General features: G+C 39.9%; 116 protein-coding genes, 1 tRNA gene and 1 pseudogene (1 of these 118 running past the window's edge). 63 read left to right on the forward strand and 55 right to left on the reverse strand.

What is annotated here, in order from left to right:
• Positions 1-136: 136 nt before the first annotated feature.
• A complete protein-coding gene (locus LA313_RS13625; RefSeq protein WP_228915917.1) occupies positions 137-1,474 on the forward strand; it encodes a sigma-54-dependent transcriptional regulator in 1,338 nt (445 codons plus the stop codon).
• On the opposite strand, the gene LA313_RS13630 is transcribed toward LA313_RS13625, so the two are convergent.
• The gene (locus tag LA313_RS13630) at positions 1,464-3,878 is read right to left on the reverse strand and encodes a hybrid sensor histidine kinase/response regulator (RefSeq protein WP_228915919.1); all 2,415 of its coding nucleotides are present in this window, start codon (positions 3,876-3,878) and stop codon (positions 1,464-1,466) included. The two genes, LA313_RS13625 and LA313_RS13630, sit on opposite strands and share 11 nt — an antisense overlap.
• A gap of 294 nt (positions 3,879-4,172) precedes the next feature.
• Between LA313_RS13630 and LA313_RS13635 the strand changes: the two genes are divergently transcribed.
• Positions 4,173-6,530, forward strand: a complete 2,358-nt coding sequence (locus LA313_RS13635) for a TonB-dependent receptor (RefSeq protein WP_228915921.1) — start codon at positions 4,173-4,175, stop codon at positions 6,528-6,530.
• A gap of 61 nt (positions 6,531-6,591) precedes the next feature.
• Here LA313_RS13635 and LA313_RS13640 read toward each other — a convergent pair whose 3' ends face one another.
• Entirely contained in the window at positions 6,592-7,020 is a 429-nt protein-coding gene (locus LA313_RS13640; protein ID WP_228915923.1) for a Rieske (2Fe-2S) protein, read from the reverse strand.
• 116 nt (positions 7,021-7,136) lie between these two features.
• Between LA313_RS13640 and greA the strand changes: the two genes are divergently transcribed.
• From greA to LA313_RS13655, 3 genes are all read left to right on the forward strand, one after another.
• Positions 7,137-7,613, forward strand: a complete 477-nt coding sequence (greA, locus tag LA313_RS13645; RefSeq protein WP_228915925.1) for a transcription elongation factor GreA — start codon at positions 7,137-7,139, stop codon at positions 7,611-7,613.
• A 105-nt stretch (positions 7,614-7,718) separates the two neighbouring features.
• Positions 7,719-8,108, forward strand: coding sequence for an HIT family protein (locus LA313_RS13650; protein ID WP_228915926.1), 390 nt, complete (start codon positions 7,719-7,721; stop codon positions 8,106-8,108).
• On the forward strand, positions 8,108-8,518 hold the full coding sequence (locus LA313_RS13655) for an acyl-CoA thioesterase (RefSeq protein WP_228915928.1): 411 nt from the start codon (positions 8,108-8,110) through the stop codon (positions 8,516-8,518). Before LA313_RS13650 ends, LA313_RS13655 begins: the two co-directional genes overlap by 1 nt.
• Here LA313_RS13655 and LA313_RS13660 read toward each other — a convergent pair.
• Complete coding sequence (locus LA313_RS13660; protein WP_228915930.1) at positions 8,502-9,662, reverse strand: sensor histidine kinase; 1,161 nt, start codon at positions 9,660-9,662, stop codon at positions 8,502-8,504. The genes LA313_RS13655 and LA313_RS13660 overlap by 17 nt on opposite strands.
• 111 nt (positions 9,663-9,773) lie before the next feature.
• On the opposite strand from LA313_RS13660, the gene LA313_RS13665 reads away from it, so the two are divergent.
• From LA313_RS13665 to aat, 3 genes are all read left to right on the forward strand, one after another.
• The gene (locus tag LA313_RS13665; protein WP_228915932.1) at positions 9,774-10,652 is read left to right on the forward strand and encodes a flavin reductase family protein; all 879 of its coding nucleotides are present in this window, start codon (positions 9,774-9,776) and stop codon (positions 10,650-10,652) included.
• Position 10,653: 1 nt separating this feature from the next.
• The gene (locus LA313_RS13670) at positions 10,654-11,031 is read left to right on the forward strand and encodes a DUF3127 domain-containing protein (RefSeq protein ID WP_228915934.1); all 378 of its coding nucleotides are present in this window, start codon (positions 10,654-10,656) and stop codon (positions 11,029-11,031) included.
• A gap of 126 nt (positions 11,032-11,157) precedes the next feature.
• On the forward strand, positions 11,158-11,796 hold the full coding sequence (gene aat / locus LA313_RS13675) for a leucyl/phenylalanyl-tRNA--protein transferase (protein WP_228915935.1): 639 nt from the start codon (positions 11,158-11,160) through the stop codon (positions 11,794-11,796).
• A gap of 171 nt (positions 11,797-11,967) precedes the next feature.
• Here aat and LA313_RS13680 read toward each other — a convergent pair whose 3' ends face one another.
• The 6 genes from LA313_RS13680 to LA313_RS13705 all read right to left on the reverse strand — a co-directional run bounded on the left by LA313_RS13680 (position 11,968) and on the right by LA313_RS13705 (position 16,021).
• Positions 11,968-12,555 (reverse strand): DNA-3-methyladenine glycosylase I, encoded by a 588-nt coding sequence (locus LA313_RS13680; protein ID WP_228915937.1) that lies wholly within the window; start codon positions 12,553-12,555, stop codon positions 11,968-11,970.
• The gene (locus LA313_RS13685; protein WP_228915939.1) at positions 12,555-13,283 is read right to left on the reverse strand and encodes an energy transducer TonB; all 729 of its coding nucleotides are present in this window, start codon (positions 13,281-13,283) and stop codon (positions 12,555-12,557) included. The genes LA313_RS13680 and LA313_RS13685 overlap by 1 nt, the downstream gene beginning before the upstream one ends.
• Before the next feature lie 3 nt (positions 13,284-13,286).
• The gene (gene truB / locus LA313_RS13690; protein ID WP_228915941.1) at positions 13,287-13,991 is read right to left on the reverse strand and encodes a tRNA pseudouridine(55) synthase TruB; all 705 of its coding nucleotides are present in this window, start codon (positions 13,989-13,991) and stop codon (positions 13,287-13,289) included.
• 4 nt (positions 13,992-13,995) lie between these two features.
• Positions 13,996-14,796 carry an undecaprenyl-diphosphate phosphatase gene (locus LA313_RS13695; RefSeq protein WP_228915943.1) on the reverse strand — a complete coding sequence of 267 codons (801 nt, stop codon included), beginning with the start codon at positions 14,794-14,796 and terminating at the stop codon, positions 13,996-13,998.
• Between the two features lie 2 nt (positions 14,797-14,798).
• Complete coding sequence (locus LA313_RS13700) at positions 14,799-15,053, reverse strand: DUF3098 domain-containing protein (RefSeq protein ID WP_228915945.1); 255 nt, start codon at positions 15,051-15,053, stop codon at positions 14,799-14,801.
• Positions 15,054-15,142: 89 nt separating this feature from the next.
• Complete coding sequence (locus LA313_RS13705) at positions 15,143-16,021, reverse strand: cell division protein FtsX (protein ID WP_228916378.1); 879 nt, start codon at positions 16,019-16,021, stop codon at positions 15,143-15,145.
• A 151-nt stretch (positions 16,022-16,172) separates the two neighbouring features.
• On the opposite strand from LA313_RS13705, the gene leuS reads away from it, so the two are divergent.
• Complete coding sequence (gene leuS, locus LA313_RS13710; protein WP_228915947.1) at positions 16,173-18,989, forward strand: leucine--tRNA ligase; 2,817 nt, start codon at positions 16,173-16,175, stop codon at positions 18,987-18,989.
• 116 nt (positions 18,990-19,105) lie between these two features.
• Complete coding sequence (locus tag LA313_RS13715) at positions 19,106-19,798, forward strand: zinc metallopeptidase (RefSeq protein ID WP_228915949.1); 693 nt, start codon at positions 19,106-19,108, stop codon at positions 19,796-19,798.
• Between the two features lie 69 nt (positions 19,799-19,867).
• Here the strand turns inward: LA313_RS13715 and LA313_RS13720 are convergent, their stop codons facing one another.
• From LA313_RS13720 to LA313_RS13730, 3 genes are all read right to left on the reverse strand, one after another.
• Positions 19,868-20,380: a ferritin gene (locus LA313_RS13720; protein WP_228915951.1), complete on the reverse strand. Its 513-nt coding sequence runs from the start codon at positions 20,378-20,380 to the stop codon at positions 19,868-19,870.
• A gap of 87 nt (positions 20,381-20,467) precedes the next feature.
• A complete protein-coding gene (locus LA313_RS13725) occupies positions 20,468-20,779 on the reverse strand; it encodes a hypothetical protein (RefSeq protein ID WP_228915953.1) in 312 nt (103 codons plus the stop codon).
• A gap of 98 nt (positions 20,780-20,877) precedes the next feature.
• The gene (locus LA313_RS13730) at positions 20,878-22,251 is read right to left on the reverse strand and encodes a saccharopine dehydrogenase family protein (RefSeq protein ID WP_228915955.1); all 1,374 of its coding nucleotides are present in this window, start codon (positions 22,249-22,251) and stop codon (positions 20,878-20,880) included.
• Between the two features lie 78 nt (positions 22,252-22,329).
• On the opposite strand from LA313_RS13730, the gene LA313_RS13735 reads away from it, so the two are divergent.
• The gene (locus tag LA313_RS13735) at positions 22,330-22,719 is read left to right on the forward strand and encodes a DUF423 domain-containing protein (RefSeq protein ID WP_228915957.1); all 390 of its coding nucleotides are present in this window, start codon (positions 22,330-22,332) and stop codon (positions 22,717-22,719) included.
• Positions 22,720-22,797: 78 nt separating this feature from the next.
• A complete protein-coding gene (gene pckA / locus LA313_RS13740) occupies positions 22,798-24,396 on the forward strand; it encodes a phosphoenolpyruvate carboxykinase (ATP) (protein WP_228915960.1) in 1,599 nt (532 codons plus the stop codon).
• A gap of 70 nt (positions 24,397-24,466) precedes the next feature.
• On the opposite strand, the gene LA313_RS13745 is transcribed toward pckA, so the two are convergent.
• Entirely contained in the window at positions 24,467-25,219 is a 753-nt protein-coding gene (locus tag LA313_RS13745; protein ID WP_228915962.1) for a uroporphyrinogen-III synthase, read from the reverse strand.
• 11 nt (positions 25,220-25,230) lie between these two features.
• Positions 25,231-25,899: a DUF4271 domain-containing protein gene (locus LA313_RS13750; RefSeq protein ID WP_228915963.1), complete on the reverse strand. Its 669-nt coding sequence runs from the start codon at positions 25,897-25,899 to the stop codon at positions 25,231-25,233.
• Between the two features lie 100 nt (positions 25,900-25,999).
• Here LA313_RS13750 and LA313_RS13755 point away from each other — a divergent pair, with 100 nt between their 5' ends.
• The 3 genes from LA313_RS13755 to LA313_RS13765 are packed head-to-tail and all read left to right on the forward strand — an operon-like array spanning position 26,000 to position 28,561.
• Positions 26,000-26,731 carry a polyprenol monophosphomannose synthase gene (locus tag LA313_RS13755; RefSeq protein ID WP_228915965.1) on the forward strand — a complete coding sequence of 244 codons (732 nt, stop codon included), beginning with the start codon at positions 26,000-26,002 and terminating at the stop codon, positions 26,729-26,731.
• On the forward strand, positions 26,731-28,071 hold the full coding sequence (locus tag LA313_RS13760) for a dihydroorotase (protein WP_228915967.1): 1,341 nt from the start codon (positions 26,731-26,733) through the stop codon (positions 28,069-28,071). Before LA313_RS13755 ends, LA313_RS13760 begins: the two co-directional genes overlap by 1 nt.
• 1 nt (position 28,072) lies before the next feature.
• Positions 28,073-28,561 (forward strand): DUF4296 domain-containing protein, encoded by a 489-nt coding sequence (locus LA313_RS13765; RefSeq protein ID WP_228915969.1) that lies wholly within the window; start codon positions 28,073-28,075, stop codon positions 28,559-28,561.
• A 5-nt stretch (positions 28,562-28,566) separates the two neighbouring features.
• Here LA313_RS13765 and LA313_RS13770 read toward each other — a convergent pair whose 3' ends face one another.
• Entirely contained in the window at positions 28,567-29,586 is a 1,020-nt protein-coding gene (locus LA313_RS13770; RefSeq protein ID WP_228915971.1) for an SDR family oxidoreductase, read from the reverse strand.
• Positions 29,587-29,668: 82 nt separating this feature from the next.
• On the opposite strand from LA313_RS13770, the gene tyrS reads away from it, so the two are divergent.
• The gene (gene tyrS / locus LA313_RS13775) at positions 29,669-30,964 is read left to right on the forward strand and encodes a tyrosine--tRNA ligase (RefSeq protein WP_228915973.1); all 1,296 of its coding nucleotides are present in this window, start codon (positions 29,669-29,671) and stop codon (positions 30,962-30,964) included.
• A 131-nt stretch (positions 30,965-31,095) separates the two neighbouring features.
• On the opposite strand, the gene LA313_RS13780 is transcribed toward tyrS, so the two are convergent.
• The 4 genes from LA313_RS13780 to LA313_RS13795 all read right to left on the reverse strand — a co-directional run bounded on the left by LA313_RS13780 (position 31,096) and on the right by LA313_RS13795 (position 37,394).
• On the reverse strand, positions 31,096-32,076 hold the full coding sequence (locus tag LA313_RS13780) for a LuxE/PaaK family acyltransferase (RefSeq protein WP_228915975.1): 981 nt from the start codon (positions 32,074-32,076) through the stop codon (positions 31,096-31,098).
• A gap of 52 nt (positions 32,077-32,128) precedes the next feature.
• Positions 32,129-32,467, reverse strand: a complete 339-nt coding sequence (locus tag LA313_RS13785; protein WP_228915977.1) for a T9SS type A sorting domain-containing protein — start codon at positions 32,465-32,467, stop codon at positions 32,129-32,131.
• Between the two features lie 154 nt (positions 32,468-32,621).
• Complete coding sequence (locus LA313_RS13790) at positions 32,622-34,559, reverse strand: hypothetical protein (protein WP_228915979.1); 1,938 nt, start codon at positions 34,557-34,559, stop codon at positions 32,622-32,624.
• Between the two features lie 42 nt (positions 34,560-34,601).
• Complete coding sequence (locus tag LA313_RS13795; RefSeq protein WP_228915980.1) at positions 34,602-37,394, reverse strand: TonB-dependent receptor; 2,793 nt, start codon at positions 37,392-37,394, stop codon at positions 34,602-34,604.
• Positions 37,395-37,583: 189 nt separating this feature from the next.
• Here LA313_RS13795 and LA313_RS13800 point away from each other — a divergent pair, with 189 nt between their 5' ends.
• The gene (locus LA313_RS13800; RefSeq protein WP_228915982.1) at positions 37,584-38,270 is read left to right on the forward strand and encodes a response regulator transcription factor; all 687 of its coding nucleotides are present in this window, start codon (positions 37,584-37,586) and stop codon (positions 38,268-38,270) included.
• Positions 38,270-39,346: a sensor histidine kinase gene (locus tag LA313_RS13805; protein WP_228915984.1), complete on the forward strand. Its 1,077-nt coding sequence runs from the start codon at positions 38,270-38,272 to the stop codon at positions 39,344-39,346. The genes LA313_RS13800 and LA313_RS13805 overlap by 1 nt, the downstream gene beginning before the upstream one ends.
• Here LA313_RS13805 and LA313_RS13810 read toward each other — a convergent pair.
• Positions 39,284-40,342: a glycosyltransferase family protein gene (locus tag LA313_RS13810; RefSeq protein ID WP_228915989.1), complete on the reverse strand. Its 1,059-nt coding sequence runs from the start codon at positions 40,340-40,342 to the stop codon at positions 39,284-39,286. The two genes, LA313_RS13805 and LA313_RS13810, sit on opposite strands and share 63 nt — an antisense overlap.
• 67 nt (positions 40,343-40,409) lie before the next feature.
• On the opposite strand from LA313_RS13810, the gene trmB reads away from it, so the two are divergent.
• The 7 genes from trmB to LA313_RS13845 all read left to right on the forward strand — a co-directional run bounded on the left by trmB (position 40,410) and on the right by LA313_RS13845 (position 45,027).
• Positions 40,410-41,084 carry a tRNA (guanosine(46)-N7)-methyltransferase TrmB gene (gene trmB, locus LA313_RS13815; RefSeq protein WP_228915991.1) on the forward strand — a complete coding sequence of 225 codons (675 nt, stop codon included), beginning with the start codon at positions 40,410-40,412 and terminating at the stop codon, positions 41,082-41,084.
• A gap of 6 nt (positions 41,085-41,090) precedes the next feature.
• Positions 41,091-41,714 (forward strand): LysE family translocator, encoded by a 624-nt coding sequence (locus tag LA313_RS13820; RefSeq protein ID WP_228915999.1) that lies wholly within the window; start codon positions 41,091-41,093, stop codon positions 41,712-41,714.
• Entirely contained in the window at positions 41,714-42,040 is a 327-nt protein-coding gene (locus tag LA313_RS13825; RefSeq protein ID WP_228916000.1) for an MGMT family protein, read from the forward strand. The genes LA313_RS13820 and LA313_RS13825 overlap by 1 nt, the downstream gene beginning before the upstream one ends.
• A 124-nt stretch (positions 42,041-42,164) precedes the next feature.
• Positions 42,165-43,292 (forward strand): Mrp/NBP35 family ATP-binding protein, encoded by a 1,128-nt coding sequence (locus tag LA313_RS13830; protein WP_228916002.1) that lies wholly within the window; start codon positions 42,165-42,167, stop codon positions 43,290-43,292.
• 2 nt (positions 43,293-43,294) lie between these two features.
• On the forward strand, positions 43,295-43,540 hold the full coding sequence (locus tag LA313_RS13835; protein ID WP_228916004.1) for a NifU family protein: 246 nt from the start codon (positions 43,295-43,297) through the stop codon (positions 43,538-43,540).
• Positions 43,541-43,569: 29 nt separating this feature from the next.
• Positions 43,570-44,631, forward strand: coding sequence for an NAD(P)/FAD-dependent oxidoreductase (locus tag LA313_RS13840; protein ID WP_228916006.1), 1,062 nt, complete (start codon positions 43,570-43,572; stop codon positions 44,629-44,631).
• A 57-nt stretch (positions 44,632-44,688) separates the two neighbouring features.
• Entirely contained in the window at positions 44,689-45,027 is a 339-nt protein-coding gene (locus LA313_RS13845) for a 2Fe-2S iron-sulfur cluster-binding protein (protein WP_228916008.1), read from the forward strand.
• A 227-nt stretch (positions 45,028-45,254) separates the two neighbouring features.
• Here LA313_RS13845 and LA313_RS13850 read toward each other — a convergent pair whose 3' ends face one another.
• Positions 45,255-46,433, reverse strand: coding sequence for an acyl-CoA dehydrogenase family protein (locus tag LA313_RS13850; RefSeq protein ID WP_228916010.1), 1,179 nt, complete (start codon positions 46,431-46,433; stop codon positions 45,255-45,257).
• A gap of 141 nt (positions 46,434-46,574) precedes the next feature.
• On the opposite strand from LA313_RS13850, the gene LA313_RS13855 reads away from it, so the two are divergent.
• Complete coding sequence (locus LA313_RS13855) at positions 46,575-47,405, forward strand: tetratricopeptide repeat protein (protein WP_228916012.1); 831 nt, start codon at positions 46,575-46,577, stop codon at positions 47,403-47,405.
• A gap of 52 nt (positions 47,406-47,457) precedes the next feature.
• On the opposite strand, the gene LA313_RS13860 is transcribed toward LA313_RS13855, so the two are convergent.
• The 7 genes from LA313_RS13860 to LA313_RS13890 all read right to left on the reverse strand — a co-directional run bounded on the left by LA313_RS13860 (position 47,458) and on the right by LA313_RS13890 (position 52,635).
• Entirely contained in the window at positions 47,458-48,228 is a 771-nt protein-coding gene (locus tag LA313_RS13860) for a tetratricopeptide repeat protein (RefSeq protein ID WP_228916014.1), read from the reverse strand.
• 104 nt (positions 48,229-48,332) lie between these two features.
• Positions 48,333-49,463: a hypothetical protein gene (locus LA313_RS13865; RefSeq protein WP_228916016.1), complete on the reverse strand. Its 1,131-nt coding sequence runs from the start codon at positions 49,461-49,463 to the stop codon at positions 48,333-48,335.
• A 341-nt stretch (positions 49,464-49,804) separates the two neighbouring features.
• A complete protein-coding gene (locus tag LA313_RS13870) occupies positions 49,805-50,050 on the reverse strand; it encodes a hypothetical protein (protein ID WP_228916017.1) in 246 nt (81 codons plus the stop codon).
• Between the two features lie 141 nt (positions 50,051-50,191).
• Positions 50,192-50,857: a tRNA1(Val) (adenine(37)-N6)-methyltransferase gene (locus tag LA313_RS13875; protein ID WP_228916018.1), complete on the reverse strand. Its 666-nt coding sequence runs from the start codon at positions 50,855-50,857 to the stop codon at positions 50,192-50,194.
• A gap of 163 nt (positions 50,858-51,020) precedes the next feature.
• The gene (locus tag LA313_RS13880) at positions 51,021-51,200 is read right to left on the reverse strand and encodes a four helix bundle protein (protein WP_255702533.1); all 180 of its coding nucleotides are present in this window, start codon (positions 51,198-51,200) and stop codon (positions 51,021-51,023) included.
• 321 nt (positions 51,201-51,521) lie between these two features.
• Positions 51,522-52,046 (reverse strand): ribosome maturation factor RimM, encoded by a 525-nt coding sequence (gene rimM, locus LA313_RS13885; protein ID WP_228916020.1) that lies wholly within the window; start codon positions 52,044-52,046, stop codon positions 51,522-51,524.
• Positions 52,047-52,065: 19 nt separating this feature from the next.
• Positions 52,066-52,635, reverse strand: a complete 570-nt coding sequence (locus LA313_RS13890) for a 30S ribosomal protein S16 (RefSeq protein ID WP_228916021.1) — start codon at positions 52,633-52,635, stop codon at positions 52,066-52,068.
• A gap of 233 nt (positions 52,636-52,868) precedes the next feature.
• Here LA313_RS13890 and LA313_RS13895 point away from each other — a divergent pair, with 233 nt between their 5' ends.
• Together LA313_RS13895 and dnaE are read left to right on the forward strand one after the other, a co-directional pair.
• Entirely contained in the window at positions 52,869-53,318 is a 450-nt protein-coding gene (locus tag LA313_RS13895; RefSeq protein WP_228916022.1) for a ferritin-like domain-containing protein, read from the forward strand.
• Between the two features lie 213 nt (positions 53,319-53,531).
• Positions 53,532-57,911, forward strand: coding sequence for a DNA polymerase III subunit alpha (gene dnaE, locus LA313_RS13900; RefSeq protein WP_228916023.1), 4,380 nt, complete (start codon positions 53,532-53,534; stop codon positions 57,909-57,911).
• A 113-nt stretch (positions 57,912-58,024) separates the two neighbouring features.
• Here the strand turns inward: dnaE and LA313_RS13905 are convergent, their stop codons facing one another.
• Positions 58,025-58,168 (reverse strand): hypothetical protein, encoded by a 144-nt coding sequence (locus LA313_RS13905; RefSeq protein ID WP_228916024.1) that lies wholly within the window; start codon positions 58,166-58,168, stop codon positions 58,025-58,027.
• A gap of 307 nt (positions 58,169-58,475) precedes the next feature.
• On the opposite strand from LA313_RS13905, the gene trxA (LA313_RS13910) reads away from it, so the two are divergent.
• The 6 genes from trxA (LA313_RS13910) to mnmE all read left to right on the forward strand — a co-directional run bounded on the left by trxA (LA313_RS13910) (position 58,476) and on the right by mnmE (position 63,712).
• Positions 58,476-58,808 carry a thioredoxin gene (gene trxA, locus LA313_RS13910; RefSeq protein ID WP_333473566.1) on the forward strand — a complete coding sequence of 111 codons (333 nt, stop codon included), beginning with the start codon at positions 58,476-58,478 and terminating at the stop codon, positions 58,806-58,808.
• A 93-nt stretch (positions 58,809-58,901) separates the two neighbouring features.
• Positions 58,902-59,831, forward strand: coding sequence for a DUF58 domain-containing protein (locus tag LA313_RS13915; protein WP_228916027.1), 930 nt, complete (start codon positions 58,902-58,904; stop codon positions 59,829-59,831).
• Positions 59,832-59,916: 85 nt separating this feature from the next.
• A tRNA-Asp gene (locus LA313_RS13920) sits at positions 59,917-59,990 on the forward strand.
• Positions 59,991-60,403: 413 nt separating this feature from the next.
• The gene (locus LA313_RS13925) at positions 60,404-60,730 is read left to right on the forward strand and encodes a YegP family protein (RefSeq protein WP_228916029.1); all 327 of its coding nucleotides are present in this window, start codon (positions 60,404-60,406) and stop codon (positions 60,728-60,730) included.
• Positions 60,731-61,004: 274 nt separating this feature from the next.
• Entirely contained in the window at positions 61,005-62,198 is a 1,194-nt protein-coding gene (locus tag LA313_RS13930; protein WP_228916031.1) for a site-specific integrase, read from the forward strand.
• A 74-nt stretch (positions 62,199-62,272) separates the two neighbouring features.
• Positions 62,273-63,712, forward strand: a complete 1,440-nt coding sequence (gene mnmE, locus LA313_RS13935; RefSeq protein ID WP_228916033.1) for a tRNA uridine-5-carboxymethylaminomethyl(34) synthesis GTPase MnmE — start codon at positions 62,273-62,275, stop codon at positions 63,710-63,712.
• Positions 63,713-63,799: 87 nt separating this feature from the next.
• Here mnmE and LA313_RS13940 read toward each other — a convergent pair whose 3' ends face one another.
• Positions 63,800-67,321, reverse strand: coding sequence for an AAA family ATPase (locus tag LA313_RS13940; protein WP_228916035.1), 3,522 nt, complete (start codon positions 67,319-67,321; stop codon positions 63,800-63,802).
• A gap of 782 nt (positions 67,322-68,103) precedes the next feature.
• On the opposite strand from LA313_RS13940, the gene LA313_RS13945 reads away from it, so the two are divergent.
• Positions 68,104-68,436, forward strand: coding sequence for a helix-turn-helix domain-containing protein (locus tag LA313_RS13945; protein WP_228916037.1), 333 nt, complete (start codon positions 68,104-68,106; stop codon positions 68,434-68,436).
• Here LA313_RS13945 and LA313_RS13950 read toward each other — a convergent pair.
• On the reverse strand, positions 68,433-68,741 hold the full coding sequence (locus LA313_RS13950) for a helix-turn-helix domain-containing protein (protein WP_228916039.1): 309 nt from the start codon (positions 68,739-68,741) through the stop codon (positions 68,433-68,435). The two genes, LA313_RS13945 and LA313_RS13950, sit on opposite strands and share 4 nt — an antisense overlap.
• Before the next feature lie 310 nt (positions 68,742-69,051).
• Between LA313_RS13950 and LA313_RS13955 the strand changes: the two genes are divergently transcribed.
• The 12 genes from LA313_RS13955 to dcm all read left to right on the forward strand — a co-directional run bounded on the left by LA313_RS13955 (position 69,052) and on the right by dcm (position 80,272).
• Positions 69,052-69,465 carry a hypothetical protein gene (locus LA313_RS13955; protein ID WP_228916040.1) on the forward strand — a complete coding sequence of 138 codons (414 nt, stop codon included), beginning with the start codon at positions 69,052-69,054 and terminating at the stop codon, positions 69,463-69,465.
• A 198-nt stretch (positions 69,466-69,663) separates the two neighbouring features.
• The gene (locus tag LA313_RS13960; protein WP_228916042.1) at positions 69,664-70,485 is read left to right on the forward strand and encodes a hypothetical protein; all 822 of its coding nucleotides are present in this window, start codon (positions 69,664-69,666) and stop codon (positions 70,483-70,485) included.
• 113 nt (positions 70,486-70,598) lie between these two features.
• Positions 70,599-70,982 carry a hypothetical protein gene (locus LA313_RS13965; RefSeq protein ID WP_228916044.1) on the forward strand — a complete coding sequence of 128 codons (384 nt, stop codon included), beginning with the start codon at positions 70,599-70,601 and terminating at the stop codon, positions 70,980-70,982.
• A 1,383-nt stretch (positions 70,983-72,365) separates the two neighbouring features.
• A complete protein-coding gene (locus tag LA313_RS13970) occupies positions 72,366-73,214 on the forward strand; it encodes a hypothetical protein (RefSeq protein ID WP_228916046.1) in 849 nt (282 codons plus the stop codon).
• A 162-nt stretch (positions 73,215-73,376) separates the two neighbouring features.
• Entirely contained in the window at positions 73,377-73,724 is a 348-nt protein-coding gene (locus LA313_RS13975; protein WP_228916048.1) for a hypothetical protein, read from the forward strand.
• Positions 73,725-73,815: 91 nt separating this feature from the next.
• Positions 73,816-74,670 (forward strand): AAA family ATPase, encoded by an 855-nt coding sequence (locus tag LA313_RS13980; protein ID WP_228916050.1) that lies wholly within the window; start codon positions 73,816-73,818, stop codon positions 74,668-74,670.
• Positions 74,671-74,686: 16 nt separating this feature from the next.
• Positions 74,687-75,670: a DUF3871 family protein gene (locus LA313_RS13985; RefSeq protein WP_228916052.1), complete on the forward strand. Its 984-nt coding sequence runs from the start codon at positions 74,687-74,689 to the stop codon at positions 75,668-75,670.
• A 506-nt stretch (positions 75,671-76,176) separates the two neighbouring features.
• Positions 76,177-76,839, forward strand: coding sequence for an NYN domain-containing protein (locus LA313_RS13990; protein ID WP_255702529.1), 663 nt, complete (start codon positions 76,177-76,179; stop codon positions 76,837-76,839).
• A 432-nt stretch (positions 76,840-77,271) separates the two neighbouring features.
• On the forward strand, positions 77,272-77,916 hold the full coding sequence (locus LA313_RS13995) for an NUMOD1 domain-containing DNA-binding protein (RefSeq protein ID WP_228916056.1): 645 nt from the start codon (positions 77,272-77,274) through the stop codon (positions 77,914-77,916).
• A 258-nt stretch (positions 77,917-78,174) separates the two neighbouring features.
• Entirely contained in the window at positions 78,175-78,393 is a 219-nt protein-coding gene (locus LA313_RS14000) for a hypothetical protein (RefSeq protein WP_228916064.1), read from the forward strand.
• A gap of 83 nt (positions 78,394-78,476) precedes the next feature.
• Positions 78,477-78,740, forward strand: coding sequence for a hypothetical protein (locus LA313_RS14005; protein WP_228916066.1), 264 nt, complete (start codon positions 78,477-78,479; stop codon positions 78,738-78,740).
• A 212-nt stretch (positions 78,741-78,952) separates the two neighbouring features.
• The gene (gene dcm, locus LA313_RS14010; RefSeq protein WP_228916068.1) at positions 78,953-80,272 is read left to right on the forward strand and encodes a DNA (cytosine-5-)-methyltransferase; all 1,320 of its coding nucleotides are present in this window, start codon (positions 78,953-78,955) and stop codon (positions 80,270-80,272) included.
• Here dcm and LA313_RS14015 read toward each other — a convergent pair.
• Both LA313_RS14015 and LA313_RS14020 read right to left on the reverse strand, forming a co-directional pair.
• Positions 80,262-80,687, reverse strand: a complete 426-nt coding sequence (locus tag LA313_RS14015; protein ID WP_255702530.1) for a very short patch repair endonuclease — start codon at positions 80,685-80,687, stop codon at positions 80,262-80,264. The genes dcm and LA313_RS14015 overlap by 11 nt on opposite strands.
• Before the next feature lie 13 nt (positions 80,688-80,700).
• Positions 80,701-82,005, reverse strand: a complete 1,305-nt coding sequence (locus tag LA313_RS14020; RefSeq protein ID WP_228916072.1) for an MvaI/BcnI family restriction endonuclease — start codon at positions 82,003-82,005, stop codon at positions 80,701-80,703.
• Positions 82,006-82,232: 227 nt separating this feature from the next.
• Between LA313_RS14020 and LA313_RS14025 the strand changes: the two genes are divergently transcribed.
• Genes LA313_RS14025 through LA313_RS14040 form a run of 4 tightly spaced genes read left to right on the forward strand, consistent with a single transcriptional unit; the run spans position 82,233 to position 85,926 of the window.
• Complete coding sequence (locus LA313_RS14025; protein WP_228916075.1) at positions 82,233-82,457, forward strand: hypothetical protein; 225 nt, start codon at positions 82,233-82,235, stop codon at positions 82,455-82,457.
• Positions 82,457-84,328: a hypothetical protein gene (locus tag LA313_RS14030; RefSeq protein WP_228916077.1), complete on the forward strand. Its 1,872-nt coding sequence runs from the start codon at positions 82,457-82,459 to the stop codon at positions 84,326-84,328. The genes LA313_RS14025 and LA313_RS14030 overlap by 1 nt, the downstream gene beginning before the upstream one ends.
• On the forward strand, positions 84,315-85,172 hold the full coding sequence (locus tag LA313_RS14035; protein WP_228916079.1) for a hypothetical protein: 858 nt from the start codon (positions 84,315-84,317) through the stop codon (positions 85,170-85,172). The genes LA313_RS14030 and LA313_RS14035 overlap by 14 nt, the downstream gene beginning before the upstream one ends.
• Complete coding sequence (locus LA313_RS14040) at positions 85,165-85,926, forward strand: DUF6339 family protein (RefSeq protein WP_228916082.1); 762 nt, start codon at positions 85,165-85,167, stop codon at positions 85,924-85,926. The genes LA313_RS14035 and LA313_RS14040 overlap by 8 nt, the downstream gene beginning before the upstream one ends.
• 346 nt (positions 85,927-86,272) lie before the next feature.
• Here LA313_RS14040 and LA313_RS14045 read toward each other — a convergent pair whose 3' ends face one another.
• The gene (locus LA313_RS14045) at positions 86,273-86,494 is read right to left on the reverse strand and encodes a hypothetical protein (RefSeq protein WP_228916084.1); all 222 of its coding nucleotides are present in this window, start codon (positions 86,492-86,494) and stop codon (positions 86,273-86,275) included.
• On the opposite strand from LA313_RS14045, the gene LA313_RS14050 reads away from it, so the two are divergent.
• Positions 86,459-86,743: a DUF4118 domain-containing protein gene (locus LA313_RS14050; RefSeq protein WP_228916381.1), complete on the forward strand. Its 285-nt coding sequence runs from the start codon at positions 86,459-86,461 to the stop codon at positions 86,741-86,743. The two genes, LA313_RS14045 and LA313_RS14050, sit on opposite strands and share 36 nt — an antisense overlap.
• A gap of 163 nt (positions 86,744-86,906) precedes the next feature.
• On the opposite strand, the gene LA313_RS14055 is transcribed toward LA313_RS14050, so the two are convergent.
• The 3 genes from LA313_RS14055 to LA313_RS14065 form a co-directional block, all read right to left on the reverse strand.
• Entirely contained in the window at positions 86,907-87,866 is a 960-nt protein-coding gene (locus LA313_RS14055) for a sodium-dependent bicarbonate transport family permease (RefSeq protein ID WP_228916086.1), read from the reverse strand.
• Positions 87,867-87,942: 76 nt separating this feature from the next.
• A complete protein-coding gene (locus tag LA313_RS14060; protein ID WP_228916088.1) occupies positions 87,943-88,899 on the reverse strand; it encodes an L-threonylcarbamoyladenylate synthase in 957 nt (318 codons plus the stop codon).
• A gap of 98 nt (positions 88,900-88,997) precedes the next feature.
• Positions 88,998-89,282 carry a hypothetical protein gene (locus tag LA313_RS14065; protein ID WP_228916089.1) on the reverse strand — a complete coding sequence of 95 codons (285 nt, stop codon included), beginning with the start codon at positions 89,280-89,282 and terminating at the stop codon, positions 88,998-89,000.
• A gap of 92 nt (positions 89,283-89,374) precedes the next feature.
• Between LA313_RS14065 and LA313_RS14070 the strand changes: the two genes are divergently transcribed.
• The 9 genes and pseudogenes from LA313_RS14070 (at position 89,375) to LA313_RS14110 (ending at position 99,171) form a co-directional block, all read left to right on the forward strand.
• A complete protein-coding gene (locus tag LA313_RS14070; protein ID WP_228916091.1) occupies positions 89,375-90,298 on the forward strand; it encodes a LysR family transcriptional regulator in 924 nt (307 codons plus the stop codon).
• 114 nt (positions 90,299-90,412) lie between these two features.
• On the forward strand, positions 90,413-91,183 hold the full coding sequence (locus LA313_RS14075; RefSeq protein WP_228916093.1) for a carbonic anhydrase family protein: 771 nt from the start codon (positions 90,413-90,415) through the stop codon (positions 91,181-91,183).
• A gap of 365 nt (positions 91,184-91,548) precedes the next feature.
• Positions 91,549-92,619, forward strand: a complete 1,071-nt coding sequence (locus LA313_RS14080) for a sensor histidine kinase (RefSeq protein ID WP_228916095.1) — start codon at positions 91,549-91,551, stop codon at positions 92,617-92,619.
• Entirely contained in the window at positions 92,612-93,289 is a 678-nt protein-coding gene (locus tag LA313_RS14085) for a response regulator (protein WP_228916383.1), read from the forward strand. Before LA313_RS14080 ends, LA313_RS14085 begins: the two co-directional genes overlap by 8 nt.
• 304 nt (positions 93,290-93,593) lie before the next feature.
• Positions 93,594-95,309 (forward strand): TrkH family potassium uptake protein, encoded by a 1,716-nt coding sequence (locus LA313_RS14090; protein ID WP_228916097.1) that lies wholly within the window; start codon positions 93,594-93,596, stop codon positions 95,307-95,309.
• A 4-nt stretch (positions 95,310-95,313) separates the two neighbouring features.
• A complete protein-coding gene (locus tag LA313_RS14095; RefSeq protein ID WP_228916099.1) occupies positions 95,314-96,009 on the forward strand; it encodes a potassium channel family protein in 696 nt (231 codons plus the stop codon).
• A 426-nt stretch (positions 96,010-96,435) separates the two neighbouring features.
• Positions 96,436-98,283: pseudogene (locus LA313_RS14100) on the forward strand (PAS domain S-box protein); the annotation flags it as partial.
• On the forward strand, positions 98,275-98,787 hold the full coding sequence (locus LA313_RS14105; RefSeq protein ID WP_408641380.1) for a sensor histidine kinase: 513 nt from the start codon (positions 98,275-98,277) through the stop codon (positions 98,785-98,787). The pseudogene LA313_RS14100 and the gene LA313_RS14105, both read left to right, overlap by 9 nt.
• Positions 98,788-98,823: 36 nt before the next feature.
• Positions 98,824-99,171: a response regulator transcription factor gene (locus LA313_RS14110; protein ID WP_228916101.1), complete on the forward strand. Its 348-nt coding sequence runs from the start codon at positions 98,824-98,826 to the stop codon at positions 99,169-99,171.
• Between the two features lie 371 nt (positions 99,172-99,542).
• Here the strand turns inward: LA313_RS14110 and LA313_RS14115 are convergent, their stop codons facing one another.
• From LA313_RS14115 to ccoS, 18 genes are all read right to left on the reverse strand, one after another.
• Positions 99,543-99,722 (reverse strand): hypothetical protein, encoded by a 180-nt coding sequence (locus LA313_RS14115; RefSeq protein ID WP_228916103.1) that lies wholly within the window; start codon positions 99,720-99,722, stop codon positions 99,543-99,545.
• Between the two features lie 90 nt (positions 99,723-99,812).
• Positions 99,813-100,544, reverse strand: a complete 732-nt coding sequence (locus tag LA313_RS14120) for an SDR family oxidoreductase (RefSeq protein ID WP_228916105.1) — start codon at positions 100,542-100,544, stop codon at positions 99,813-99,815.
• A gap of 273 nt (positions 100,545-100,817) precedes the next feature.
• Positions 100,818-101,204 carry a group III truncated hemoglobin gene (locus LA313_RS14125; protein WP_228916106.1) on the reverse strand — a complete coding sequence of 129 codons (387 nt, stop codon included), beginning with the start codon at positions 101,202-101,204 and terminating at the stop codon, positions 100,818-100,820.
• 15 nt (positions 101,205-101,219) lie between these two features.
• Positions 101,220-101,510, reverse strand: a complete 291-nt coding sequence (locus LA313_RS14130; protein ID WP_228916108.1) for a hypothetical protein — start codon at positions 101,508-101,510, stop codon at positions 101,220-101,222.
• A 122-nt stretch (positions 101,511-101,632) separates the two neighbouring features.
• Positions 101,633-102,226 (reverse strand): Crp/Fnr family transcriptional regulator, encoded by a 594-nt coding sequence (locus tag LA313_RS14135; RefSeq protein ID WP_228916110.1) that lies wholly within the window; start codon positions 102,224-102,226, stop codon positions 101,633-101,635.
• A 4-nt stretch (positions 102,227-102,230) separates the two neighbouring features.
• On the reverse strand, positions 102,231-102,530 hold the full coding sequence (gene trxA, locus LA313_RS14140) for a thioredoxin (protein ID WP_228916112.1): 300 nt from the start codon (positions 102,528-102,530) through the stop codon (positions 102,231-102,233).
• A 62-nt stretch (positions 102,531-102,592) separates the two neighbouring features.
• Positions 102,593-103,867, reverse strand: coding sequence for an acetyl-CoA hydrolase/transferase family protein (locus LA313_RS14145; protein ID WP_228916114.1), 1,275 nt, complete (start codon positions 103,865-103,867; stop codon positions 102,593-102,595).
• 5 nt (positions 103,868-103,872) lie between these two features.
• A complete protein-coding gene (locus LA313_RS14150) occupies positions 103,873-104,445 on the reverse strand; it encodes a YceI family protein (RefSeq protein WP_228916116.1) in 573 nt (190 codons plus the stop codon).
• 70 nt (positions 104,446-104,515) lie between these two features.
• Positions 104,516-105,823 carry a hypothetical protein gene (locus LA313_RS14155; protein WP_228916119.1) on the reverse strand — a complete coding sequence of 436 codons (1,308 nt, stop codon included), beginning with the start codon at positions 105,821-105,823 and terminating at the stop codon, positions 104,516-104,518.
• 54 nt (positions 105,824-105,877) lie between these two features.
• On the reverse strand, positions 105,878-106,468 hold the full coding sequence (locus LA313_RS14160) for a YceI family protein (RefSeq protein ID WP_228916121.1): 591 nt from the start codon (positions 106,466-106,468) through the stop codon (positions 105,878-105,880).
• Positions 106,469-106,838: 370 nt separating this feature from the next.
• Positions 106,839-107,540, reverse strand: a complete 702-nt coding sequence (locus tag LA313_RS14165; protein ID WP_228916123.1) for a sulfite exporter TauE/SafE family protein — start codon at positions 107,538-107,540, stop codon at positions 106,839-106,841.
• Positions 107,540-107,986, reverse strand: coding sequence for a FixH family protein (locus tag LA313_RS14170; protein ID WP_228916125.1), 447 nt, complete (start codon positions 107,984-107,986; stop codon positions 107,540-107,542). Before LA313_RS14170 ends, LA313_RS14165 begins: the two co-directional genes overlap by 1 nt.
• A gap of 4 nt (positions 107,987-107,990) precedes the next feature.
• The gene (locus LA313_RS14175) at positions 107,991-108,287 is read right to left on the reverse strand and encodes a hypothetical protein (protein ID WP_228916127.1); all 297 of its coding nucleotides are present in this window, start codon (positions 108,285-108,287) and stop codon (positions 107,991-107,993) included.
• Between the two features lie 29 nt (positions 108,288-108,316).
• Positions 108,317-109,693: a cytochrome c oxidase accessory protein CcoG gene (ccoG, locus tag LA313_RS14180; protein WP_255702536.1), complete on the reverse strand. Its 1,377-nt coding sequence runs from the start codon at positions 109,691-109,693 to the stop codon at positions 108,317-108,319.
• 74 nt (positions 109,694-109,767) lie between these two features.
• Complete coding sequence (locus LA313_RS14185; protein WP_228916131.1) at positions 109,768-110,640, reverse strand: cbb3-type cytochrome c oxidase N-terminal domain-containing protein; 873 nt, start codon at positions 110,638-110,640, stop codon at positions 109,768-109,770.
• Positions 110,637-110,822, reverse strand: a complete 186-nt coding sequence (locus tag LA313_RS14190; RefSeq protein WP_228916133.1) for a CcoQ/FixQ family Cbb3-type cytochrome c oxidase assembly chaperone — start codon at positions 110,820-110,822, stop codon at positions 110,637-110,639. The genes LA313_RS14185 and LA313_RS14190 overlap by 4 nt, the downstream gene beginning before the upstream one ends.
• Positions 110,823-110,827: 5 nt before the next feature.
• Entirely contained in the window at positions 110,828-113,017 is a 2,190-nt protein-coding gene (gene ccoN, locus LA313_RS14195; RefSeq protein ID WP_228916136.1) for a cytochrome-c oxidase, cbb3-type subunit I, read from the reverse strand.
• Between the two features lie 3 nt (positions 113,018-113,020).
• Positions 113,021-113,209: a cbb3-type cytochrome oxidase assembly protein CcoS gene (gene ccoS / locus LA313_RS14200; RefSeq protein ID WP_228916138.1), complete on the reverse strand. Its 189-nt coding sequence runs from the start codon at positions 113,207-113,209 to the stop codon at positions 113,021-113,023.
• 176 nt (positions 113,210-113,385) lie between these two features.
• Between ccoS and nirK the strand changes: the two genes are divergently transcribed.
• Positions 113,386-114,837: a copper-containing nitrite reductase gene (gene nirK / locus LA313_RS14205; RefSeq protein WP_228916140.1), complete on the forward strand. Its 1,452-nt coding sequence runs from the start codon at positions 113,386-113,388 to the stop codon at positions 114,835-114,837.
• Between the two features lie 13 nt (positions 114,838-114,850).
• Positions 114,851-115,343, forward strand: the 5' portion of a protein-coding gene (locus LA313_RS14210; RefSeq protein ID WP_228916142.1) for a formylglycine-generating enzyme family protein. The gene runs 287 nt beyond the window's last position; 493 of the gene's 780 nt are visible here — the first part of the coding sequence; it begins with the start codon at positions 114,851-114,853; the stop codon falls past the right edge of the window.

Genomic DNA, 115,343 nt, shown 5'->3' on the forward strand with positions numbered 1-115,343 from the left:
GCTCATATACTAAAAATAAGCAGCTCCTCCTATTTATACAAAAAAAAGGCTGCCTTTTCAGACAGCCTCTTTTTATGCTTATTTTTGATGCTGAGGGGTTTAAAAATTCTAATTTTGTCAATATTTAAAAATACCCATGGCTAAAATTCTTTTAGTTGAAGATGACGTAGCATTTTGCACTATGCTCAAGACATTCCTGGTAAAAAAGGATTGTGAGGTAGATGCTGTATATACTGCGACCGAAGCCCTTAACCTGGTGGCCAAAAACAGGTATGACGTAGTAATTTCTGACGTTCGTCTTCCCGATAAAGAAGGTCTCGAGATCCTGCAGGCTGTCAACCAGAAAGGAGATAAAACGGGAGTGATAATGATGACCAGCTATGCCGAAATTAGTATGGCGGTCAATGCCATTAAAGAGGGCGCACTGGATTATATAGCCAAACCTTTTCATCCCGAGGTGATCATGAAAGCGATCAATGATGCTTTGGAAGGTCCCGGTAGCGTGAAACCTGTGACGAAGAAAAAAGAGACTTCTGTAAAAAAGGACGATTATATTAAAGGAGGGAGTGAGGCTTCGGCCAAACTAAATAATTATATCGACCTGGTTGCCCCAACAAATATGTCTGTGCTTATCATGGGTGAAAGTGGAACCGGGAAGGAACAGATCGCTAAAAGCATTCACGAAAAAAGTAAGCGCAGTGCTGCACCTTTTGTGGCCGTAGATTGTGGGGCTATTCCCCGGGAATTGGCTTCCAGCGAATTTTTTGGACACGTAAAAGGTTCTTTTACCGGTGCCGTAACCAATAAAACCGGGCATTTTGAGGCAGCAAATGGCGGCACCCTTTTCCTGGATGAAATAGGAAACCTTAATTATGAGCTGCAGGTACAGTTACTGCGGGCATTGCAGGAGCGAAAGGTTAAACCTGTGGGCAGTAACGAGGAGATTCACGTAAATATCCGGGTTATCGCTGCCACAAATGAAGATCTTTTTGAAGCCGTTAAAAAAGGTGATTTTAGAGAAGATCTTTATCACCGGCTTAATGAATTTTCAATAAAGGTGCCGCCCCTAAAAGACCGCAAGGAAGATTTGATGGTCTTTGCCAATTATTTCCTTGACAGTGCGAATGAGGAATTAGAAAAAGATATTTCAGGTTTTTCAGAAAAGACAATTACAGCATTTAAAAATTATAACTGGCCGGGGAATCTCCGGGAGTTGAAAAATGTGGTGAAACGTGCGGTTTTACTTTCAGAAGGGGATTATATTTCTTCTTCCTGTTTACCTTCGGAAGTAGTTGCAGCCAAAGAAAAGCCCGAAGAACAGGACTACAGCCTTTTTAAGAACAAGAATGAGCAGGAAATGATCCTCGATGCGCTTGAAAAAACCCACGGAAATAAAAGTAAGGCCGCGAAACTTCTTTCTATTGACAGGAAAACCCTGTACAATAAGCTGAAGCAGTACGGTATTAACCTGTGATCTCTTCCTGAAGGTTTTCCAGAAGTTCGTTTATTTCTTTTGCAAGAGATGCTACATTGATGTCCTCATTTTCTTCACCGTTGACGTTTTCGAGTATAGCAAGTTTCTCGATGATTTGTGGCACCTGCAACTGCCGGAACATGGGAAGCATTTTATGAGCTACCGCAGAGACCTTCTTTTTTTGTCCTTTTTGATGTGCCAGTTCCAGGGCCAGGAGATTTGACCTTGTACTTTCTATGAAAGCAGTTAATATAGCATCCATGGCATCGGGGTCTTCTCCTGCAAAATTCTTTATTTCAGATAAAGTATAGCCTTTTTGCTGTTGTAGAGGAGAAGGAGTGGGTGCGGGACCAGTCTTTAATTTTAGATCCAGGAGATCGCTAATGATCTCCAGCAACTCCTGGGAGGAATAAGGTTTTAAAAGACTGCCGCTAAATCCCTTTTTTAGATAGTCTGCAGCACTAACATCGGGTTGGCCGGAGAGGGCGATAACAGGAAGATCCTCCCTGGCAGGATCTTTTCTTATTTTTCGAAGCAGTTCAAAACCGTCCATTTTTGGCATTTGAATATCTGTAAGTACCAGGTGTGGGGAGGTAGCTTTTATTATTTTTAAGGCTTCTTTCCCATTCTGAGCTGTGCGATAGGACATCCCGGCATTACGGATCAATTCTTTAAGCAATCCTAATTGGGCCGGTTCGTCATCTACTATAAGTACAGAAATTTTTTCAGGATCTTTTACAGCCAGGGCTTTTGCCGGTGGAGCGGGCTCACTGGATGCAGCATATTCTACCGGAATTTCAACAAGAAAAGTACTTCCTTTTCCCGGTTCGCTCTCTAAGCTAATTTTTCCTTCCAAAAGATCTGTTAGCTTTTTGCTAATAGCAAGGCCCAGCCCGGTGCCACCATACCGCTTTTCAATGCTGCTGTCTTCTTGAGAAAATTCTTCAAAGACCTTCTCCTTTTGCTCGTTTGAGATTCCAATCCCTGTATCTTTTACCTGAATGCAGAGCACAGGATTTTTTCTGCCCTGTCGCAGCCAGGCTTTTACTTCTACACTTCCCTGCGGAGTAAATTTGCAGGCGTTGTTCACAAGATTAGTAAGGATCTGTTTTAGTCTAAAAGGATCTGTGATCACTGGCCGGTCTAAATCAGATGCTATATCTATTGTCACCTCAACATCTCTCGGTTTTTCGGGAGGAACGGCATTTTCAACGGTTTCTTCGATTAGATTCTTTGGGTTAAATGCCAGTTCTTCAATAGACATTTTTCCGGCTTCCAGCCTGGAGAGGTCCAGCAAATCGTTCACCAGGCGCAATAGGTAATTTGAAGATTGCTTGAGCTGCCGCAGATATCTATTCTGGGATTTGTTGAGGTCACTCTTTTCAAGTAGCCCCGTGTAGCCAATAACCGTGTTTAAAGGAGATCTGAGATCATGGGTAACCGTATTCATAAATTGTTCGCGGCTGGAAAGCAGGGATTCGGCATAGGTTTTGGCCGCCTCCAGTTCCTGCCGGTACTGCTGGCTCCTGGAAACGTCTTTGACCACAAGAAAAACAAAGGTTAGTATAACCAGCAAACTTGCTATTCCCAGGAAGAGAATTGTCGTTGAGGTGTCTTCTATAGTATCCTGCCAGGCCTCTACCTGGTTCATAGATGCCATTCTTTCCTCGGCTTCCAGAGTGCTTAACAAGGTTCTTAACCTGTTATTAAGCTGAATTTCATTGGCCAGTAACTGGTCTTCCTGTCTTTTCAATTCCATCCGGTACTGCCTCTCCTGAGTCTCCAGCTGACCTAAAACACTTTTTACTGAATTGACCAAAGAATCTATCGTGATCCCGGGGGGATTGGGATTCTGCTCATTTGTATATTCCAGCAATTTGATAAGCAGTTGCCGCTGGTGGGGCTGAAGGTCTTTAAACCGCTGATCGTAATTTCGGCTTTCAAAATTTTCATCAACCCGTTGTAATTCCGAAAGTACCCGTGCATAATAACTATCTGTTTCTCCGCGTGCCCGCAGCTCCAGCAGTTCTTCCAGATTTTTGGTCTTTTGACTAAGAAGTTTGTTTATGCTATCTATTTCCCGGTCCAGGGAACTGTCGGTCCTGAAATTCTGAAGGGAGGCCAGGCTGAATTTTATCGAGTCGATTTTAGCGTTATAAGTTTCCAGCCCGTCCAGATTTCCGGTTTGAATGAGTTTTCTGCTAAGACTTTCAGCTTCATAAAGTTTTGTGGCAGCTTCCCCCACAAGCAGGAGCTTTTGGTTTCCGGCATTACTCCTTTCGGTCAAACTGGTGTAGCCCTCTACCTGATGATATATGAACCAAACGGCTAACCCCATTAGAGTAGCCAGTATAATGTAACCGGCAAATACCGTGAATGTTATGGAAGCCTTTTTTTTAGCCATGATTTCTCCGAAAGTATAAATTTAAAGGCTTTCTTTCCTAAACTTTCAAAAATTAGGTTAAATCAAAAAAAAGCAATTACCTTTGCGCCATCTCAAAGGGGTGCTAAGTCCTGTGAAAGCAGGAGGAAGCTGAGATCATACCCAAGGAACCTGGGCAGGTAATGCTGCCAAGGGATAGGCGAAAAGTTCGCCGCGCAAGTATTGTACTCCTGTGAACCAATTGTGGTTTTCAGGATTTTTTATTTTATAACCATCAGGAATAACAGCCCCTTTTATTCGTAACTATTTTTACGAATGAAACATGTTTTCTTAATTTTCAGTTTTTTACTTGCTACAGCAAGTGGTTTTTCACAGGAATTTCAGGTATCAGGAACGGTGACAAGTGGTGACACGCCTCTTGAAGGTGCCATTATTAGAGTAGAAGGTTCCTCGCAGTACTCTCAAACTTCAGCAGCCGGTGAGTACACTCTCAGGCTTGAGGAGGGAATTCATCATCTCATCTTTTCCTTCGGAAACAAAAAACGAGTGCGCATCGATCTTTCAGAAGATATGGTGCTCAACGTTGACATGACCGATGCAGAGGAAGTACTTGATGAGGTTTTCCTTTCCGCAGTGAGAGTTAGCGCCAGTTCTCCCATTACCTACAGCAATTTGTCTAATGAAGAGATCGAGGACCGCAACCTGGGGCAGGATATTCCAAGCCTTATGCAGTACATGCCGGGAGTGGTGACCACCAGTGATGCCGGAGCCGGAATTGGCTACAGCAGTATTCGCGTTCGTGGTACCGAAGCCCGCGGAATTAACGTTACCATCAACGGTGTTCCATATAACGATGCCGAGAGCCAGGGTACTTTTTGGGTAAATCTGGGGGATTTTGCATCTTCTGTTGAAGACCTGCAGCTACAGAGAGGAGTGGGAACTTCTACAAACGGAGCCGGCGCTTTTGGAGCGAGTTTGAATATTCAGACGGACAGGTATAGCTATGAACCTTCAGCCGAGATCGCCAATAGCTTTGGTTCCTATAATACCAGGAAGCACACAGTGAAATTCAGCACCGGACTTTTTGATGAGCACTGGGAATTTAGCGGAAGAGCTTCAGTAATAAAAAGTGATGGTTACATCGACCGGGCCTCAACGGACCTGAAATCTTACTTTTTCCAGGGGTCTTACGTAGGCGAAACTACCCTTATCAAAGCCCTCACTTTTGGCGGAAGCGAAGTTACCTACCAGGCCTGGGATGGAATAGATGCCGATCAATTAAAGGAAGATCGACGTTTTAATCCTGCTGGGGCTTATGAAGATGACGAAGGTAATCTTCAATTTTACGATAATCATGTTGATGATTATAAGCAGGATCATTTCCAGCTTCTATGGAATGAGCGCTACGGCAATGGCTGGTCTTCAAATGTTGCTCTTCACTACACTTACGGAAGGGGATTTTACGAGTCATACAGGGCAGAAGAAAATCTGGAAGATTACAATCTACAGCCCTTTACTGCAAACGGAGAAGAGATCACCGAAAGTGATCTAGTTACTCAAAAATGGCTTGTTAACGATTTCTACGGTACAACTTTCAACCTGCAATATGAAAATGAGAGGCTGGAAGTAATTGCCGGGGGCGCCTGGAATAACTATGAAGGAGACCATTTTGGGGAGGTTATATTTACACGTTTTGCGCCAAGTATGCCATTGCACAGGTACTACGAGAACCAGGCTCAAAAGAGTGATTTTAATATCTTCGGAAAAACCACTTATGCTGTTACCAATGATCTTGCTCTTTATGGAGACCTGCAGCTAAGAAGGATCAATTATGAAGTGAATGGTTTTGAAGAAGAAAATGTGCCTTTCATTGTCGATGACAATCATACCTTCTTTAATCCTAAAGCCGGATTAACTTACGAGTTTTCTGAAGCCAACCGTCTTTACTTCTCTTTTGCCAGGGCCCACAGGGAGCCAAATCGGTCAGACTATGAAGCAGGAAGTCCTGAACCAGAGGAATTGAATGATTATGAACTGGGGTGGAGATTTATGTCCGGAATTCTTCAGCTTAATTCTAACCTGTATTACATGGATTACCACAATCAGCTGGTATTAACAGGAGAATTGAATGACGTTGGCGCCCCTATCAGAAGAAATAGCGGGAACAGTTACAGGCTGGGGCTTGAACTTGATGCGGTGGTAAGATTACATCCAAAGTTTAGCTGGAGACCTAATGTGGCGATAAGCCGTAATAAAAATGACGAATGGTTTGCTTCCTGGGATGGCGAGCTGCGCAGCTTCGGAAAAACCGATATTTCCTATTCTCCCGAGATCATTGCAGGGAATATTCTGGAATACCGACCGGTTGACGGCCTGGAGATAAAATTCCTCTCTAAATATGTGGGAGAGCAGTATATGAGCAATCTTGAAAACGAAGCTTCTCTTCTGAAAGATTATTTTGTTAATGACTTTAATATACAATACACCTGGAGAAATGCCCCACTTTTTAAAGAGGTAGTATTTACCGGATTGATCAACAATATTTTTAGCGAGGAATATGTTTCGAACGGGTACTATTACACCTATGACTGGGATGGAGTGACTTATGACGGTGCAGGCTACTATCCGCAGGCAACCCGTAACTTCCTTGCAGGAATGACCTTACGATTCTAAGGGGCAAGACCTTACAAAAAAGGCATTTTTGAGACCTCTCAAAAATGCCTTTTTTATTCTTTTAATTCGAAATCTCCAATACACTTCCCGATCTAACAACCCGGTATGGCTTTAAGGTATACTGGCCGGTGCCGGCAATTTGTTCGCCGGTGATGATCGTGTACTTATTGCCGTCACCACAGGAACAGGTTGCTTCTGTGCCATTTACTACCAGGGCCGAGCACGGCTGTGGCACATGGTTAGGATCGGTAAGCTCATAAGCAAGATATTGATCATTGTTGAGGTTGTAGATGACAATCCCGTTGATACCGTAGTTACATGTTATAAATTTATTTCCCGGAAAATTGAGCTGATTATATTCGGGGAGGCTAAGGTCAAATTGCACCGAAAAGTTGAGGTGCGGCAGGTAAGGATTTCTATTTATCTCATCATCAGATGAACATCCTAATATAGTGAAAAAGAGGGGCAAAAGCAGCAAAATACGCTTCATAAGTGATTTTTTTAAAGCTACAGGATTATAATTGTACTGGATATTTTAATTTAGTATATTTGTGTAAAATCCCGTCGGCGAATGGGATTTTTTCTATTTATATAAACGACGAAGTTATGAGTAAAGTATCATATTATACTGCAGAAGGTCTTAAAAAACTTAGAGATGAACTCAACCAGTTAAAGGATGTTGAACGGCCAAAAGCTTCACAGGCAATTGCCGAGGCCCGGGACAAAGGAGATCTTAGTGAGAATGCCGAGTATGATGCAGCAAAAGAGGCCCAGGGTCTCCTTGAGATGAAGATTTCGAAGATGGAGGAAATTTATGCCAATGCAAGATTAATTGATGAGTCACAGCTAGACACTTCAAAAGTCCTGGTGCATTCTACAGTAAAAATTAAGAATGTTACCAACGGGGCAGAAGTGAAGTATAAACTAGTAGCACAAAGTGAAGCAGATCTTAAATCGGGAAAAATCTCTGTAGATAGTCCAATAGGAAAAGGATTGCTTGGAAAGAAAGTCGGGGATGTTGCAGAAGTGGAGGTGCCTTCGGGAACCATGAATTTTGAGATCCTGGAGATCACCCGGGATTAAAACCTTCCAAAAATAACATTTTAAAGATCCTTTCTTCCGGAAAGGATTTTTTTATGCTTTCATTTAATGCCGAAAATCTTAACTTGTTACTCAAAAAATAAAATTATGCCAACCATATTTACAAAGATCATTAACGGGGAATTACCCGCCTATAAAGTTGTAGAAACAGATAAATTTCTGGCCTTTCTTGATGTGAGACCAAATACCAAAGGCCACACTCTTTGTATTCCTAAGGAGGAGGTTAATAAAATATTTGACCTGGATGAGGAAACATACATGGAGCTCATGGCATTTTCCCGAAAAGTAGCAAAAGGAATTGAGAAAGCTGTTCCCTGCAAACGTGTAGGCATGGCAGTAGTAGGACTGGAAGTACCTCATGTGCACGTGCATCTTATTCCGCTTAACAGCATGGGCGACATGAATTTTGCCAATAGTGTCTCCCTGAGTGACGAAGAATTCAAAAAGATTGCTGAAGACATAAAAGCCAGTATCTAGTGGAATTTTCAGATTATAAACTTTCATTGGACCTGCGCATAGACTTTAGTGATCTCGACATGTACCGGCACGTGAACAACCTTACATTTATAAGGTTTTTGCAATCGGGTCGGGTTAACTTTTGGGAAGCTACAGGACTGGGGAAAATATTTTCAGAATCCAACAAAGGAGCCATCCTGGTTTCTACACATTGCGATTTCAAGAAATCTCTCTTTTATCCCGGTACTGCGACAGTGAAGACAAAACTGGCTTATATTAAGAACAGCAGCTTTGGGCTGGACCAGTTGATCCTGAATGAAAAAGGGGAAGTATGTGCCGAGGGGAGGGATATTGCAGTTTTCTTCGATTTTTCTGAAGATAAAGCACTGCCTATTCCCCCGGAATTAAAGAAAGTTATGCAGCAGTTTTAGCCTTTTGCAGCAGGATCTCTATAGTCGTTCCTTTGTTGATCTCACTTTTCAAGACGCGGATCCTTCCTTGGTGGTACTTCTCAATGATCCTTTTGGACAGGGACAAACCTAATCCCCAACCTCTCTTTTTGGTGGTGAAACCGGGTTCAAAGATCTGTTTGAATTTACTCCTTGGAATACCTTTTCCGGTGTCACTTATGAGGATATAGACATTCTTGGAATCCTGCTTCAGCTTGATCTCCAAATCTCCTTTTCCCTTCATAGCATCAATGGCGTTTTTAACCAGATTTTCTATGGTCCAGCTGTAGAGCTGGGCGTTCATATTTACGGGGATATTTTCTTCAGGGAGATCCAGCTTAAATTTAATGAGCTTTGAACTTCTTGCTTTGAGGTAATCAAATGAATTTCGGGTTTTTTCTACTATGTCTTCAGGTTCAAGTGTGGGAGCAGATCCTATTTTGGAGAACCTTTCCGTAATGGTTTGCAGTCGATCCACATCTTTTTCAATTTCTGTGATGTAAGCAGGATTTACCTTTTCAACTTTTAAAATTTCTGTCCATCCTATAAGAGACGATAGAGGGGTTCCAATTTGATGTGCGGTCTCTTTTGCCATTCCTGCCCAAAGCTTGTTTTGTTCACTGCTTTTGGTGGTCCTGTAGAAAAAGTAGATCACCGCAATGAAAAGTATGATGATAAGGATAAGCGCCAGGGGATAATATTTTAATTTGGTGAGCATAGGAGAGTCTCCGTAGTACACCTGGTTCACCCGGCCTTCTCCCAGATCCATTTCTATGGGTTTATTTGTGCCTTTAAGAGACTGCAAATACTCCTGAAGTCTTTCTTCGTTTGCCATGATCCCCTCGGGAATATTCATGGCATCTTTGATCCTGCCATTCTCGTCGACCAAAATGGTTGGAATGCTGGAATTGCTGTTGAGGATCTTCAGGTGGAGGTCAAGACCGGTATCTGTATCTACCTGGTCGAGATAAACCTGTGCAGAGGCCCAAATATCCATCTTCACCCGCTCTTCTTCCTTAATACGTTGAAAAAAAGCGACAGTATTCCAAACTATAAGACTTACAATAATAAGGGAAGAAACGATGATGAACCAGCGGCGAAAGTTTCGTTTATCTGAAAACCTCATGAAGGCAGGGCTTTAATTGCGTTTAAATATAAGCGTTTTAGGTAGATTATTATTGTGCAGTCCCTTTTTCATCTCTTGGCGTGTTTCGTTACCTTTGCCAAAATCCAGATTATGCTTACCATAGATCCTAAAGAAATACCGGTTCCAAAATTGCACCAATATTTGCTTGGTGCTGTAGGACCGCGGCCTATTGCTTTTGCAAGCACAATAGATGCACAGGGAAGACCGAATTTGTCACCTTTCAGCTTTTTTAATGTTTTTGGTGCGAATCCGCCAATTCTTATTTTTTCTCCCGCCCGCAGGGGAAGAGACAACACGGTGAAGCACACTTACAACAATTCTAAAGCTACGGGGGAGGTAGTGATCAACGTGGTGAATTATGATCTTGTTCAGCAGGTTTCCCTTTCAAGTACAGAGTATGACGAGGGTGTCAATGAGTTTGTCAAAGCCGGTCTTACTATGCTTGAATCTGAAGTTGTAAAGCCTTTTAGAGTAAAAGAATCTCCGGTGCAATTTGAATGCAGGATAAATGAAATCGTGGAGACCGGAAGTGAAGGTGGCGCCGGAAACCTTGTAATTTGCGAGGTGCTAAAAATGCATATTCGGGAAGATATTTTAGATGAAAATGGCTATATTGACCAGCATAAAATTGACCTGGTAGCCAGGATGGGAGGCAACTGGTACACCCGTGCCACTCCCGGAATGTTCGAGGTTCCTAAGCCGTTACAAACTCTTGGGATTGGTATTGATGCCATTACCGATGAGGTTCGCAACAGCAAATATTTAACAGGGAACGATCTTGGAAAATTAGGAAATGTAGAGCGGTTGCCAAATGCCCGGGAAGTTGAGGAATTCATGAATGGAAACTCTCAACTTTCGGAATTGATAAAAGAAGGGGATGAGCAAAAAGTGCATTCCAGAGCAAAAGAATATTTAGAAAAAGACGATCCAGCGACAGCCTGGAAAATATTATTAGCAAAAAACGTGTGATATGGAAGTACAAGGAAAAATTAAAATGATTGGACAAACCCAAACCTTCGGGAGTAATGGGTTTAGGAAGAGAGAAGTGGTGGTTACAACAGAGGAGCAGTATCCACAACACATTCTTGTCGAGTTCGTACAGGACAAATGTGATCTTTTAAATAACTACGCTGTAGGGCAGCCTGTGAAGATTGGGGTGAACCTTCGTGGGCGTGAGTGGGTGAATCCACAGGGAGAAACAAAATATTTCAATTCGATCCAGGGATGGAGAATAGAAAATCTTGCAGCTCAAAGTCAGGGACAGGGAGGAGCTCCTGTACCACCGGCAGATCAATTTGAGCCTGCCAATAATCTTAATGACGAAGATTACGACGATTTGCCATTCTAGGTGGATCCGCAATAGATAATAAAAACCCCTTTTCTGAAGAATTGGGGTTTTTGCTTTTCTGAAAAATGGAAGTTAACGTGAGCCATTAAATTGTTTTATTTTTACTTCTGAAAAAGACCTGCAATCTTGAAATTCTTAAAACCACAAGACGAATTTCCTTCAGTTAGAGAAGCCACAGCAGAAGGTTTGCTGGCTTATGGAGGCGACCTTTCTCCCGAAAGACTTCTGGCAGCTTATTCCCGCGGAATCTTCCCCTGGTATGAAGAGGATCAGCCAATCCTTTGGTGGAGTCCCGATCCAAGGATGGTGTTATTTCCGGAGAACCTGAAGGTCTCTAAAAGCATGAAACAACTCTTAAAAAAAAATGCTTTTGAAGTCACTTATAATTCAGCTTTTTCTGAAGTAGTTGACAACTGTGCAAAGATTTCAAGAGCGGGACAGCAAGGCACCTGGATAACACCCGAAATGAAGCAGGCCTACCTCTCTCTTCATAAAAAAGGTTTTGCAACCTCAGTGGAAGTTTGGCAGGAAAATAAACTGGTGGGCGGACTTTACGGGATCTATTTAAAGGAAAAGAGAATCTTTTGCGGGGAAAGTATGTTCGCAAAAGTGAGCAATGCTTCAAAATACGGTTTTATACATCTTGTAAAGGAACTTGAAAAGGGAGGGGTAAGGTTAATAGACTGCCAAATGTATACTCCACATCTTGCCAGCCTGGGTGCCGGGGAAATTCCCAGAAGCGTTTTCCTTAAATATTTGGATTAAAGCTGGAGAAAGGCTCTGCTAAGGAAGTCTATTGTCAAAAAAGACCCTGGGTGTTTTCTTATCGTTTCAGTTGTACTACAATTTTTAAATTAAAATTTTAGAAGAGAGATTTTGGGTCAGAAGAGCGGGATGAAAAAAGGAAGATCCAAAAATGCCTTTTTTGGAACCTGATTATTTTCGTTGGTCCAGCTCTTTAATTTCAGGATTTCTAAAACAGTTTTTTATATGGTCATTGACCATTCCGGTGGCCTGCATATGGGCGTAAACCACAGTGGGGCCTACGAATTTAAATCCTCTCTTTTTAAGGTCTTTGCTCAAAGCTTCACTAACGGGAGTGGTAGCCGGCACCTCTTTTAAGTGATTCCAGTCATTCTGTACAGGGCTGCCATCGACAAAGCTCCAGATGTATTCAGAAAAACTACCGAATTCCTCCTGCACCATTATAAAAGCCCGGGCATTGGTTACGGCTGCACGAATTTTTGCACCATTTCTTATAATGCCGCTGTCCTGCATGAGTTCGTCAATTTTTGATTCGGGATAATTTGCCATCTTTTGATAATCAAAGTTGTCAAAAGCTTTCCTGAAATTTTCCCTTTTCCGAAGAATGGTGATCCAGCTCAATCCCGCCTGGAATGTCTCCAGGATCAAAAATTCGAAAATTGCGGCGTCATCTTTTAATGGTATACCCCATTCCCGGTCGTGATAGGCTTCGTAGAGTGGATCACCCACGCACCAGCCGCAGCGGATCTTTTCTTCCATTAATTCTGAAAATTATAGGTTATAGTCCCCGGTTGAGAATTTCTCCCGGGAAGCTTTGAAAATTTGGCACTGGCAGCATACTCCAGTGCCATGTTTGTCAGACATTCATTACTGGTGGTAGATGCATTCTTATTAATTGATGTTTTCACCACGTCTCCCGTAGCATTTACCGTAATATTCACCACGACCCTACCCGGAGTATCGCAGGTGTAAATTGGGTTGGGAATATCTATGGCCGACCTGCCCCGAAGGGAAAATGCAATGGAGCTGTTTCTCATACTTCCCTGTTTGACAGAAGTATCTTTACTGGCATTATCTCCTTCGGAAGCTTTTTTCCTCTCCTGTTCCCTGCTGTTGCTCAATGCAATCTCCCCTTTTGAATCTTCAGCAGATTCTTCTTCTGAAGCTTCCTGTTGTGCGGAATTTTTTTCAAAAATTTCATCGAGCCTTGACTCCAGGTTTCTTTGACTCTCTTCCTGATTTTGATTAAAGGCCTGGTGTGTTTTTACCGTTGGACCGGGACGTTGAGGTTCGGCCGGTTCGGGTTCCTCGGGCTGGGGCTGCTCTTCTTGGGGAGCAGGTAGGGGACGCAATTCATTAAGCTCAATAAGCGTCTCCCGAATCTTTTTCGATTCGTTTGAGATATTGATGTTGTACATGGACAAGATCAAGATCGAAAAGATAAGGGTGGTAATGATCAGTGCCTTATGTCGGTCGAAAAAATTCATTTTTTAAGTTTCTTCCTCCGGGGAAAGATACTCATTTACAAACGAATCGACTGTTAAGGCATTTTCAACTTTATATTCTCCAATGCGGGTGCGGCGCAGAGAGGAAAGATACGCGCCGGTGTTTAGTTGGGATCCAAAATCGAAAGCCAGACTGCGAATGTAGGTTCCTTTGCTGCATACCACTCTAAAATGCACTTTTGGAAGCTCAATCTTTGTGATCTCAAATTCTGAAATGTTCACAGTACGGGTAGGGATCTCGACTTCTTCCCCATTTCGGGCGTACTCGTACAGTCTTTTTCCGTCTTTCTTTAAAGCTGAAAAAACCGGTGGCCGTTGCTGAATATCTCCCAAAAATGCCTTTGTTGCTTCATGAATTCCTTCGGAAGTAAGGTGCTCTGTAGGGAAGGTTTCATCAACTTCAGTCTCCATATCATAAGAAGGAGTAGTAGCACCAAGAGTGAAAGTTCCGGTGTATTCTTTTTTCTGCCCCTGAAGGCTTTCAATTAACTTGGTGGATTTCCCGGTACAAAGGATAAGTAACCCTGAAGCCAGCGGATCTAAAGTTCCCGCGTGGCCAACTTTGATCTTTTTTATCCTGAAGTTCCTCTTTATAAGCCATCTCACCTTATTCACCAGTTGGAAAGAGGTCCATTCCAGTGGCTTATCGAATAAAAGGATCTGTCCGGCTTTAAATTCTTCTTCAGTCATTTATTTATGCTGCAAAATAATATTCATAAGTGATCGCTATTGCTCCCACGATAAAGCAGTAAACGGCAAAATAAGATAATTTACTCTTGCGTACGAGGGCAATCATCCATTTACAGGCCGCATAGCCCGCGATGAAAGCGGCAATAAATCCTGCCAAGAGAGGCATGGGATCAATAGTGGTATCGGTGAGGTCTCCACTTAAAAGATCTTTGGCGATCTTTCCTAAAATTAGTGGTACTACCATTAGGAATGAAAAACGGGCTGCTTTTCCCTTGTCGTTTCCAAGTAGAACAGATGTTGAAATGGTAGCTCCACTTCTGGAAATCCCGGGCAAAATTGCTATGGCCTGCGCCACTCCAATTACCACACTATCCATATAACTTACGGGTTTTCCGGTATTTTTTGCGCGATCGGCCAACCACAATAACAGGGAAGTGATCAAAAGCATAAAGCCCACAAAAGTTAAGTCCCCACCAAAAAGAGCTTCGAGTTCTTCTTCAAACATTAATCCTATAATGACCGCAGGGATCATGGAAAGAATAATCTTTACAGAAAATTTGGCTTCATCATTCCATTGGAAAGAAAACAGGCCGCGAAAGATCTCTGCTACATCTTTTCTAAAAACCACAATGGTACTTAAAGCTGTTGCAAAGTGCAACACCACGGTGATCATAAGAGATTCTTCGGGGATACTGTTGTCACCAAGAAGGGCTTTTCCAATTTCCAGGTGACCGCTGGAAGAAACAGGTAAAAATTCAGTAAGTCCCTGGATAATTCCAAGGAACACGGCATCGATAATTTCCATTCTTATTTTCGGGGGTTGAGAAGTATGGCGTAAACTTCAATTGCAAAACCAATGAGTACTAATGCAGGTGCAAGACGTATTCTTCTAAAATTGTAGATCTCGGGATTAAACACATTGGGGTCATCGCTTCCACCGCCGGCCATAAGAATAAATCCAAGGGCAATAACAGCTAAACCAATACCCATTACAATGTAGTTCTTCTTCTCAAAAACAAAATTGAGATCCTGCTTGTGTAAAGGCTTATTACTCTTCTTCATTGGTTCTTTTATTTTTAGCCACTTTTCCAGCCATGGACTTAGGATGTTTTTTTAACAGGAGTCAAAAATAACATTTTTAATTTACCTAATTAATAATACAATTCGTCCGTCTTTAGGTTGAGGAAACGTTGCGTGGCAAAAAAGGTGCTTAACCAGGTAATTATTATCCCCATGAGAAAAACTCCAATGAAAAGAGCAGCCAAAAGGGAGACATCATTTAAAAGTTCCAGCTCGGGGAAGCTTTTGTTCATATAATAAAGTACGATAGCCATTCCAATTAAAGCAATAAAAGCTCCTATCATTCCAAGTTTTACACTCTTCAGGATAAAAGGTTTTCTAATAAACCTTTTTGTAGCCCCTACCATTTGCATGGTCTTAATAATAAATCTCTTGGAATATACCGAAAGCCTTATTGAGCTGTTGATCAACAGCACTGCTATAAACGTAAATATCGCGCTTATGGCAAGGATCCAAAAGCTAATTTTGGTAACATTTTCATTAAGCAGGGAAATAAGCGGTTTATCATAAACTACTTCATCAATAAAATTTTTGGCAGTCAATTCCTGAGCTATGGTATCGATTTCTCCAGAGCTTATATAATCTGCCTTAAAATATACATCAATTGAATTCTGCAGGGGATTGTAACCCAGGAACTCCATAAAATCCTCTCCAATTTCCTTGCTGTGAGCCTCGGCAGCTTCTTCTTTGGTCACATAGGTAGTGGATTTGGTGTATTCGGCTAAAGCCAGACTTTTGTTCAGCTGTGTGATCTCCACCTCCTTGGCTGTATCCTTTAGATAAATGGTCAGGGCGATCTGCTCTTTAAAATGATCGGCTATCTTTTTGGTGTTGAGCACCAAAAGCCCCAGTAAGCCAAGTAAAAAAAGGACCAGTGCAATACTGATCACGACTGAAAAATAAGAGGAAATAAGACGTCTTTTTTGATACTTTTCAAAAGATGAGCTCATGGGCGGCTGCGTAAATTTGTGTAAAAATAAGAAAGTAAATCGATCCCTTTCTTTAAAACGTCCAAACTTTTCACTTTCGTACATTAACCGTATTTTTGCGCTTCCCTGAAGGTTTCAGGGAGCTGTAATAACGTGACGCTGAATCATTAAAATGAGGTACAACTTCAACCAAATTGAAAAAAAGTGGCAGGAGTACTGGGCCAAAAACCAGACTTTCAAGGCTGAAAATAATTCTGATAAACTAAAATATTACGTGCTGGACATGTTCCCTTATCCTTCGGGAGCGGGGTTGCATGTGGGTCATCCCCTGGGTTACATTGCCAGTGATATCTATGCCCGCTACAAGAGGCATAAGGGTTTTAACGTGCTTCATCCCCAGGGATATGACAGTTTTGGCTTACCTGCGGAGCAATATGCGATCCAGACCGGGCAGCATCCTGCGCTTACTACGGAGGCAAACATCAACCGCTACAGGGAGCAGCTTGACCAGATAGGATTTTCGTTTGACTGGAGCCGCGAGGTGCGTACCAGCGAGCCGGATTACTACAAATGGACACAGTGGATCTTTATCCAATTATTCGATTCCTGGTATGATCATGATGCTGGAAAAGCAAGACCTATATCTCAACTGGAGGAGATCTTTTCTGCGGAAGGGAACAGCGGCGTAAATGCAGCCTGTGATGATGATGTGGAACAGTTTTCTATATCACAATGGAATAGCTTTTCTTCAGAAGAAAAACAAAGAATCCTACTCAAATACCGCCTTACTTACCTGGCCGAAACTGAGGTTAACTGGTGCCCACAGCTGGGAACAGTACTGGCCAACGATGAAATTGTAAATGGCGTTTCTGAAAGAGGTGGGTATCCTGTATTAAGGAAGAAAATGACCCAATGGAGCATGAGGATCTCGGCTTATTCCGAAAGACTTCTACAGGGTTTAAAAGATATCGACTGGACTGAAAGTTTGAAGGAGAGTCAGCGCAACTGGATCGGAAAATCTGTGGGAGCTCTTGTTGAGTTCAAAGTTCAAGGTTCAAAGTTCAAGGTTCCCGTGTTCACGACAAGACCCGATACGATCTACGGAGTTACATTTATGACTCTTGCTCCCGAGCATGAGTTGGTTGCGAAGATCACTACTCCCGAATATAAAGAACAGGTGGAGGCTTACATTGAAGCAACAGCCAGGCGCAGTGAGCGTGAAAGAATGGCCGATGTAAAAACCATAAGTGGTGTTTTTACCGGAGCTTACGCCGAACATCCTTTTACCCGAGAACCGGTTCCAATTTGGATTGGAGATTATGTTTTGGCAGGATATGGTACGGGCGCTGTAATGGCAGTACCTTGTGGAGACCAGAGGGATTATGAGTTTGCAAAACATTTTGATCTGCCAATCAGGAATATATTTGAAAATGTAGATATTTCCCAGGAAGCATTTGCAGGCAAGGAAGGAACTGTGATAGCGAATTCAGAATTCCTCGACGGGCTGGAATATAAAGCAGCCCTCCAAAAAGCCATTTTAGAGCTGGAGAAGATTGGGCAGGGGAAAGGCAGGACCAATTATAGATTAAGAGATGCTGTTTTTAGCAGACAGAGATATTGGGGAGAGCCATTCCCGGTATATTACGTTGACGGTCTTCCCCAGATGATCGAAAAAGAGCATTTGCCGCTTCGTCTCCCGGAGGTAGAAAAATATCTACCAACAGAAACCGGCGAACCACCATTAGGAAATGCAACAACCTGGGCATGGGATACAGAAAAGAATGAAGTAGTTGAAAATGCCAGGATCGATCACAAGACAATATTCCCCCTTGAACTTAATACGATGCCGGGTTGGGCAGGAAGCTCCTGGTATTTATTCCGGTACATGGATCCTCACAATGAGGAGCGGTTTGTTTCTGAAGCAGCTCAGCAATATTGGGAAAATGTAGATTTGTACATAGGAGGAAGCGAACACGCAACGGGACACCTTTTATATTCCAGGTTCTGGACTAAGTTTTTGAAAGATCGTGGTTTCCTTACTGTGGAAGAACCTTTTAAAAAATTGATCAACCAGGGAATGATCCTGGGAACAAGTGCATTTGTTTACAGACTGGAGGGGGAAAACAAGTTTGTTTCAAAAAGCCTTTCTGGAGCTCATAATGTGCAGCCAATTCATGCCGATGTTTCTATGGTTAATTCTTCAGATGAACTGGATATTGAAGCATTTAAAAAATGGCGGCCAGAATTTGCCGAAGCTGAGTTCATTACCGAGGATGGAAAATATTTAGTAGGCCGAGAGGTTGAAAAAATGTCCAAGTCCAAATACAATGTTGTTAATCCAGATGACATTTGTGAAGATTATGGGGCAGATACTTTAAGGATGTACGAGATGTTTCTGGGGCCACTTGAACAGGCTAAACCTTGGAACACTGCCGGAATCACCGGAGTGCACAATTTCCTGAAAAAACTATGGAAGCTTTACCATGACGAGGACAACAACTTCAGGCTAAGTGATGAGAAAGCATCAGCCGATTCTCTTAAAACACTTCATAAGACGATCAAAAAGGTGACAGAAGATATTGAAAACTTCAGCTTTAATACTTCAGTAAGTACATTTATGATCTGTGTTAATGAATTGGCGGCTCAAAAATGCTATTTTAGAGAGGTTCTGGAACCGCTTGCGGTACTTATTGCGCCTTATGCGCCACATATTGCCGAAGAGCTATGGCAGAAACTTGGACATGACACCTCGGTTACAACTGCCAGCTATCCCGAATATGAAGAGAAGTTCCTGGTCGAAAGCTCAAAAGAATATCCTGTCTCCTTTAACGGGAAAATGCGTTTTACTCTTGAACTACCTTTAGATATGAGTAAGGAGGAGATCGAGAAGACGGTTTTGGCCCACGAAAAGACTCAGCAGCAATTGAATGGCAGGGAACCTAAAAAGGTAATTGTGGTGCCGGGCAAGATCGTAAATATTGTTGGCTAAAGATTTTTTCTAAAGCCGCAGCAGCAGCGGAATAGGACAAAACTGCAGCTCTGAGAAAAAATGTAATTTGGCCGAATTTTTGTTATTAGACTTTCAATAAAACAACCTTTAAAACTATGATGGGATATTATATCATTGCAGGACTTATCTTTTTAGTGAGTCTTTATGTTAGCAATAAATTGAAGAGTAAATTTAAGCATTACTCAAAAGTGCATCTTCAAAATGGCATGAGTGGCCGCGAGATCGCTGAAAAAATGCTTCGGGATAATGGAATTAATGATGTGAAAGTGATCTCTACTCCAGGGCAGTTGACAGATCATTATAATCCCTCAAAAAAGACAGTGAATTTGAGTGAAGCAGTTTATACTCAGCGCAATGCTGCTGCGGCAGCGGTTGCAGCACATGAGTGTGGGCATGCAATACAGCACGCCAATGCCTATAGCTGGTTACAGATGAGAAGTCAACTTGTGCCGGTGGTAAGCGTAGCCTCTAAATTTTCGCAGTGGGCGATCTTTGGTGGTTTGATTTTAATGACAATGGTATCTGTGGGGATAGGCCAAACAGTACTTCTGGTTGGTATAATTATGTATGCAATGGGTACTCTATTCAGTTTTATAACCCTTCCGGTAGAATATGACGCTAGTAAAAGGGCTTTGGTGTGGCTTGAGACAGGTAATATGTTGAATTCTCAGGAGCACAAAGCGGCTGAGGATTCTCTTAAGTGGGCTGCCCGTACTTACGTGGTTGCTGCTATTGGTTCTCTTGCAACCTTGTTATACTTTGTGAGTATATATTTGGGAAGAGATTAAATACAAAACATAAAACAACAAAAAAGGACGCCAGTGGCGTCCTTTTTTAGTATAAAAACCCTGTATGAGCTATTCGTTTTTGATGCGTTCGTCAATGAGCTTAAGGGCTATCCCGTCTGTACCCATTAGATCGAACATTTCAAGGATCCTGCGGAATTTGTTCTCTTCTTCCATTTGTTCGGTAATAAACCATTGCAGGAAATTTTCGGATCCATAATCCTGTACTTTCCGGCATCTGGTAACGATCTTATGGATGGATTTAGTGACCTCGATCTCCTGGTCTAATGCAGTTTCAAATATATCCTGAAGTGAATTATATTCATGGGTGATGTTGTTTATTTCGGGAGAATAAGCAGTTCCACCATTATCATTAATGAACTTGAAGATCTTGAGCATATGCTCCCGCTCTTCTGCCGCTTGTTTATACAAGAACTCAGCGCTGTACATTAAACCGTTGTGATCACACCAGGAAGCCATGGCCAGGTAGACCGAAGAGGAATGTGCCTCTTTAGCGATCTGCTCATTGAGCAGGTCCATTACATCTACATTTATTCCTATTTTTTGTCTTACTATGTCTTTCATAAATATATTCTTTTTCTAAAAATACGTAAAAGAAAGAACACCTCTCAAACAGAGAGAAAATTTATATTTAATTTAAATAGATATAACCTAATAGGTTACGAGAGAATTGATTTCAAGGACTCCGAAAGTAGCACGTAAAAGTCGTTGAAGATCAATGATCTGGAGTGTGTCAAAAACGAAAAGATGCTCCCGGTTGCAAAGGGTGAGGATCTCGATCCCGCTGTAGTTTAAGTCCTTGTCGAAGTGAGATGAAACATCTATGGCCTGTACTTTTTGCCTTATGGCAAGTAACTGGCAAAAACTCAGCTTTACCTGTTTGTGACCAAAGTCAATGCAAAAGCTGCGGCTTTGGTCACATTGATAGGTGGCGAAATAATATGATTTGTACAGCAGGTTCATTCTAAGGACAAAACTACACCTTATCTATATTTGTTCCAAATAAAAATAACCCTAAAACAGGTGAAGCTGATCAAGATCATCTCAAAAACTGCTAAGGATCAATTTCCTACCTCTCCAAAAGGGTTATAGCCCAGATACTCTTTTTCTTCTTCCTTAAAGACAATTCCGTTTTGTGCGAGCTCCTTCAAAATAGGATCATACACTTCATTGGTGATAGGGAGTTGTACTCCCGGAGTGGAAATCGTACCATTCAGGATCTTTAATGCTGCTATGGCAACAGGTAATCCTACTGTGCGGGCCATGGCTGTGAGTGTTTGATCCTGCCCAATATTTACCATAGTTGAATCTATCTGCTTCTTCTCGCCGTTGATCTCATAACCAAACTTGTGGTACATGACGATCATATCTTTGTCCTCTGGAGAAAGTGACCATTTTTCCATCAATATCTTCTGAAGGATCTCTGCCGGGGTTGCATTTTTAAGACCCACTTTTTTATCTGAGTTAAAAATATCCAGCTCGAGAAGTTTGTCCCACATGATATCATCCTGGTCGATCTTAAGGTTATGTCTGAATTTTAATTCCACAGAATCTGTAGGAGAATAGGGGAGAAACGAATTCACAAAATCCCTATAGCTCATGTCTGCTGAATTTTCCATGGTGTAACCGTCATCTGTCATTCCCAGCTGCACAAACATATTCCAGGCCCGGCTGAAGCCTACTCTTCTTATAGTTCCGCGGTAGAGGGTAAGGACATCGTCCAGTCCATAGATGCTCTTGTATTTAAGAGAATTACGATTGGCATAGACTTCAAATTTACCATAGTCCTGTACCTCAATGAATTCGGTTCTTCTAAATAGACGATTATACGGGATGTATTTAAACTTCCCTTCCTGCAGGAACTTCGCAACACCACCCTGTCCTGCTACCACCACGTTTCTCGGATTCCAGGTGAATTTATAATTCCACAGGTTGGTATCACTTTCGGGAGCTACCAATCCACCTGTGAAGGATTCAAAGAGCAGTATTTTTCCTCCCTGTTCTCTAATCCTGTCAATTACCTGCATAGCGCTCATATGATCAATACCCGGATCCACCCCTATTTCGTTCATAAAGACCAGGCCTTTCTTTTTAACAGCACCATCCAGCTGCTGCATCTCCTCACTTATATATGAGGCAGTTACCATATTTTTCCCAAAGCTGAGGCAATCTTTCGCTACCTCAATGTGAAATCTGGCAGGGAGCATTGAGATGACGATATCTGCATCTTTAACTGCCGCTTCCCTTTCTTCCTTTTTGAAAACGTCAAGTTCTATCGCCCTTGCTCTTGGGTGTTTCCCGACTAGCTTCCGGGCACTTTCAACCACCATATCTCCTATAGTAATCTCCAGATTTTCGGTTTCCGATTTTTTCAATAAGTATTCGATAAGTACAGAGGTAGATTTACCCGCACCAATAATGAGAATTTTGCGCATAAGGCTTAACTTTGGCTTTGTTTGTTGTTTGTTTGGACAACGAATGTAATTAATTGGTGGCGTCTTTAAAAATATAGTATGAATAAGAGTTTGTTGATCTGGGGTGCAATTTTTGGAATTATCGCAATAGTCTTGGGGGCTTTTGCTGCTCACGGTCTAAAGCCGATCCTGTCGGTTGAAAAAATGCAAACCTTTGAAACGGGTGTGAGATATCAAATGTATCATGCTCTCTTCCTGCTTTTTTTAGGAGGTTTGCCTGTTGCTTCTGAAAAAGTTAAAAGAATTTGCTTCTATTTAACACTTTTTGGCGTTTTCTTTTTTTCGGGTTCAATCTACCTTCTGGCCACTAATAGCCTAACTTCATTTGATTTTACAGTGATTGCCCTCATAACACCCTTAGGAGGATTATTGATGATATTCGCATGGATAGTGTTACTAATTAGCTTTTTTAAGTTAAAAAAGAAATAAAAGAAAATAGCTCCTGCTGTTTGTTTCCAAGTTTTTCTACTTTTGTTGACCTAAACAAAACACTCAACTAAACTTTTTATGTTGGCTAAAAAACGAATTACGAAAACGATTGCGCTGGAGCAATATGGTATTAGCAATGCTGAAGTTCATTACCAACTCTCTCCAAAGGAGCTACATGAGATCACAATTGAAAAAGGACAGGGAGTAGAAGCTTCTTCGGGAGCACTGGCTGTGAACACCGGCGAATTTACCGGAAGGTCTCCTAAAGACCGTTTTATTGTGGAAGATGATATCACCAAAGATAAAGTTTGGTGGGGAAACATAAATATCCCTTTTGATCCTGAAAAATTTGATGCACTTTATGAAAAAGTGACCAAATATCTTTCAGGAAAGGAAGTGTTCGCCAGAGATTCCTATGCCTGTTCAGATGATGACTACCGACTTAATATTAGAGTAGTTAATGAATATCCATGGTCAAATCTCTTCGCATACAATATGTTCCTTAGGCCAGAGGAAAGTGAGCTTGAAAATTTCAAGGAAGACTGGCTTGTAGTCAACGCTCCCGGTTTTATGGCCGATCCCGAGGTTGATGGCACGAGACAACATAATTTTGCGATTTTAAACTTCACAAAGAAAATTGCCCTTATTGGAGGGACAGGATATACGGGAGAGATTAAAAAAGGAATTTTCTCTGCCCTTAACTTTATTCTTCCTGTAGATAAAAATACTTTACCAATGCATTGTTCTGCCAATGTTGGAGAGGAAGGAGATACTGCTATTTTCTTTGGTCTTTCGGGAACAGGGAAAACAACACTTTCTGCAGATCCAGAAAGAAAACTGATAGGAGATGATGAGCACGGGTGGACCAAAGAAAACCGCGTGTTTAATTTTGAAGGAGGATGTTATGCAAAAGTCATAAACCTTACTGAAGAAAATGAACCCGATATTTTCAGGGCTATCAAGCCGGGAGCTATCCTGGAAAACGTAGTGCTGGATGAGAATGGAGACGTAGATTTTGAAAATACAGATGTTACTCAAAATACAAGGGTAAGTTATCCTATACACCACATTGACAATATTCAGGAGCCATCTATTGGAGAAAATCCAAAGAATATTTTCTTCCTTACAGCAGATGCTTTTGGGGTATTGCCTCCAATAAGTAAGTTGACCCCAGGACAGGCCGCATATCATTTTATAAGTGGATACACTGCTAAAGTAGCCGGAACAGAGGCGGGGGTTGATGAGCCTATTCCAAGTTTCTCTGCGTGTTTTGGAGCTCCTTTTATGCCATTGCACCCAACAAAATATGCCGAGATGTTAAGTGCAAAGATGAAGGAAAATAACGTAAACGTTTGGCTTGTTAATACAGGATGGACCGGCGGACCTTTTGGAGTAGGTTCCAGGATGAAATTACGCTATACAAGGGAAATGATCTCCTCTGCACTGGAAGGTAAACTGGAGAATGTAGAATTTGTAGAGCATCCTGTTTTTGGACTACAGATGCCGGTGGAATGTCAAAATGTACCTTCTGAGGTACTGAATCCCCGTAACACGTGGAAAGACAAAGAAGCCTATGATAAAAAGGCAGATCAGCTTGCCACTTCTTTTCAGCAGAATTTTGAAAAATTCGAAAAACAGGCTAATGAAGAGATACTTTCAGGTGCTCCCAAAGTTTAAAACTGAGCGAACAGAAATAAAAAAACCGGCAACTTGCCGGTTTTTTTATTTCTTATATAATCTAAAGGCTCTAATGAGCCTTCTTATTTTGTTCCTTGATATATTTCTCAAGGGCCATAGTCATTGAAGGTGTTTCGGGGGTGGGAGCCTGGATGTTTACTACCAGTCCGTGATCTTTGGCTGCCTTAACCGTAGTATTTCCAAAAACGGCAATTTTAGTATCCTTTTGTTCAAAGTCGGGGAAATTCTCAAAAAGAGATTTAATTCCGCTAGGACTAAAGAAAACCAGGATGTCGTAAAAAACCTCTCTTAAATGGGAGAGGTCACTCACTACTGTTTTATAGAAAACCGCTTTTTTCCAATCTACCCCAAGTTTATTTAGGGTCTTTGGTACATCCGGCTTCAGCATGTCTGAAGAAGGCAAAAGGAACTTTTCGTTCTTATACTTTTTAATAAGTGGGGATAATTCAGCAAAGGTTCTTTTTCCCACGTAAATCTTCCGCTTGCGGTAAACCACATACTTCTGTAGGTAATAGGCTACTGCCTCACTCTGGCAAAAGTACTTAAGTGTATCGGGTACCTTAAACCTCATTTCTTCAGCTATTCTAAAGAAATGATCCACAGAGTTACGGCTGGTGAGTATTATAGCGGTGTAATTTGAAAGGTCAACCTTTTGTTGTCTTACATCCTTTGAAGAAACCCCTTCAACGTGGATAAACGGAATAAAATCTATTTTTACTTTCTGTTTTTCTTCAAGATCAAAATAAGGAGAATTTTCAACCTTCGGTTCTGGTTGAGAAACCAAAATTGTTTTCACTTTCATATACATTTTTTTTATTGACCCTGGAACTTGGTAACCAGCTTATATAAAATATAATAGGGGCCAATTTCGAGAGCGCAAAGATACAAAATAAAATAAAACCAATTGCTTGAAATATATTGTCGGTTTTTGGTAAAAACACTCAGCAGAGTGATCAAATTCAAAATTAAAATGAGGCCTAGTACTATGTACAGCACCAGCTTGGTTGGTTCCCAGCTGTATAAAAAGAAAACGCTTATTGGGAGCAGTACCAGGGCCGTAAAGTTTCGGTAACTTAATTTATAAAAAAGGTAATAGTTCATTTTGTTGTTGACCGATATAACATCTGCCAGTATCTTTTCAAGAGAAAATTTAAGCAGAACAAAAGTGGTATAGGCAGTAATTATTCTTAGAAATACTACCAGCGGTCTATCTGGGTACCCTTCTGTAAAAGATATGTAGAATATAAAAATAAAAAGTCCGGCAGAAATGACATTGACTGCAAACAGGAGCACGTTAAAGGGATGAAAGAGGTTGGGGTCCTTTCCTTTTAGAAGAAGGTACTTGTCTGTCGCGAAAAGCATGCTAAAATGTGCAAAACGTTGAGTAAAAGCATATTTGGCAACAACCAGCAGGCCAAGAACCAAGACCAGTAACAGGGTAATCCAGTCTAATGAAACCGCATGTCTTTCTATAGCTTCCAATAAAAATTGTTTTCTACAAAGGTAGGATTTATACGATTAAAAGAGGTTTGAAACTTCACCCTAAACTTTAAAAATAGTTACATTTGTCCAAAAGAATTCTATGCCAGATGGGATTGTTATAATACCCACCTACAACGAAAAAGAGAATATTGAAAAGATCATTAAAAATGTCTTTTCTCTTCAACGGAGTTTTCACATATTGGTGGTGGACGATAACTCTCCCGATGGGACTGCCGGGATTGTAAAATCTCTCGAGCCCGCTTTTAAGGATCGGTTATTTTTAATTGAAAGAGAGGGGAAGTCTGGCCTGGGTACTGCTTACATTAAAGGTTTTGAATGGGTCTTGGAAAGGGAATACAAATACATCTTCCAAATGGATGCTGATTTTTCCCACAACCCCAATGATCTCATTAGATTGTTCAACGCCTGCAGGAGGGGAGGAGCTCATGTTGCAGTTGGTTCAAGATATAAAACCGGCGTAAATGTGGTGAACTGGCCAATGAGCAGGGTTTTGCTGTCTTGGATGGCGTCCAAGTATGTTCGATTGATTACGGCTATGCCTGTGGAAGACACCACCGCAGGATTTGTATGCTACAAGAGAGAAGTTCTGGAGAGGATACACCTTGACAAAATAAAATTTGTGGGATATGCTTTTCAAATAGAAATGAAATTTAAGGCTTACCTGGCAAAATTCCGAATTGTGGAAGTACCGGTAATTTTCACCGACAGAACCCGTGGAACCTCCAAAATGAGTGGTTCAATTATTTGGGAAGCTGTGTTTGGAGTTGTAAAAATGAAAGTAAATAGTCTGTTTAATAAGATGACAATATAATGAAGAAGGTATTAATTAAGAATGCAAAGATTGTCAATGAAGGTTCTATCTTTGAAGGAGATGTGTTTATCGAAGATGGAATTATCACCGAGATTGCGTCTAGTATAAGTGCCAAATCTCCCAATTTAAATATTGTAGATGCCGAAGGAAATTACCTGCTGCCCGGAGTAATAGATGATCAGGTACACTTTAGGGAACCCGGCCTTACCCACAAAGAAACAATTGAAACCGGTTCTAAAGCAGCTGTAGCGGGTGGTATTACTTCTTTTATAGAAATGCCCAATACTAACCCTCAAACTACAACAATAGATTTATTAGAAGAGAAGTATAAACTGGCAGAGCATGTGTCTTATGCCAACTATGCTTTTATGTTCGGAGGAACTAATGATAATCTCGAGGAGATCAAGAAAATAGATCCCAAGACAGTGCCTGCTCTTAAGTTATTCCTAGGTTCCTCAACGGGAAATATGCTGGTAGATGATGAAAAAGTATTGGAGATGATCTTTAAGGAATCTCCGGTATTAATCGCCGCTCATTGTGAGGATGAGAAAACAATCCAGAACAATTTACAGGAGTATATAGAACAATACGGGGAGGATATTCCTATTGAGATGCACCCAAAAATTCGAAGTGAAGAAGCATGTTTCCTATCTTCATCGAGAGCTGTTGCTTTGGCAAAAAAAACAGGCGCACGGCTGCATGTTTTCCACCTGTCTACGGCAAAAGAGCTAAAACTATTTGATAGTAAAAAACCACTAAAAGAGAAAATGATCACCGCCGAAGTTTGCGTGCATCACCTTTGGTTCAATGATTCAGATTATAAAACAAAAGGCACTTTTATAAAGTGGAATCCTGCAGTTAAGACCGAGAAGGACCAGGAGGCTCTTTTAAAAGCACTTATTGAAGATAAAATTGATGTGATCGCAACAGATCATGCGCCACACACCCGGGAGGAAAAGAAGAATGTATACACCAAAGCCCCAAGTGGCGGTCCTTTGGTACAACATGCTTTGCCGGCTATGTTACAAATGCACCACCAAGGCAAAATTTCTCTGGAGAAAATTGTTGAGAAAATGTGCCACAATCCGGCTATTCTTTTTGACATCGAAAAACGCGGATTTATTAGAGAAGGATACAAGGCAGATCTTGTGCTGGTAGATCTTAACGCTCCTTGGGCCGTGCAGCCGGGTAATACGCTGTATAAATGTGGTTGGTCTCCCTTTGAGGGAACCACGTTTAAATCCAGGGTTACTCATACATTTGTCAATGGCAACCTCGTGTATAAGAACTTTAATTTTACTCCTTTCGTAAAAGCAGAAAGACTAAAATTCGACCGCTAGCATGAAGAAGTTATTGGGAGTTTTAACTGCTTTGATTTTACTTGCATCCTGCCAGGACATTGATCGCACGCCAAAGCCCGATAACCTTATTCCCGAGGATAAAATGGTAGAGGTGCTTACCGAGCTTTCAATTCTTCATGGGGCCAGGAGCTATAACAAGAGCCTCATGGAGGAAAAGGGAATTAATGCCTACCCTTATCTCACCAATAAGTTTGGAATTGACAGTGTGCAACTGGTTCAAAGCAATAACTATTATGCCGAGAATTACAAGGAGTACCAAATGATCTATGACAGAGTGAAGGAGAGACTGGAGATATTGATGGAGCAGTATGATTCCATAAGAGAAGTGGAGAAAAAGAAAAAGGATTCTTTAAGAAGAGTTCCTGAAAATGATTCGATTGTCCCCCGCAAATTTATTAATGATACTCTTGTGCCCCGTCGTATAAATCAGCGTCTTTCTGTTCCTGCTTCACAAAACCAGCGACAGTAGTAAAATTATTTCTGAAGATCCTTCCGGAAGGAAGTGGCCGATTTTTCTATAACTTCTTGAATGGGTTCAAATTTAAAATCTAATTGTTGCTTCAGTTTTGCTGAAGAGTAGAACGTGTGCTCAAAAAGGGTTTTTTGGGACCTCATTTCCAGCTGCTTCTCTTTATTAGTGAATAAGCCGGATATTTCCTGCCAAATCCATCCTGTAAAGATCATCCATTTTTTCAGCTTTTTTGAAGGCGCGGGTTTACCAAGGCTTTTTGCTGTCATAGAGAAAACGTTCTTAAAAGACAGGTTTTCAGAAACCACTATAAATTCTTCATTTTTCACAGGTGTGGTGGTAAGCTCCCGCATAACTTTTACAACGTCCCAAACCCCAACAAATCCTGTGGTTTTTGGGAAATAGTAATCCATGCCCTGGTTTATCCTTTTAAAGATCTTACCGCTGCCACTGTTCCAAAATCCCGGCCCAATGATCACTCCAGGGTTGACGATCACTACCGGCACTCCTTCCTGGCTTGCACGCCATACTTCCATCTCTGCGCCGTATTTTGTAATAGCATACATGCTATGGTTGAGTTCTTTGTTCCAAAAGGATAATTCCGTGAGTTCATTTTGTCCCGCTTTTTTATCCAATGTGGCAATAGAGCTTACAAAGCATAATTTTTCCACTTCATTTTTGATGCAGAAGTTGACGACATTGGCGGTTCCCTCAATATTGACCTTTCTTAATTCGGCATCTTTAGAAGTGTCAAAACTTACCAGTGCAGCACAGTGATAGACAAGATCAACATCCTTAAATGCCAGTTTTAAGGAAGGTACATCTGTAATATCTGCTATTTGCCACTCGATTTGGGAAAAGAGCAGGTTGGTCTCATCTTGAGAATTGGTGTAGGAAAATACATTTTTGACAGCCTTTAAGCTTTCTTCTGTACGATAGATCGCGCGAACTGGTTTTCCTGCTTTTACAAGATCCAGCAGCAAATGAGAGCCTACTAAGCCTGTGCCTCCGGTAACTAAAATCATGAGGTAAATATAGCTAAAACCACTTAGGAAAAATGAAGCTTTATGGTATCTTTACGGCTGTTTTTACTTCAAAAGAAAGATTATGAATAAGAATTTTGTAGACGAATTGAGCTGGAGAGGAATGATCCACGACGTGATGCCGGGAACCGAAGAGCATCTTTTAGAAGGTCTTAGGTCTGCTTACGTGGGAATTGATCCTACCGCCGATTCTTTACATATAGGCCACCTGGTTGGGGTTATGATGCTAAAGCATTTTCAACAGGCGGGACATCGTCCTGTAGCTTTAGTGGGTGGCGCAACAGGAATGATAGGTGATCCTTCGGGAAAATCCAATGAACGTAACCTGCTTACCGAAGCCACTTTGCTTCAGAACCAGAATGCCCTTAAAAATCAGTTGTCAAAATTTTTAGATTTTGAAAGTGATGAAGATAATGCGGCAGTGATGGTGAATAACTATGACTGGATGAAAGATTTCAGTTTTTTAGATTTTATACGGGATGTTGGAAAACACATCACCGTTAATTACATGATGTCTAAGGACAGTGTGAAAAAACGTTTGTCTACAGATTCTTCAGAAGGAATGTCTTTTACCGAATTCACCTACCAGCTGGTGCAGGGTTATGATTTCCTGCATTTGTACAGGGAACTTGATTGCACGCTGCAAATGGGTGGTAGTGACCAGTGGGGGAATATTACCACAGGAACCGAACTTATTCGAAGAATAGGTGACGGAAAAGGGTATGCGCTTACCTGCCCGTTAATTACAAAGGCAGATGGTACCAAGTTCGGGAAAACTGAAGCCGGGAACATTTGGCTTGATCCTTCACGTACTTCGCCTTACAGGTTCTACCAGTATTGGCTAAACACCAGCGATGAAGACGCCGAGAGGTTTATTAAAATATTTACCTTCCTTTCAAAAGAAGTAATAGAAGAACTTGTTGCTAAGCACAAAGAGGCACCGCATCAAAGAGAACTGCAGCGAAAACTGGCCGAAGAGATCACAATCATGGTACATTCCCATGAGGAGTACGAGAATGCCGTAAAGGCTTCGGAAGTTCTTTTTGGAAAGAGTACTGCAGATGATCTTAAAAAGCTGAATGAAGCTACTTTTCTCGATGTTTTTGAAGGTGTGCCACAAGCCCGGGTCACACGCGAAGATGTGGAAGCTGGTCTCGATATGATCGCTGCACTTTCGGCAAAAACAGAATTTTTAAGTTCTAATGGAGAGGCCAGGAGAGCCTTAAAAGAGAATTCAATTTCGGTAAACAAGGAAAAGGTTAAAGAAGATTACATAATCACCACAGAGGATTTATTGAACAACAAATATGTAATTATAAATAAAGGAAAAAGAAATACCTATATAATAAGGGTGGAATAATAAAGAAACCCCCTTTCCTTTTGAGGGGCGAAGGGGGCATCTAACTAACCAACCAATTATGAAAACATAATCTAACCGTTTGTTAAGTCGGCAGAAAATCAATTCCTTACAGCAGCGAAAAACTTTTTTTGTTAAAAAACCATAAGATTACAACCTCGAATGTCGCTGTTGTCGAAACGGCCCAGAATCTCTGTCCTTTGCCCGTCTAAATTCTTTCCCAGATCTTGTGTGGCTATAAATGAACAGGAGTTGATATTGGCCAGATCTATGATATTTATTCCACCAGATTTTCCTTCGGGTAGCAGGCTCAAGGCATCTTCAGGATCCCGAATGAGAATTTTCATCCAGGGAGGACATTCAAAAATGCCATTTTTGAGGGAGTATGCCTGCGACAGTAACTCGGTCATCCCGTATTCGCTGTGAATGTTTTCAACACCCAAACCTTTTTTAAGCACCTCATGAAGTTCGGTGCGAATCATTTCTTTTCGGCGTCCTTTCATGCCGCCGGTTTCCATCACAACAGTATTTTTCAGGTTTAAGGAGTAGTTTTCGGCCAGATCTAGGAGCGCAAATGACACTCCTATTAATAGTGTTTTTTGCCCCCTTTCTTCAAGTTTTTTCAGGTTTGCTACGAGAGAATCTAGGTCGTGCAGGTAAAATCCGCTCGCAGGATTTTTACTTTTTTCAATAAGATCCTGCGCCATATAGATCAAAGAAGAACCTTCTCTTTCAAGATAGGAGGGAAGTAAAGCGAGCACCGCATAATTTTCCACACTTCCGTAGAAATGTGTGAACCCGCTGCGGAAACTTTCCTCATAAATACCTAGATCTGTTACAAAATGTTTACTGGTTTGAGAACCCGTAGTGCCGCTACTGGTAAAGGTTATTTCTTCTGAAGCTTTAGAAGAAATAACCTTATGGGTTTTAAAGAACTCTATGGGTAGAAATGGAATTTTTTCAAGACTAACTACTTCGGCGGGATCCCGAAGGAGAAGATCACAGAACTTCCTGTAGACCAGATTGTTTAAATACTGGTAGTTGAAAACCTGCAGAGCTTTTTTTGTGAGATCCTGAGGGGTGTTAATAGAAAATATGTCCTTTACCTTATGCATAGAAATGAAAAGGCACAAAGGTAGGGAATAAAATAAATGGTAATAAGTATGCTTATCTAACCACGAGCTTTCGGGTAGCAGTGCTTTTACCTTCCTGGATCTTCATGATATAAATACCTGGATCCAGATCGGAAATATTCAGTTCATTTCCAGTTAGCTGGGCAGAGAGAACGTTGTTCCCCAGTACATTATAAACCTGAATTGTTTTAGCCTTGCCTGCTTTGGTGTTAATGTATACTTTTTGACCGGATGCAGGATTTGGAAATATGGAAAGCCCTTCAATGGGAACTTCCTTTCCAGGAGCTTCGGGTTGTGATACCTGTGCATTGGCCAGGCTCGAGAAGAGCAAAAGACCAATGATCATAAGAGGGTACAAGTAGATTTGTTTCATATTTAATACGGTATCATTTCAAATTTACAATAAAAAATTCAAAAACCGGACCAAATTTTAGTTGTGGAAACGTTAAAAATAGATTTGTCTACAATATTATAAAAAGGCTACCGTTACGGCAGCCTTTTTTTATAAACTTAAAAAACTGAGGGAACTACAGTTCTGCTTCTATCCAGCTCCAGGTTGAAACATCGACCTTTGTTCCCAGGTCATAAGCAGCATCTACAGCTGCACCTGCGCCATCGATTTGCACATTAGTAAGTGCGCCGTCATCTCTCATGTCAACATTGGTTTCATAACCTTCAAGGTAAAGATTTGAAATGGTTGCACCAGATTCTTTCTTGAACTGTAGTGCGGTACCGCCGGTTGTAGAAACTGCGGTGAAGTTGATCAACTTCGGATTGTTGTTAGCGCCGTCGGCTTCAACTGCAGTAGAGAAGTTGTCGATGGTGTGGTTCACGTAAACATCGCTCACAGTTCCATTCCATCCTTCTGTCCAGTCTACAGCATCATCTTCCAGGTTTTCAAGGTAAAGATTGGAAGCAGATACAGTCCCTCCAAAGAATTCTACTCCGTCATCAGCTCCACTAAGTACAGCAACATTTTCTACAGTAGTACCAGATCCTACAGCATAGAAAGAAATTCCGTTGTATTGAGATTCAGAATTGATCTGAGCTCCGGTTCCTGAGATTACAAGATATTTAATACTTCCGGAGTTATCTTCATCATTGTTACCACCATAAACAAATCCTCCAACTTCGGCTACTGCATCAACACCTTCGGTAGTAGTCGCATCACCTACAATTGTTAGTCCGCCCCAATCTCCGGGATTACCTTCAGCAGAAGAGATCACCACAGGGTTGGTTTCAGTTCCCTGTATATCGATCATTCCGCCTTTAAGTACAGCGATATAAACATCTGTACCACCGTCTCTGGCAATGATCTTTGTTCCTGCCGGAATAATGAGTTTACCTCCATCCTGAACAATATAGGAAGAGTTAAGGTTATAGGTAGTGGCAGGATCAAGAGTCACTGTTCCTTCTACGGTTCCCTGAAGAATGTTGGAAGCTACGCTACCTCTGTTATTGATCCAGGTGAAAGCATTTGCATTAACAGTTGCGGGAACGGTATAGTTCGCTTCAGGATTCGCTACATTATTTTCAATTACAACATTTGCTACAGGACCGTTGTCTCTCATTTCTACAGAAGTATCATAACCGCTTAAAGAAAGACCTTCAAAAGTGGCACCCGATTCTTTCTTAAACTGCAGAGCAGTTCCTCCAATTGTAGAAACAGCGGTGAAATTGATGATTTTTGGATTGTTATTAACCCCATCGGCTTCAATCGCTGTAGAGAAACCTTCTATGGTGTGAAGCACATACACGTTTGTGATAGTACCATTCCAACCTTCGGTCCAGTCAACAGAGTCATCTTCGTTGTTCTCAAGATACAATTCGGTTGCAGATACAGCCCCTCCAAAGAATTCCACTCCGTCATCTGCTCCGTTAAGGATTGCAATATTTCTAATTGTAGTGCCGCTACCAACTGCATACAGGCTTAAGCCATTGTATTGAGAATCGGCATTGATCTGAGCACCTGCTCCTTCAATTACAAGATATTCAATGGTTCCGGAATTATCGGTGTTGTCTGTACCTCCATATTTGAATCCGCCTACTTCGGCAGTTACATCAACACCTTCGGTAGTAACCCCGTTTCCAAGGATAACCAGACCACCCCAGTCGCCGGGAGCACCGTTGACAGAAGTCATGATTACAGGGTTGCTTTGGGTTCCGGTAATTACTATGTCGGCACCTTGATGGATGGCAATATAATTTTCTGTGCCTTTTTCGGCAACAATTTTAGTTCCTGCCGGTATGGTTAAAGTGCTGCCTGCCAGTACTTCAAAAGAACCTGTTAGTTTATACTCTACAGATGGATTAAGAGTTAAATCTTCATTTAATTCTCCATTTAGTTCATCGTTTTCTACTTGTGGTTTATCGATGATTGGATCTTCATCCTCACTACAGCCTGTGAATATCAAGCCGCTGAATAGTAAGAAAATAACAGCTAGGTTTTTGGTCATTTTTTTCATTGTGTTTGTTTTAATTAAAGTTTTAATGTTTGTTGTAAAAGATTAGAAGTTGTAGTTGATTCCCAGTGACAGTACTGCGCCACGGGTATAGGATCTTACGGTTTGGGTAGCTTCTATTCCTGTGGTAGAAGGCTTAACATCCTGCACTCTTTCTACAGTAGGGTTTAAAAGATTCTTTCCGGTAAATTTTATGCCCCAGTGATCTCCAAGATCCTGACTTAGAACGGCATCAAGGCTTATGAAACCTTTTTCAATAATGGCATCGTTGTAAAAAGTTTCACTTTCAGTTTGTCTTTCAGGGGCGCCAAGTGCATAGATCTTGTCTGATGCATAATTTGCAACCAAACTCCCCATAAAAGAGTTTTCATTGCCAACAACCAGATTAAGAGAACCGTTAAAGATCCAGTCCGATGCACCTTGTAAACCTGTTTCAGTTAAACCTTTGTATCTAAATGTGCGCAACAACTGCCCGTCCTCATTTCTTAACTCCTTAAGGTCCTGGGAATGCCACATTCTGGAGGCATTAAAACCAAGATTAAAGTCATAGGCCGCACCGTCTTCCATTCTTATTAGCTCCAGGCGGGTTTCCAGTTCCAAACCATAGATCTCTGCCTTTTCTCCAGCGTTGAAATATGAGAAGACGCCTGCAGAGCCCCTGTCCTGTACTTTGTTGATTGGATCTTCAATTCTTTTATAGAATCCTGTAAGGGATAATAGCTCCCCTGCAGAAGGGAAGAATTCATACTTAAGGTCAAGGTTGTAGTTGGTGGATGCCTGTAGATCGGGGTTTCCTCTGGTCACCTGTCCGGTTTGAGAAACGTACTCAAAAGGAGCTACTTCTTTAAATTCGGGCAAGGTGAGGGTTTTGCTGGCAGCAAGGCGAAAGTTTGATCTTTCGGTTAAAGCATAGCGCAGATTGACAGCAGGATAAAAGTTATCATAAGCAAGGTTTGATGTTCCTGTTCTTCCGGGAATGTTCCCCACGTTGTAAACTACCTCAAGTTCATCTTTTTGGTAACGGACTCCGGCATTAATGTTCAGCTTTTCCAAACCAAAATTAATACTTGCAAACCCGGCGGTAGATTCCAGGTTAGCTCTGTACCTGTCTGCCTGAAGGTCGTCATTGATCTCCAGATTTCCATTGTTATAATTTTCGGGAGAGAAAACTTCATCCAGGTTGTCTATGGAAGAAGGAGTTAAAATCCTGTTAGATCTTTCCTCGAGTCCAAGAAACCGGGATATAAAGTCTCTTTCCTTGAACCTGTAAGTTCCACCAAGGCTTAATTCAAGTTGCTTTTCTTCTGAAGTAAGTATTTCAAGACGATCCTGGATCCTGCCATTGAATTCATAGTCGTCAATTTCCTGATAGCTCTTTCTCTGCTGGTAACCACCCGTATCCCCAAGATAAACTACATCATCATTAAAGTTGACCTCATTTCTAATCCGGTTAGGCTCATCGGCGTTAACCAAATTCAAACCGGCAGCCCAGTCAAGATTATTTTTCTCTCCCAGCCTGTGCTCCCCGAGCAGTTGGTTAACCCAAAGACGTGTCTGTTTTGTGTTTTGGTCTCTTACAAACTGTGATAGGCCTTCATTGGGATCTGTTTCTTCAAAAATAAAACCCTCCTGGTTTCTTCCTCCTTCATAAACATTATCTGAAAGCTTATTAATAAAGAGGCTGTTTGCCCTAAGGCTGTTATTGGCATCAAACTCATAAGCTACAGTTGCCAGCCCGGTAGTATTTATCGTTTTTGAGTAAACAGTAGCATCTGTAATGGTATCTGTAACAAAGTTGGCGCGGTATTCCCGAAATATTCCTTTGGTATATTCATAGTCAATATCCTGGGAGCCGGTGATTAGAACCTCAAGCTTATCTCCAAATCTCTTCCCCGCAGTAAGGTTGTACTTGTAATTCATGGGTAAGTCTGCAGTTCCGGGAGTCCAGTCCTGGTAGATAAGCTTGTATTCTGAAGCCTTTCCTCCAGTGTAAAAACCAAAATCGGCATTTTTCAGGTTTGGAGAAACCTTGAAGTTGTCGAATACCCCTTCCTGCAAAACATTTGTATTAATTCCTGCACCGGCGCCAAAGCTAAGTTCACTTGTTCCTGCCAGTTCCCTGGTGGAGATATCAATATTCCCCGATGCTTGATCGGCAGAAGTGTTGGGAGAATATGTTTTGCTTATGGCTACACTTTGGATAATCCCTGTAGGGAAAAGTTCCAGGTCTATGTTCTTTCTTTCAACATCATCTGAAGGGATGGGCAGTCCATTAAGAGTGGTATATAAATAACGGTCTCCCAATCCCCTAACAAAAATGTCACCCGATGCTTCACTGCTGGTCACGCCCGAAATACGGGCAGTGGCTTTGGCAGCATCAGAGACGCCCAATTTGGCTAATTCACGGGCTCCAATACTTTCTTTTATATCAATAGCTCTTTTTTGCTCCAGTAATAGAGCTACTTCGGAGTCTTTCCTTGAAACGGTTGATATTACTACTTCATCAAGGCTGGCTGCAGTGGCACCCAGTTCTGCATTTATTTCTGTTATTTTCCCCGGTTCAACCTGAACGGGAACTTCCACATTTTTATAACCTATAAAACTGAAGGTGACCGTATAGGAGCCCGGATCAATGTTTTCCAGCTGGAACAGACCTTCCATATCGGTCGTGGCCCCTGCTCCGGTCCCGTTTATCATTACGTTGGCGAATGGAAGGGGATCTCCTCCCATTTCTTTGTCGGATAGTTTTCCGGCAATACTGCCGGTGGGATTTGAACTTTGTGCTAGCAGGCTTAATGAAGAAAGAAAGGCTGCAGCAAGTACTAATACTAATCTCATTTTTGTCAATTTTCTATGCCGCAAAGAAAATGGCTCAATGTAACTGCTGGGTTAGCTCAGAATTACCAATAGGTCAACTAAAGGTTACGCCGAATTGAACCTAAGGTTAATAGAAGGTTATCAATTCATATGTGAGGGAGGTCACATGATATTTATCTTTATTTTTACAGGGTAATACAACTACAAGTCATGAAAAAAAGCGACATCTGCATTTTACTTGTCGATGATGAACCGGATATCATTGAGATCATAAGGTATAATTTAACTGCCGAGGGATATAAGGTAACTACAGCCAAAAATGGAATTGAAGCTCTTAAGGTTGCCAAAAAGCACAAACCTCATTTAGTTATTCTTGACGTCATGATGCCAGAGATGGATGGGATGGAGACCTGTATCCAAATGAGAAAAGATCCCGAGCTGGCCAATACCATAATTACTTTTCTTACAGCCAGAGGCGAGGATTATTCACAAATGGCCGGTTTTGATGCAGGGGCAGATGATTATATTACGAAGCCTATTAAGCCCAAGGTTCTTCTAAGTAAGGTAAAAGCTCTGTTGAGGCGGTATAATGAAGACTCCACTTCAAAGTCTGAAATTGTTACCGCAGGAGACCTGGAAATTAACAGGGAAGAGTACAAGGTCACGCGGGGAGATGAAACTATTATGCTCCCGCGCAAAGAATTTGAATTGTTGTACCTTTTGGCCTCACAACCCGGCAGGGTATTTCAACGGGACGAGATCCTGGAACGGGTTTGGGGTAACGAAGTTGTTGTTGGTGGCCGAACCATTGATGTACATATAAGGAAACTTCGGGAGAAAATAGGAGATGATAGTATTAAGACCATTAAAGGAGTGGGTTACAAATTTGTGGAATAATGGCTAAAGGTTTTAAGCGATCATACACGTTTGCAGTAAAGACCTCGATTTACGTTACTCTCTTTCTTACCGGGATTTCGGCTGTTTTTCTTGTCCTTCATGATGCTTATTCAGAATGGGCTCTTTTAATTTATGCTATTACCTGTTTCATTTTTGCATTTTTGATTATTCAGTACCGGGTAGAATTCTTCATCTATAAAAAGATCAAGAAGATCTATGAAAATGTGAGTATGCTAAGCGCTACTCCCCTTAATCCCGAACAGGTCACTACCGATATGACCTCGCTCTCACAGGAAGTTCAAAAATTTGCTGAAGGTAAGAAGCTCGAGATCGAAGCCCTTAAAGTGCGGGACTCTTACCGAAAGGATTTTATGGGTAATATTTCTCACGAACTTAAAACCCCTTTATTTACAGTTCAGGGTTATATCGAGACTCTTCTTGACGGTGCAATGAAAGATAAAACAGTGCGTAAACAATATTTGACAAGGGCAGCCAAGGGAGTAGAGCGCCTGGTTTATATTGTTCAGGATCTGGATATGATCACTAAACTGGAGACAGGGGAGCTGAGGTTAAACCTTGAGGTTTTTGATATTGTAGAGGTGATCCAAAACGTATTTGATCTTCTTGAGATGAAGGCAGCAAAAAAGAATATCACTTTACTATTTGAAACTCCTTATGCACCGGTATGGGTGAAAGCCGATAAAGAAAGAATACAGCAGGTGGTAACCAATCTTTTGGTGAATTCCATCAAATATGGAAAGCATGATGGCACAACCGAAGTTGCCGTTGAAGGGCATTCAAAAAAGAAGATCATAGTAAGGGTGAGTGACAATGGGGAGGGGATTCAGAAAGAGCATATTCCAAGGCTTTTTGAAAGGTTTTACAGGGTAGATAAGAGCGGTTCCCGAAAAGAAGGTGGTTCTGGTCTGGGCCTCGCAATTGTTAAGCACTTGTTGGAAGCACATAAAGAAAGGATCTCTGTGGAAAGTACTTACGGCATGGGAAGTGAATTCTCATTTACTCTGAAAAAGGCTAAAAAGGCCAGAGTAATCGCAGATAAACCCGGGGTCGTTTAACCCGGAATAATTCTTTGCCTTTTCTAGTTTCTCAAGATCAAAATCTTCCTGCTCACACGAAGGAGCGAATCCTAATTTCTTCATTCTCTCAGCCAGGTACTTCTGCTCGAATTGTCCCGGAGTGGGAATAAAAAACGCCTGCTTTTCAAGTTTTGCCAGGTCCATTAAAGTTGTATATCCCGATCTGGCAATCACCACCTTACTGCTATTAAGTGCATGTTCCAGTTCTTTTCCAAAAAGGTAATTTTTTACTACCATATTTGGTGCTGCCATAGGCGGTTGGTTGTCACTTACCACCCCCCTGACAAATAAAATCTTTTTATTACTTTGCTTTAATTCCCTTAATAGTATTTCCTCCAGGAGACTTCGCTGTGGCTCGGGCCCCGAAAGCAAGACCATATATTCATAGATCTGCGGCAAATCCTTCTTTTCGAACCTGCTAATGATGCCCATATATTTTACAGCTTCCTGTTGTGCTTTAGGATGTCCCAGAAATCCGCTTAGGTTTGGCTTGCTTGGAGCATCGGGAACCCAACACTCATCATATTTTCTTATATACCGGTGGTGAAGCCTGCTGCTTAAAAAGGTTGTATTTCCCGACAGCACATTAAGTTGATGGGTAATAAAAACATTAGGCAGGTGTTTATAACGCACTCCAAATCGGCTGTCCGATATGATGCCGTGGAGATTAAGTTTCTCTACCAGAATCCGTGTGGCCCGTTTTTCTTTTTTAATATTTTTCAGAATATGCGGACTATCGAGCAGCAACTTCCACTTTAAAAGGCTTCCTCTGCTCGTATAGGTGATATTGTAGGAAGGTAATTCAAAGGCTTTTAGATGTGGAAATTCTTTTTTCAGCAGTTCAAGTGCTGCTCCATCTGAAGCAATGATAGGAGTAAATCCTTTTTCTTCCAGCTTTTTTATAAGCGGGATGCATCGGGTGGCATGCCCCAAACCCCAATTTATTGGGGCTACTAAAATCCTTCTACTTCGCATAAAACAAATATATATGAAAGGCCTGTGGGGGATTTTATTTATTTTTACCAAAATATTAAATTTTCTAGTGGGAAGTAAGAATAAATTAAAGAGGTTTAGAGAAAATGAAACTTTTTCCAATGTAGTTCAGCCTACAAGAGAGGAAGTTTTAGAAGGGAATTTTGAGTACAGGAACAAATGGGGCAGTGAGCTTTTTGGAAATGACAAACCCATTGTTCTGGAATTGGGTTGTGGTAAAGGAGAATACAGCGTTGCACTGGCCCAGGCATACCCCGAAAAAAACTTTATTGGGATAGATATTAAAGGTGCCAGATTCTGGAGAGGAGCTAAAACAGCTCTGGAAGAAGGACTGCAAAATGTGGCATTTTTGAGGACCCAGATAGAGCTGGTGGACCTGTTGTTTGGTGAAAATGAAATTGATGAAATCTGGATCACCTTCCCCGATCCACAGATCAAATATAAACGCACCAAGCACCGTATGACCAATTCAGAATTTCTTCAGAAGTACAAAAAGATCCTGAAGCCGGGTGGCCTTGTTAACCTCAAAACAGATAGTGAATTTATGCACGGTTATACGCTTGGGCTCCTTCATGGGGAAGGGCATGAAGTTGTACAGGCCAATCATAACGTGTACAAAAATGAATACTCTCCAAAAGAAGTTACCGGGATACAGACTTTTTATGAAAAACAGTATCTTGAGCAGGGAAAACCTATAACTTACATACAGTTTAGGATAAAATAGACACTCTTGGAGGAAACCCGAATTTTCCTTATTACCTATTTTGCAGCTTTGCTTGGGGTTGTTCCGCCGGGATTGGTGAATATGAGCGTAGCCAAAACCTGTCTTAAAAGGGGGAAAACCAATGGCATCTATATGGCATTGGGAGCATCTTTAATAGTTTTACTCCAAGCGGCTATTGCAATAATGCTCGCGCGTTATATTTTCGATAATACCTATATCAACAGTATGCTTTTACGCGCCGGATTTGTGATCTTCTTGATCATGATGTTCTATTTTCTGTTAATGGCGCAGCGAAAGAGAAGAGAGGTGGAAGTGACACCCACTTCGGGCAAAAAAAGTGTGTTTAAAGGTATAATGATAGGGGCTTTAAATATTTTCCCCATTCCTTTTTTTGTTGCTCTTGCTGCTGCCCTTAATGTCAATGGGGATATAGAATACCACCTGCTTAACAATACAGCATTTGTACTGGCGGCTTCCCTGGGGACTTTCACCACCCTGTATCTTTATGCTCTTTTCTTCGCTAAAATAGAGGCAGAGGGAACTTTTTTCGTCAAATATTCCAACTACTTTATGGCGGCCCTAATGCTGGTCCTGCTGGTGATTACATTAATAAGAATTTATGCGCAGTAATGAACCAGACTTCATTTTTTGAAAGAGTGTATGAAGTGGTAAGACAAATTCCTTTAGGAAAGGTTACCAGTTATGGGGCTATTGCAAATTATCTTGGAGCAACCGGCAGTTCAAGAATGGTAGGCTGGGCCATGAACAATGCTTCGAAAATGGAAGATATTCCTGCGCACAGGGTGGTAAACAGAAACGGACTACTCACAGGAAAACACCACTTTCCCGGCTCACGGGTGATGGAACAAATGCTAGAGGCCGAAGGTGTTGAGGTTAGGGATGATAAGATCATTGATTTTCAGCGACATTTCTGGGATCCGGCAAAAGAACTTTAGCCTATTTTCCTATCACTTTAATCGATCATCAAAATTGGGTAATAACTTCGTTATCTTAGCTTTTCGGCTTATATTTGCGTTTAGAATGAATCTATATAAGGTTCAGAACCATCAATAATACAGCATGAAACTTAATAGAAAAGATATACTGAAAGCTCTTGAAACCATTTCGGTTTCGGGGGAAGGAAAAAATATGGTTGAAAGTGGTGCCGTTCAGAACATCATGACCTTTGGAGATGAGGTAGTTGTGGATCTCTTGCTTACTACGCCTGCCCTGCATATTAAAAAGCGGGCCGAGGTTGATGTAATGAAAGCGATCCATGAGCATGTTTACCAAAAAGCCAAGGTAAAAGTAAATATAAAAGTTCAGGCGCCCGAGAAGACCGAAATTAAAGGGAAAGCCATTCCGGGGATCAAGAATATTATTGCTGTTGCTTCAGGGAAAGGTGGAGTAGGGAAATCTACAGTAACTGCCAATCTTGCTGTTAATCTGGCAAAAATGGGATTTAAGGTGGGTCTTCTGGATTCAGATATTTACGGGCCATCCATGCCTATGATGTTTGATGTACAGACAGAAAAACCGCTTTCGGTCAACATAGATGGGAAATCAAAAATGAAACCCATAGAAAATCATGGTGTAAAATTGCTTTCCATCGGGTTTTTCACTCAGCCAAATCAGGCGGTAATATGGAGAGGGCCAATGGCGGCAAAAGCTTTGAACCAGATGATCTTTGATGCAGCATGGGGAGAATTGGATTTCCTTTTAGTGGATCTGCCTCCGGGAACAGGGGATATCCACCTGTCTATCATGCAGTCACTTCCTTTAACCGGGGCTGTGGTTGTGAGTACGCCTCAAAATGTAGCTCTTGCAGATGCACGTAAAGGTGTGGCAATGTTTCAGCAGGAATCAATTGATGTTCCTGTATTAGGTATCATCGAGAATATGGCTTATTTTACTCCTGAAGAATTGCCAGATAACAAATATTACATTTTTGGCAAGGAAGGAGCTAAAATGCTTGCTGAAGATCTTAATGTGCCTTTCCTGGGACAGATCCCGTTGGTGCAAAGCATAAGAGAAGCCGGAGACATTGGTCATCCAGCAGCTTTACAGGAGAACACTCCATTTTCAAAGGCTTTTGAAATTCTTACTCAAAATGTAGTACAGGAGACGGTAAAACGTAATAATAGTTTACCTCCTACCGAAGCAATTAAAATCACCACTATGGCTGGCTGTAGTGCAGTTAATAAATAGTCATGACAAGCGAAGAAGTTAGGTTGAATGTAGAAAGGGCTCTTGAAGAAATAAGGCCATTTCTTAGAAACGACGGGGGAGATATTTCCCTCATTAGTATTGAAGATGATGACCGGCTGGTAAAGGTACAGCTGCAGGGCGCCTGTGTGGGTTGTAGCGTAAATACAATGACATTGAAGTCGGGAGTTGAGATGACTATAAAGAGGTATGTACCTCAAATTGAAAAAGTGCTGAATATCGAAAAATAGAGATGGGGCACTCCACAAAAGAAGACGTAATGATTAAAACAGATATGTTGATCATCGGCGCAGGGCCTACGGGCCTTTTTGCCGTATTTGAAGCAGGATTATTAAAACTGAAATGTCACCTTATTGATGCTTTGCCACAAGCAGGAGGGCAGTGTTCAGAGATCTATCCAAAGAAGCCTATTTATGATATTCCGGCCTTTCCCGAGATTCTTGCAGGCGACCTGGTAGATAACCTTATGGAGCAAATAAGACCTTTTGAACCCGGATTTACCTTGGGGGAAAGGGCAGAGACCATTGAGAAGCTGGATGATGGTTCTTTCATTGTTACTACGAGTGAAGGCACAAAACATCAGGCGCCTGTGGTGGTAATAGCCGGTGGACTGGGTAGTTTTGAACCTCGTAAACCGCCTATTCCAAATATTACCAAGTACGAGAACAATGGCGTTGCCTACATGATCAAAGAACCTGAAGATTACCGGGACAAGCGGGTAGTTATTGCCGGCGGGGGAGATTCGGCTCTTGACTGGGCTATTTATCTTTCTGAAGTTGCTTCGGAAGTTTCGCTGGTCCATAGGAGAAATGAGTTTCGCGGCGCACTGGATTCCGTAGAAAAGGTTTCTGAGCTTTCTAAAATAGGAAAGATCAACCTTATTACGGAAGCGGAAGTGGTTGGTCTTAAGGGTTCTGAAGCTCTCGAATCGGTTGTGATTAGGCACAAGGGAGATGCTTCCGGAGAAGAAATAAAAGAGACAGATTATTTTATTCCTTTGTTTGGACTTTCACCAAAATTGGGACCTATTGCGAACTGGGGTCTTGAGATCGAAAAAAATGCGATCAAGGTGGACAACAGCTATGATTACCAAACCAATATACCGGGGATATATGCTATTGGGGATGTTAACACCTATCCCGGTAAACTGAAACTTATTCTTTGCGGTTTCCACGAAGCGGCTATTATGTGCCAAAGTGCATATCAGCGAATATTTCCCGATAAGAAGTATGTGATGAAATATACTACCGTGAGCGGGGTCAATGGCTTTGACGGCAGCAAGAAGGAAGCGAAGAGAGAAGTAGTAAAGAGTATTAATTGAAAACCAGACCTCACAGCCCCGATAGCTAACGGGACTGGGAGGTCTTTCTGTTTATATATGTCAGATATAAAGATCACCATAATCGACCGCGAAGGAGAGGCGCATCTTGTGGATGCCCCTACAGATATGAATATGAACCTTATGGAGGTTATACGTTCTCACGAACTTGCACCCGAAGGTACGATTGGCATCTGCGGCGGTATGGCCATGTGCGCCTCCTGCCAGTGCTATATGCTGAACAAAGATCACCTGCTTCCCGAAAAATCTTATGAAGAAGAAGATATGCTCGACCAGGCATTTTTTGTTCAGGAAAACAGCCGACTTAGTTGCCAGATCCATATAGAAAAGGAGCTGGAAGGGCTGGAGGTGAAAATCGCACCGTTTAATGCCGATTAAGCTATTGTCATAAAAGGGTTCAGTTTTTGCCCTTTTTGAAAGGCAGAAAAAATTTAAGCAGCATGATCTTTAACGTAATAGTTTTTTATTCCAGTAAATCGAAGGATTATCTTCAGCTTGAGGGAGTGATCTCAAAAAAGCAGGTGGAACTGAAGGCAGAATGCTGTGAAAAATATAAAAAGGGCAAACGTTGTAAACGCTGCCCTTGTTTTGATCTGCTTTAAAGTTTACTGGAATGCCTGTATTCCTGTAATATCAAGTCCTGTGATTAAGAGGTGAATGTCATGCGTGCCTTCATAGGTGATCACACTTTCCAAATTCATAGAGTGACGCATAATGCTGTATTCACCTGTGATTCCCATTCCCCCAAGAATTTGTCTGGCTTCCCTGGCAATATTTATTGCCATGGCGACATTATTCCTTTTAGCCATCGAAATTTGTGCTGAGGTGGCAGTACCTTCATTTCTCATGACCCCTAGTCTCCAGGCGAGCAACTGAGCTTTAGTGATCTCGGTGATCATTTCGGCAAGCTTCTTTTGCTGTAACTGAAAGCTTGCAATAGGTTTTCCAAACTGCTCCCGTTCTTTAGCATAACGTAATGCGGTGTCATAGCAGTCCATTGCAGCGCCAATCGCACCCCAGGCAATGCCATAGCGGGCAGAGTCAAGGCAGCCAAGAGGAGCTCCCAATCCGCTTTTTTCGGGCATTAAATTTTCCTTTGGAACTTTTACGTCATTAAATACAAGTTCCCCCGTAGCACTTGCGCGCAGGGACCATTTGTTATGAGTTTCGGGAGTTGTGAAACCTTCCATGCCACGTTCCACAATGAGTCCGTGAATACGTCCTTCTTCATTCTTTGCCCAAACAATGGCAATATCGGCAAAAGGTGCATTGGAGATCCACATTTTTGCCCCGTTGAGAAGATAATGATCTCCTTTGTCTTTAAAGTTAGTGGTCATTCCGCCGGGATTCGAACCATGATCTGGTTCGGTAAGGCCAAAACATCCAATCATTTCCCCTGAAGCAAGCTTTGGGAGATATTTTTTCTTCTGTTCCTCTGTTCCATATTTAAAGATAGGATACATCACCAGCGAAGACTGCACAGAAGCAGTTGAGCGTACACCACTATCTCCGCGTTCGATCTCCTGCATAATGAGTCCGTAGGAGATCTGGTCGAGACCTGCACCCCCGTATTCTTCAGGAATGTATGGGCCAAAAGCTCCTATCTCGGCCAGGCCGTTAATTAACTGCTTGGGAAATTCGGCTTTTTGAGCCGCTTCTTCTATAATTGGAGATACTTCCCGCTTGACCCATTCCCGGGCGGCGTCACGAACCATTTTATGTTCGTCGGAAAGTAATTCGTCGAGGTTATAATAATCGGGAGCCTGAAATTGGTCTGCTTTCATTGTAAGTTGTTTATAGTTTGTCTGGAAGAGTAAATTTAAGCAAACAGAAATTAGGAGCAAGGTAGAATTACAGCAGAATTCCTAAAACAGCAGCTTCCGAAGTTAATTCTCTATATTGTCCGACTATATCACACCATTTTGATGAAGAAAATATATTTATTGTTGCTCATTGTCTTTGCTGCAGGATGTAATAAGTCTAAAGAAAAAGAACTGGCTGTTGCCGATCCTGTTTCAAATCTTTCAGAAGAAAGAAAAGCACAACAGCAGGAAATAATTGATGAATATTTGTACAACTGCGCAAACAAGAAATTTCTATATTCCAGGGAAAGACAGGAATGTCTTGATGTGGGGCTGGCAAAAGATCCTACAATAGCCTACCTGTGGCAGCAAAAAGCCATGCCGCTTTTCAAGCAAGGCAAGTATGAAATAGGAATGGAGTACATAGATAAAGCCGTTGAGATCGATCCCGAACGCTGGCAGCCTTATAGAGCTTTTATAAAAGTAATTTTTGCCAAAACATACAGGGCTGGAATTGCCGACTTCAAAGATCTGTTGGAGAAGTATGGGAATGCCTATGTTATGGACCACACCTATAAATTCCATATAGGACTTTCGTATTTACAGCTGAATGAATTTGAAAAAGCAGAAGCTATTTTTGCTGAAGATCTCAGCGAACAAAGAGAGCAGTGGGGAGAGGATGGAGAGCATCATCTTGATCTATTCTACTACGGGATTTCCAAATATGAGCTGGGAAAATGTGAAGAAGCCATTGAGATTTTCAATAAGGCTCTAAAGATCTATCCAAATTTTGCAGAAGTGCAATATTATAAAGCAATTTGCCTTTATAAACTCGAAAAACCCGAAGAAGCCATGGAATTAATGGAATCTGCTCAAGCTAATGGCAAGGCGGGAAACACCATTAACGAGGATAATGTGATCTATGAAAGATATCCTTACCAGGTGAGGTGGTGATAGCCCTTTAACAGTGACGAATTCTTTGATTCAGAATTTTTTATGCGAACTTTTAATTCTTAAAATCTGCCTTGGGGAATGAATTTAATTTCTGAAGATCCTCCTCAATCTGGTATTCAAACACTTCATCAAAAGCTTCATAGTAAGGTTCTCCCATTTTATTTCCTTCCGCCAGAAGTTGTGATGCTTTAATCAGATATTCCTGTGCTTTTTCAATCTCTCCTGTTTTAGAATAAATTTTGCCCAGCTGAAAATATGCTTCAGTAAATTGAGGATTCGCAGCTAGTTGAGAATTGTAAATTTTAATGGCCTTTTGATGTTCTCCCAATTCAGAATAAGATCGGGCCCTATAAAAATTAGCGTGTAGGTTATCTATGGGATCCCAACCTTTTTCCTTTTCCACTTCCAAAACTTCTTCAAAAGTTTCGATGGCTTCTCTATAACGGCCTAGCTTGTAAAGCGCCTGGCCTTTCAGGTTTGCGCAGGGTTCTCCATGGCATACTGTATAGTCATTCCTCGGTTCCATTTCATTAATGAGATCCACATCTTTAATGGTGCCCCCATAATCCCGGTAGAAGAACAGCAGCGACCAGGCGCGGTATTGAAGCGCGAAAGTTTTGTTTTTCTCAATATCCCTTTCCACCGCCTCATTCAGGATCCTCATAGCCTCAATGTGTTCGCCTCTTTTTTTGTATAAATAGGAAAGTCTTTGCCGGTATTCTACATGATCGGGTTTTATTAGAAGGGCTGTGTCTTTATACCTTCGGTGCATTTCTGTGGGTTGGTATAAAAACATTGAAATTTCATGGTAATAAGTTGCCATGGAGTCTCTTTCCGTCTCCGTCAAATGAGCGTATTTATCCGGAACAGCAGGATCAGATTTACACCCAATCAGTAGAATAATCAGGAGAAACGGGAATAATGTTTTTAAGGACATAGGTCTGTAATTTTGCCATTTCTGATCCTAAACATCAAAAATGAGTGAATATCTCTATAAAATTTTCCAGATTTAATTTCCGGCCAGTCCTTTAGATCCATAACTTCAGAAATAATATGCTTTACAAGGACCGGATCAAAAGATGTGGACTGGAACTCCCGGTCCATTTGTTTTAATCCCAAATGTCCCATTTCCCCCTTGCAATTAATTGTGAAATGTACAGTGATGTATCCGTCTCCCGAAGCTTTAGGAGCGTTTTTACTTATTTTCTGAATAAGATACTCATTGCCTTTATTGAAGGTTAAATTGTCATGATAATATTCTCCGGGTTGACCTTCCATACACCTCTCAAAAGTGTTGAAATTTGAAGGATCTTTGATTGCTTCGGAATTTTCAAACTGCTCAATATATTCTTCATTATTTCTGAAGCTTCTTAAAGAAAAAGAATTCTCATCAATTTCCGTAACCAGATATAAATTCACAGAATTAGGCTTATCCTGACCTTCCGAAAGAAAAACTTTCCCTTTTCTTTCAAAAATGTCATATTTGGATAGTTCTCTTTCTGCATAGACAAACTCATTTTGATAAAAATAATTAAAAGTGGTTGTAAGGCTGTCTTCTGAAAATGCTAAAGTCTTTTCAATCTTTAGATCCCTGTTTGGAGTTGCAAAGTGAGCTGAATTTACTTCGGTTTGATAGGTGATATTCTGAAACTGTTCAGATAAAGAGGAAAAGTCGGTATCATCAGTAGGTGCTGCTTTGACAAATTGTGCAGCATACATTGGATGCTCATAATGGAAATTCAAACTGTCCATTTGGTCCAAAAGCCAAAGGCTACGGCCATTGTTCATCACCAGAAACCGGTGATCCTGCATTTTTATAGTGTCCCTGTCCTGATATTCTTGAAAAGACGCACTTGAACTGTCTATAATGTTATTCTCATGATCAATGAGGCGCAGGTTTGTTTTTGTTTTTTCTAATAGAAATGGGAAAGGGATATTGTGATCTATTACTCTAATGGTTCCCACCCAAAGATTATCATCAACTTCAGGTTCATTTTTACACGACGTAAAAAAAGAAAAGAGTAAAAGAAGAGGGAACAATAAATTTCTGCCAAGCATGGAGTTTATTTAATTCCCGGCAAAATAGTAGAAAATAATGGTTCTTAGGGTTTAAAAAAGCCATCATGAAAAATTTTCCAATTAAAAATTTTGTCTTTGATTAAGGATTCTTAAAATTAACACCGTCTGATCTTCAATGATATAATGAATGGAATAATTGAAATCACTAAAAAAAAATTACCCGCACATCTTTATATTTCTTTTGAAAGGAAAATGGGGTCGTCTCAAGAAATTCTAGTTGCTTTAGAAAATCTGCTCTAAAACTTTTTTCCAGATCTTTGGAACGGAAGTAACAATCTGCAAATTCCAGTTCGACTTCAGCTTCTTTGGAAATCAGGATTTTATAACCCATACCGTTTCCTAATCTCAGAGATTGATGTAAATTGGACATCCCCTTCTGAAACTCTTTCCAGCATTTCATCCATCATGCGTCGATATTCGGGAGAAGGAGTGGCCAGTTTTTGAGCTTCTTTCTTTAGCGTGGATTCCAGAAGATTCTTTAATGACCGGTTCTGGTTTTTTGCTTCGGTGTCTAATATTTCTAAAGTCTCCTTATCCAGATCTATTAATTTTCTAACCTTTTCCATTGCTATATATTTTATATATACAAAAATATGGAACTTCGTTTGAAATCAGGCAATAGACTTCACAGGTTTTAAAAACCTGTGAGGTCCGGAAATAAGTGTTTCAACCCTTTCAGGGTTTGGAAGCCTGAAAGGGTTCTAAAATTACATCTTCAAATAATAATCCTTCACGAGCTCAATATACTCCGGAGTATATTGGTGTCGGGTGGTTTCAATAATTAGCTCATCCCGGGTAGGCTGCGTTTCCAAAAATGACATTTCCAGCAGAGATCTTTTTACTTCAGAATTGGGAGTTCCCTTAACACGCGCGATCCTCTGTGGAAAGAGTCCGTGATCTCCGGCCAGGTAAAGAAATTTTTCTTCTTCTGCATAAGGAATAATAACACTGAATTTTCCCTTTTTTGAGAGGAGAAGGGAAACACCTTCTATAAGTTCCTCAAACGGAAGTGCCTCTGCAAATCGCGCCTGATCCCTTTTCGCATCTCCCGAAGAATAATCTGCCGAATAGAATGGCGGATTGGAAACAATGAGCTCATATTTTTCCTCATCCTGCATCTCTTCAACAAATTCGTCAAAGGCTGCGTGATAGCAAAAGAGCCTGTCGCCCCAGTCGCTATTTTCAAAGTTCTCTACCGCCTGCTCGTAGGCGTCTTCATCGATTTCAAGTGCGTCTATAAGTTCGGCTGCGCTTCTTTGGGCAAGCATCAAGGCAATTACACCTGTGCCGGTGCCAATGTCAAGGATTGAAAATGGTTGGTGTTCAAGAGAAGTCCAGGCGCCAAGTAGCACTCCGTCTGTACCGATTTTCATAGCACATTTGTCTTGTTCTATACTAAATTGCTTAAACCGGAAGCTTTCCATTGCTGATTATTAATTGGTGACGCAAGATAAGCACCAAATTCCAAGCACCAAATACCAATTTTTAAATTCAAGCATCAAATTACAAGCATCCAATTCCAATATAAAACGAACTCTAGAATTTTTTAATAATGGCAGACAGGATTTTGCGCAATTCTTCTGCTTCTTTCAGAAGCTTGTCTATTTCAATCTCGAGATTGGGATTAGACGACTTTAGAAGCTTTATCCAATAAGCTGATTCTTTTGCTTCTTTTCGAGCTATTTTTAGCCGTGAATAAAAATCTTTGTCTCCCAGTTTTTCGTTTGTTTAGATATAATTTGCACCCACGGATCCCGAGGATCTAATCAGCTGTTTTCCATCTTCAATATTCGTAATAGTTTTTGGTAGTTTAGAAATTAGAATCCTGCAATCTTTTGCAAATTCAAACGTCCTTTCCTCGAGATTGTAAGGCTTCATTTTATCAGTCATAGTACTAAAGATAAAGTAAATTCTTCTTCAGGAATATGAAATTTTTATTGTTGAAAATGATTCACTTTGGAATTTTGTGCCTGGGGCTCAAAATTTTAACACCCTTTGGAATTTGGAATTTGTAGCTTGGAATTTGGTGCCTGGAATTTAAAGATAAAGATCGATAAGTCCTTCCGGCGTTTTTACATGAATGACTTTGTTCTTCTTATCTACTTTTTGGAGAAAATAGTCATTCATGGGGATAAGCACCTGTTTTCCGTCTTTTTCGATCTCGAAAAGGGCCTGGGTGGTGGTGTCGTTAACTCCGGTGAGCGTGCCAACAGTGCCGTAATTTTCATCTTCCACTGTATAACCAATGATCTCGTGGAAGTAGAATTGATCTTCTCCCAACTCCGGTAAGAGATTGAGAGGTAAATAAAGGTCGCATTTCATGAGGTCATCGGCGTCCTCTTCGGTATCGACTTCCTCAAATTTTACCCTTAACAAATTGCTCTTTTGAAGTGAGCTTCTTTCAATAAAAAATGGAACCAGATTATTGTCATATTCGACAAAAACTGATTCCATTTCTAAATAACTGTCGGGTTCATCGGTATCGAGTTTGATCAATACCTCTCCCTTAAAACTGAATTTACTAACGATCCTGCCAAGATAGAAACACTCTTCTTTTGTCATTGTTCGTTAGAATGAAAATTTAAGAACCTGATTGGTCTTGTTTTTCTTCAGTTTTAGCTTCTTCTGCAGTAGCGTCATCCACTTCATTTGCAGCAGCAGCTTCCTGGTCTTCGGTAGTTTCCTCAACTTCAGGTTGTGCAGCGGCAGCAGCTTCAGCTTCGCGTTTTGCATTAACTTCTTTTTCAGCTTCAAGAGCCTTCGCCTTAGCAGCTTCCTGCTCTTTTGTTAGGTTCTCTTTTTTAGCTTCTACTTTACCTTCTTTTTCCTCAACCCAAGCGTTGAATTTCTCCTCGGCTTGCTCCTCGGTTAAAGCGCCTTTTCTAACTCCACCTGCAAGGTGGTTCTTAAGTAAGACTCCTTTGTAAGAAAGGATAGCTCTTGCAGTATCTGTTGGTTGTGCTCCATTCTGTAGCCATTTTACAGAACTGTCAACATCCAATTCGATCGTTGCAGGATTAGTGTTTGGATTGTAAATCCCTAATTTTTCAAGAAACTTACCATCTCTTCTTGTCCGCGAGTCTGCGGCAATGATCCAGAAAAAAGGCTTTCCTTTTTTACCGTGTCTTTGTAATCTAATCTTTACAGGCATATAAATTAATTTGTGGGGTTCCCGACCCCGATTATTAATGAGGGGGCAAAGATACTATTATTTTTTATTGTAAATTAAGCAGTTAGTGAAAAATTATTTGCAATCTCCCGCTGTCAAATTCCCCAATTTTTTCCACTTCGTTAAGGAGTGCTAAAGCCTGTTAAACATTGGGTTAGATCCATTATCTGTCATATCTTTAAGAAGAAAAAAATAGCTAATCTAAAAATAAAAGTATGAACACGACAAAAGAGCAGGCAGCAAAACTCAATGAGTTGCTGGAGAAGAATTATGATTCTGAAATTGGTTTTAAGAAAGCTGCCGAAGATGTGAGGAACGATAAGCTGAAGCAATTTTTTGAAGTTAAGGCAAAAGAGCGTTATGATTTTGGGCATGAGTTAAAAACTGAAATCAGGAACCTAGGGGAATCTCCCGACAAGGGAGCCAGTGTAAAGGGAAAAGCGCATCATATTTGGATGGACCTTAAATCGGCATTAAGTTCAGATAAGGAAGAAGAGATTTTAGAGGAAGTTGTTCGGGGAGAGAAGATAGCTGTAGAAGACTACAACAAAATTATTAAAGACGATGGGTTTCCACCTTCGACTGCCAACCTTCTTATCAAACAGCGAAATGCAATTGAACGCACCTTTAAACAGGTAAAGGACCTGGAGGAGGCTTTTGATTAGCCAAAAAATGGAATATATACAAGAACCCGGGCAAATCGTCCGGGTTTTTTTATGCTCTAAAATGTCATTTTTGAGGTTTCCTTTCGTTAATAATTCCTGAAAACTTTCCCGGCATGTACATTAAATTATACTTATTTTTACCTCTTTAAAATTGCTTCAAAATTACTGCTTTGTTCTGATAATCAGAGATAAAGCTTCAAAAAATACTATTTTATGTACCTTATTTTTGATACTGAAACGACCGGTCTCCCCAAGCGCTGGGATGCTCCCCTCACAGATAGCGATAACTGGCCCCGCTGTATACAAATAGCCTGGCAGTTGCATGATGAGATGGGGCAGGTGGTAGAGCATCAGGATTACCTGGTGAAACCGGAAGGTTTCAATATTCCCTATGATGCCGAAAAGGTACACGGTATCTCTACCGATCTCGCTCTTGAGGAAGGAATTTCCCTTAAGGAGATGCTGGAGAAATTCAATGTGGCCCTTTCCCGCTCAAAATTTGTGGTGGGCCAAAATGTAGGGTTTGACCTGAATATTATGGGGGCCGAGTTCCATCGGCTTCAAATGGAGAATAAATTACTGGAGCTTCCAGTGCTCGATACCTGTACCGAAGTTACTGCACAGCTTTGCTGTATTCCCGGTGGTAGGGGAGGAAAATTCAAGCTTCCCACTCTTACCGAGCTGCACGAATTCCTTTTTAATGAACCTTTTGCTGAAGCGCACAATGCAACGGCCGATGTGGAGGCGACTACCCGTTGTTTCCTCGAACTTATAAGGAAAAGAGTCTTTACTTCTGAAGAGCTGGATGTTAAACCAGATTATTTTGAAAATTTTTCAGAAGCGCATCCGCAGTCAATTCAGCTTATTGGGCTGAAGCATATCAATTTGAAGAAGGCTTCCGAAGAGATCAGGAAAAGACTTCAGAAGAAAGAGGATAAAGGGATTTCTTCAGAAGAAATTAAGGAGAACCTTGAAAAGCTTGATGAAGTTGCCTTTTCGCACCTGCACAACCACAGCCAGTTTTCCATTTTGCAATCCACAATAAGTATAAAAGATCTTGTTGATGCCGCTGCAAAAAAAGGTATGCCCGCTGTTGCATTAACAGATCATGCGAATATGATGGGTGCTTTTCACTTTGTTAAGGAAGTTGGCGCTTATAATAAAGGTGTAAAAGCCAAAAATACTGCTGCAGCTGAAAATAATGAGCCTGCAACGGCCAAAGAATTAAAGGCAATTGTTGGGTGTGAGTTTTTTGTTTGCGAGAACCGAAAAGATAAGAGCCGAAAGGATAATGGTTACCAGGTAGTTTTTCTTGCGAAGAACAAAAAGGGATATCATAACCTGGCCAAAATGTCTTCCATGGCCTATACCGAGGGTTTTTATTACGTTCCCAGGATTGACAGGGAAGTTGTAATGAAATACAGGGAAGACATTATTGTGTTAACCGGAAACCTTTATGGGGAAGTTCCCGGCAAGATCCTTAACGTAGGGGAGAACCAGGCCGAGGAAGCTCTTTTGTGGTGGAAAGAACAATTTGGCGAAGATCTTTATGTGGAGCTAATGCGTCACAACCAGGAGGATGAAGACAGGGTGAATCCTGTCCTGGTGGAACTGGCGAAAAAACACGACGTAAAACTCGTGGCTTCAAATAATACCTATTATTGCGAGCAGAAGGATGCAAATGCGCATGATATTTTACTTTGTGTAAAAGACGGGGAAAAACAGGCCACCCCAATAGGCCGAGGCCGGGGATATCGTTACGGGTTGCCTAACAATGAATACTATTTCAAGAGCGGTGACGAAATGAAGGCCCTTTTTAAGGATCTTCCCGAGGCTATATCGAATGTACAGGAAGTTGTGGACAAGATCGAACCCTATGAGCTTGCACGGGATGTCTTGCTTCCTGCCTTTACCATTCCGGAAAAATTCATCGTCGCCGAAGATGCCGAAGATGGAGGAAAGAGAGGTGAGAACGCATATCTTAAGCATATAACTTTTGTTGGGGCCGAAAAGCGGTATGGAGAAATAACCCCATCAATAAGGGAGCGTCTTGATTTTGAGCTTTCGGTCATTGAGAATACCGGCTACCCGGGATACTTTCTAATCGTGGAAGACTTTATTAGGGAGGCGAGGAATATGGATGTTTCTGTTGGTCCTGGAAGGGGATCTGCGGCGGGTAGTGCCGTGGCTTATTGCCTCGGAATTACAAATATAGATCCTATCAAATATGATCTCCTTTTTGAGAGATTCCTGAATCCCGATCGTGTAAGTATGCCCGATATTGATATTGACTTTGATGATGAAGGCCGAAGCCGGGTGATGGACTACGTGATCAATAAATACGGAGCAAGCCAGGTGGCGCAGATCATTACTTATGGTACCATGGCAGCCAAATCTTCCATTAGAGATACGGCACGGGTCCTTGACCTGCCGCTAAATGAAGCCGATAGAATCTCGAAGCTTATCCCTAATACCAAACTTTCCAAGATCTTTGGAATGGATGAAAAGGCTTTAAAAAGCAACTTCCGAAGTGAGGACCTGGATAAGATCAACGAACTACTCAACATCGCGGAAGGGGATGATCTGGAAGCTCAAACTGTGAATCAGGCGAGAATCCTGGAAGGGTCAGTGAGAAATACCGGGATCCATGCCTGCGGGGTGATTATTACCCCAAGCGATATAACAAATTTTGTCCCTGTTGCCCTTGCCAAGGATTCAGATCTTTATGTGACCCAGTTTGATAACTCGGTTGTAGAAAGTGCCGGCCTTCTTAAAATGGACTTTTTGGGTCTCAAGACCCTTACCCTTATTAAGGATACCGTGAAAATCGTAAAGGGACGACATGACATTGATCTTGATCCAGATAGTTTTCCGCTCGATGATGAGAAAACCTATGAGTTGTTCCAGCGGGGAGAAACAGTAGGGATTTTCCAGTATGAATCCCCCGGAATGCAAAAGCACATGAAAGACCTGAAGCCAACGGTCTTTGATGATCTTATTGCCATGAACGCCCTTTACAGACCGGGCCCCATGGAGTACATTCCAAGCTTTATTGCCCGAAAACATGGGGATGAAGAGATCGTTTATGACCTTCCGGCCATGGAAGAGTATCTCAAAGAAACCTACGGAATTACAGTCTACCAGGAGCAGGTGATGCTACTTTCGCAAAAGCTTGCCAGTTTCACAAAAGGTGAAGCCGATGTACTGCGGAAGGCAATGGGGAAAAAGATATTTTCCCTGCTGGAAGAGTTGAAACCAAAATTTCTTGATGGCGGAGAGGCAAACGGACATCCACGAAACGTTCTTGAGAAAGTCTGGAAGGACTGGGAGGCTTTTGCATCCTATGCCTTTAACAAGTCGCACTCCACCTGTTACGCCTGGATTGCCTATCAAACGGCATACTTAAAGGCGCATTATCCTGCGGAATATATGGCGGCAGTGTTGTCGAACAACATGAACGATATCAAGCAGGTTACCTTCTTTATGGAAGAATGCAAGCGAATGAAGCTGAATGTTCTTGGCCCCGATGTGAATGAATCCTACTACAAGTTCTCTGTTAATAAAGAGAATGCAGTTCGTTTTGGAATGGGTGCCATTAAAGGAGTTGGTGCAGGAGCGGTAGCTACCATTGTTGAAAATAGAAAAAAGGGTGCTTACAGGTCAATTTTTGATATGGCTAAAAAGATCGACCTTAGAGCGGCCAATAAAAAAGCATTCGAAAATCTTGCTTTGGCCGGGGGTTTTGATGGTTTTGGAGATACCCACCGCGCCCAATACTTTCATGATGAGGGCGACGGGATCACCTTTTTGGAGAAAGTAGTAAAATATGCTGCAAAATTTCAGGAGAATGAGAACTCTTCTCAGGTAAGTCTTTTTGGGGACGCCAGTGAAGTACAAATACCCGAACCTGTAGTACCGCCTTGTGAGGAATGGGGAACTATGGAGAAGCTTAGAAGAGAGCGGGAAGTAGTGGGGATCTATCTCTCGGGACATCCACTGGATGACTTTAAGATTGAATTAAAAAGCTTCTGTAACGCTGTGCTTGCAGACTTCCAGGATCTGGAAGAAGCTTTGAACAAAGAGCTCACTTTTGGAGGTGTAATAAGTGACGTGCAACACCGCGTTAATAAGCAGGGACAGGGCTGGGCAACTTTCGTTGTGGAAGATTATTCTGATTCCTATGAGTTTAGGATGTTCAAGGAAGAATATTTAAAATACAGGCATTTCCTAGTTCCCAATTCCTTTATTCATGCCAAGATATTTATTCGGGAAGGTTATCCTAACAGGGAAACGGGCAGAAAAGGGGATCCAAGGCTACAATTCAACAACATTCAATTGTTGCATGACGTGATGGAGAACTATGCAAAGAAACTCACCATCCAACTTAACATTGATGAGTTGCAGGAGGATAAAATAGACAGCTTAAAAGACCTTTTTAGGAGCCATAGTGGAGAGAACAAGCTCAATTTTGTGGTTTATGAGATGAAAGACAGGATTAAGTTGCATATGCCCAGCAGGAAACAGAAAATCAGGATCTCCCAGGAGTTGCTTAATGCACTGGAAGAGCAGCAGGTGCTATACAAACTGAATTAAAATAAAAATCCCTCTCAAAAATGACATTTTTGAGAGGGATTTTTGTCTTTTATCCTCTTCTTCCGAAGTACAGGGATTAACTATAACATCACTGATTTTTCGGATGTTTGAGCTTACTTTGTTAATTCAAAATAAACCAGCACAAGTGCAAAAATGGCTGTAAAAAGAATAAATGAAAGGATAATTCCTATGACTGCTTTTTGAACCAACGAAAAACCCGCTGTTTGTTCTTTCCAGAGTTGAGTTAATACTGTCATGGCAATGTTTTTTAAGGGTAAAAGTGTTTGAATAAATATTGGTTTTGAGTTACTTACACTACTAAAGATAAGAAAATGGAGAAGATTAGATTTGTATATATTTAACAATTCGCTCAAGGTTTGATTATTGAGGTTGAAGTGGAAATCAGAGGATTAATATGTAGGTTATTTCCTACAAACAAATTTTTTGATAGGTATGTTTTTGAAACTTTATAGGAGGCGACAATAACCTTATAGTCAAATGTGATTTCCGTTGTGTAAGGATTCCTTATAATTTTGACTATTTTTGTGTATAAATTATAAACGAATAAAAACTACAGATATGGCTTTAGAAATAACTGACGCAACTTTTGAGGAACAAGTACTTAAAAGCGATAAACCGGTAATGGTTGATTTTTGGGCTGCATGGTGCGGACCATGTAGAATGGTAGGTCCTATTATTGATGATATTAGTAAAGAATACGAAGGTAAAGCAGTGGTTGGGAAACTAGATGTAGATGCCAACCAGGAATTTGCAGCCAAATATGGCGTGAGAAATATTCCTACAGTGCTTATCTTCAAAAATGGAGAAGTAGTAGGAAGACAGGTTGGAGTTGCGCCTAAAAACACATACGCAGAAGCATTGGATCAAGTATTGTAGTTTTTCCTCAAGTTCAGATAAATAAAGATCCGGAGTTTTACTCCGGATTTTTTTATGCCGATAATTCTGTATCTTGAAAATAAATTTTAGGAGATGCAGTTAGAGAAGGAAGTACATAAAGCCGGCCAATTTCTTAATCTGGAACTATTGGCCACGCAAATAGTAGAAGGATTCATTTCGGGGCTTCATAAGAGTCCGTTCCATGGCTTTTCTTCAGAGTTTGCAGAACATAAAGTCTATAACCAGGGGGAAAGTACCCGCCATATAGACTGGAAGCTCTTCGCCAAGACAGACAAGCTTTATACGAAACGTTACGAGGAGGAAACCAACCTTAGGTGTCATTTGATCATTGACAATTCTGCATCCATGCATTTTCCGAATAAAAAGAACCAGAGTCTAAACGATCTCAACAAAATAGGTTTTTCGGTCCTGGCTTCGGCATGCCTCATGCAGATCCTCAAAAAGCAGCGCGATGCTGTAGGGCTTAGTATATATAGCGACAGGTACGAATACTATGCCCCCGAAAAAGGCAGTGAACGGCACCGTAGGATGCTGCTGCATGTGCTGGAGGAAACCATTGGGCAGCCCAAAGACAAAAAACAAACTGCTACTTATACTTATTTGCATCAAATTGCCGAAAAAATCAAACGGCGGTCTCTTATCTTTTTCTTTTCAGATATGTTCCAGGATGAAGTAGAGGAAGAGAAGCTTTTTGAAGCGCTAAGGCATTTAAAATTTAATAAGCATGAGTTGGTCCTTCTCCATGTGTTGGATAAGGAGAAGGAATTGGATTTTAAATTCGGGGATGAACCACAGCAGTTCACAGATGTGGAAACAGGAGAGAAAATAGACTTATATGCTGATAATGTGAAGGATAGTTATCAAAAAGAGGTTGAGATCTATTTTAACCACTTAAAACTAAAGTGTGCTCAATACGGTATCAAATACGTCCCGGCTGATATTAACGCGAGCTTCAATAAAATTCTGTCAACTTATTTAGTTGAACGTCAGAAGTTTGTTTAAAAATGAAAAAATACTTTCAAATAATTTTAAAAAAGGTTTGCTGAATTTAAAATGTACTGTATATTTGCCCTCGCAATCAAGCAACGGTCTGGTAGTTCAGTTGGTTAGAATACCTGCCTGTCACGCAGGGGGTCGCGAGTTCGAGTCTCGTCCAGACCGCAAATTGCAAAGAAGCTCCTCAAATTGGGGAGCTTTTTTTGGCAATAAAAATTAGTTGTGTTGTTTGTGGTAAGTCTTTGACTTACCTGGGTTTAGAAGTAAACCAATGAGAAGCTTTTCCCTTTGAGGGAAGGGCTTTTTTGTTTTGTACACCTTGCCGTATAATCTCTCCTTTTCGTCAGGTTGTCAACTTTTTCTTCACTTTCGAGTACCCCATACGGTACCCCAAAAAAGTTAGTGTACCCCAATTATTTTACGATAAAGATTCTGCTAAACAGGTAAAATTTTATTAATTATTTTAAGGGCTAAGCTATGATCTAAGCACTGGGTCGGTATTTTGATATATATCAATTCCCAAAAATTGTAAGTTTTTACTGATTTCTTTTTATATTTAGGAAACAAATAAACACACCATGGGAAAATTTGAAATCAAAAAGGACAAAGCGGGTGAATTCCGTTTTAATTTAAAAGCTGGTAACGGTCAAATTATTTTAAGTAGTGAAGGCTACAAAGCAAAACCATCTTGCATGAATGGAATTGAATCTGTTCGAAAAAACTCACAAGTAGAAGATCGCTTTGAACGAAAACAAACTACGACTGGTCATAAATTCAATCTAAAATCGAGCAATGGTCAAATTGTGGGGACCAGTGAGGTCTATACAACCAGTGCTGCAATGGAAAACGGTATTTCGTCTGTTCAAAAGAATGCTCCTACCGCAACTATTGATGATCAGTCATAACTTCTTTTAAAATTCAATTAAAAAGAACCCATGGTAGTCGAGATTCCATGGGTTCATTATTTAAGGCAAATTATAATACTGCAGGGAATATTAATATAGCCTACTTCAATTTAGGAAGATATTTCGCAAAAAACTATTAATTAATAGTTAAAGGGTCATATTCATCTGTCCCAACTTAATAATTCTACTGCAAAATAAAAACTCCTCAATAACAGAGGAGTTTTTTGTTTTTACGAATAAAATCAAAAACAACTAACCATAAAAAACAAAAGACATGAAAATTACATTTTTAATTCAAAAAGGTAAAACTAATAAGGCAGGATTAGCCCCTTTACGATGTAGAGTTACCATTGAGAAACAGAGAAAGCAATTCTCCACAGGGATTTTTATTAATCCTGATCACTGGAGCCAAGAGAAGCAAAAAGTATTAGACAATGGAGAGAACCACAAAATAATAAATTCACAATTAAGCCTGATTAAGCAAAAACTTGGTCAGGCTTTTTTAATGCTCCAGATTAAAGGTGATTCTTTTGATGTAGATGATGTTTACAAAATCTACTGTGGAGAGGACACTAAAAACGAAATGGGAGTAATTGCAGCCTACGTTGAGCATAATAATTACTATAAGAAACTAATAGGTAAGGATCTGAAAGAAGTTTCTTGGCAGAAGTTTGAAAACACTAAAGGACATCTGCAGGATTTCATCAAATGGGAGTATAAGCAAAAGGACATCAAGCTCAGTAAGCTTAAGCAGCAGTTCATAAAGGATTTTGAATATTATCTGCGGACTGAAGGGGAAATGCAGCAGAGTACCATCAATAAGACACTTCAGAGATTTAAAAAGCTTATCAATTTTGCTGTAGCACGAGATTATTTAAATAAAAATCCTTTTCTGATGCATAAACCTAAACCAGCTAAAAAGGAGGTAGTTTATCTTAGCAAGGAGGAGCTTAAGAAACTTCAGAATAAACAGATACAAAATAAGAGATTAGATGAGGTTAGGGATTGTTTTATCTTTTGCTGCTATACTGGGCTTGCATTTAAAGAAATGAGTAATCTGAAGATAGAGAATATAGTAAAGGGGAAGGATAACCGAAACTGGATAAAAATGAAACGTGAGAAAACGGGAAAGTATATTTCAGTTCCACTTCTACCAATAGCTCAGAAAATAATTCACAAATATGAGGATGAGATGGGAGAAGGCAGGGTTCTGCCAAGTAAAACAAATACCCATTTCAATGCTTACTTAAAGGAAATAGCAGCTCTGTGTGACATTAAAATCAATCTGACTCACCACATAGCAAGAAAGACATTTGCTACTACTGTGTTACTTTTGAATGATGTTCCGATGGAAGTTGTAAGTAAACTTTTGGGACATTCACGTATAGGAATAACTCAGGCGCATTATGGGCAGATTTCAGAAGATTCTGTAATAAGGGAAATTGATAAACTGAATAGTAAAATTTGAAATATAACTCCTTCCTTAGGGGAGGAGTTATTCTCCTAATCTCTAATCAGAACTTCATTTCATACCTTTGTAGCATGAAGCTAAATGACAATATAGTAGCTCTGGCCACTCCTTCAGGAGCGGGAGCTATTGCTGTGATAAGAATATCAGGCTCTGATGCCATCCAACTGGTAACACCTGTGTTTAAATCCAAAAGCAACAAAGATTTACGGGAACAACATTCTCATACCCTTCACCTTGGAAACATTGTGGATGGTGAGCGCATTATTGATGAAGTGCTGGTTTCAATTTTTCATGGTCCAAAATCCTACACGGGAGAGAATACTATCGAAATTTCTTGTCACGGAAGTCCCTACATTCAGCAGGAGATTATTCAGCTGTTGATCCGCAGGGGTTGTCGTGCTGCGGAAGCCGGGGAATTCACTCTCCGTGCCTTCCTTAACGGAAAGATGGATTTGAGTCAGGCAGAAGCTGTAGCCGATCTTATCTCTTCCGAAAATCAGGCGAGCCACCAGATGGCCATGCAACAAATGCGCGGCGGATTCTCCAATGAGATCCAAAAACTGCGGCAGGAACTACTGAATTTCGCTTCTCTCATAGAGCTGGAACTGGACTTTGCTGAAGAAGATGTGGAGTTCGCTAACAGGGATGAATTTCAGAAACTGGTAAGCAGAATTCAGCAGGTATTGAAGAGACTCATAGATTCATTTTCCGTGGGTAATGTGCTGAAAAACGGAATTCCGGTAGCTATTGTAGGAGAACCGAACGTTGGGAAATCCACGTTACTAAATGCCCTTTTAAACGAGGAACGCGCCATAGTTTCAGAAATTGCCGGAACCACCAGGGACACCATTGAAGATGAAATCTCCATTGGCGGAATCGGTTTCAGATTCATAGACACCGCCGGGATAAGGGAAACGCAGGATGTGGTAGAAAGCATCGGGATAAAGCGGACTTTTGAAAAGATAAGTCAGGCACAGGTTGTTTTATACCTTTTTGATGCCTCTCGTCTTCGTTATCTTCAGATTGATACTGAAAATCATACTGAAGGATCTGCAGACTCCGCTCCCACCCTTGAGCAGGTGAAAATTGAAATCGAAAAGATAAAAAATCAATTTCCGCAGAAACCCCTTGTAATTCTGGCCAACAAAGTGGATCAACTCAGCGAGGAGCAGATCTCAGATCTCAGATCTCAGATTTCAGATCTCAATACTATTTCCGCTAAAAGCGGTGAAGGCGTCGAAGACCTGCAGCAAAAGCTGCTGCAGTTCGTGAACACCGGGGAGCTGCGAAACAACAATACTATAGTAACCAACAGCCGACACTACAATGCGCTGCTGAGTGCCCTGGAAGAGATCAATAAGGTGCAGGATGGACTCAACCACAACCTATCTGGCGACCTCCTGGCAATTGACATTAGAGAAGCTCTTCATTATTTTGGAGAGATCACCGGCGAGATCACAAATGATGACCTGCTGGGGAATATTTTTGCTAATTTTTGTATTGGCAAATAGAAAATCAAACCAACAAAAAACAAAAACAAACAAAATCGCACACTCCTTTTAAATTTCCATGTCGGCATCGGCATCTCATCATCAATATCATTTTTCATCAGATTGGATATTTAATATGTTGTCAAATACATACTCTATAGATTGTTTCAAATTCATTCCCTCAATAGGTGTTTCAATCAGGCTGTCCTGGAAGCCATTTTCGTGATACCATCTTCTCTTCTTTTCGGCCCGTTCAGCGTAATCAAAATTTTTGAGCATGCCATTGTGCTCCCAGAAAAACTCTTTACGTCTATGTTTAAATGTAAAGTCCGGCAGCTTAAATGACTTGTTGTCCTTCGATATTAACGGCTTCTCATAGAAGAACCCAATTTCAGCTTGTACCAATGCCTCTGAGATAATTCTTTCACCTTCGGAGCGAACAAGGAGGTCAGGCAACACTTCAATGATGAGATTTTCCGGCTTATACTTTTCAAAATCTTTGGATGGAATTCCTTTGGATGTGCTGAATAGAGATGAATTTCTCTTTATAATATCGGACTTCCCTAACCACAAGCGACTCTTCAGTAAACTTATATCATTTTGAATTAGAATGATTTGAATGGCAGTGGATCGAGTTAGGGCTGTATAGAGCATCTCGCGATTGAGAAAATCAGAATCTTCAGATGGTATGACCAAAATTGTAATGTCGAACTGGCTGCCTTGAGCCTTGTGCACAGATGTGGCATATCCCAATTCAAGCATTTCGTTTACTTGTCGCTTGGTAGGGTAAAAAGAATACTGATCATAATTCTTAGGAAACTTAATTTGAATTTTCCTCTTTTTGTTAGGTAGGAAATAGCCCAAGGTTCCATTTGGTATATAAGTTTCGATCGTTTGTACTTTTTTATTTTGCTTATGATCCCAAGCATAATAATTAAAATTCCTCACCTGTAAAATCTTGTCGTTAAATACAAATCCGTACTTACTCCATTTATCCACAGCTTCTTTACCCCTGAGAGTTTTCTGAATTTCAAGATTTATACTATCAACTCCGGTAGGGGTGTGCCGGTACGGAGCGATTAGATTAATAGCTTCTATTTTTCGATTTTTTTCAAAAGGAATCCCATGTACCTTATTGTAACGAGCACCTAAGTCTCCGTCATTTTCTTGAGATCCGAGACGAGATATAGCATAATCCAGTATCTCTGGAATTCTTCTGTACAGTTCCTCCTCATCTTTCCAATATTGGATAACAAGATCAGAAGTATTGGATCTATTTCCTAAGTCATACCTACCTCCTTCAATTTCTGTAAATATGTCCTCTTCGGGTATCTCAGCCACCTTGGCATAATGACTCGCCAGAAGTGAAGCTTTGCTTCCCTGCGCCTGACGCCAGTTGTAATGCAATTCGGCCAAGTGCTTTTCGGTACGAATTTCTTCTTTTTTTAAATATTTTATCAGGTCGAAGTAAATCTTCCCAGGTCCTATGGGCGGCAATTGGTTATAATCGCCTACCATTATTAAACGCTCGATATTGTTCATATCTAATGCCCGTAGCATGGTAGAGAACAACATGGTTTCTATCATTGAACACTCGTCAACAACCACTGTGCTGGCCTGACTTTTATCACCACCACTCACCTTTAGTGTAAAGTTGTTCTTATTGATCCAACCTTGACGCATTAGAAAACCGTGGATGGTCATTACTTGAACATTCGGATCGTTTATACGGTCCCGTAGGATTAACGCAGCCTTGCCTGTCGGTGCAAGCAATAAAAAATCATGTCTCGGTTCATGTTGCTTTATCCCTTGGACTAAAGACCGCATCACAGTAGTTTTACCCGTTCCGGCTGTACCTGTTAAAACGGAAAGCCGACTGGTGTAAAGCTTTTCAAGTGCTCTTGCCTGTTCGGAATTTGGAGTTGTATTATTTTCCTGAATAATTCTGTTCCAATCCGTTCCGACAGTAGCTATGCCTTCATCACGTATAAGGCTTAAGAAATCGTTTCTTATTTTTCTTTCGGCATCGTTCAGGCTTTTGAGGTAAATAGCATGAATCCCATCTGCGCGATCTTCTACTACTTTAGGGGCAAAGACATCTTTGTTCTGATTCCAGGTAGTAAGGTCAAAATTAAACAAACCTGTCTTATCGTGCTGTTCATGCCACTCGTTCACCATTTCAGCTAATGGTGTCCATTCCAAAAAGGAATGGCCTTCTGTTGCTGATTCCTTGAGCATGGAATGCATTAGACACCTCAATCTTCTTGGATCATCCAGCGAAATTCGCTCCACATCCCCAAGATCTTCAGAAGGCACCATACCATGATCAATCTTTTCGAAATTGACAAAATCGGTTACATCAGTACCTGTATATTCTTCAGCTATTATATACGGGTTGTTATAAATGGTTTGAAGTGATGAAAAGATAGAGTGCATGCCTCTCTTATCACTAAGAATATTCTTAACCTGATCTTCGGCCAGATCAAAATAAGGTAGCTTATCTCGGCACAATTTTGCCTTTATTTCCTCATTTTCATTGCCAGATAGTAGCATTGCGTTGTACCGTCCATTTACCGGTTGCAGTATCGGTCTTACATCGTCACTCATATTTTTATTCCCTTCGAACCGATCGAAAAAATAATCTTTGATTGTATTAACAGGTAAATCTTTTAAGTGAATGCGTATGAATTCCTCAGGCCGTTCCATGCCAAGAAATCGCAATACAGAAGCAAGACCTGGATATAAACCTCTGCTAATCCAGCATTCCTTACGAATGTTTTGAAGCCATTGTAAATGCTCTTCCCATTGCTGTATTTGATCTTTCGCCAAATAGGCCTGTCTAATAATTATCTTAACAGAAGCAATTGTTTTATCTATTAGACTAATAGCATTGTCATCAGTAACATGATGCGCCACATACTTAAAACTTTTCGAAAGATCACCTTCAGCAAACACAGCGATAGGTTGCACATCTTTCTCCATTGCAAGATATTCCTGGTAGGGCAGGCGCATACGCTCAGTTGGCTCGTTTTCAATATGACGGCTCCAAATGTATCCTCCGTACAATTCCTTTTGGTCATCAGGAATGTCATCCCAATATATAAAAGGATGGACCTTTTTTATACGGGCAATACCGGCCAGAAGGTACTTCTTGTCATCCCCAGAAACAGGATTATCGTAATTACAGTAGTAAAAAATTAATCCAGCCTTTCCCGCCTCTTTCAGTTCCTCAAAAAAACTCTCCACTTTATCCTTCCGTTCTTCCGCTTCTCTACGCTCACCCGATTCGTCCCACATATCTTCAAAAGGCCAAGTGCCACAGCTGTTCGGCAGCATGTCGATCGTTTTGGGAGAGGTATTCTTAATAAAAGATTTAGGAATATGAGTATGTTTAACAGCTTCATTCCCAAAAACATTAATGGTTTCCGTACAAGGGGGACGGTAATTCCAATCAGAGCGAATTGGTTGACCCTTTAATTTTTCCTCAAGTAGAACGTCCTTTTGCTTTCTAATTCGTTCTGCATTTACAGAATGAAAACCTTTACAATAGGAATTCTTCGCCGGATGGTTGCAAACGTTTCCGTCCCAACCTCTGTCATGCCATGGTAAACGTATAGATATATGTTTCATGTCTTACTCTTTTGCCGCCATACTCGCTTCGTGGCACACTCACGAGCCGCTTCCTCCTTCAAATTCTTTAAAACCGTTCCGCCATCTTTAATTAGGTTTGTAATTTTAATATTATTATCTCGGCCAAGAAAATATTGAAGAGTTTGTCTAACGGATTCAACTGAAGTAGATGACACTGGTTGCACCCTTACTACATAGGAATTTGCCATAAAAGATTTTTTTTAAAACCTGTTTAGAACTGCTCAACCTTTTTCTAAGATTAAACATCAAGTAATTAAATTGTTCGACCTGCAAAACTGTGTAGGGAAGAAAAGTTTTTCAGTGAAGCTCATCTAATATACTAAAGAATATTAATAAATTATTGGGAAATCAATTAGAGAGGAAAAAGTAAAAGCTGAGTATTTTTGGTCTCTCCACGATTAAGATCATCCGAGATTTTAGTTTTTGCAGAAATGACAACGAATAGTGCTGCTGTGGCTCTCATAAAAATTTTAAGTTATAGCTGCAGAATAACAGCAGGAAGAGCGAACTAACGGGAGAATTTATTACTGAAAATCTTAGGAAAAATGCATAGCTAAATACCCTGTCAATTTAATGTGCCTTTTTGTACATTCAACCGTCATCCCACATGTAATTGGGAAAGTGAAATGATGTATTGTAAGTAATAAAACCGGCAAAAAAGCACATGAATTGTCCAAAGGTTACCTACTTATGCAGTTTACCTTGAGATTTCTTTTTACTCTTACATCTTCAAAAAGTTTTTAATTAAAAAATACGATGTTATGACAGATTTAAATTTGATAACCAGTGAGGATCTTAAAATGCTCGCTGCAGAACTTTACCAGCTCATAAAAAAAGAGGCTGAAGAAAACAACCAAGAGGATATCCTGAACGCCAAACAGGCTGCAAAGCTGCTCGATCTAAGTACAGCAACAATTTACGGAAAAACCCATCGAAATGAGATACCTTATTTCAAACAGGGAAAAAAGTTGCTCTTTTCCCGAACTGCTCTGTTAGACTGGTTAAGGAAAGGTGAAAATCCAGCGGTAACAGTTTCGCCAGCTTCAGCAAGATCAAAGGCGGCTGAATACTTACACCAGAACCGAAGATTTTAACGAGGTAGAAAATATTTATTAGCTCTTTGTTCTAATTCCTTTGTGGTAGGACGTCTACTTTCATTTAACCATTTGTCAATATCATTTTTTCTAAAATGTAATCTTCCTGCAGCTTTAAAATATGGTATCTTCTTATCTTGAACAAGGCCGTAGATTGAGGATTTTTTATAATGAATATACTTAGTAAGTTCATCGATGTCCATTAGTTTATCTTCAGCTTTTTTTCTCTGTTGGTCCTGAAGGTCAGCTATTTGCTTTTCTATACTCTCTAATTTTTTTAAAATCAATTCAAAGGGATTCTCCATTATAAAGTTAATTTACTTGTTCTATTATTCTCACTAAAGTAAATAATGAATAGATAAATTTTAGAAGGTTAAAGGCCTATAATCCGTCGTTGGGATTTCACAATGTTCCGAAGGAACTTCAAATAAAATTGACAGAATAACTCTTGGCCGGTAGAACCTCCTGCCGGCTATTATTTTCAACAAGATGAAGAGATATTGTACACTTTGTGGATTAGTATTGATTATCGTATTCTATAGTTCCATCTACAGGGTATTGTTCAAGTACGAGTTAAAGAGAGAAAAATCCAGCTTTACTATAACAAATGAGACTTTGGCAACCAGTATTATTTCTAAATGTTCTGGAAAAGGGAATATAGATGTCATTATTGAAGATGCACTTAAAATTACGGCACACCACCTCAAGTTCACTATGGGAACAAGCGAAGTCGACCCTAACAAACTTATAAAATCAAATTATTCAAATTGCGTAGGGTATGCCACATTTTTCTCAGCAGTATGTAATTACTTGATCTTTATGAACAGTTTATCAGGAGAATGGATCGCAAAACCTAAAACAGCAGAAATTTATTTCCTAAATATTAATGTTCATAAATATTTCAGCTCAGCCTTTTTTAAGAATCATGATGTGGTGATAATTGAAAATATAAAAACAGGTGAATTACTTGCAGTTGATCCCACCTTGTACGATTATGGGAAAGTTAAATTCATTGGTTTAAAATATTAAAGAATATCAGGTAGAGGAATAATACAACAGGAATCATTTTTAAACACTTCTTTATTTTTAATCACTTTACTTGTAAGAAAAGTCTTCAATAATATATCTATTTCTTATTTTAGCATAGTTGATACTTCCCTAAGGTTCACCATCCACGGTTTTTTTAGCCGTTCATTGATCCATTTAACAAAACTAAATTTTACTGAAATGAAAAAAACTTACCTAACTGTAAGTCTGGGCTTATTACTTTTTAGTTGTAGTCCAGAAAGTGGTGGGGATTCTCAAAAACCAACGCCACAACCTGAGCAAGATTTGTATCAACTTGTAGAATTGACAGGTGGAGATAATGTTAAATTTCTCTATGAAGAGGGCAAAATCATGAAGGGAGTGGGCGATAGTCCCTCCGGATATGATGCTTATGATGATGCTTTTCAGGTTTTCTATGGTGAAAATGGATTAGTAGAAAAAGTAATTGAATCTGAAGGTTATTTTGAGAAACCAATAGATTTCAGTTTCGATCTTACCTCTGGTGACTATTACATTTCGCAAGTTTACAATTACCAGTACGAAGGAGATCGTTTAGATAAAATAACAGATGATAACGGGAATTTGATAATAGAATTCACCTACAATTCAAATGGTCTAATCACAGAAATCTTTGAAGCTGAAAGTAGTTCAAGCTATTGGATTTATAACTACTACTATAACGCAGAAGGAATTTTAGAAAGTTATACTTTCACTGGTCAAGATTCTGGCACGAGTTATACTGAAGGAGGAAAAATTACAACTGATGATAAAATCAATCCGTTATTTTACCATTGGAAAAATTTCAGGCTAATAATACCAACAGATGTTAGTGGAATCACCACATATAATGTTATTGGTTATCCTCACAATGTTACGGAAATCTATGATGGGAATGAATTAGACTTTAAGGCACAACTGGAATATGATGAATCTGGTCATCCAATTTATTATAGGGAAACTCTGGACGACATTGATGCCGTCGTGTTTGATTATTTAGAGTAGAAGAAGAGAAAGCTTATTTTTAGCCAACCCTCCCATAAGGAGGGTTTTTACATTTCTGGCTATAGATCTATTAGAATGTTTCACTATCTTAAGTAGCTAATTAAACTTAGGTGATGAGGTTTCTTCTGAAAATGTTGTTGCTGTTCTGGATGGGTCCTCTCTATTCCCAAGCTGTCTACTCGTCTTATTACACAGAATCATTTCCCACAATCTTCAGGAGCCAAATTAACAAAGTTAATAGGCAGATAACTTTTGATCCTAATGCTGTAACCATCGCAACAGAGGTAAAAGGCGGTAAAGAGATTCAAGTTCTTACAGTGCAGGAAGTAAACTACAATGAGGGCGTTGTGCAGATTTTCTGTACAAACCGAAATGATCAAAAGGTTACTATAGTATTACCGGAACAGGAGAAGGTGGAGATTATCGATTACTATGCTCTACATCCGAAAACAGGAGAAGAATATCAGTTGAGGTTTCATGTGGAGAGAATACCATGAAGAAAATAACTCTTTATGAATTTAGTCGTTTGACGAAGAAAGAACAATTTGATGTCACCTTTAATTCTGGAACCTTTATAGATTATTTTCTTAACGGAGATTAGAGATTCGCTTTGTATGCTCTTGATAAATTTTACGTTGAGGTGGAGTACGACAATAAAAATAATAAGGTGGTCGGGCATTCCTTTTTTAAGTACAACGAAAAGTTAAATAAATATGTTCCTTTTAAAGGCAATGAAATCTAATTCATAAATACAAGTAATGGGAAGGTGAATTCCATTCCAAACAAGTACGTCAGTAGTTTAGACGTATGTTCTGCCTTATGTTAATTCTATTCTCTTAATAAGAAAAAATAAGGAAACAAGTCAAATATTGAGCTGCTGATATTCATTTTCAGGAAATGTACAGGACATAATCGTAAACTCTGATTACTGAGCATATAGACTTAAGATGATTTCAATAATCCTTTGGTCTAATTACTATTTTATTCCTATTGACAGAATAACAGTTTGATACAGTTAGGTATAATAAAAAAGGAAGCTATTAAACATATAAATATAATTTCTTGCCTGTTTCGTTCCTTACAGGATACAACTTCCCTTACTCCCTCAAAATTCTTTTGAGACAAACACAGGATCACTCCTGGTCCACTTTAACTCATTACTTCCTTGAGGGTCAGTCCACCTCGACCATCTCCCTTTTATAACCCGAAGCTCTGCACTCGGTTTTAAAGTTTGTTGTAGGTCTCCAGTTTATAGCAAAATCCTGTAGTTTTTTACGGGTTGAACTAATCCAGTTTTACAAGATCTCAATTTATAAATGAGCAATTTTCGTAACTATTGGGGACAACTATGGCTGCTATTTTTAGATATTATTACAATCTCGCGGCCTACAACCCAACTTCTGAACCTAATATTTAGTGTAAGGGCCGGAGTTTCCTCCGTGAAAACCACATACTATCAGGCTGATCCGGCGAACCGGGTTACATTCAGCTACAAATATAATTAATCTCATTTAAAGATCTGTTGCTCAAAATTTATTTCTCATACATTTCAATAGTAGAGGTTAAATGTTATCGAGTTAGTGACAAGGTTATTTTGAGAAGACTAAGGAGTTTATGCTGTATTTTGGATACCAAAGCTTTTGAGATGGTTTTCTCCTAAAAAAAAACCACTGAAAACGCGATCATGATAATAAACCCAGCATAGTTCAAAGCTGTGCTGTTTTTAGTCTTTAAAAAGACATTACGATTTATAATTTTGTTAATTATTTTAATGATGATTTACTATTTTTGGTGACGAGAACAACTTCCCTACACCACTTCTCCGAAAAACAAACTCAATAACTAAGATGGCCTTAAGCGCCATCGCTAATCCCCGTATTATGAACAAAAATTATTTTTATTTAATGTTTATTGCCCTGTTCTTAGGGTGTAGTCCTTCGGAAACAGAAGATGATCAGGGTCAAGAACCTGAATCAGGTAATCCTCCAACAGTGGAAGACAGGTATCTTTCAGAAATTAATGGAGATGATGATGTAAAATTCCATTATGAAAATGGGCTACTTGTAAAAGGAGTAGGTAATAGTTCTTCAGAACACTCATCTTATTATGTTGCATTTCAGATTGAATACAACTCTAATAACAAAGTGGATAGAGTTTTAGTCTCACACTATGTCTATATTAATAAACCTGCTGATTTTAGTTTTGACTTAACTAATTCGGAATATGAGGATGGTTTGGAAATCTACAATTATGATTACAAAGACAACAGACTTCATACAATTTCAGGAGAAACAGGACAGGTTCAAACAGAGATTTTCTACGATAATAAAGGAAGGGTAATAAAAACAAAGAATTACGATGAAGATGGTGAATATGATGAATCATCATTGAAATATGACTCAGAAGGAAAACTGTCCAGTTTTGACGCCTTCCACACGGGTACCAATAAAACAGTGTACGGTGAAATTGAATCTGATGATAAAGCGAATCCTCTCTATGTCTTCTGGAAGAACCATTCATTTGTAATGCCAATTATATATTCTTATTTTTTGGACAATAATGTTTCTTTCTATCCTCACAATATAACTGCGGTGCATGTACAGGGGGAAAAACAATATGGAGTAAAACATATGGAATATGAAGAGGGATATCCCATTATTTATGATTTAGATGTAGAGGATTCTGCGACTCAAGATACAGAACCCATGCGCCTAATGTATCTGGACTAAGTCTATTTTTTGATATTCAGAAAAGGTGTTGTTATTACAGCACCTTTTTTTTTGAAATTTTTTCCCTGTACAAAAACGACATAATCCAAACCTTAACCCCCCAGGCTTAGACAGATGGGGAGATCCCCCTCATGTAAAATGTGTAACATATAAACTTTAAAAATGGTAATTGTAAAAGATTTTAAAACAGTAACAAAAGAGAATGGAGAAGTCTTCAGTCTTCTTGTTGTTCAGGGGGGAGTGGAACCCGTAAAAAGCCAAAGAACAGGTAGAATTTATTTTACCGTTAGGACAGCCAAAGTTCCTACCACTTTTGATGAAGAAATCTGTAAAAGTGTTTTAGGAACCACCTTTGATGGTGAAATTAAAAAAGTGGCTTGTGAACCCTATAAATTCGTAATAACGGAAACAGGGGAAGAAATAGAAATGCAACACAGGTGGGAGTACGTAGATGAAAACCTGGATTTAATGCAGGCACATGTTCTATCTACTACAGAGGCTATTAAATAGTTAGCCAAATTGAGGGAAATAGGGCTTCAGTAATGAAGCCTTTTTTTATGCCTTCTACTCAAATAGATTATAAACTATAACAACAACCATTATGGAATTAAAAACAGCAAAAAGAGAACAGGTAAAACTCCGCATAGGTCTAACCGGGGCCAGTGGATTTGGAAAAACGTACTCAGCCTTATTAATGGCTTATGGAATGACAGGAGATTGGTCCAAAGTTGCCTTGGTAGATACCGAGAATTCAAGCGCAAATTTATATGCACATCTCGGTCCCTTTAACGTGCTTTCTCTGGAGAGACCGTATACCCCGGAACGATACATGGAAGCTATTAGAACGTGCGAAAATGCTTCTATGGGAGTGATTATCGTAGATAGTATAAGCCATGAGTGGATTGGCGCAGGTGGGTGTCTTGAAATCCATGAGAAACTCGGGGGACGTTTCCAGGACTGGGCAAAGATAACTCCGCGTCACCAAGCATTTTTAGATTGTATTCTCTGTTCCAAATGCCATGTAATTACAACCACCAGAAGAAAGATTGATTATTCCTTAGAGGTGGCGCAAAACGGTAAAACTAAAGTGGTAAAACATGGCACAAAAGAAATTACGAGAGATGGATTTGAGTATGAGCTGACAATTGGTTTAGAACTGATTAATGACCAGCATATGGCAAAGGCCTCTAAAGATAGAACTGGATTATTTATGGATAAACCAGAGTTCATAATTAATGCGGCAACCGGTAAGAAACTTATGAAATGGTGCAATATGCATGAAGAAGTGCAGGAAGCTCTGAAAGACATCAGGAGTTGCGAAACTTTGGAAGGTTTACGTCATATCTACAGTAAGTATCATTCTGTCAAAGAGAATATTTACCCGCACATAGTTAGTCGCAAGGCAGAAATAGAACAGATAAGAGATCAAGTCGTTTCGCCTAATAAAATAAAATAATTTTAAAAGCTAAGTCATGGAAATAACAGTGAGAAAATGGTCAGATCAGGTAATAGATGACCACGAGGTAATAAACAATAATGACTTTAGTGGTTTTATTGAAGCTAATACCCAAGAGGTGAGTTTATCTCACCTTAGGGAGGATTGTGTAATCCCTGTGTTCAGTAAAGACAATGAAACTACTATCAGCCATTATCAGTTTATAGACAGAACAACAGAAATGGTGAAAGATTTATTCCCAGAGTTCAGAGTGTCAGATCCTAAAATAAGGGTAAGTCATGTAGTAAAAGGGAGGATTCCTTCTGCCATAGGAAAGCCTGTTAAGGATCTATTAGAGCATGAGAAAACGATTTACTATGAGAGGTGTGCATTTCTTATAAATATACCGGAAGTCACTAAAACGATAAATGGAAACAAGCTTACCCTGAGTATTGGAGGTGTAAGAGCTTATAACCAGGAAAATCTTTATAGCACAAAATCCTTAGAGAAGTTTAAGGTGTTTATAGGATTTACGAATAGAGTTTGTACTAACCTCTGTGTTAGCACCGATGGATTAAAAAGTGATCTCAGAGTAGGTTCAGTTAAAGAGCTGGATACACATATTGAGGAACTGCTTAGAACTTATAGCATTAGCGAACATCTTGCTGTACTGGACCAGATGCAACACTATTCATTAAGTGAAGATCAATTCACTTTTCTTATTGGCAGGATAAGGTTATACCATAACATGCCGAAGAACCTTCATAGAGGACTCTCTGAGTTTAAAATAACGGACTCACAGATGAACAATGTCATTAGGAACTATTATGGCTGCCAAAACTTTAAAAGACAGGCAGATGGAACCCTTCCTTTATGGAATCTGTACAATTTATTTACTGAAGCTAATAAAGCAACGTATATAGATAATTTCCTGGAACGTGGATTGTGCGCATACGAATTCGTAAAAGAACTGGGTAATTCGATAGATGAAGAGAGGCCAAATTGGTTTCTTAATAATTAAAGATCTACAAAGCGACAGAGAATGAATAGTAAAGGTTGGGGGGAGCTCTTAAAGTATTCTTCACCAAGTAGCATATTAGTGGTTAGCTGGAAGAACAAGTTACTTGAAATCAAATGTCCTTTTGAAGTTCTTGTTCGTTATAATGTTGGTGATCTAAGTAAGGGTGATATAGAGAAAGTTACGAAGGTGAAAATTTCATCCTCTATGATTACTGTTTTTATCATCATGAACAAGCCCTATTATTATCACCATTTCAGAATTTTAGTGAAGGACTAATAGGTTTCAGGGATGAAGAGAGGTCTGTAGTAATGGCCTCTCTTTTTTACTTTAGTTCATGTCTTTCAGTGAATCTAAAAAAACCACTCAAGAAAAATAATTTAGGAAAATTTGCATATGTGTATTCTATGGTGTTATATTTGTATTGTCGTAAGACGTACATCCTAAAGGAACTGATCCTTTAGCCAGCCTCTTAAAAGGGGCTTTTTTTTTGCTCAGAATTTAAGGTCATGGAAGAGAATCCCCCTCCCAGAATTGTAAACTTCTATATTGACGGGTTTAATTTTTACTTCGGTTTAAAAAGGATGGTTCAGCACAAACCGGACTGGAAGAAATTCTATTGGATAGATTTTGTAAAACTGTGTTCTGGTTTTTTAGATCAAGGAGAGGTCTTAGGAACTGTTACCTATTTTACCGCTCGCCCTAAAGGACAATCAAAAGTCAAGAAACAGAACTCCTTGCTTTACGCCAATAAAGCAGTAAATCCAGAAAATTTTAAGGCCATGTATGGTAGGTATGCCAAGAAAGATCTTCTCTGCAAGGCTAATCCCGGTTGTAATCAATATTATGAGGATTATGAAGAAAAGGAAACCGATGTTAACTTAGCTATTCAAATGGTGGTCGATGCTTATGAAAAGACCTGTAACAGGATGGTATTAATCTCTGGCGACACTGATTTTGCACCTCCTTTAAAAATAATTAAAGAGAAGCACAGGGATATAAAAACCATGGTTTTGTTTCCTGCCGGCAAGCAATCCCAGCAGTTGTCAAGCCTATGTCATGTTAACAAGGGGTTAGAGCGACAAAAACCAAAATGGAATAGGGCAGTTATGCCTGAAGAGTTTGAGGTTAACGGTAGAAGCTACCGAATACCCGATGATTGGAAGGTTTAAGGATTGGAGTCATGGAGACTAAAATAAACAGTTTCACTAAACTTCAGAAAATTTAGATGTCACCAAGTTCCTTAGCTTTTATTTATACTTTATAATTTCCGTGACTTTTACTATATTTACTTATCAATGAAGATCTAAGGACATTAACTGAAAACTTTAAACTTAGATTATAAGATCTTCCCAGGGTGCCGGTGTGGTACTTTTATTCTTTGGAAGATACTCAACTAATTATAAAAAGAGGATAACTACCATTTTTCAATGAATGGTTCAACACCTTTGCCCATTTCGGCTACCAGAATCCTCTCCCCTGGAAGCTTTTTAGTGTGAAAAAGTCAGGTATTTTGTTAGCTATTCAGGTTAAAATAAATACGATCATTTATACCAGTCTATTTAAATCTGAAAAGGACATTTAATGCAAAATGTTTTTGGGTAATGAAAAAGATAATATATAGAGTGACCCACAAAGAAACCGGAGAAGTTTACATAGGTACTACACAAGATCTGGATAAGAGAAGAAGAGATCACATACAAAAATCTAAATCTGGTAAAGGTTATAGATTTCAAGAAGCGATAGCTACTCATGGTCCAGATGCTTTTGAATGGGAGCAGATAGATTCAGCTACGTCTCCAAACGATGCTGCTGAAAAGGAACGAACCTACATCCTATACTACGATAGTAAAGAAAATGGTTTTAATGCTGATTGTGGAGGGGGAATTAAGAAGAAGATTTACCAGTATGATCTCCAAACAGGAGAGCTATTAAAAGTCTATGAAAATCTTGCAGAAGCAGGGAATGCTGCCGGTGTAGATCGAAAGACTATTAGTAAAGCTTGTTTAGGTGAAATTAAAAGCTGTGCAGGGTATAATTGGAGTTATAGGCTGTACGTAAATTATACCTCTTTGGAGGATAATCGTAAAAAAAGTGTCTATCAATTCTCTAAAGAGGGTAAATATCTGAAATCTTACAAATCAGTAGCGGAAGCCTCAAGGTTAACAGGAATAAATAAATCGTCTATAGCGAAATGTTGTAGGGGTGAATTTTCTGTCGCAGGTAATTTCCGTTGGGAGTACAAATAATTTTATGAGGGGCCGCAGCGATGCGGCTCTTTTTGCTCTAAGCAATATAGGAGTTATGCTGTATTTTCGGGTGCCTAACCCTTTTGAGATGGTTTCTCCTTTATCAACAAAACCACTGAAAATGTGAGTACTCAATTAGGTGCACTGGGATGCACTACCTGCAGTTAGTGCGCGTAGTGCAGACGGTGCAGATATTCATTTCTATAAAAGGAAAAGTCATTATAATAAGTAAATTAGTAATTAAAACACGATAAAAATATGGTTAATTATTTTCTTTTTGGAAGAAGAGGCACAGAAGCTCTTTGGGATGAGGATATTCAAGGTGTAATTGAGGCTATTGATGATTTAGAAGCAGAATTATATATTTATGATCCAGAATCTACACCTATCCATGAAATACTTGCGGCATATAGCAGATGGACAGATTATGCATATTTAACCAAAGAACAGTATGAGGAAATTTCTAACAATACATAATTTCCTTTAACTATTGATAGCAAGTACAGAGGGCGCAAAAATGCGGCTTTTTAATTCTTTGATCCTAAAACTTTAGAAAAACTATGAAAAGACCATCCAATTGGCAACTTGTGGAAATGTATGAAGGGAATTTTATATTTCAGGATTCACAAGAAGAATTTCAGGTAAGCGTAGATAGAATGGGCAGAATGACCCCTCCTTACCATGTCCATTTTAGTCATTTGAAAGATAAATTGTTGAGAATTGGGGTAAGCGAGAGTACTTATAGCGCCAATGCTTATGATGAAAATGCAGCTATGGGGAAAGCTTATGAGATGATGGAGTTTATAAACAGGAATAGAAGATAAAAATCCCTCATAGCTTATAATTTTTATAAGGATACTGAATTTTGGTAAAGCTCAAGATAAAGATTATCTCACTAAGGAAAAAGTAGCAGAAATAGAATGAATTCCTGCTTAATGGGTTGTTAGTAAAACCTTCAGAACTAATTCCAGAATATTCCTTAAAATGTTTAGCCATTTAATAAATTGCGGACCAGTCCGATTCAGACTTAAGATATATGAAAACAGAACTTTACAATTTGGCAGACAAGTTTGAAAGCAACTTGTTGTCTGATCAATTAACTGAAAGTAGTGCAGTCTTCACTCATTACATAGACAACATAGATCACGAGGCAGGTAAATATTATAAGGAAACGGCTTATGATGTCATATGGACTTATTTAAACAAAGAGCTTCCTAAGAATGAAATAACTCCTAAAGTTATAGAAGATTTTATTAGTATATACATTGAACATTTTAAAGTAAATTCCGTTATTCCGAAGGGAGATAATATATACTCCTTTATAGACCTGTTCGCTGGTATAGGTGGTTTTAGAATTTCCCTTCAGAAAAGCGGAGGTCAATGTGTTTTCTCTTCTGAGTGGGACAGGTTCTCGAAACGCACGTATTATAAAAATTATGGTGAGGTTCCGTTTGGAGACATCACTAAAATTGATGAATCCAACATCCCTCCACATGATATCCTGGCCGGAGGATTTCCTTGTCAGCCATTCAGTCTTGCTGGAGTGTCGAAAAAGAACAGCCTTGGGAGGAAGCATGGGTTTATGGATGAAACACAGGGTACTTTATTCTTTGATATTGCCAGGATAATTAAGGAGCGAAGGCCCAAAGCCATCATTCTTGAAAATGTAAAGAACCTCAAGTCGCATGACAAAGGGAAAACAATGAAAGTTATTCAAAAGGCTCTGGAGGAGGATCTGAACTATAAGATTTTTATAAAAGTTATTGACGCCAAATACTACGTCCCTCAGCATCGTGAGAGAGTATTCATTGTTGGGTTTGACCAAGAACAAATCGATACTTCAGATGAATTTCAGTTCCCGGAGCATAAGGAAAGTGATACTGTCACCCTTAAAGAATCCAATGTTCTTCAAAAGAAGGTGGATAAGAAATATATCCTTTCTGACAAACTTTGGAACTATCTTAAAGAGTATGCTGAAAAACACAGAAGAAAAGGAAACGGATTTGGCTTTGGGCTTGCAGACCCTAATTCAGTTACAAGAACCTTAAGTGCCAGATATCACAAAGACGGAGCAGAAATTCTGATTTCACGAGGAAAAGGAAAGAATCCAAGAAGGCTTACTCCTCAGGAATGTAAGGGCCTTATGGGATATCCGGAAGAGTTTAGAATTACAAATACAGGAGTGTCAGATACACAGCTTTACCGACAATTTGGAAATTCAGTTGCGGTTCCAGTAGTCGAGGATATTGCTGAAAGAGTAAAGAATTATATGCTTAGAAACAGGAAAATAACCTATGCAGAACCGGAGAGGGCTTCAACTTGTAAAGTCGAAAGTACGGAAGGTGTTACGGCTTAATTTCAGTAAGTGAATCATATAAGGATGTCAGGGTTTCCGACCTGATGTCCTTCTTTAGCTGGCATTCCCAAACTACGAGTACCTTCCAGCCGTCATTTTTGAGCTTCGCCAAGTTTTTTTTGTCTCTTTCTATAGTTTTGTAAATTTTATTTTTCCACCACTCCTGACGGGTTTGTGGAAGCTTAAAATACTTACATTCCTGATGCCCGTGCCAGAAACATCCATTTACGAAAATGACCGTTTTATATTTATGAAATACCAAATCTGGTTTGCCGGGAAGTGAAGAAGAATTTAACCTGTAACGCAAACCTCTTGAGAAAAGATACTTCCTAACCAAGATTTCTGGTTTGGTATCCTTACTTCTAATCCTACTCATGTTATAGGACCTTATAGTCTTGTCATGAACATCAGACATCTCTTTTTACCTCCTAAATTTCTTTAATAATGTCTATTTCCTTTATTTCATTATACAACCCTCCTATATAACTACTTGACATCCTAAACTGATTTCGTTGTTTCTTTTCAATAATTGCTCCATTTTTGAATTTAATATTATTCCCAGGATCATACTTAACAATACCATAATTTAAAGCGGTTATAAAATGAAGGAAAGAAGTACGAAGCCCTAAGATGATATTATTCCCAAAGGCATATCTGCTGCCGTCTCTAATAACGGGTACATAACAAGCATTTGCATGTTTTTTTTCCCAGTGATCCAGCAACTTTGAAAATGACCATCCTGCAGCAATTTCATCTCTATTATCAAGAAGCACTACCCTCCCATCCGCCTGATTTATCTCGTTCTTCTCAAAATTAAATCCTTTCACTATCATTCTTAACCCTGTACTTGAGCATACCAATTTTGCAAGATGACCTCCAGTAAAATCTATTCTTGCTTGGGTTTTTGCCTTTCCGTAAGCGAACATAAATTTCTCAAAATCTTCAGGATATAGGCCTAAATCAGGTTCAGATGTAAATAAGGTCAATTGTCTGTTGCGCAAAATATCAAAATCTTTCACGCCAAAACTCTTAATCTCCCAGCCTAAGTAATCAGGTTCGGAATAGCTGTTTGGCTTTATTCCAAGCATAGCTTCCAGGGTGAGCCCCCCCGCATTTTGAGCTTTATACGGATTTATCGAATAATCTAATTCCATTTTGCAGCCATCTATAAAGCCTTTATGATGAATTTCATAAAGCTTATTCATCAACTCCATAAGAGAATTTGTTTGTGGAGTTAATTTAAGATCGATCAATACTCCTTGAGTGGATTTCCATTTTTTATTTAGAAATTCTAAAGAAAGTTGTGAATCGGGAATCCCTAAATAACAAAAAACGACTCCTTTGGCAGAATCGATTCCAAAGAACAAGACTCTGCCTTTAAGCCGCCTCTTTGCACTCATATACTCAGAAGGAGATGCTGAACATTTAAAAAGAAATCCTGACAGTCTTACTTCGGGGTAATTAGGATACCATATTAATTTTGCTTTTGGTGCAAGTTCAGGTTTAAAATTCTCATTTAGCCAGTATAAAGTCAGATCAGCTTTGAATGAAACGGTCTTACGATCGCCGGAGTGATCGCTGCTAATTTCTCTTTTAGGAATGTGGGTGACTTCTTGAAAATTGGCTCCTAAATATATCTGTTGCTTACTATTGTCATTTTCAGAAAGTTCTTTTGCGTAAAATTTATCACATCCTAACTGCACAAAGATGTTGATTAAGCTGTCTATTGTCATAAGGCGTATATATATGTTTATCCAGCAATTTAAGAAGTTTACTGAGATAAATAATACTACTATTATCAGGAATGCTTAAAAATTCTGTTGATAAGAACGATTGTTATCTATGTGTATGTATACATAGCTCATATATAGTGGTACAACGTAATATATAGTATTTCTAAGCTTTTTATTTTGTACCTACTGAAATTATTTTTATATTGGTAATCCCTACATGTACTGTTATGAAAGACAAAAGACAAAGATTTGAAGAAGTGGCCGGTAAGAGAGTACGGTTTATAATAGATAAACTTGATCTTCTTGGGAATTGTTCTAATCGGAATAATTACGAATATAATGAAGAGGATACCAAGAAAATGTTTGGAGCCATCAAGGAGGCAATTCGGCTAACCGAATTAAGATTTCAGAATGAATTAAGCAAGAGCAAGAAAAATAAATTTAAATTTTGATGGACAACGAGGCGAAATGGCAAAAGTTTGGTAATCCAGCTGATTTGAACGGATTTAACCTTCCAGGTCTTGAACTTTTCAATAGGGGAGGTCAAGTGCCTTCAGTTGTAAGGGAAACTGGGCAAAACAGTATTGATAATCCAGACAAATCAGAAAATCCGGTCATCTTATCATACAAAAAGCATGAAATTCCTATTGATGACATTCCTGACCGCGAAGAATTGATAAAAATTTTAAAGGCCTGTATTCAATTTGGTTACGACTCTGGTCAAAAAGACACAGATGAACCTATGATGTTTATGCTGAATGCGTTAAATCAGCTACAGAATGACCTTTTTATCCCATTTTTGGAGATTTCTGACCATAATACTACAGGAATAGAGGGAGAAGACGGTAATTATCGACTTCCTTGGGAGAGAATGACAGGGGCAATTGGGATTTCTGACGGTTCAGAGAGTACTCGTGGAGGATCGAGAGGAATAGGGAAATTTGCTCCACTATTATTATCGAGCCTGAGAACACTTTTTATAAGCACTAAAACCGAGGAGGGTGTGGCCTTTAAAGGGGGGGCACAATTCACATCTTTTGAAGAGGATGGTGAATATTATGAGGCTAAAGTAAAATTTGAAAAGGACGGAAGAAGAGCTATAAGAAACGAAGAGGAAATACCAGAATTTTTTAGAAGGAGTGAGATCGGTACAAGCGTCTTTGTTGCTGGATTTATGCATTCTGATGATTGGGAAGAGCAAATCATACAAGCCGTACTGACCAATTTTTATGCTGCTATACATTCTGGAAAGCTTGTGGTGAAAACTGACCACCACCTAATCAATTCCAGTAATCTTGAGAGTTATATTGTTGATCATGCTGATCAACAAACTAAAATGTTTTATGAGACCTTAAAGGATGGTGTAGAATTCTCTGAAACGGTTGTGGGTTTCGGTGAGCTGAAATTGTACGTGAAATTAGATGATCTCTACACAAAGAGAATCGATTACATGCGCGACAAAAGGATGAAAATATTTGATCAAAAGCGAGGTCCTTTATTAACGAAAAATTATGCCGCAGTTTTTATCTGTGATGGGAAGGAGGGGAGTACCAAATTGAGATTGATGGAAGGAGCCGAACACGTATCTTGGAAGCCCAGAAACAGTAGTGAACGAGAAGAATTTAGTAAGTTGAAGAACTGGATAGAGGATAAAATAAAGTCCTTTGAACCGGAAGAAGAAGAGGAGGAAACAACTGTTAGTGGTCTTGAAAAGTTTCTTCCCTATGTAGATAATGGCGATGGTGAAGGAGCTTCAATTCCCGGAGAAGGCGCCCAAAGAAACGAAACTGCTAAAGAAAAAATTATAGAAATTGAGGAGGAGATTGTGGTTGACCCCTCCTTACAGTCTACAACAATGGTGATTACACCAGATGGAAAGATTCAAGCTCCAGTAAAAGTCGGTAAAGGGAAAAAAGGCGATTCAGAACCAGATCCAGAACATACTAAGTCCCAAACTAAAACTAAGGAAAATAAGAAAAGGAAACCTAAGTCTAAAAAGAACTTCAATTTTAATCGTTTAGACAAGTTTATTATTAAAAACGACAGTGCTCCTTACCAATATGATTTATTTATAAAATCAGAAGAAGATAAGGCAATTCAAGTTGATATTTATTTATACGTAGTTTCTTATAATGGTGAAAGAATACCTGATTTCCTCGTCCTGCGTAGCGCTACATACGCTAACGGAGAAAAAATTGCTAAGGTCGGAGCCAAGGATATTCTGCGGAAGGTTCAAATTCTGCCAGGAATGAACAAGATAATTCTTTACACTAAGACTGATTCCAAATATGCATTTAATATAGAAGGCTATGAATCGAAGTAAGTATCTTCCATATCCTGTATTCGGTAAAACAGGCTATAAGAGCTCTACCTATAATGGTATAATCTCCTCTATTAAACTGAGTAAGGATGAATACATCATAAAAGTATTTCATTCCGTTTCTAATAAAGAAATTGAATCACGAATAAACTCTGGAGAATTGTGTTGCGTTACCACTGTCGAAAATACCTCCTTCTTAAAATTAACTGAAGTTCATCCAAAGTGCAATGAACCATTTTTAATAAAAATTCCAAGGTCATTAGTAAGGGGTAGGTTTGAATTAGATGTAAACTTCAAGATTTGCGCTGCCAAAACGATCCATTCCTTCTATAATTCTGACTTCACTGATGTTTATTCACAGTATTCATTCAGATTTGAAAAGGGTAATATAGTAGGAGAAACAAAAGAGGTCAGTATAAAGTTAGATGCTGGCTTTCATGATTTAAGCAGCTCAGATTCCTTTTTAAAATTTTCTAAAAGGCCCTCAGACCAAGCTCAAGAAATAACATTTAGAATTCTTCCCGATCAGGTAATTTTTTATTTGCCGGAAGAAATCTTTTTAGAATACTCGGAAGCAAGGAAAAGGACTTCGGACTTACTACTCGGGAACCTCGTAACTCCTGTACTCTTAGAGCTACTTGCACATATCAGGAAATTTGAGAGTGATTATAATGATCCGGGGAAGTATTCTTGGGTTCAGACATTAGAAGAAGCAATAGGGGATGATGAATTATTTGATCCTAACGAAGATCTTTTACCCATGGTAGATAAAATCCTACATTCTCCCATTCTGAAATCTCTTATGACAACAAATTCGTTAATGAAGCAACTTGATGAATATGAATAAAATTGAAGTTAAAGCTTTTAAGTTTCGCTATTGCGAAGACCTCCTCGAGAAGGCACTTATTGACAGCTCACAGTATGAAAATCCTGATTATTTTAAATTCGATAATGAATTTGCGGAAGGAAAAACATGTATATTCTTCAATGAAAACCTTATTGATTCACTGGATTTAAGATTGGGGTATAATGAAAAAGGTGTTAACGAATGTGATGTGAATAATGCAATATTATTGTACCAGAATATATTTTACGAATTGGATGGTATAAAAAGACCCATAACCCCTTTTGAGGCGAGTGACAAAAGACTCTGGACTTATCTTGCACACTCTTATTTCTACAAGTACATGCAGAAAAGATGGCAGACAGGAGACATTAAAAAAAGGTATTTCATGCCTGGTAAGAGACATCAATTAAGATTTGAATATCTTGTGAGGCATGGGGTCGCCAGACTTTGGTGGATGGCTTATTTATGTGAAGATAAAATAAACCAAAAAAATCCATTTCACCTTTTGCCTATCCTTTTAAATTCGACCGATGTGGCCTTACAGATTTTGGAGAGAAAGTGGTCTCATAACAGAAAACTACTACATTCACATTTAAAGGTTATAGAAGGCAATGTAAAATATCAAAAGGCTGAGGTTCATCGTGATACAGTAAAAAGAATTCTTGCAAATACCGGAACTTCAGAGCTTACAATGTTGACCCAAAAGGAGTTAATGTATGAAATAACGAACTTAGCAGAGACAAGTTTAAAGTGATTTTAGGTATAAAATCGGGAACTCAAAAGTTGTTGGGTTGTGTGAGAGTGGAATTACACTGATATTTCTGAAGCGAGTTCGAGTCTCGTCCAGACCGCAAATTGCAAAGAAGCTCCTCAAATTGGGGAGCTTTTTTTGGCAATAAAAATTAGTTGTGTTGTTTGTGGTAAGTCTTTGACTTACCTGGGTTTAGAAGTAAACCAATGAGAAGCTTTTCCCTTTGAGGGAAGGGCTTTTTTGTTTGGGGGTATTCTATACCGCCTCTCTTCTTTTTGTCAGGTAATCTTGTTTTCTTCACATATAGAGGGATACTTGAGGGACCCCTTATATAAAAAGGGACCCTCGCCTAAAGGTTAGGACCAATTGCCATTATTATGGTCACTAATGAACCTCGAAATTTTTCCATCATTGTAACGATGACAGGAGCAGTAAGCGCGTTATATTTATAGCTTGTGAAGTTATTTAAAAAAAATATGAGAACTGGTGGCTGCAATATCTGGTAGGGATTGGCAGTATCTTTTCTATTTCCTTCATTTGTTTTCTTTTTAATGATTTTATCGGTTATCATGTTGTAGCACTTATTTTATTCCTGGCAGTTTCTATTCTGGTAATGTTCCTCAATACCCTTGCCGTGGTGACTGTTGCCATTCTAAGTGCATTGACATGGAATTTTCTCTTTATTCAGCCAAAAGCTACTTTTAATAATACTACTCCGCAGGATGCTTTACTCTTTTTAATGTATTTTGTCATAGCAGTAATAAATGCTGTTTTTACTTCCCTGCTTAGAAAATTAGAAGTTGTTGCCCTTTTTGAGTAATGAGGTTTTTTAAAAAATAAGAATTTCTAAAGAAAATATTAGTATCACTCCTGTTAGAGCAGCAGTAAAAAGAAGTGCTAAGAGCCAAAAAATTGATTTTAATTGATACTTCTTTGCGTAATTTTTGAATTTGGAAAATTTATTATCTGCCATTTTGGAAGCGTTAGGAACCAATTATAGACATATAAATAGGAAATCCGAAGGTGATATTAAAGGGGAAAGTGACAGCTAAAGCCATGGGTAAATATAAACCCGGATTTGCTTTGGGTACAGCCATTTTCATGGCTGCCGGCACTGCAATATAGGAGGCACTGGCAGCCAGTATGGCCAGCATAAACCTGTCACCTGTATTTCCTGTTACTAGACCGCTTATCCAGGCTACAGCACATCCATTGATTACAGGTATAACAATGGCAAAGAGAGTGGTGAACCATCCACTTTTAATAAAGTCGGCCAGCTTCCTTCCGCTAATAATACCCATGTCCAAAAGGAATATGGCCAGAAAACCTTTAAAAATATCATTTGTGAACGGAGCAATTCCCTGGGCCTGACTTTCACTTGCCAGAAGACCAATTATTAAACTTCCTAAAATCATCAAAACACTGCCATTGGTAAAAGAATGACCAATCAAACTACTAATATTAGGTGAGTTTTTGTCTTTACTGCCGTAAAGAGATATAAGAGTTACCCCAACAATAATTGCCGGTGCCTCCATTAATGCCATTAGGGCCACCATATGTCCACTATAGGTAATTTGCTGAATTTCCAGAAAAGATACTGCAGTTACAAAAGTAACGGCACTAATAGAGCCATAAGCTGCTGCTATGGCACCGGAGTTTTCTATACTCAATCTTTTCTTTAGAATAAAAAAGGTATAAATAGGGATGATGAGCGCACTCACCAGACCAAAAAGAACTGTCCATATTATTTCCATGGAAAACTCACTGTGAGCAAGTTCACGTCCCCCATTAAAGCCTATGGAGAATAAGAGATAGAGGGAAATAAACTTTGAAGAACTTTTTGGTATTTCCAGGTCACTTTTCAACTGGACTGCAAGTATTCCCATCACAAAAAATAATAGGGCCGGACTTGTTAAATTTTCTATTAGTAAACTTATGTTCATGTAGTTATTTCTAGGTTGGGAAATATCAAAAAAAAATTTCCTGGGTTTTTAATGGTGGAGATAAGGCTCTGTATTATTATTGAGCCGCATGAGCCGCTCTTCTCAATTTGTCATTTATGGCCTTTCCCAAATCCTCTTCAGGAAATTTTTCAAAAATGATTGCATCAAGTTTCTTTTGATCAAGGCGATGCATTGCGACGTAAAGATTTTTTGCGGCCTCACTATAATTTCCCGATTTTGAAAGAACTTCCTGATGAATAAGAGGAAGGTTTGGACGCTTTTCTTTAAAAAGAAGAAGCCCGACCTTTTTTCCCTTAAACAGGTTGACTGTTTTTAGAACATCATCGGTTAAGAAACTTATGGTTTCGGGAGAATAATGTTTGGGTAACATCCCTGGAGCAATTGGTCTCTTTCCGCTTTGATTGAAGATTTTCACCTCTCCCACAATTTCTTCCACCTGTTCAAGAGATATGGAGCCATGTCTGTACAAAACAGGTTCTTCATTTTGATCAAAACCTATGATGGTTGATTCAATTCCCTTAGTACATTCTCCTCCATCAAGGATAAGATCCAGTTGATCTTTAAAATAGTTCTCCACATGTTCTGCTCTCGAGGAGCTAATGCTGCCAAATGGATTGGCACTGGGAGCGGCCAAAGGAAAATCAAGTCTTTCCAGCAGTTTTAAAGTCAGTGGATGATCGGGTATTCTAACAGCAACAGTGTCTAAACCGGCTGTTACTGTTTTAGCAACTTTGTCTTTTTTCTTCAGGATTATGGTTAAAGGTCCTGGCCAGAAAGTGCTGGCGAGATGATAAGCCACTTCAGGAATATCTTTGGCCAGGCTATCCAATTCATTTAATGAACCTATGTGTACTATCAAAGGATTATTCCATGGTCTGTTCTTTAGCCTGAAGATCTTTTTTACAGCATTGTCGCTAAAAGCGTTGCCTGCCAGGCCATAAACTGTTTCGGTAGGAATGGCAATTATATTATCATTTTTTAAAAGCTGTATAGCTTCTTCCAGATTTTGCATATTATAATGTCAAAGATTTTTTAGAATATTTGCAGTTCAGCTTAGTTTTCGAAATATTTCATAGACCAAAGCCTTAAATCTATTTCCTGTGTACTAATTCAGTCTAATTCTTCTTTGGGAATACAGGAAATTGAAATTGAAGAGTGGATCTCCACTAATAAGTCGTCAGCCTGGGCTTCTTCCAATAGCTTAATAACCTTTAACCTCGATTCCCGAAGAGCACCAATTTTGGCAAGAGAATTCTCGTTGGGTTCTCCAGTGCATATCTCTGTACTAAAATTTTTTGTGGTATGGAATTGAATTTTACTGCCAATGATATTTAGTAATAATTCTTTTGCCTCCACAGATGCAAATTTCCCTTCAATTAATTTTACTTGTTCCATTTTCTTTGATTCTAAAAATTATGGCGCAAAACTGATCAAAATCATGTATAAAGTATAATTTATATATTTGATGTCTTTTATAAAGATATCTTATGAACTATACTTTACACCAGTTAAAAATATTTTTATCGGTGGCCAAAATCCAGAATATTACAAAGGCTTCAGAGGAGTTACATCTATCACAACCGGCTGTGTCTATACAATTAAAAAATTTTCAGGAGCAGTTCAATATTCCATTGTTGGAAGTCATTGGAAGAAAAATCCATCTAACAGAGTTTGGGCAGGAAATAGCTAATGCAGCAGAGAAAATTCTGGAAGAGGTCGAGACTTTAGACATGAAGATCTTTGCGTACCAGGGAGAACTTATAGGACGTCTTAAAGTGGCTGTCGTTTCTACGGGTAAATATGTGATGCCTTTTTTTCTTTCAGGTTTTTTGAAAAAAAATCCCGGCGTAAATCTTTTCCTGGATGTCACTAACAAATCTACGGTTATTAAAAATTTGGAAAATAATGAAATTGATTTTGCTCTGGTCTCAGTGCTACCTGAGCATTTACAAATTGAGAAGATCGAATTAATGGAAAACAAATTATTCCTGGTGGGCGGTCGGGATCAGGAGTTAAAGACAGAATATCATAACAGGGATATTCTAAGCCAGATTCCTTTGATTTACAGGGAATCGGGTTCTGGTACCCGGCAGGTGATGGAAAGTTTTATGAAGGAGCACAATCTTCCAGTGCTCAAAAAAATGGAATTAACTTCCAATGAAGCCGTAAAGCAGGCGGTAGTAGCGGGACTTGGTTATTCTGTGATGCCAATAATAGGAATCAAAAATGAACTTATGTCCGGAGATCTTGAAATAATTCCTGTTGGAGGTTTTCCGATTAAATCAAACTGGCAGATAATCTGGATGAAAGGGAAAAAATTCTCACCTGCTGCCATTGCCTATTTAGATTACATTAAAAAGGACCGGAACAAGATTATTAAAGAAACATTTGGATGGGCCGAAAAATATTAGAATTATCACTACTCGATTTGATGCTTATAAAATCTTATACCTCATATAAAATATTCTAATAGTTAAGGCAATAACCGGAACTGTAAATTAGCAGAAATTTTTAAAGATATATTTATGAGAAAATTAAATTACTTAAGCCTTCTGTTATTTGTTCCAATCCTCATGGTTTCCTGTGGAGAAGCTGAAGAAAAGAATGAACCTCTGGATTCTACAGAAGATGCTCAAATGAATACTGAAAGTGCGCAATGGGACGCTGATGTTACTTTAACTCAGGAACAACGTGATGCTCTAACGCCTGCAGATGTGGTCGCCGAATTTAAGGGGGGCAACGAAAGATTTATTAAGGACAGTCTTACTCCGAGAAATCGTGAGGCCCGTATAGAGGCAACCGCTGGTGCACAATATCCAAAGGCCATGATACTCTCGTGCATCGATAGTAGAGTACCTGTTGAAGAAATTTTTGACCAGGGGCTTGGGGATCTATTCGTTGGTCGTATAGCAGGAAATTTTGCAGATGAAGAAATGCTAGGAAGCATGGAATTTGCTACTAAAGTTGCGGGATCTAAAGTCATAGTGGTAATGGGTCATGAAAGTTGTGGTGCCATTAAATCTGCTATTGACAATGTAGAATTAGGAAATATTACCACAATGCTGGGGCATATTGATCCTGCCATCGAAATGACAGAGAATTTCCCTGAAGATCAGAGAACAATTAAAAACAAAGAATACGTCGATGCGGTTATAAAAAATAATGTAAAACACACCATCGACAAAATTAAAACTGACAGCCCGATTATTGCTGAAATGGCTCAAAATGGAGAAATAAACATTTTAGGAGCCTACTATAATGTTGATACAGGGTCTGTAGAGTGGTTAGATGAATAAAAAAATAAACACCACATTGATAAACCGGCTCCATACTAATCGTATTAGCCGGTTTTTCATTTGAATAAACATGTAACTGAATAAATCCTTACCAAGAAATTACTGAATATGGAATTCCATATTCAATAGTCACCCTGGGTTCAGATTCTTGTTTTAATAAGACTTCTAATTATAATTCTAACCCCTCAAATCGGGGAGCTTTTTTTGGCAAAAAGATGCATACTTGAGGACCCCCTTGAACCCAAAAAGGGACCATCCCCTAAAAGTTAGGACCAATCGCCATTATTTTGATCAGAAATGAACCTCGAAATTTTTCCATCATTGGTGCGATGACAGGAGCAGTAAGCGCCTTATATTTATAGCTTGTGAAATTATTTAGAAAAATTGATGAGAACTGGTGGCTGCAATACCTGGTAGGGATTGGCAGTATCTTTTCTATTTCCTTCATTTGTTTTCTTTTTAATGATTTTATCGGTTATCATGTTGTAGCACTTATTTTACTCTTGGCAGTTTCTATTCTGGCAATGTTTCTCAATACTCTTCCTGTGGTTACAGTTGCCATTCTAAGTGCATTGACATGGAATTTTCTCTTTATTCAGCCAAAAGCAACTTTTAATATTACTACTCCGCAGGATGCTTTACTCTTTTTAATGTATTTTGTCATAGCAGTAATTAATGCTGTTTTTACTTCCCGGCTTAGAAAGTTAGAAGCTGTTGCCCGACAACGAAAGGAGCGGGAAAAAACTCTACATCTTTATAACACACTACTCAACTCCCTTTCCCATGAACTCAAAACGCCTATTTCCACGATAATAGGTGCTGTAGATACCTTAAAAATGAGCAAAATTTCTGAAGCCAATAGAGTGGAATTATACACCGAGTTGGATTTGGCTGGGAATAGACTGCATCGGCAGGTTAACAATTTGCTAAGCATGAGTCGCTTGGAGTCAGATTTTTTCAAGTTACAGCTTGACTGGTATGACATCAAAGAAATAATACACGGAGTTATAGAAAACAATAGAAAAGAATCACACACCATAATTTTTTCCTCAACAGAAGATCTGCCACTTTTTAGATTTGACGGAGTACTTTTGGAACAGGTTCTTCACAACATTGTATATAACGCCCTTGAATACACACCGGAAGGTACCGATATTATTATTTCAGCCTGTCTTAGGAGAGATGGATTTAAAATTGAAATAATTGATACAGGTCCAGGCTTTCCTGAAGATAAGTTGGAAAAGGTTTTTGACAAGTTTTACCGGCTGCCGAATTCTGTGACGGGAGGAACGGGACTGGGGCTATCAATAGCCAAAGGTTTTGTGAAAGCTCACAATGGATCGATAACACTTGAAAATACACCTGCAGGTGGAGCGAAATTCACCATTAATATACCTGCCCAGAAAGCAAATTTAACTACAATAGATGATGAATAAAGGGGAAATTCTTGTTATTGATGACGAACCGCAGATAAGAAAACTACTAAAAATCGTTTTGGAAAGCAATGATTATAAAGTGATTCAGGCTTCTAACGGAACCGAAGGAATTCACCTGGCTGCAAATCATCCTCCCGAACTTGTTATTCTTGACCTTGGCCTGCCCGATATTAGTGGCCATGATGTACTCAAGGAACTGCGGAACTGGTTCGAAAAGTCCATAATAATTTTATCGGTTATTGACTCTGAAGAAGATATCATAAAAGCTCTTGACAGCGGTGCGACAGATTATCTTACGAAGCCTTTTAGAACCGGAGAACTCCTTGCCAGGATTCGTTCTTCAATTCGGCTTAACCAGGGAGTTGAATTACAGCAAAAGATTTTTTCAGATGATCTTGAAATCGACTTGACTTCCCGTTCAGTTTTCAGAGATCAGGAAATTGTAAAACTGACTTCCACAGAATATAATCTCCTCGTTCTTTTAGCCAGGAATCAGGGAAAGGTATTAACCCATCAATACCTTTTGAAAACGATATGGGGGCTTGGAGCCCAAACGGAAACACAATACCTGAGGGTTTTCATTGCACAACTTCGGAAAAAGCTTGAAAAGGATCCTAACCATCCGGCCCATTTTATAACAGAAAGTGGAGTAGGCTACAGGTTTCTTTAGTCTTTATAAAATCTTTATACCCTCGAGGAAATCCTTACACACCCCTTATATTTTCCCCAGTACCTTTGTTCATTATAGATCATGAGCAAAAAAAGTAAAACAGACGGGGAAGGATCAGAGGGTTATTCTCATCTCAAATACCCTGCGATCATTATAATGATCCTAATCATTACATTGGTGATTTGGCTTGATCAATGTTCACGCTCCGGTCAAATTTAATTGTGATTTTTTGAACTTAACCGAAAAACAGAGACGGGAGAAAATTCAAAGTAGACTTAACGTATTAAAAAAGTTCTCTTTTTGGTTGAGTCTCTTAACAATATGTCTCATCATATTCGATCTTGGCTTTACCCATAGATCAGAAACAGAACTATATCTCACAGATTTTTATCTCATAACTCTTTTCGTTGGTACCGCTACTATACTTGTAAGGTATAATATATCCGAGAAAAATTTTCCTCTTAAAGTCCGCATTTTCGACGGAATCATTTTTTCCCTCAATATACTCCTGATCCTTATAAGGCTGGATTTTTTAATTGGGACTTTTCCATTCCTGGCCTTCTTCAATAATATGGGATGGCTTTACTTAGCATTGTTAATTTATTTTATTAGGGAATTTTCTACACTCCGGCTCAATTTTAACCGTGAGTTTTTGAACCCTGCACAATTATTTATAGCAAGTTTCCTGGGGCTTATCTTTATTGGAACACTCCTCTTGATGTTGCCCAAAGCGACTTATGAAGGAATATCTGCCGTGGATGCTCTTTTTACTGCAACAAGTGCGGTATGTGTCACAGGTTTAATTGTTGTGGACACCGGTACTTATTTTACAAGTCTTGGCCAAACTATCATCTTAATTCTTATTCAGCTGGGGGGGCTGGGAATAATGACCTTTGCCAGTTACTTTTCCTACTTTTTCCGCGGAAAGAGTTCTTACGAGCATCAGATCATGTTAAAGGATATGACGAATTCAGAAAAGATTGGAGAAGTATTTAGTGTACTTAAAAAGATTGTTCTGCTCACTCTTACTATCGAAGCTATTGGTGCAGTATTTATTTTCTTTAGTCTTGATCCCGGAACTGTGGAAGGCTTCTTGAACCAGGTTTTCTTTTCAATATTCCATAGTATTTCAGGTTTTTGCAATGCCGGCTTCTCTACCCTGGAGAATAGTCTGTATGAACCTGAATTCAAGTTCAACTATCCTCTGCAGCTAATTATCGTTACCTTGTTTATCCTTGGAGGTATTGGATTTCCCATTCTCTTCAACCTTTACAAATACTTTCGATATTTTTTCAAAAACCAGTATGCGAAACTACAACATCCCGCAAATTCAGTTTATACGCCATGGGTAATCAACTTAAACACAAGAATTGTTCTGTTAACAACTTCGGTGCTGCTTTTGGCAGGAACGATCTTGTTTTATTTCTTTGAATATAACAATACCCTCCAGGAACATTCATGGTTTGGAAAATTAGTAGTCTCTTTTTTTGGTGCCGCCACCCCTAGAACAGCGGGATTTAATTCAGTAGATATGAGTGCTTTAAATTTTTCAACACTAATGATCATTTTTATTCTCATGTGGATTGGAGCCTCTCCCGGTTCCACAGGAGGGGGGATAAAAACAAGCACCTTTGCTTTAATGACGCTCAATTTCATTAGCCTTGCCCGTGGTAAGGATAGGGTAGAAGTTTTTAGAAGAGAAATATCTGATCTATCTATGAGAAGAGCCTTTGCTATTGTGGCTTTATCCCTAATGGTAATTGGTACTTCAATTTTTTTAATAGCTTCCTTTGATCAGGAAAAAACTTTGCTCAGTATTGCCTTTGAAAGCTTTTCGGCCTATAGCACGGTAGGCCTCAGTATAGGAATAACACCCCACCTTAGTTCAGCTTCAAAAATGGTAATCATTGCAACAATGTTCATTGGGAGAGTGAGCATGTTAACTATTTTAATAGCCCTTTTAAGAAGGGTTAAATACCTAAATTATAAATATCCTCAGGAAGAAATATTAATGAATTAAGAGTATGAAATATATAATTATTGGCCTTGGGAATTTTGGTGCCTCTCTTTCAGAAAAGTTGACGAAATTGGGAAATGAAGTTATTGGAGTTGATTCCAACATGAGCAAAGTAGAAGCTATTAAAGATAAAATAACGCACGCTGTAAACCTGGATTCTACAGATATTACTGCAGTGTCCAGTTTGCCTCTAAAAGATACTGATGTAGTCATTGTAGGAATAGGAGAAGACAAAGGAGCAAATATTATGGCTACCGCTCTAATGAAGCAGTTACACGTGAAAAGACTTATAAGCCGGGCTGTTTCGCCCCTTCAGGAGATGGTTCTTCAAGCCATGGGCGTGGATGAAATCATTCATCCTGAGGAAGAAACAGCTGAAAGATGGGCAAAGAAATTAAATCTTTCCGGAGTGGTAGATTCCTTTGAAGTGAATCGGGATTACAGCATTATTGAGACGGAGGTTCCTGAGGAGTTCGATGGCAAGACTCTCGAGGAAATAGGTCTTAAGCGGAAGTATGATATCATCGTTCTCACAACAATAAAAATTACAAGAGAAAAAAATGAAATTGGAGCAGACCGACAGGTTTCAAATGTACAGGGAGTAGCCTCGGCAAAAACTGTTCTCCATAAATATGATATAATGGTGCTTTACGGCCATAATAAAAACATAAAAAGGTTGTTAAAGGACCAAAAAGAGTATTGATTCCAAAATGGGATTAAATCAAGAAAATTGGATTACTCTTATTCTGGAAAGGTACTTTTTGTTTTTGAGCACTTTCTACTCAATCTCTACTTAACGGCAGGTTGTTGAATTTATCTTCACATTTTAGAACCCATAAGGTGCCCCAGAAGGTCTTCTATATTCCAATCTCAAATATTATCGATCATAGCAAAGGTTATAGGTGAGCTAAAGTTCACTTTTCTTATTTATGGGCAAGGGTTGGTACTGGTGTTAAAGGTATTATAAGATTTATTTTTGGCTACTTAAATGTATAAGTAAAACTTATCTTTAATTTTTGTTACCAGTTTTTTTTTCAAAAATCTGAGGTCAAATTGCCCCTTTTGGCACCCTATAAATAAAAAAGAGATGCAGATCAAAAATAAGCCCGGTATAGGTGGACCGGGAGGAATGGATGTGACGTTCCGTCAACTGCTGGAGGATTCTGCGGTTGCCGTTTGCACCTGTGATGTGAAAGGGAGGTTAACCTACTTCAATAAAGCTGCTGTAGAGTTATGGGGCAGAACTCCCGAGTTCCAAACTGAGTCCTGGTGTGGCTCCTGGAAAATGTACTCTCCCGACGGTGCTCCCATGCCTTTGGAGGATAGTCCAATTGCGAGGATTATAAAATCTGGAAAAGAAGAAGGAAAGAGCGAGATAAGTATTGAATGTCCCGACGGGACATTCAAAAATTTAATGGTTTTCCCCCGGTTATTATTCGACAAAAACGAGGAATTGCTGGGAGCTCATAATACCCTCGTAGATATTACCGAACAAAAGAAAGACCATATAAAGAAGGAAACTCTTTCGGCCATTGTGCAATCTTCAGATGATGCAATGGTAAGTAAAGATCTTAATGGGAGGATCACCAGCTGGAATGAAGGTGCAGAGCGTATCTTTGGATATTCCGAAGAGGAAGCTCTGGGCCAGCCAATCACCATGCTTATTCCTGAAGATCTCTTGCAGGAGGAGGTAGGGATTATAAACAATATAAAGAAAGGTAGAAGAATTGATCCTTTTGAAACCCGGCGCCTGCATAAGACCGGGAGGAAAATACCTATATCTGTAACGATATCTCCAATAAAAAACGCTTTTGGTAAAATAATAGGAGCCTCAAAGGTGGCCCGGGATATTTCAGACAAACTCCGGAGTGAAGAGAAGCAGGCTACATTGTCGGCTATAGTGCAATCTTCAGATGATGCAATTATCAGTAAAGATTTGCAGGGGATAATTACGAGCTGGAACAGGGGAGCCCAGGAGATCTTTGGACATTCTGAAGAGGAAGTGATTGGGCGCTCCATCAAGCTCCTTATTCCCGAAGAGCGCCTTAGTGAAGAAGATGTGATCCTGAGTAAAATTTAACGGGGGATTAAAATTGAACATTTCGAGACTATTCGGAAACATAAACTGGGCAAGGAAATACCTGTGTCCATCACTGTTTCCCCTGTCAAGGATTCGCGAGGAAATATCGTAGGAGCTTCAAAAGTTGCCCGTGATATCACTACTCGTATAGAATCCCAGACGGCGATGGAAAAATATATAAAGAACCTGGAAACGCTGAATACGGTAGGAAAAAGTATTTCCGAAAATCTTGATGTGCAGGGGATACTTCAACGGGTTACCGATGCTACCACTCTCCTCACCGGTGCAGGATTTGGAGCTTTTTTCTATAACAATTCAGATGAAAAAGGCAATTCATTCAGATTGTTTACTCTTTCGGGTGCACCACGTAAGATCTTTGATAACATGGCGATGCCGCGGCATACAGATATATTTTTACCCACCTTTAGAGACAAAAAGGTGATGAGGATAGATGATATTACCAAACATGCTGATTTTGGCAAAAATGCGCCTTTTAATGGTATGCCAAAAGGCCATTTCTCGGTAGCGAGTTACCTGGCCATTCCGGTAGTTTCAAAATCGGGAAGTGTGATTGGAGGATTGTTGTACGGGCATCCCGAAGCCGGGAAGTTCACGGCGGAACATGAATTGCTTGTTGTGAATATTGCTGCCCAGGCAGCGGTATCCCTGGATAATTCAAAACTTTTTGAACAGGTGAAATCTTTGAGTGAGAAAAAAGATGAGTTTATTGCTCTTGCAAGTCATGAACTCAAAACCCCGCTCACTACTATTAAAGGATATTTGCAGGTACTTGCAAAAAAGGAAGCCGATAAAATGTCCCAGTTGTTCGTGGACAAATCCCTTTATCAGGTTGAAAAACTACAGACCCTGGTGGAAGATCTATTAAATATGTCAAGAATAGAATCAGGACAGCTCAATTTTAGACTTGAGGTTTTTGACATAAAGGAAATGTTGAGGGAAATTATTGAAACCTTTTCTTATTCTTCACAGTCTCACCGGGTAATTGAAGATCTTGGAAATAATCCGGTTATCATTAGAGGGGACAGGCAACGTATTGAGCAGGCCATACTAAACCTTATTACCAATGCCATTAAATACTCTCCAAAAGCCGAAGAGATTTTCATAAACCTGGAGGTGGTTGATGAAAAAATGACTTTAAGGGTTAGGGATAAGGGGATAGGATTAACCGGGGAACAACAGCAACAACTATTTACCAGGTTTTACAGGGCAGAGGATACAAAAGGAATAAGTGGCCTTGGTCTGGGACTCTATCTCACCAAACAGATCATTGATCGTCATGGAGGAATTATTGAGGTGAGCAGTGAATATGGAGAGGGTTCTGAATTTTCCTTTACCCTTCCATTGGCATTACAAAAAAAAAATATAGAAAAAGCTATTTAGGAAATACATTTGATTAATTCCTGAAAAAAAGTTGATATGAAAGAGATATTTATTGTAGAAGATGACGACGGGATTAGAGAATTAATAGAATTTTTGTTAGTAAGTCAACAGTACTCTGTAAAGACATTCCCTACGGCAAGAGCTTTTCACAAGGCTATACCTGGAAAAGTACCAGATCTTTTCCTGCTGGATATAATGTTGCCCGATGGAAATGGGGTGGATCTTTGCAGGGAATTAAAAGAAGGAGAAAAAACCAGCAAAATTCCTGTAGTTCTAATGTCCGCTCATGCCGATATTAGCAGAACCGAAGGTGCAGATGATTTTATTGCCAAACCTTTTGATGTGGATGAGTTATTAAAAAGGATACAGAAGCAGCTGGGGTAGAATTATTGAGGAGGAAGTAGACAACCGTAAATTCAACATTGGCAATGGATGGCTGAATGAGCTTCTAGATGTAGAGGCTCTTTTACTTTAGGAGGGTTGGTTTAGGATTGATTCCTGAAAAATTTCTCAAAGAATGAAATTGTGGGCCGAGTTCGACTTATAAAAATGACCTGAAGAATATTCCAAAAAGATGATTTTAAAATTCATTTCGCTTCTTCATTCCGCAAATTTTTTTCCTCTTCCGATTAAGCACAGAGACCAGAAACCAGGAAATTTAAAAACGAAAAAGGCCGTCGGGAAAATCTTTAATACAGTCATAATAACTGATTAAAATTTTTCCCGCAGCCTTCAACTATCAACAGTTGTCTATCTTAAGATAATTTTGCTTTGATCTCGTCTTTATTGTCTCTTACAAGAGTATAGGCGAAATATCCGGCTCCAGCAATGGCACCCCACTTAAGGAGACTTCCTGTCCACTGAAGTCCTTTTTTAGCAGCCCATAATTTTACTACTTTTTCACCTGCATCTGTTGCATTTTTCTTCAAGTCCATTTTTGTTGGTTTTTAAGATTCAATAGCAAGATCGGGAAGAATTGAATTATCCTGCGTTAAAGGCTTTCCAAATAACACTTTTTTAACCCTTTAAGCCTTGCCTGTGGGTTTTATCAATAGTTCATTAACATTAACCGAATCTGGTTGGGTGACTGCATATAGAACTGCATCGGCAATATTCTTTGGATCTAGTTTAGGCTCATCTTCAGAATAATTTTTTTCATCCAGCAGTTCTTTGTCGGTGATATCATCCCTTAGATGTGTGGCCACTGTTCCCGGTTCAATGGAAGTAACCCGTATGTTGAATTCGGGAGAGAGTTCCATTCTCATAGCCCGGGAAAGAGCGATGACCGCCGCTTTGGAAGCTCCATAGACCGCACCGCCTTTGAAGACTTCTATTCCATCAACAGATGCTATGTTCACGATGTGACCATCCAGTTGGTTTTTCATTGCAGGCAGGACGGCGTTGATGCACCTTAGTGTTCCTTTTACATTGACTTCAATTGTCTCCAGCCACTCCTCCAAATGCTGGTTCTTTAAATAGGTGAGGGGCATTACTCCTGCGCAATTCACCAAAATATGCACTTCTCCAAATTCGTCCCAGATATCTTTAAAAGCACCCTGAACACTTTCTGAATCTTTGACATCCATGCGTACTACAAGGCTTTTGTGTTTTAACTCCTCCTGTAGATCTCTTAGCTTATCTACACTGCGGCTGGCTAAAGCCACCTTGCAACCGGCTTCCGAAAGCGCTTTTGCTATTGCTCTACCTATTCCACTGCTGGCGCCGGTAACTACCGCCACCTTATCTTGTAATTCCATAATTTAAATTTTTATTTCTTTAAAAGATAAGATTTGTGTGGAAGGCTTTACCGATCAATAACAGTAATTTAACTTCTAAAAGCTAAATAACCCGGTCAACGTTTAATTTCCATAATTAAAAATTTGCTCAGGTTAACCGGATAAAAAAAGGTATAGGATTAGTGAGAGGATTTGCCTCACTGAATGCATTTGATTATGCCGGGATTGGTAGAAGAAGACTCCTCGCGCTAACCAGTATATTGAAACTTTGAAATTGGTGGCTGGAATTAACAGCTATTGCTCCCGACTCATATAAATGTTCATAAAGAGATTGTGCGCCATATTTCTTGCTCTGTTTTTAGCAATGTTTGCCCTGTCTCCCTCAAATAGTTCATCAATGGTTTGGTACCACATGTTAAGCCATTCCCCAAAATGTTCCTGCTCAATACTGTTGTTGAATTCCCGATCTACCATTTTGTGAGCCCTCATAGGATTTCCTCTGAATTTACTTACCATGAAGAGATTGGTTTCCCAAAAGTCAGTAAGCTTTTCCAGGTGCGTCGGCCAGTCTTCAATGATCTCATTAAAGAAGTGCCCAATTTTTTGGTTGGCTCTTACTCTGGTATAAAAAGTAGAAACCAGGAGGAAAACATCCTCCCGGTTTTGTATATCATTTTTCATAAAAAGTTCTTTCTCTTAGTAGCGCATTGCCACATTGATCAAAAGCAGGATGGCGCTTACCAGTAAACTCACAATCAAAGTATTGAATACAAATTTAGGCTTCAACTGTGCCAGCACTGTCACAAGATAGACCATACATACTGCAACTACCAGGAATAACTGGAACATTTGCAGAAAATCGTGCCCATTCATCAATATTACCATAGCCGCAGCTGCACCTAAACAACTTGAAAGAATTACAGCTACCGCAGAATATCCTACATAAAGTTCCTCAAAATCCTTGTAAAGATCGTTATAAAGTCTCATACCATTATCATTTTAATTATGAGGTAAAATTAAAGCGATAGGTGAGGAGATCATATGATTAGGATCATAAAAGCGGACATTGTTGTCCCTGATAATAATCATAAAAAGTTGATTATGAGATTTTACCGGTAAACTTTTCTTTTCTTTATCTGTAGTTCTCCCTTCTTCTCCAGGGACTTTGTGGCCCTGATAACAGTCTCAACCCTTAGGCCTGTAAGATCGGCAAGTTGCTGCCGGGTAAGATCCAGCCGGTATGCAAACTGGCCTTCCACCTTATCCACGTGTTTTAAATAATCAATTATCCTTAAGATACGATGTTCCGGTTCCTGACTTGAAATTTCTGAAACCATAATGGCTTTGTAGTAAAGTCGTTTTGCCAGGGTTTCGGTAATTTTTAGATGTACCCGGGGATTTGAGGAAAGTAGTTCAAGGAATTGCTCTTTTGTAAGCTGAAAAACTTCGGAATCTGAAATAGCTTCGGCATTTGCAGGATACTTTACATTTGCCAGCAGTGGTGGTTCTCCAAAACTTTGACCTATTGAAAAAATACCCTGAATGAACTCCTTTCCGTCTTCATTGTAGTTATTCATTTTTATTTCTCCTGAAGCTATCTGGTAGAAATTAAGGGCGCTCTCTCCTTCCCGAAACAACTGGTCCCCCTTGGAAAAGGTCACTCTTTTTGCCCCGTGATTAAGCAACAGGTTTTCATCTATCATAGACCTACTGGTGGGAGTTGATAAGCTGAACCAGATCTCCTTTTGGAACTACGCCCGATTGTCTCCATAATTGTTCTCCATTCTTAAAAAGGATCAATGTAGGCACCCCCCGCACTTGATATTTTGCGGCCAGGGCTTGATTTTTATCCACATCGATCTTTACGATCTTAACCTTTTCACCCAAATCGGCTTTGGCTTCTTTTAGAATAGGAGCGAGCGTTTTACACGGGCCACACCAGTCGGCAAAGAAATCTACAAGTACGGGTTTGTCGTCCTTAATGATTTCGCTAAAGTTACTTTTCATATTTTCCTTTTTTAAGCATAATAAAGGTACTCAAAAATGCCTGTTTAAGAAAGCTTTTTTGGCTACCGAGTTTTGTTGATCCTATAATAAGCTTCCTCTTCCAAAGCTTCCCTGTGATCGGGGTGAGCTATGGAAATAAGAGCTTTAGCCCGCTGTTTGAGGTTTTTTCCGTAGAGATTCACCACTCCGTATTCAGTAGCGATATAGTGTACGTGAGCCCTGGTGGTGGTAACACCCGCTCCCTCTCTAAGGTTGGGGACGATCTTTGAAATTCCCTTTGCCGTAATGGATGGCAGCGCGATAATAGCCTTGCCACCTTCAGAAAGTGAAGCACCGCGAATAAAATCCATTTGCCCCCCAACGCCGGAGTACTGGTAGGTGCCAATCGTGTCTGCACAAACCTGACCGGTAAGATCAATTTCAATTGCGCTGTTAATGGCGGTAACCTTTGGGTTTTTTCTAATTATTGCAGTGTCATTGGTATATGCGGCCTCCTTGAAATGAACTATGGGATTATCATCGATGAAATCGTATAACTTTGGCGATCCCAGAGCGAAGCAAGTAACAATTTTACCGGTTTTTACTTCTTTTTCTTCTCCTGTAATAATACCTTTTTCAATAAGGGGTAAAACTCCGTCAGAAAACATTTCTGTATGTATTCCCAGACGTTTATGGTTCATGAGGTTATGGAGGACTACATTTGGGATTCCGCCAATTCCCATTTGCAGGGTAGCACCATCTTCAATAAGTTCGGCTACATTTTTTCCAATTTGCTTCTCAATTTCAGAAGCTTCTGTAGGTTCATGCGCATGTAATGGCACATCTGTCTCTACTGCGGCCGTGATCCTGCTTATATGTATGATTCCGTCGCCGTGGGTTCTTGGCACTTGCGGATTAATTTGTGCAATGACTTTTTTTGCAGTCTGTATAGCAGGCAGCGTAATATCGACCGATACTCCAAGGGAACAAAAGCCGTGTTTATCTGGAGGGGAAACCTGTATAAAGGCTACGTCCAGCGGTAAAATATTTCTTCTGAATAGCAAATGGATCTCACTCAGGAAAATTGGGATATAAGCTCCATATTCGGAGTTTATTGAATCCCTTACATTTCCGGCTGCAAAACAGCTGTTAAGCCTGAAGGATTCCCTGTATGGAATTTGGGTGTAACGGGCAGGTCCTTCGGTATGGATGTGGAAGATCTCTACATCTTTAATTTCTTTGTAGCGGTCAACAAGGGCTTCAATAAGAATATTTGGGGTCATAGCCGCTCCCTGGAAGAAGACCCTATCCCCCGTTTTTACATGTGATACAGCTTCGGCAGCAGATAATAATTCCATAGTGCTTATTTTTTTACAAGAAGATCAAATTTAATTTCAATTACATCTTTTACGACGATCATTCCGAAGAGCTTTTTTGGAGGCTCCAATCCATAGTCTTTAATGTTTAACAGGAGTTTTCCTTTAAATTGTGCTATTGCAGCATTCTTGATGGTTACAGGCACCTCATAAAATTTTTCTTTTCCTGCTATGGTGATGCCAACAGTTGCCATTCCTTTTTGAGGCGAAGACAGAACAACTTTGTTGAGGGTTAAGAGTATTTGTGGATGGACATCGGACTCCAGGAGATCGTGAAAGTCCCGGTTGATGCCTTTGCTTCCACAGTCGAAACCTTTGTTATTAAGAATAAGAACAGCTCCTTGAAATTCGATCTTATTCCCCGTTTGGCTATAGGAAATATTCTGAGAGTCTTGAAGATAGGAATTGTTAAACTCGCATTGAAAAGCTGCAATGTTTGAATCTCCAATGATTGTAAGGTCGCTGGAAGGCAGAACCGTAATTTCTCTTTTTTGGAAGTCCTGTGCGTGTGTTACCGCACCACAAAAAAGCACCAATAATACAAACGCAATTTTTTTCATTTTTTTAAAGATAAAAAAAATGGGGGAATTAAATTCCCCCATTTTCGGCTAGTTCAAACGAATCTTATGTTTAGAAGCTAATTACTGCTTCAATGTTGAATCCGTTGAATTTTCCTCCTTGGTGGATGTCTCCTGTTGGGTAGTCGTTATACTCCTGGTTTACATATTCAACTTTTGTAAGGATATTCTTGGTCATAAACCATCCACCACCTACGTTGAAGCGGTTGATAGTAACATCATCACCAGTTTCCAGTTCACCGTTTACAGTGTTGTAACGTGCACCTACGTAGAAGTCTTCAGTTGCACCAAATCTGTAGATAAGTTCACCGGCATATTGGTTGAAAGTTCTGTCATCTGTTTCAGATACTTTTTTTCCAGATGCAGATTCGTAGATTCCGAAGAATTCAAGTCCACCTACTTTGATGAAAGGGTTGATCATGAAAGCAGTCATTTCGTTCTTAAGGTCTGGGTTGATTCTACCAGCTCTAAAGCCGTCTCCACCGTCAGGACCAGACATAACATTGTAGTATCTTGAACCTGCGCGGTCTCCACTGTAAAGGTAAATACCTCTTCCATTGTTATGTGGAGCGTGGAATAGAGATCCTGTCAATCTAAATCTGAAATCTTCAGAGATTTGCTTGTCATATCCAACTTTAGCTATCCAAGATGGGCTGGTGTGACCTTCTCCAACTGTACTTTGGTTCAATTTTCCGTTAGTGAAACCTCCCATAAGCAGGAATCCTTCATTGAAGTAATAAATCTCCCCACCTACCTCGGTAGTAAAGCTGTCCATTAGGTAGTTACCAACGAATGGGTTGTAAAGAGCCATTGCGTTATCAGATCTTCTAAAGTGAGCATCACCATAGTTATTTTCCATGTGACCAAACTTTATTCTCAAGTGCTCCATTAGACCCGAAGCCAGACCTTCGCTGATGAAGTCAAGATTGTCTACCTGAAGGTATCCACCTTTTACATAAGCTTCCGGGTGGTGTTGAGAAGAAAGATAGGTGTTTAGGTGCACTCTAACTCCTTTTGCAAGCAAAATGTCAAAAGTCATGTTTGCAGTAGCAAGGTTGAAATCCTTACCTAGTTCATGTACTGTATTGGCAGTGTTTTCCTGGTCAAGTCCCTGGAATTGTAGTGCGAATGCTCCACCCAGTCTCACCTGTACTCCTTCAAAATCACCATAAACGATGTCTTTGTTTGGTTCGAACGTGCTGATGCCGCGTTGATCTGGATATCTATAGTTAGGAAGGCTTCTGTCCCAGAAAGTGGTGTTTTCATCTTCCACAACCAATACATCTACATCTTGTGCCTGAGCCTGATAACCTATGGCCATCAAGAGAGCAATACCGGAATATTTAATTAAGTTTTTCATTTTGATAAATTAAAAAGTTGATAGTTGAATTTTAAAATTTGTGTTTGATTTGAATTATTTAGTGAATACAGTTTGAAACTTGATGTTTACTTCATCGCCGGTGGTGATTGTACCAAACATTGCTGTTGGAGGGTCCACTTTAAAATCTGTCATTTTTAGTTTGTGGTTTCCAGACAATGTTATTTTATCCCCGGTTACTTTTGCGTCAAAAGTTAGGTCTACCGATTTTTTTGTTCCTGCGATAGTAAGGTATCCGGAAGTGGTTACTTTACAATTTGTTTTGGAGGTACAATCGATGTTCTTTACATTTTGAAGTTGGAATGTGATCCTCTGGTGCTTATCGGTATCAAGGGCTTTGTAAGTGTTCTTATCCATTCCTCCTTTACCACTCTTAAGGCTTTCGGCAACAACAGCAAAGTTTAACTCATCAATCTTTACCAATTGTCCGTCTTCTAATTGAGCTTTAAGGTTTCCCTGGAAATCTTTTGCATCTATTTCCCAATCGTGGATGTTTGATGTTCCCAGTACTTTTAGATTTGATGCTCCTTTATTGATATTGAAGTTCTGTCCTATTGAGGTTTGAACTGAAAAAACCATTAGAAGGAAGCTTACAAGTCCTAAGGAAAATTTCTTTGTTGTTTTCATGATTTTTGTTTTTAATTATGGTACAAAGATGGGGTAGAAATGAAGGATGTAGTATGACGCGGGTCAGGTTTCGACGAAATTCTTGTGCCTGTCTTAGATAAATTTAAGTTCATTTTAACTTTTCTTATAATAGCAGCAAAATGAGAGCATTGGCGGTTATTTTTCCCTGTAGCTCCTCCAAAAAGCTGATAATGCTCATATTTCTTCCATCCTATTTTGCCGCAAAGGTCCAAAAAGTAGGATTTTTGATACATAGTTTTAATGAATTTTAACAATTGTGGGCTGCGCTTAAATGAAAAACCGGATAAATATGTCCGGAAGGCAGAAAGATTTCTACTTCAAAAGAGCAGATTATACAAAGACTCGAGAATTAGTGGCAACTGGCGGAGGCTTCCACCATAGCCGTTGCAGGGGCTGGAGATAGATAGGGTATGTCCAGACCCATTCCTCTCATTATAAAGAGCAGCCCCATTAGGACTACAAAAGCAGGGATCAACCGCTGCACCTTATTTCTCAGTTTGCCACCCAACAAGCTGCTAAAGTATACGGCTGTGGTCATTAGGGGAATAGTTCCCATACCAAACAGCAACATATAAAGACTACCTTCTGTAATACCACCGGCTGCGATGGCACCAAACACCGCCATATACACTAGGCCGCAGGGTAGAAAACCATTGAGAAATCCTATTGTTAAAAAGGTATCGGGGGTTTTTTTCTTCAGGGCTGCTCCCAGGGAGGATTTGACTTTCCCCACAAGGCGATATAAAGGTTGTGAAAAATTGTATTTCTGTAGTTTTTTGGAAGGCAGGAGGATCACCAGGATCATAAGGATTCCAATTCCTATTGACAACTGCTGCTGAATGCCAAAGAGGTTCAGGCTTTTTCCTATCAATCCAAAGGCAAGTCCAATTATACTGTATGATAAAAGCCTTCCTATGTGGTAAAGAAAGATCTGGAAGAATTTATGTACTTTATTATCACGTGAGACCGGTAGCATAAAAGCTATAGGTCCACACATGCCAATACAGTGAAAACTTCCAAGGATACCTAATATGAAGGCAGAATAAAGCATTAATAAATGATTTCTTCTTTAAAGTAGAATTTTTCACCCTGGTACTTCCAGTCTATAATAATGTTCCAGCGGCCGCCAATCAAGCTTCTTTCAGGTACGAGCAATTGATGTGAAGACAATGAGAGAGGAATCTCAGAGTCCAACTGCTTGTTTGACGGCCGGTAAAGGAACACATTTCCCGATATATTTGATGCTGTTAATTCCTGGGGGAAAGTCACCAACAGTCCTTCAGGAGTTTTTTTTAGATTGATGTTTTCTGACAATTTTGTGGCGTTCCTGGTCTTATCCAGTTGGTCCTCAAAAGTAAGCTCAGTCTTATAATATTCTTCCACAACAAGGTCATGGCTGTATTTATCATCTGTGCTCATTGTTATAACAAAGAACATGATAAAAGCGATAAAGCTAATCATAGCCATAACAATGGCTGTACCCCAGGATATTTTCATAATCTTATTTTTTTATTACCAGGAAAATGCTGTCTTCCTGTGGTTCTACAGAATGATACTCGCCAATTGGGATTACATGTTCGTCATAAAGGCCAAGAGAAGTTCTTTTTCCTTCTGCTATATAGGTGATGCTTCCCATGATAACCAAAATCCTGGCAGGAATATCACTTTTATGCTCATGCAGTATCACATTTTTGTTTAGACCAATAGCCAAAACATGAGAGCCTGCTTCCTGATCAAATCTTCTCACCACAATTTTTGTAGCGGTGGGTAATTCAGACAATATTTCTTTTACCAGCATCTTTTTCTTTTTTCGGCTCTTATGGGAAGTTACCTAAAACTTCTTGGTCCCATAAAATTTGTATTAGTAGTTTCTAAAAGCTTCTCTCCATTATAAATCCCAATCTCCACACTGTTCTTCTCATCCTTCAGCAAAGCCTTGGGGATCTTAATAAATAAAGTTCCCTCTGCAAGCCCTTTTTCGGGCACCAAGATTTTATCATGAGTTACAGATTCAATTTTTCCGTCGTGCGAGAGTAATTCGAAATGCACATCGTCAAATGTGCTCATCGTTTTGTTTATTAGTTTAAAGGTATATACGTTGCTAATTACATTATCATCCTGGGTCTCATAAAGCTGTCCCGGAAGTCTTAGAACTGTCGCTTCGACATCTGTCCTTATAAACAACATTCCTGAAAGGATCCCCACCAATACAAACAAAATGGCAGCAAATCCTTTCATCCTGGGATTGAACCTAACCTTCTCCTCCTTTTCGATATTCTCTTCAGAATAGAAACCAATGAGCCCTTTTGGCAGGTCTACCTTCTCCATTATAATGTCACAGGCGTCAATACAGGCAGTACAGTTGATACATTCCAGCTGAGTTCCATTCCTGATGTCAATCCCGGTAGGGCAAACGTTTACACATTGTAAGCAGTCAATACAATCCCCTTTTCCAAGTGCTGCCCGGTCTTCATTCTTTTTAAATTTTGACCTTCCCTGGGTGCGTTCCCCTCGTTTGTGATCGTAGGCGACAACTACAGATTTTTTATCAAGTAACACGCCTTGTAATCTTCCATAAGGACATGCTATGGTGCAAACCTGTTCTCTAAACCATGAGAAGATGAAATAGAATACGCCTGTAAAGATTAATAGAGCGATAAAGGTGCTCAGGTTTTCCAGTGGACCTTCAGTAACATATTGTAAAAGTCTTTTGCTTCCCACTAAATAAGCCAGGAAGACATTAGCGATTCCGAAGGAGATCAAAAAGAACAGAAACCATTTTAATCCTTTTTTCCTGATCTTTTCACTGTTCCATTCCTGTTTATCAAGCCTCATTTGCGCTCCTCGGTCGCCTTCTATACCATACTCAATCTTTCTGAAGACCATTTCCATGAAGATGGTCTGGGGACAGATCCAGCCACAGAAGATCCTTCCAAAGGCAGAGGTGAAAAGGGTCACAAAGAGTACTCCAATGATCATTGCCATCACCCCCAGGTAAAAGTCCTGAGGCCAGAATGGTTGTCCAAAAATGTAAAATTCCCGTCCCAGCACATTGAACATCATGAACTGGTTTCCATTAATATGGATAAAAGGGGACGCAATAAGGAAAATTAACAGGAACCAGGTTAACCGGGTACGATATTTATAGAACCGGCCATCTGGCTTTTTAGGATAGACCCAGGCGCGCTTGCCTTCGTCATTCATGGTGCCTATTCTATCTCTAAAATTATTTCCTGGTTTCTCCACTTCCTTCTGCTTTTACTCCTGAATAATGTAATTTATTCTGTCCAGATCTCTCCTTCGGCCTCTTTTGGACTGGCCGGAGTGGTGCCTTGTAGACTTAAAATATAGCTCGATACTTGTTGGATCTCTGTTGGTCTAAGGGTAGATTTCCATGCAATCATTCCTTTACCTGCACGTCCACCTTCACTAACTGTATTAAATACGTTCTTGATCCCGCCTCCCAGGATCCAGTGCTCGTCTGTAAGGTTTGGCCCAATTCCACCACCTCCATCGGCAGCGTGACAAGCCATGCAATTAGCCTGGTATATGGCGGCCCCTTTGTCCAGGTCTGCAGCATCGGTAAGCAGCTCGACACTTTCTGCGTCTACAAGATCTGGTGCAGTTTTTTTATACTCTTCCACTGCCAGTTTTGCTGCTACCATTTCCTCTTCAAATTCCATATGCTGGCTTTCTCCTCCCAAAATGTGGTAATAAGCAAGATATCCAAAAGCGAAAATTATGGATGCATAGAAGGAATAAAGCCACCATGGTGGAAGTTTATTGTCAAGTTCCTTGATCCCGTCGTAGTTGTGGTCCAGCTCCAGATCGCTTTCTTCTGAAATGGGGCGGGTACCTGCAAGTTTCCGGTAGATCTTTTTAAGATCGTATTTCTCCATTCGCTTCTGCTGGGCAGCCATATAGCGCTCCTTAGCTTCTGGCGAAAGGGATTGAAACATGATGTTCTCTACTGCGTCAAGAATAAATTCCGCAGCGATAAGAAACAGCAGGATCATCGTCAGTACCAGCGATAACATTGGGAATTCAATAAAGGCAAAATTGTCACCTGAGTCTATAAAGTATTCTAAAGCTCCCGCAATGATGAGGAAGAAAATTGGAATTCTTATCCAGGCTGGGATGGCATGTCTCATGAGGTCTGGTCGTTATCGGTTTCTAATGGTATGTTTTCTACAGTACTTATGTAGTCTTTCTTGGCAGTAAATACCCACCAGAAAAGTGCTACAAAAAAGATGAAAAAAATGAGCAGGGAAAGTATTGGATAGACCTCTATCCCTGCAATGCTTTCCATATGTCCTTTTACAAATTTTAGCATGATAATTAATTTGAGGTTGTTGAATTCACCACTTTAATATCTGTTCCCAAACGCTGTATGTATGCGATAAGGGCAACGATCTCCCGTTCTTTCATCTCCACAAAATCAAGACCTTGCTCTTCTGCATATTTCTTGTCGGCTTCATAGGTGGCTACGAAATCTGGATCGCTATAAAGGTTCTCCTGGATTTGCGTTGCCTGCTCCTCCATATGAGCCTGTGCATTTGCAATTTCGGCTTCTGTATAAGGTACACCAAGTTCTACCATGGCTTCCATTTTGTCCTCTATATTGGAACGGTCGTGCTTATCTGTAATAAGCCATTTATAACCCGGCATAATTGAACCCGATGAGGTACTTTGTGGATCATACATGTGGTTAAAGTGCCAGTTGTCTGAGTACTTACCGCCCACCCTCATAAGGTCGGGGCCGGTACGTTTACTACCCCACAGGAATGGGTGATCGTATACATATTCTCCTGCTTTTGAATACTCCCCATATCGTTCAACTTCACTTCTAAAAGGGCGTATCATTTGTGAGTGACAGGAAACACACCCTTCTCTTATGTAAATATCCCGTCCTTCCAGTTCCAGTGGAGTATATGGTTTTACGCTGGTAATGGTAGGAATATTAGATTTCACCAGGATAGTAGGAACAATTTGTATAATACCTCCAATCAAGATGGCAATAGTAGCTAATATGGTAAGCTGAACAGGTTTGCGCTCTAACCAGGTATGGAATCCTTCTCCCGCAAGCCTTCTATTGCTAATTTTTTGTAGTGGTGCAGCTTCGGCCAGTTCGTCTGTAACTTCGCTACCACTTTTAATGGTCTTATATACGTTCCATAAAAGAATGAACATACCGGCTATATACATACTACCTCCAATAGCTCTAAACCAGTACATAGGAATGATCTCGGTAACGGTCTCAAGGAAGTTTCCGTAGACTAATGTACCATCAGGGTTGAATTGTTTCCACATGGAAGCCTGAACAAAACCTGCAACATACATTGGTAAAGTATATAGGATGATACCTAAAGTACCTGTCCAAAAATGTGCATTTGCAAGCTTAATGGAATATAGTTTTGTTTTGAACATTCTTGGTACCAGCCAGTACACCATTCCAAAGGTTAGGAACCCGTTCCAGGCAAGGGCGCCTACGTGTACGTGTGCTATGATCCAGTCGGTAAAGTGGGCGATAGCATTAATATTTTTTAGGGATAGCATCGGGCCTTCAAAAGTTGCCATACCGTAACCGGTGATCGCTACCACCATGAACTTTAAAACAGGGTCTGTCTTAACTTTATCCCATGCTCCACGAAGAGTTAGAAGTCCGTTGATCATACCACCCCAGGATGGCATCAACAGCATCACCGAAAAAGCAACTCCAAGGTTTTGAGCCCAGTCTGGCAGGGAAGAATATAACAAGTGGTGTGGTCCCGCCCAGATATAAATAAAGATAAGGGACCAAAAGTGGATAATAGATAATTTATAGGAGTAAACCGGCCTGTTGGCAGCCTTGGGGACAAAGTAATACATAAGTCCCAGGAAAGGCGTGGTTAGGAAAAATGCAACTGCATTATGCCCGTACCACCACTGTACCAATGCATCCTGCACTCCGGCGTATACAGAGTAACTCTTAAATAAACCTACAGGTATTGCAAGGCTGTTGAAGATGTGCAGTACTGCAACAGTGACAAAAGTTGCAATGTAGAACCAGATGGCTACATATAAATGTCTTTGTCTTCTCTTGAAAATTGTGGCAATAAGGTTCCAACCAAAAACTACCCAAACTACTGCAATAGCAATGTCAAAAGGCCATTCCAGCTCGGCGTATTCCTTTGAACTGGTAAAACCAAGGGGGAGTGTAATTGCCGCTCCAATAATGATCAATTGCCAGCCCCAAAAGTTGATGCTGCTAAGGATGTCACTGTACATCCTGGCTTTGAGCAGGCGTTGGGTGGAGTAATAAACCCCCGCAAAAATGGCATTTCCTACGAAAGCAAAAATCACCGCATTGGTATGCAGTGGGCGCAGGCGTCCAAAACTTAACCAGGAAATTCCGTCGGTTAGGTTAGGGAACAGGAATAAGAAGGCCAAAAGAAGCCCGACTGACATTCCGATAACTCCCCAAAAAAGGGTAGCATAAAGGAACTTTTTAACGATTTTGTTGTCGTAGTAGAACTGTTGCAATTCCATTTTTTAATTGTCTTGATTAATTTTACTCGATTTTGTTGATTTCTCTTTGACAAGCTCATCCTCAAAAAGAATACGCACAGAAGGGGTATAGTCATCGTCGAATTGGCCACTACGTACAGCCAGGATAAAAACAACGAAAAACAATACCGCTACAATAATGCTTATTGTAAGGAGTAAATAGATGACGCTCATACCTATTTATTATCCGGCAAAGCTACAGGCATTGGTTTTTGGGAAATATGATTTCGATCAGGTTTTTGCCAGAAAGGCATTTGTAAAAAATTAAGCCATATATGATTACGCTCATATTCAGGAGTGTTCTTAATTCGGACATTTGTATCTGAAATTAATATTTAACACATCTGATCATGAAAAATTTCAAAAATTCAAAAAGAAGTATTGTATACGTTTTCTTCCTGGCGGCACTTGTAGCGGGTCTGTTTACCTCCTGCGAAAAGGCAGTGGCTGCAAAAGAAAATCCCGAACTAATGAAGGTGTATGGAGAGAGTGAAGCCGAAATGACTGCTCCTCCATTGGTGCCAAGACCGGTTGGAAAAAGAGCTGCTACCAAGCTTGTAGTTAATATGGAGGTAGTGGAAAAAGAAATGGAAATGAGCGATGGAGTAACCTATGTTTACTGGACCTTTGATGGTACCGTTCCCGGAAGCTTTATTCGTACAAGGGTAGGGGATGAGATCGAATTTCACCTAAAAAACCACCCCGACTCAAAACTACCTCACAATATTGACCTTCACGCAGTGACCGGACCCGGAGGTGGTGCAGAATCTTCTTTCGTAGCTCCGGGACACGAAGCTGTATTTACCTTTAAGACCATGAACCCCGGTCTTTATGTATACCACTGTGCTACCGCTCCTGTTGGAATGCACATCGCAAATGGAATGTACGGTCTTATCCTTGTTGAGCCCGAAGGTGGTCTTGAGCCGGTGGATAAAGAATATTATGTAATGCAGGGTGATTTCTATACCGAAGGTGAGAATGGAGAAAGAGGACTTCAGGCATTCAGTATGGACAAAGCAATTGATGAAGATGCAGATTATGTAGTTTTCAATGGAAAAGTTGGTGGATTGACAGGAGATAATGCCTTAACTGCAAAAGTAGGAGAAACTGTACGTCTTTTTGTAGGTAATGGTGGACCAAACCTGGTCTCTTCCTTTCATGTTATTGGGGAGATCTTTGACAAAGTATATGTTGAAGGTGGAGCTATGATTAATGAGAATGTGCAAACTACACTCATCCCTGCCGGTGGCGCTGCCATTGTTGAATTTAAGGTTGAAGTTCCAGGTAACCTGGTATTGGTTGACCACTCGATCTTTAGAGCTTTTAATAAAGGAGCTTTAGGTATCCTTAAGGTTGAAGGAGAAGAAAATGAAAAAGTCTTTGGTGGTAAAATCGAAGAGAAAATTTACAATCCCGGCACCTCTGTTAGCGAAGTTGCTGAAGAAACAAATGACGAAGAGCAGGTAGCCGAAATGTCGATGGCCGAAAAGATGGAAAGAGGTAAGCAGGTCTATACCCAAAGCTGTCTTGCCTGTCACCAGGCTACCGGTGCAGGTATTCCTAATGCTTTCCCTCCACTTGCAGAGTCAGATTACCTGAATGCCGATGTTCACCGGGCAATTGAGGTGGTGAAATTTGGATTGACCGGAGAGATTGAAGTTAATGGCAACGTTTATAATAGTGCCATGCCGAAACAAAATATCTCAGATGAAGATGTTGCTGCGGTGCTTACTTATGTGTACAACAACTGGGGCAACAACAAGACTGAAGTTACTCAGAAAATGGTAAAAGAAGTAAAATAATTATCTTTAGAGTATGAAAAAGTTAACCAGATTGGCAATTTGCATCGCGATAATGATCACGAGCCAGGCTTACAGCCAGTCTGGTTCAATGGTAGAGGTGAAGGGAGGGGAGTTTATTCCCCTCTACGGAACCAAAACTGAGGTTCCTGTAGATGATTTTCTCATGGATGTTTATCCGGTCACTAATGCGGAGTTTTTAAAATTTGTGGAAGAAAATCCACGCTGGAGAAGATCACAGGTGAAAAAGCTGTTTGCCGATGATAATTACCTGCGTAACTGGAAGAATGATTTAAGCTTTGGTGATGACATGCTGCCCAATTCCCCGGTGACTAATGTCTCCTGGTTTGCAGCAAAGAATTACTGCGAATGCCAGGGCAAGAGATTGCCTACAGTAGATGAGTGGGAGTATGTAGCCATGGCAAATGAAACCAGTCCCGATGCACGCGAAGAAAAATCTTATAATCAATTTATCTTAAGCTGGTATGAAACCCCCAACACATATAAAA

The sequence above is a fragment of the Salinimicrobium sediminilitoris genome (assembly GCF_020866905.1).
Classification (GTDB): domain Bacteria; phylum Bacteroidota; class Bacteroidia; order Flavobacteriales; family Flavobacteriaceae; genus Salinimicrobium; species Salinimicrobium sediminilitoris.

What these genes read in the sequence shown, in the direction of transcription:
- LA313_RS13625 (WP_228915917.1), top strand. Translation starts at nt 137, where the DNA reads ATGGCTAAAATTCTTTTAGTTGAAGATGACGTAGCATTTTGCACTATG.
- LA313_RS13630 (WP_228915919.1), bottom strand. Translation starts at nt 3,878, where the DNA reads ATGGCTAAAAAAAAGGCTTCCATAACATTCACGGTATTTGCCGGTTAC.
- LA313_RS13635 (WP_228915921.1), top strand. Translation starts at nt 4,173, where the DNA reads ATGAAACATGTTTTCTTAATTTTCAGTTTTTTACTTGCTACAGCAAGT.
- LA313_RS13640 (WP_228915923.1), bottom strand. Translation starts at nt 7,020, where the DNA reads ATGAAGCGTATTTTGCTGCTTTTGCCCCTCTTTTTCACTATATTAGGA.
- greA (WP_228915925.1), top strand. Translation starts at nt 7,137, where the DNA reads ATGAGTAAAGTATCATATTATACTGCAGAAGGTCTTAAAAAACTTAGA.
- LA313_RS13650 (WP_228915926.1), top strand. Translation starts at nt 7,719, where the DNA reads ATGCCAACCATATTTACAAAGATCATTAACGGGGAATTACCCGCCTAT.
- LA313_RS13660 (WP_228915930.1), bottom strand. Translation starts at nt 9,662, where the DNA reads ATGAGGTTTTCAGATAAACGAAACTTTCGCCGCTGGTTCATCATCGTT.
- LA313_RS13665 (WP_228915932.1), top strand. Translation starts at nt 9,774, where the DNA reads ATGCTTACCATAGATCCTAAAGAAATACCGGTTCCAAAATTGCACCAA.
- LA313_RS13670 (WP_228915934.1), top strand. Translation starts at nt 10,654, where the DNA reads ATGGAAGTACAAGGAAAAATTAAAATGATTGGACAAACCCAAACCTTC.
- LA313_RS13680 (WP_228915937.1), bottom strand. Translation starts at nt 12,555, where the DNA reads ATGGAAGAAAAGATCCGCTGCGGCTGGTGCGTGGGTGATCCACTCTAC.
- LA313_RS13685 (WP_228915939.1), bottom strand. Translation starts at nt 13,283, where the DNA reads ATGAATTTTTTCGACCGACATAAGGCACTGATCATTACCACCCTTATC.
- truB (WP_228915941.1), bottom strand. Translation starts at nt 13,991, where the DNA reads ATGACTGAAGAAGAATTTAAAGCCGGACAGATCCTTTTATTCGATAAG.
- LA313_RS13695 (WP_228915943.1), bottom strand. Translation starts at nt 14,796, where the DNA reads ATGGAAATTATCGATGCCGTGTTCCTTGGAATTATCCAGGGACTTACT.
- LA313_RS13700 (WP_228915945.1), bottom strand. Translation starts at nt 15,053, where the DNA reads ATGAAGAAGAGTAATAAGCCTTTACACAAGCAGGATCTCAATTTTGTT.
- LA313_RS13705 (WP_228916378.1), bottom strand. Translation starts at nt 16,021, where the DNA reads ATGAGCTCATCTTTTGAAAAGTATCAAAAAAGACGTCTTATTTCCTCT.
- leuS (WP_228915947.1), top strand. Translation starts at nt 16,173, where the DNA reads ATGAGGTACAACTTCAACCAAATTGAAAAAAAGTGGCAGGAGTACTGG.
- LA313_RS13715 (WP_228915949.1), top strand. Translation starts at nt 19,106, where the DNA reads ATGATGGGATATTATATCATTGCAGGACTTATCTTTTTAGTGAGTCTT.
- LA313_RS13720 (WP_228915951.1), bottom strand. Translation starts at nt 20,380, where the DNA reads ATGAAAGACATAGTAAGACAAAAAATAGGAATAAATGTAGATGTAATG.
- LA313_RS13725 (WP_228915953.1), bottom strand. Translation starts at nt 20,779, where the DNA reads ATGAACCTGCTGTACAAATCATATTATTTCGCCACCTATCAATGTGAC.
- LA313_RS13730 (WP_228915955.1), bottom strand. Translation starts at nt 22,251, where the DNA reads ATGCGCAAAATTCTCATTATTGGTGCGGGTAAATCTACCTCTGTACTT.
- LA313_RS13735 (WP_228915957.1), top strand. Translation starts at nt 22,330, where the DNA reads ATGAATAAGAGTTTGTTGATCTGGGGTGCAATTTTTGGAATTATCGCA.
- pckA (WP_228915960.1), top strand. Translation starts at nt 22,798, where the DNA reads ATGTTGGCTAAAAAACGAATTACGAAAACGATTGCGCTGGAGCAATAT.
- LA313_RS13745 (WP_228915962.1), bottom strand. Translation starts at nt 25,219, where the DNA reads ATGAAAGTGAAAACAATTTTGGTTTCTCAACCAGAACCGAAGGTTGAA.
- LA313_RS13755 (WP_228915965.1), top strand. Translation starts at nt 26,000, where the DNA reads ATGCCAGATGGGATTGTTATAATACCCACCTACAACGAAAAAGAGAAT.
- LA313_RS13760 (WP_228915967.1), top strand. Translation starts at nt 26,731, where the DNA reads ATGAAGAAGGTATTAATTAAGAATGCAAAGATTGTCAATGAAGGTTCT.
- LA313_RS13765 (WP_228915969.1), top strand. Translation starts at nt 28,073, where the DNA reads ATGAAGAAGTTATTGGGAGTTTTAACTGCTTTGATTTTACTTGCATCC.
- LA313_RS13770 (WP_228915971.1), bottom strand. Translation starts at nt 29,586, where the DNA reads ATGATTTTAGTTACCGGAGGCACAGGCTTAGTAGGCTCTCATTTGCTG.
- tyrS (WP_228915973.1), top strand. Translation starts at nt 29,669, where the DNA reads ATGAATAAGAATTTTGTAGACGAATTGAGCTGGAGAGGAATGATCCAC.
- LA313_RS13780 (WP_228915975.1), bottom strand. Translation starts at nt 32,076, where the DNA reads ATGCATAAGGTAAAGGACATATTTTCTATTAACACCCCTCAGGATCTC.
- LA313_RS13785 (WP_228915977.1), bottom strand. Translation starts at nt 32,467, where the DNA reads ATGAAACAAATCTACTTGTACCCTCTTATGATCATTGGTCTTTTGCTC.
- LA313_RS13790 (WP_228915979.1), bottom strand. Translation starts at nt 34,559, where the DNA reads ATGAAAAAAATGACCAAAAACCTAGCTGTTATTTTCTTACTATTCAGC.
- LA313_RS13795 (WP_228915980.1), bottom strand. Translation starts at nt 37,394, where the DNA reads ATGAGATTAGTATTAGTACTTGCTGCAGCCTTTCTTTCTTCATTAAGC.
- LA313_RS13800 (WP_228915982.1), top strand. Translation starts at nt 37,584, where the DNA reads ATGAAAAAAAGCGACATCTGCATTTTACTTGTCGATGATGAACCGGAT.
- LA313_RS13805 (WP_228915984.1), top strand. Translation starts at nt 38,270, where the DNA reads ATGGCTAAAGGTTTTAAGCGATCATACACGTTTGCAGTAAAGACCTCG.
- LA313_RS13810 (WP_228915989.1), bottom strand. Translation starts at nt 40,342, where the DNA reads ATGCGAAGTAGAAGGATTTTAGTAGCCCCAATAAATTGGGGTTTGGGG.
- LA313_RS13825 (WP_228916000.1), top strand. Translation starts at nt 41,714, where the DNA reads ATGAACCAGACTTCATTTTTTGAAAGAGTGTATGAAGTGGTAAGACAA.
- LA313_RS13830 (WP_228916002.1), top strand. Translation starts at nt 42,165, where the DNA reads ATGAAACTTAATAGAAAAGATATACTGAAAGCTCTTGAAACCATTTCG.
- LA313_RS13835 (WP_228916004.1), top strand. Translation starts at nt 43,295, where the DNA reads ATGACAAGCGAAGAAGTTAGGTTGAATGTAGAAAGGGCTCTTGAAGAA.
- LA313_RS13840 (WP_228916006.1), top strand. Translation starts at nt 43,570, where the DNA reads ATGATTAAAACAGATATGTTGATCATCGGCGCAGGGCCTACGGGCCTT.
- LA313_RS13845 (WP_228916008.1), top strand. Translation starts at nt 44,689, where the DNA reads ATGTCAGATATAAAGATCACCATAATCGACCGCGAAGGAGAGGCGCAT.
- LA313_RS13850 (WP_228916010.1), bottom strand. Translation starts at nt 46,433, where the DNA reads ATGAAAGCAGACCAATTTCAGGCTCCCGATTATTATAACCTCGACGAA.
- LA313_RS13855 (WP_228916012.1), top strand. Translation starts at nt 46,575, where the DNA reads ATGAAGAAAATATATTTATTGTTGCTCATTGTCTTTGCTGCAGGATGT.
- LA313_RS13860 (WP_228916014.1), bottom strand. Translation starts at nt 48,228, where the DNA reads ATGGCAACTTATTACCATGAAATTTCAATGTTTTTATACCAACCCACA.
- LA313_RS13865 (WP_228916016.1), bottom strand. Translation starts at nt 49,463, where the DNA reads ATGCTTGGCAGAAATTTATTGTTCCCTCTTCTTTTACTCTTTTCTTTT.
- LA313_RS13870 (WP_228916017.1), bottom strand. Translation starts at nt 50,050, where the DNA reads ATGGAAAAGGTTAGAAAATTAATAGATCTGGATAAGGAGACTTTAGAA.
- LA313_RS13875 (WP_228916018.1), bottom strand. Translation starts at nt 50,857, where the DNA reads ATGAAAATCGGTACAGACGGAGTGCTACTTGGCGCCTGGACTTCTCTT.
- rimM (WP_228916020.1), bottom strand. Translation starts at nt 52,046, where the DNA reads ATGACAAAAGAAGAGTGTTTCTATCTTGGCAGGATCGTTAGTAAATTC.
- LA313_RS13890 (WP_228916021.1), bottom strand. Translation starts at nt 52,635, where the DNA reads ATGCCTGTAAAGATTAGATTACAAAGACACGGTAAAAAAGGAAAGCCT.
- LA313_RS13895 (WP_228916022.1), top strand. Translation starts at nt 52,869, where the DNA reads ATGAACACGACAAAAGAGCAGGCAGCAAAACTCAATGAGTTGCTGGAG.
- dnaE (WP_228916023.1), top strand. Translation starts at nt 53,532, where the DNA reads ATGTACCTTATTTTTGATACTGAAACGACCGGTCTCCCCAAGCGCTGG.
- LA313_RS13905 (WP_228916024.1), bottom strand. Translation starts at nt 58,168, where the DNA reads ATGACAGTATTAACTCAACTCTGGAAAGAACAAACAGCGGGTTTTTCG.
- LA313_RS13915 (WP_228916027.1), top strand. Translation starts at nt 58,902, where the DNA reads ATGCAGTTAGAGAAGGAAGTACATAAAGCCGGCCAATTTCTTAATCTG.
- LA313_RS13925 (WP_228916029.1), top strand. Translation starts at nt 60,404, where the DNA reads ATGGGAAAATTTGAAATCAAAAAGGACAAAGCGGGTGAATTCCGTTTT.
- LA313_RS13930 (WP_228916031.1), top strand. Translation starts at nt 61,005, where the DNA reads ATGAAAATTACATTTTTAATTCAAAAAGGTAAAACTAATAAGGCAGGA.
- mnmE (WP_228916033.1), top strand. Translation starts at nt 62,273, where the DNA reads ATGAAGCTAAATGACAATATAGTAGCTCTGGCCACTCCTTCAGGAGCG.
- LA313_RS13940 (WP_228916035.1), bottom strand. Translation starts at nt 67,321, where the DNA reads ATGAAACATATATCTATACGTTTACCATGGCATGACAGAGGTTGGGAC.
- LA313_RS13945 (WP_228916037.1), top strand. Translation starts at nt 68,104, where the DNA reads ATGACAGATTTAAATTTGATAACCAGTGAGGATCTTAAAATGCTCGCT.
- LA313_RS13950 (WP_228916039.1), bottom strand. Translation starts at nt 68,741, where the DNA reads ATGGAGAATCCCTTTGAATTGATTTTAAAAAAATTAGAGAGTATAGAA.
- LA313_RS13960 (WP_228916042.1), top strand. Translation starts at nt 69,664, where the DNA reads ATGAAAAAAACTTACCTAACTGTAAGTCTGGGCTTATTACTTTTTAGT.
- LA313_RS13965 (WP_228916044.1), top strand. Translation starts at nt 70,599, where the DNA reads ATGAGGTTTCTTCTGAAAATGTTGTTGCTGTTCTGGATGGGTCCTCTC.
- LA313_RS13970 (WP_228916046.1), top strand. Translation starts at nt 72,366, where the DNA reads ATGAACAAAAATTATTTTTATTTAATGTTTATTGCCCTGTTCTTAGGG.
- LA313_RS13975 (WP_228916048.1), top strand. Translation starts at nt 73,377, where the DNA reads ATGGTAATTGTAAAAGATTTTAAAACAGTAACAAAAGAGAATGGAGAA.
- LA313_RS13980 (WP_228916050.1), top strand. Translation starts at nt 73,816, where the DNA reads ATGGAATTAAAAACAGCAAAAAGAGAACAGGTAAAACTCCGCATAGGT.
- LA313_RS13985 (WP_228916052.1), top strand. Translation starts at nt 74,687, where the DNA reads ATGGAAATAACAGTGAGAAAATGGTCAGATCAGGTAATAGATGACCAC.
- LA313_RS13990 (WP_255702529.1), top strand. Translation starts at nt 76,177, where the DNA reads ATGGAAGAGAATCCCCCTCCCAGAATTGTAAACTTCTATATTGACGGG.
- LA313_RS13995 (WP_228916056.1), top strand. Translation starts at nt 77,272, where the DNA reads ATGAAAAAGATAATATATAGAGTGACCCACAAAGAAACCGGAGAAGTT.
- LA313_RS14000 (WP_228916064.1), top strand. Translation starts at nt 78,175, where the DNA reads ATGGTTAATTATTTTCTTTTTGGAAGAAGAGGCACAGAAGCTCTTTGG.
- LA313_RS14005 (WP_228916066.1), top strand. Translation starts at nt 78,477, where the DNA reads ATGAAAAGACCATCCAATTGGCAACTTGTGGAAATGTATGAAGGGAAT.
- dcm (WP_228916068.1), top strand. Translation starts at nt 78,953, where the DNA reads ATGAAAACAGAACTTTACAATTTGGCAGACAAGTTTGAAAGCAACTTG.
- LA313_RS14015 (WP_255702530.1), bottom strand. Translation starts at nt 80,687, where the DNA reads ATGTCTGATGTTCATGACAAGACTATAAGGTCCTATAACATGAGTAGG.
- LA313_RS14020 (WP_228916072.1), bottom strand. Translation starts at nt 82,005, where the DNA reads ATGACAATAGACAGCTTAATCAACATCTTTGTGCAGTTAGGATGTGAT.
- LA313_RS14025 (WP_228916075.1), top strand. Translation starts at nt 82,233, where the DNA reads ATGAAAGACAAAAGACAAAGATTTGAAGAAGTGGCCGGTAAGAGAGTA.
- LA313_RS14030 (WP_228916077.1), top strand. Translation starts at nt 82,457, where the DNA reads ATGGACAACGAGGCGAAATGGCAAAAGTTTGGTAATCCAGCTGATTTG.
- LA313_RS14035 (WP_228916079.1), top strand. Translation starts at nt 84,315, where the DNA reads ATGAATCGAAGTAAGTATCTTCCATATCCTGTATTCGGTAAAACAGGC.
- LA313_RS14040 (WP_228916082.1), top strand. Translation starts at nt 85,165, where the DNA reads ATGAATAAAATTGAAGTTAAAGCTTTTAAGTTTCGCTATTGCGAAGAC.
- LA313_RS14045 (WP_228916084.1), bottom strand. Translation starts at nt 86,494, where the DNA reads ATGATAACCGATAAAATCATTAAAAAGAAAACAAATGAAGGAAATAGA.
- LA313_RS14055 (WP_228916086.1), bottom strand. Translation starts at nt 87,866, where the DNA reads ATGAACATAAGTTTACTAATAGAAAATTTAACAAGTCCGGCCCTATTA.
- LA313_RS14060 (WP_228916088.1), bottom strand. Translation starts at nt 88,899, where the DNA reads ATGCAAAATCTGGAAGAAGCTATACAGCTTTTAAAAAATGATAATATA.
- LA313_RS14065 (WP_228916089.1), bottom strand. Translation starts at nt 89,282, where the DNA reads ATGGAACAAGTAAAATTAATTGAAGGGAAATTTGCATCTGTGGAGGCA.
- LA313_RS14070 (WP_228916091.1), top strand. Translation starts at nt 89,375, where the DNA reads ATGAACTATACTTTACACCAGTTAAAAATATTTTTATCGGTGGCCAAA.
- LA313_RS14075 (WP_228916093.1), top strand. Translation starts at nt 90,413, where the DNA reads ATGAGAAAATTAAATTACTTAAGCCTTCTGTTATTTGTTCCAATCCTC.
- LA313_RS14085 (WP_228916383.1), top strand. Translation starts at nt 92,612, where the DNA reads ATGAATAAAGGGGAAATTCTTGTTATTGATGACGAACCGCAGATAAGA.
- LA313_RS14095 (WP_228916099.1), top strand. Translation starts at nt 95,314, where the DNA reads ATGAAATATATAATTATTGGCCTTGGGAATTTTGGTGCCTCTCTTTCA.
- LA313_RS14105 (WP_408641380.1), top strand. Translation starts at nt 98,275, where the DNA reads ATGTCAAGAATAGAATCAGGACAGCTCAATTTTAGACTTGAGGTTTTT.
- LA313_RS14110 (WP_228916101.1), top strand. Translation starts at nt 98,824, where the DNA reads ATGAAAGAGATATTTATTGTAGAAGATGACGACGGGATTAGAGAATTA.
- LA313_RS14115 (WP_228916103.1), bottom strand. Translation starts at nt 99,722, where the DNA reads ATGGACTTGAAGAAAAATGCAACAGATGCAGGTGAAAAAGTAGTAAAA.
- LA313_RS14120 (WP_228916105.1), bottom strand. Translation starts at nt 100,544, where the DNA reads ATGGAATTACAAGATAAGGTGGCGGTAGTTACCGGCGCCAGCAGTGGA.
- LA313_RS14125 (WP_228916106.1), bottom strand. Translation starts at nt 101,204, where the DNA reads ATGAAAAATGATATACAAAACCGGGAGGATGTTTTCCTCCTGGTTTCT.
- LA313_RS14130 (WP_228916108.1), bottom strand. Translation starts at nt 101,510, where the DNA reads ATGAGACTTTATAACGATCTTTACAAGGATTTTGAGGAACTTTATGTA.
- LA313_RS14135 (WP_228916110.1), bottom strand. Translation starts at nt 102,226, where the DNA reads ATGATAGATGAAAACCTGTTGCTTAATCACGGGGCAAAAAGAGTGACC.
- trxA (WP_228916112.1), bottom strand. Translation starts at nt 102,530, where the DNA reads ATGAAAAGTAACTTTAGCGAAATCATTAAGGACGACAAACCCGTACTT.
- LA313_RS14145 (WP_228916114.1), bottom strand. Translation starts at nt 103,867, where the DNA reads ATGGAATTATTATCTGCTGCCGAAGCTGTATCACATGTAAAAACGGGG.
- LA313_RS14150 (WP_228916116.1), bottom strand. Translation starts at nt 104,445, where the DNA reads ATGAAAAAAATTGCGTTTGTATTATTGGTGCTTTTTTGTGGTGCGGTA.
- LA313_RS14155 (WP_228916119.1), bottom strand. Translation starts at nt 105,823, where the DNA reads ATGAAAAACTTAATTAAATATTCCGGTATTGCTCTCTTGATGGCCATA.
- LA313_RS14160 (WP_228916121.1), bottom strand. Translation starts at nt 106,468, where the DNA reads ATGAAAACAACAAAGAAATTTTCCTTAGGACTTGTAAGCTTCCTTCTA.
- LA313_RS14165 (WP_228916123.1), bottom strand. Translation starts at nt 107,540, where the DNA reads ATGCTTTATTCTGCCTTCATATTAGGTATCCTTGGAAGTTTTCACTGT.
- LA313_RS14170 (WP_228916125.1), bottom strand. Translation starts at nt 107,986, where the DNA reads ATGAAAATATCCTGGGGTACAGCCATTGTTATGGCTATGATTAGCTTT.
- LA313_RS14175 (WP_228916127.1), bottom strand. Translation starts at nt 108,287, where the DNA reads ATGCTGGTAAAAGAAATATTGTCTGAATTACCCACCGCTACAAAAATT.
- ccoG (WP_255702536.1), bottom strand. Translation starts at nt 109,693, where the DNA reads ATGAATGACGAAGGCAAGCGCGCCTGGGTCTATCCTAAAAAGCCAGAT.
- LA313_RS14185 (WP_228916131.1), bottom strand. Translation starts at nt 110,640, where the DNA reads ATGAGACATGCCATCCCAGCCTGGATAAGAATTCCAATTTTCTTCCTC.
- LA313_RS14190 (WP_228916133.1), bottom strand. Translation starts at nt 110,822, where the DNA reads ATGCTAAAATTTGTAAAAGGACATATGGAAAGCATTGCAGGGATAGAG.
- ccoN (WP_228916136.1), bottom strand. Translation starts at nt 113,017, where the DNA reads ATGGAATTGCAACAGTTCTACTACGACAACAAAATCGTTAAAAAGTTC.
- ccoS (WP_228916138.1), bottom strand. Translation starts at nt 113,209, where the DNA reads ATGAGCGTCATCTATTTACTCCTTACAATAAGCATTATTGTAGCGGTA.
- nirK (WP_228916140.1), top strand. Translation starts at nt 113,386, where the DNA reads ATGAAAAATTTCAAAAATTCAAAAAGAAGTATTGTATACGTTTTCTTC.